Below are 107,060 nucleotides of genomic sequence, written 5' to 3' on the forward strand. Positions count from 1 at the left end.
CATGAAGGGCGGGGGAGTCGGGAGGGGGCTCTGGCCGTCCGTGCGGAGGGGACCGGGGACTTGGGGGGATGGGGGGTTGCTCGATGGGAGTGCGGCTCATGGTGGTCGACGACCACCGATTGCTCGCGGAGGCGTTGGCCTCGGCGCTGAAGCTGAGGGGCCATCGGGTGCTGGCGGCGGCGGCGCCGGCCGCGGGGGCGGCGGAGCTGGTGATCACGCGGGCGCCTGAGGTGTGTCTGCTCGGGACGGCGTCGCCTGCGGAGCCGGGGATATTCGATCCGGTGGTGAAGATCAAGCGGGAGCGGCCGCAGGTGGCTGTGCTGGTGTTGGGGCCGGTGCCGAGTCCGCGCGGGATAGCGGCGGCGTTCGCGGCGGGGGCGTCCGGGTATGTGCGCCATGACGAGCGTATAGAGGGTGTCGAGCGGGCGATCATGAAGGCTCGGGCGGGGGAGGCGGCGGTGGCGCCTTCTCTTCTACAGGGCGCGTTCAGCGAGTTGCTGAACCCGGTGGCCCAGCCTGACGACGAGGGGCAGAGGTTGCTCCAGATGCTCACCCCTCGGGAGGTCGAGGTGCTGGTGCGCGTCGCGGACGGCGAGGACACTCGCCTGATCGCGGCGGGCATGGGCATCGCACCGTCGACAGCGCGTACGCATGTGCAGCGGGTGCTGATGAAACTGGGCGTCGGCTCCAGACTCGAGGCGGCGGCGCTGGCGGCTCGTACGGGATTGCTGGATCGGGCGGGGCCGGTGACGGGGGAGGGCGCGGCGGAGGCGTGAACGTGCCTGCGGCGGGGCGTTTTCAGCCCGTCCGGCGTTTGAGGGCGAGGCCGTTCAGGCCGAAGCGGGGGTCCAGGGGGCGGCAGCCCCCTGGTGGGGGTTGGACGGGCGGAGCCTCTGGGGTGGACGGGTAGGGGCGGCGGGGGCGTTACGGTGCCGGGTCGTCCGTCGGGGCGGGCGGTGCCGTGGGCCGCAGCTTCAGCCAGGCCAGGAAGAACAGGCCGAGGAGCAGCATGCCCAGTCCGGTCCAGAGGTGCCCCAGGGGCCGCGAGGAACTGCACGTCCGCGTGTGGACATGCACGGAGTGCGGAGCACGCCACGACCGGGACGAGAACGCCGAGGCCAACCTACGCGCCGCTGGACGGAAACGTGCCGCTGAAATGCGGCGGCTTGTCGTCCACCTCGACCACGAACGAGGCGAAATACCGGCCGGCCGGGTCCTTGATGACCGTCACGGACGACGGCTGCACAGGCAGCTCGCGCGACCAGCGCACCTCGATGTCGCCGATCTTCGGCAGCCGCAGCTTCCCGCCCTTGGTGATGGACCAGCGGGCGTTCGCAGTGAACCGGACCGCCTGCCGGGCGGTCCTCTTCTTCACCTTCGGCGGGCCCATCTTCGGACCCTTGCGGGCGCCGCTCTTCGAGGCGAAGAAGTTGCTGTACGCGGCCTCCAGGTCACGTAGCGACTGCTGCAACACCACGACGGATACCTCACCGAGCCAGGCCCGCTCCGTCGACTTCTTGGCCTCGGTGATGACCCGCTTCGACAACTCGGCCGCCGTCGGGCGCGGCAGGTTCTTCGCGTAGGCCTCGCACCTGACGCGTAGGGCGTCGTTCCACACAGTGCGGGCACACCCGAACGCCCTCGCCAGACTGCCCCGTTGAGAAGCGCTCGGGTACACGCGAACGTTGTACCGGAGCTTCATACCGATCACCGTACGACGGTCGTTCTATGGTCGAACATGGATCCATCGGAACTGATCGACATTGCACGTTTATCTCGCATGCGCGATCGGTTGGTCGAGCCAGTCCGTGGGGGCCGTAGCTCCGCTGCCGGAGATGTGGGTGTCGTGGGGGTTTCCATCCGGCAATCGAACTCTTCTGGTCACGGGATTGTGTGATTGTGATGTTGACTCTCGTGATGGGTTGTGTTTCGCTATGTTCGGTTCTGTTTGATGTTTGGGTAGCCCGAATGGGGAGTCCGGCGTGAAGAAGACCTCGACCCGACTGGCCGACGGTCGTGAGCTGATCTACTACGACCTGCGCGACGACACCGTGCGGGACGCCGCCGACCGCCGTCCGCTGGACCGGACCGTCACGACGTCCGAGGTCCGACGGGACGAGTTGCTCGGCGACTCCGTCGCCATCGCCTCGCACCGGCAGGGCCGGACCTACCATCCGCCGGCCGACGAGTGCCCGCTGTGCCCCTCCGACGGTGAGCGGCTGAGCGAGATCCCGGACTCGTCGTACGACGTCGTCGTCTTCCAGAACCGTTTCCCCTCGCTCGCCGGTGACTCCGGGCGCTGCGAGGTCGTCTGCTTCACCTCCGACCACAACGCGTCCTTCGCCGACCTGACCGAGGAGCAGGCGCGGCTGGTGCTCGACGCGTGGACCGACCGGACCTCCGAGCTGTCATCTCTGCCCTCCGTGGAGCAGGTGTTCTGCTTCGAGAACCGCGGCGCCGAGATCGGGGTGACCCTGGGGCATCCGCACGGGCAGATCTACGCCTACCCGTTCACCACCCCCCGCACCGCCCTGATGCTGCGCTCCCTCGCCGCGCACAAGGACGCCACCGGCGGCGAGAACCTCTTCGACGCCGTCCTGGCGCGTGAACTCGCCGACGAGCGGGTCGTCCTGGAGAGCGAACACTGGCTGGCCTTCGTGCCGTACGCCGCGCACTGGCCGTACGAGGTCCACCTGTACCCGAAGCGCCGGGTGCCCGACCTGCTCGCGCTCGACGAGGAAGCGCGCTCAGAATTCCCCAAGGTTTATCTGGAACTCTTGAGGCGCTTCGACCGGATCTTCGATGGGCCGGGTGGAGGGAAAGAAGGGGAGGGTGAGCCTCCGACGCCGTACATCGCCGCCTGGCACCAGGCGCCGTTCGGGCAGCTGGAGGACTTCGAGGGTGTCGTGCGGGACGACTTCGCGCTTCACCTTGAGCTTTTCACCATTCGCCGCACTTCCGGCAAGCTGAAGTTTCTCGCGGGCTCCGAGTCCGGCATGAATGTGTTCATCAATGACGTGCCGCCGGAGCGCGCGGCCGAGCGACTGCGAGAGGTAGCGAGTTCATGAGCGGGAAGTACCTGGTCACCGGTGGCGCCGGCTATGTGGGCAGCGTGGTCGCCCAGCATCTGCTGGAGGCGGGTGGCGAGGTCGTCGTCCTCGACAATCTCTCCACCGGCTTCCGCGAGGGCGTGCCGGCCGCGGCTTCCTTCATCGAGGGCGACATCCGCGACGCCGCCAAGTGGCTCGACTCCTCCTTCGACGCCGTACTGCACTTCGCCGCGTTCTCGCAGGTCGGCGAGTCGGTCGTGAAGCCCGAGAAGTACTGGGACAACAACGTCGGCGGCACCATGGCGCTGCTCGGCGCGATGCGCGAGGCGGGCGTGCGCAAGCTTGTGTTCTCGTCGACGGCGGCCACGTACGGCGAGCCGAAGGAGGTGCCGATCGTCGAGTCGGCGCCCACGCAGCCCACCAACCCCTACGGCGCCTCCAAGCTCGCCGTCGACCACATGATCACCGGCGAGGCGGCGGCCCACGGACTCGGCGCCGTCTCCCTGAGGTACTTCAACGTCGCGGGCGCCTACGGCGACTGCGGGGAGCGCCACGACCCCGAGTCGCACCTGATCCCGCTGGTCCTCCAGGTCGCCCAGGGCAGGCGCGACGCGATCTCCGTCTACGGCGACGACTACCCGACGCCCGACGGCACCTGCGTGCGCGACTACATCCACGTCGCCGACCTCGCCGAGGCCCACCTGCTCGCCCTGAAGGCCGCCCGGCCCGGCGAGCACCTCATCTGCAACCTCGGCAACGGCAACGGCTTCTCCGTCCGCCAGGTCGTCGAGACCGTCCGCCAGGTCACCGGACACCCGATCCCCGAGGTCGTGGCCCCGCGCCGCGGCGGCGACCCGGCCGTCCTGGTCGCCTCCGCCGACACCGCACGCGAGCGGCTCGGCTGGAACCCGTCCCGCGCGGACCTCGCGGGGATCGTCGCCGACGCGTGGGAGTTCGCGCAGCGGCGCGCACGTTAAGTTCTACGGCCGGTACGGACGGCCGTACGTTCCACGGCCGCTGCGGCCGGTTCAGCAGGGAAGGTCAGGGTCAGGGGATGAGCGTCGACACGGCAGCCGCGGTCGCCGAGCGGTTCAAGGAGCTGTACGGGGCCGAGCCGGAGGGGGTGTGGGCCGCGCCGGGCCGGGTCAACCTGATCGGCGAGCACACCGACTACAACGACGGCTTCGTCATGCCGTTCGCACTGCCGCACACCGCGGTCGCGGCGGTCTCACGACGCGAGGACGGCGTGCTGCGCCTGCACTCGGCGGACGTCGAGGGCGGGGTGGTGGAACTGCGCGTCGACGCCCTTGAGCCCGAGTCGGACCGGAACTGGACGGCGTACCCGTCGGGTGTGGTCTGGGCCCTGCGTGCGGCCGGCCACGCGGTGACCGGCGCCGACATCCACCTGGCCTCGACGGTCCCGGCGGGCGCGGGCCTGTCGTCGTCGGCGGCCCTGGAGGTCGTGGTCGCGCTCGCGCTCAACGACCTGTACGACCTCGGTCAAAAGGGCTGGCAGCTGGCCCGTCTGTGCCAGCGCGCGGAGAACGTGTACGTCGGTGCCCCGGTCGGGATCATGGACCAGACGGCGTCCGCGTGCTGCGAGGCAGGCCACGCCCTGTTCCTCGACACCCGGGACCTCTCCCAGAAGCAGATCCCCTTCGACCTGGCCGCCCTGGGGCTGCGCCTGCTGGTCGTCGACACCCAGGTCAAGCACTCCCACAGCGAGGGCGAGTACGGCAAGCGCCGCGCGGGCTGCGAGAAGGGCGCGGCGCTGCTCGGCGTGGACGCGCTCCGGGACATCGCCTACGACGACCTGGACGCGGCGCTCGACCGGCTCGCCGACGACGAGGAGGTGCGCCGCCTGGTGCGCCACGTCGTCACCGAGGACCAGCGCGTCGAGCGGGTCGTCGACCTGCTGGAGTCGGGCGAGACCCGGGCGATCGGCCCGGTCCTGACGGCGGGCCACGCCTCGCTGCGGGACGACTTCCGTATCTCCTGCCCTGAGCTGGACCTCGTCGTGGACACCGCCCTGGCCGGCGGCGCACTGGGCGCCCGCATGACCGGCGGCGGCTTCGGCGGCTCCGCGATCGTGCTGGCGGAGGCCACCGACGTCGAGACCCTCACCAAGGCGGTCGAAGAGGCCTTCGCGGCAGCGGGCTACACGGCACCGAGGGTCTTCGAGGCGGTACCGGCGGCGGGGGCGCGACGGGTCGGCTGAGCTGGGGCGTGCGGGTCGGGGCCGTTCCCCAGGGGGGCGGCCCCGTCTTCGCGTTCTGGGGCTCAGCCGTTGCGGACCAGCCTCTTGGTCAGCGTGTACTCCGTGATCCCCGGCGGATAGTCAGGGATCACACAGACCACGTCGTACCCCTGCTTCTTGTAGAACCCCGGCGCCTGGAAGTCCCACGTCTCCAGGCGTACGGCCGTGCAGCCCCGTTCGTCGCGGGCCGTGCGCTCGGCGTGTGCGAGCAGCTGCGAACCGAGGCGGGCGCCGCGGTGGCGTTCGTCGACCCAGAGGTACGTGACATGGAGCCAGGTGGTCCAGGTGTGACCGACGAGCCCGCCCGCCACGGCGCCGGCGTCGTCCAACGCCCAGACCTGGAGCGGATGTTCGCGTTCACCTGGGGTTCCGCGCAGGGCGCGCAGGACCGGGGAGGCCGCGGTGTTGGTGTCCCGCAACCGCCGGCGGAGCAGATCCTGCCGTGATTTGTCGACTTCTGTCTCCAGACGAAACATGCGGCTCACCATAAACGCGTCGGCCAACCAGTTCTGCAAATTACCTTCCGCTCCTGCCCCCCGGCCGTACTCTGATGAACGGCACCGGTGGGGGCCGGTGCTGATCAGGGGGCGAGACAGGTCGGGTTCGACGCCCGAAGTGGGGGTAGCAGTTTCTGCACGGCGGCGGCCGTGCGGCCATCCGCGCTTCTGGCGTCGTGCCCGCGACGGTGTTCGTCTCCCGGTGTCGTCCTCATGACGATGGGGTATCCCCTGCTCTTCGGAGCTTGGGGAAGGGGGTTTCGTGGTTCGCATCCGAGTCCTGGTCGTCGACGACCATCGCATCTTCGCCGAGTCGCTCGCCGCCGCCCTGGCGGCCGAGCCCGACGTCGACGTCTCCGCGGCCGGCAGCGGTCCGGCGGCGCTGCGCAGCCTGGAGCGCGCGGCCGCCGAGGGGCGCCGGTTCGACGTGCTCCTCGTCGACGCCGACCTGGGCGGCAACGTCCAGGGCATCCGTCCCGCCGTGCCGGTCCAGGAGGTGAGCGAGGACGGGCTTGTCGACGGCATCTCGCTCGTCGCCGGGGTACGTACCGCGCAGCCCGCGGTACGGATCGTCGTCCTCGCCGAGAAGGACGATCCGCGCCGGGCCGCGCTCGCTCTCCAGGCCGGGGCCTCCGGTTGGGTGGCAAAGGACTGCTCCCTCTCCCGGCTCCTCACTGTCATCCGCGGGGTGCTGCGCGACGAGACCCATCTGCCGCCCGCCCTGCTCACGGGCGTCCTGCGCGAGCTGACGGCCGCACGCAAACACCGCACCGAGAGCGAACGCCTCGTGGAGTCCCTGACCCCACGCGAACGCGAAGTCCTGCGCTGCATGGTCGCGGGCCTGGGCCGCAAGGCCGTCGCCGAACGCCTCTACCTCTCCCCGCACACCGTCCGCACCCACATGCAGAACGTCCTGGGCAAACTGGGCGTCCACTCAACCCTCGCCGCGGTCGCGCTCGCGCGCCGGGCGGGGGTGGGGCCGGTGGATCTGACCGGGGATGTTGTGGAGCGGGGCGGTCAACTGGCGTAGCTGGGCGGACCGGCCCTGGTTTCTGAGCTGGGCGAATAGGTCGCGCCGGGTGCTGGGGTACGGGGGAGGCGTTCCAGCCAGGCGTTCCAGCCACTGGGATGCGCCGCGTTCCGGAGGGGCGGTGGCCGCGTCGGTGGGGGGGCGAAGGCTTGGGTGGTGTGGTCGCCGGCCACCCTCGTCGTCCGCGAGGCGTGTTCGCCATGCCGGCCCCGGAGGGCCGCTCGGGCTGTCCACGGATGTCGTCGAACGTAGCGGCTCGGACAACCCGGCAGCCCCGCCCGGCCACCGCGCTGGGCTCGGGAGAGCTCGGGCGAGGATCGCGCGCACTCCTTGTCCACCAGGCAAGCCAGTGCCCCGTCCGTCCGGGCTCGTCGGCGGCACCAGCACGCCCCGCATGTGGCGCCGGACCTCTCGCCCTAGCCGGGAATGTTGTCGAACGGTGCCGTCAGCTGCCGCAGCAGGCCGGCCAGTTCGCCTCGCTGGGCTCGGGAGAGCTCGGCGAGGATCGCGCGTTCCTGGTCCACCAGGCAAGCCTGTGTCCCGTCCGTCCGGGCTCGTCGGCGGCGCCTGCGCGCCCGCATGTGGCGCCGGGCCTCTCGCCCTAGCCGGGAATGTTGTCGAACGGTGCCGTCAGCTGCCGCAGCAGGCCGGCCAGTTCGCCTCGCTGGGCTCGGGAGAGCTCCGCGAGGATCGCGCGTTCCTGGTCCAGGAGCCCGGCCAGGGCCTGGTCGGCGCGGTCGCGGCCCTCGGGGGTGAGGCGGACCAGTACTCCGCGTCGGTCGCTGGGGTCGGGGAGGCGTTCCACCAGGCCCTTCTTGGCCAGGCGGTCGATGCGGTTCGTCATCGTGCCCGAGGTGACCAGGGTCTGGGTCAGGAGCTGGCCCGGGGAGAGCTGGTAGGGCGTCCCGGCCCGCCGGAGCGCGGTCAGTACGTCGAACTCCCAGGGCTCCAGGCCGTGCTCGGAGAAGGCGAGCCGCCGTGCGCGGTCCAGATGCCGGGCCAGTCTGCTGACCCGGCTGAGTACCTCGAGCGGTTCCACGTCGAGGTCAGGGCGCTCCCGGCGCCACGCTGCGACCAGCCGATCGACCTCGTCCTCCATGACGATCAGTGTAGTGGTTGTGTCGACGTGAAGTCTCTTGACGTCAAGATATCCAGGAGGGCAGGCTGGAGAACGAGCGACCGTCAGGAGGCCCCCCATGCCAGCCGCCCCCACCTGGGACCCCGCCCAGTACCTGCGTCACGCCGGCCACCGAGCCCGCCCCTTCACCGACCTCCTCGCCCAGGTCCCCGACCTCCCCGGCGACCGGCCCCGCATCGCCGACCTCGGCTGCGGTCCCGGCAACGTCACCGCCCTGCTCGCCGAACGCTGGCCCGGCGCCCACATCACCGGCTACGACAACTCTGCCGAGATGCTCGACAAGGCCCACGTCGAGCACGAGGGCCCGACCCCGGGTGGCGGCCGTCTCGACTTCGCCCACGCCGACGTACGGACCTGGACGCCCGAGGAGCCGTACGACCTGATCGTCAGCAACGCCACGCTGCAATGGGTGCCGGACCATGCGGAGCGTTTCGGCGCCTGGGTGCGGGGCCTGCGGCCGGGCGGCACCTTCGCCTTCCAGGTCCCCGGCAACTTCGACGCCCCCAGCCACCGCCTGATGCGCGACCTCGCCCACCGCCACGGCCTCACCGACACCCTGCGCCACGACGACGCCGTCCTCGCCCCACGGGACTACCTGGCCGCGCTGGCCGACCTGGGCTGCGCGGCGGACGTGTGGGAGACGACGTACGTCCACCTCCTGACCGGTGACGACCCGGTGCTGGACTGGGTGAAGGGGACGGGCCTGCGACCGGTCCTCACCGCCCTCGCCGACGACCCCGAGGCGCGGGACGCCTTCCTCGGCGACTATCGCGACGCCCTGCGCGCGGCCTATCCGGCCGGGGCGCACGGCACACCCTTCCCGTTCCGGCGGATCTTCGCCGTGGCCCGCAGGGAGGCGTGATGATCACCGCCGTCGACCACGTCCAGCTCGCGGCCCCGCCCGGATCGGAGGAGCGGCTACGGACGTACTACGTCGATGTCCTCGGGATGACGGAGATCCCCAAGCCGCCCGTGCTCGCCGCGCGCGGGGGCTGCTGGTTCCAGACGGGACCCGTGCAGCTGCATCTCGGCATCGAGGAGGACTTCCGGCCCGCCAGGAAGGCCCACCCCGGGCTGCGGGTCACCGCGATCGAGACGTACGCCGCCCGACTGGCGGCCCGGGGAGCCGCCGTCACCTGGGACGAGCACCTGCCGGGGCACAAGCGGTTCTTCTCCTACGACCCTGTCGGGAACCGGCTGGAGTTCCTGGAACCGGCCGGTTGACCAACGCGCTCACGCGCCGCGCTCGCGCTCACGTGCCGTGCTCGGCCGGCGGCGGGACCTCACCGGCCCAGCACCGGCACGCGCCTGACCTCCTCGTGCGGCATGCCCTCACCGAGGGCGCGGCCTCGGCCTTGCGTCGCCGCTGGTCGGCGACTGCCAACGCGTCTTCGAGATCTTCGATCACGCGCCGGACGAGGTCCTCCGGCTCGGGCCCGGCCTCGCTGACCGGGACCTTCGGCATGTTCAAAGGGCCCCACCCCTTGGTCGCCGTTTGAGTGGGCCGGCGCAGGGTCACCCGATCGATGACCCCGACGTCCAGCCTCGGGAGGAGTGAGTACCGTGGCGAAGGAAGAAAAGACCCGGGCCAAGAAGGAACAGGTCAGGGGAAAGGCCAAGGAAGCCATGGGCCGTATGGCCGGCAACGAGCGGATGACCGCCGAGGGCAAGGCCGACCAGATGAAGGGCGACGCCCGGCAGGCGAAGGAGAAGGGAAAGGACACCTTCAAGCACTGAGGGCGCCCCTCAAGTAACGGACATGGCGGGCGCCCGGCGCGTCAGCTCTTGCGGTGCCCTATCAACCGCGGCTTCGCCTCCAGCCCGTCCAGCCCGTGCCACGCCAGGTTCACCAGATGCGCCGCCACCTCCGCCTTCTTCGGGCGGCGGACGTCCAGCCACCACTGGCCGGTCAGGGCGACCATCCCGACCAGAGCCTGCGCGTACAGCGGGGCCAGCTTGGGGTCGAAGCCGCGGCTCTTGAACTCGCGGCCCAGGATGTCCTCCACCTGGGTCGCGATGTCGGAGATCAGCGAGGCGAAGGTACCCGTCGACTGGGGGATGGGCGAGTCACGGACCAGGATGCGGAAACCGTCCGTGTACTCCTCGATGTAGTCCAGCAGCGCGAACGCCGCCTGCTCGCACAGCTCACGCGGGTGGCCGGCCGTCAGCGAACTGGTCACCATGTCCAGCAGGCGGCGCATCTCACGGTCCACCACCACCGCGTACAGCCCCTCCTTGCCGCCGAAGTGCTCGTACACCACCGGCTTGGAGACCCCGGCCTTCGCCGCGATCTCCTCCACCGAGGTGCCCTCGAAACCCTTCGCGGCGAACAGGGTGCGGCCGATCTCCAGCAACTGCTGGCGCCGCTCCGCACCGGTCATCCGGGTACGGCGCGTCCGCCGGGGCTTGTCGTTGCTGGGGGTACTGCTGGAGTCGGTCGCCACGGCGTCAATCATGCCGCCTTGGCAGGCTCCTTCCGGCGCCGGGAGCCGCCTTCCTCGGCGTTCCGGCGTGAATCGATACGCGAGCGTGACGGCCAGCGCACGTCGTACGCCCAGCCGAACATCTCGCACCAGCGGATGATCCGCGCGGAGGAGTCGATCTGCCCGCGCTCCACACCGTGCCGCGCGGACGTCGGGTCGGCGTGGTGCAGGTTGTGCCAGGACTCGCCGCACGACAGGACCGCCAGCCACCACACGTTGCCCGAACGGTCACGCGACTTGAACGGACGCTTGCCCACCGCGTGGCAGATCGAGTTGATCGACCACGTCACGTGATGCAGCAGAGCCACCCGCACCAGCGAGCCCCAGAAGAAACCCGTGAACGCGCCCCACCACGACATCGTCACCAGACCGCCGATCAGCGCCGGCAGGGCCAGCGACAGCACCGTCCACCAGATGAACTGACGGGAGATCCCGCGGATCGCCCGGTCCTTGATCAGATCCGGCGCGTACTTGTCCTGCGGCGTCCGCTCCTCGTCGAACATCCAGCCGATGTGCGCCCACCACAGGCCCTTCATCAGTGCCGGCACGGTCTCCCCGTAACGCCACGGCGAGTGCGGGTCACCCTCCGCGTCGGAGAACTTGTGGTGCTTGCGGTGGTCGGCGACCCAGCGGACCAGCGGGCCCTCCACCGCCATCGAGCCCGCGACGGCGAGCGCGATGCGCAGCGGACGCTTCGCCTTGAAGGAACCGTGGGTGAAGTAGCGGTGGTAGCCGATCGTGACGCCATGGCAGGCGAAGAAGTAGAAGAAGACCAGCAGACCGAGGTCCAGCCAGCTCACGCCCCAGCCCCACGCCAGCGGCACCGCGGCGGCAAGTGCCAGGAACGGGACGACGATGAAGAGAAGGAGCGCGAACTGCTCGAGCGACCCCTTCTTCTCGCCGCCGAGCGTGGCTGAGGGGAGTCGGGTGTCGTCGTTCGCCTTCGGGGCGTCTTCGATCACATCGGAGCTCGTGGTCATGGGCGTCCCCTGTGGGGTTTCGAGGGTTGTGGCAGGTGCCGGGTCGCTGGAACTGTTCCCAGGTTCCGTTACATCGGTCCCTACGGTTCCGTAACCTACGGCATCGTAAGTATGGCAGTGCGTCGCCCGGCGGCAAGAGCCCGAGAGACTGCGCGTCCGCATGGACACCTATCCTTGGAGGCGGTCGGACAGCGCGGTCCGCTCTGAATTCTTCCCGGATGTCAGGAGCCGTAAGCGGCCCAGCCGCGCGGCCCCAGGCGCCGGGTTCCCCTCCCGGACGAGCTTCAACACTGCAAGGAGCCGCACCTGTGAGCAGTGCCGACGACCAGACCGTGTCTCAGATGACCAGCAGCGAACTGCGTGCCGACATCCGCCGACTGGGTGACCTCCTCGGCGAGACCCTCGTCCGCCAGGAGGGCCCGGAGCTGCTGGAGCTCGTCGAGAAGGTCCGCCGCCTCACCCGAGAGGACGGCGAAGCCGCCGCCGAGCTGCTGCGCGGCACGGAGCTGGACACCGCGGCCAAGCTGGTCCGCGCCTTCTCCACCTACTTCCACCTGGCCAACGTCACCGAACAGGTCCACCGCGGCCGCGAGCTGCGCGCCCGCCGCGCCGCCGAGGGCGGCCTCCTCGCCCGTACGGCCGACCGGCTGAAGGACGCCGACCCCGAGCACCTGCGCCAGACGATCCAGCACCTCAACGTGCGCCCCGTCTTCACCGCGCACCCCACCGAGGCCGCCCGCCGCTCCGTCCTCAACAAGCTCCGGCGTGTCGCCGCCCTCCTGGAGACCCCGGTCCTCGAAGGCGACCGCCGCCGCCATGACACCCGACTGGCCGAGAACATCGACCTCGTATGGCAGACCGACGAGCTCCGCGTCGTACGCCCCGAGCCCGCCGACGAGGCCCGCAACGCCATCTACTACCTCGACGAACTCCACGCCGGAGCCGTCGGCGACGTCCTGGAGGACCTCACCGCGGAACTGGAGCGCGTCGGCTACAAGCTGCCCGACGCCACCCGCCCCCTCACCTTCGGCACCTGGATCGGCGGCGACCGCGACGGCAACCCCAACGTCACCCCCCAGGTGACCTGGGACGTGCTCATCCTCCAGCACGAACACGGCATCAACGACGCCCTGGAGATGATCGACGAGCTGCGCGGCTTCCTGTCGAACTCCATCCGCTACACCGGCGCCACCCAGGAACTCCTCGACTCCCTCCAGGCCGACCTCGAAGCCCTCCCCGAGATCAGTCCCCGCTACAAGCGCCTCAACGCCGAGGAGCCCTACCGGCTCAAGGCCACCTGCATCCGGCAGAAGCTGGAGAACACCAAGCTCCGCCTCGCCAAGGGCATCCCGCACGAAGCCGGACGCGACTACCTCGGCACCGGCGAGCTGCTCCAGGACCTCACCCTGATCCAGACGTCCCTGCGCGAACACCGAGGCGGGCTGTTCGCCGACGGCCGCATGAACCGGACCATCCGCACCCTGTCCGCGTTCGGCCTCCAGCTCGCCACCATGGACGTCCGCGAACACGCCGACGCCCACCACCACGCCCTCGGCCAGCTCTTCGACCGCCTCGGCGAGGAGTCCTGGCGCTACGCCGACATGCCCCGCGACTACCGCGCCAAGCTGCTGGCCAAGGAGCTCCGCTCGCGCCGGCCCCTCGCCCCCACCCCCGCACCCGTGGACGCGGCCGGCGAGAAGACCCTCGGCGTGTTCCAGACCGTCAAGCGGGCCCTCGCCGTCTTCGGACCCGAGGTCATCGAGTCGTACATCATCTCCATGTGCCAGGGCGCCGACGACGTCTTCGCCGCCGCCGTCCTCGCCCGCGAGGCCGGCCTCATCGACCTGCACGCCGGCTGGGCCAAGATCGGCATCGTCCCGCTCCTGGAGACCACCGACGAGCTCAAGGCCGCCGACACCATCCTGGAGGACATGCTCTCCGACCCGTCGTACCGCAGGCTCGTGGCCCTGCGCGGCGACGTCCAGGAGGTCATGCTCGGCTACTCCGACTCCTCCAAGTTCGGCGGCATCACCACCTCACAGTGGGAGATCCACCGCGCCCAGCGCCGCCTGCGCGACGTCGCCCACCGCTACGGCGTCCGGCTGCGGCTCTTCCACGGCCGCGGCGGCACCGTCGGCCGCGGCGGCGGTCCCTCCCACGACGCGATCCTCGCCCAGCCCTGGGGCACCCTCGAAGGCGAGATCAAGGTCACCGAACAGGGCGAGGTCATCTCCGACAAGTACCTCGTGCCGTCCCTGGCCCGCGAGAACCTCGAGCTGACCGTCGCGGCCACCCTCCAGGCCTCCGCCCTGCACACCGCACCCCGCCAGTCCGTCGAGGCACTCGCCCGCTGGGACGCCGCCATGGACGTCGTCAGCGACGCCGCCCACGCCGCGTACCGCAAGCTCGTCGAGGACCCGGACCTGCCGACGTACTTCCTCGCCTCCACGCCGGTCGACCAGCTTGCCGACCTGCACCTGGGCTCACGGCCCTCCCGTCGCCCCGGCTCGGGCGTCTCGCTCGACGGCCTGCGCGCCATCCCGTGGGTGTTCGGCTGGACCCAGTCCCGGCAGATCGTCCCCGGCTGGTTCGGCGTCGGCTCCGGCCTGAAGGCCCTGCGCGAGGCCGGCCTCGACACCGTGCTCGACGAGATGCACGAAGAGTGGCACTTCTTCCGCAACTTCATCTCCAACGTCGAGATGACGCTCGCCAAGACCGACCTGCGGATTGCCGCCCACTACGTCGACACCCTCGTCCCCGACCACCTCAAGCACGTCTTCGACACCATCCGCGCCGAACACGAACTCACCGTCGCCGAGGTCCTCAAGGTCACCGGCGAGCAGGAACTCCTCGACGCGGCGCCGGTCCTCAAGCAGACCTTCGCCATCCGCGACGCCTACCTGGACCCCATCTCCTACCTCCAGGTCACCCTGCTCAAGCGCCAGCGCGACGCAGCGGCCGCAGGAGAGACAGCCGACCCGCTGCTTGCCCGCGCCCTGCTGCTCACCGTGAACGGCGTGGCCGCCGGCCTGCGCAACACCGGCTGACCGGCCGGAACCGAGGGTGCCCCCGTGCTTCGTACGAGCACGGGGGCACCCTTATGTCGCTGATCAGGCCTTACGGCGACGGAACGCCAGGTAACCGCCCGCGGCGAGCAGCGCGGCCGCGGCCGCCGACAGCAGGCCCACCGGCGCACCGTTGCCCGTCTCCGCGAGGTCGCCCTCGCTGCCGCCGCCCTGAGTGGACGGAGAAGAGGAGACGGCGGGAGCCGCTTCCTCGGAGGTTTCGGAGGCCTCGGCGGACTCGCCCTGCGTCGGCTCCTCGGCGGGGCCGGTCTCCTCGCCGCCGTTGGTCGGATCCGGCGTGCCGGGCGTCGCGCTGGGCGTCCCGCCATCCGTCGCGGGGCAGGTGTGCGACAGGTTGAACAGCTCCAGCTCACCGCCGCGCACCTCGGCCACCGCGGAGGTGAGCTCCGCGCCCGGCTGCGAGGCCACGTAGGCGTGCTTGTCGGACGGCGGACCGAAGTCCGTCACCACCTGCTGCCCACCCGGCTCGAAGGACACCGTCAGCTTCACGAAGTCCGTCGAGTTCCCCGGCAGCACGAAGTGCCAGCCGTCCTGCCCCTCCGGAACGCCGGGGCACTCGCCCCGGCCCTGCTGCGGGGCACCGCCGTCATCGGTGGTCGAGGTACGCGGCAGCTCCTGACGCAGCTGCACCGTGTACGTGTCGCCACCGGAACCGGTGGCGTGGGCGGCGGCCGGAACGCAGAGCACGGCTGCCGCGGCGACGGCGGACAGAGCGCCGACGCGGTTGAGGGTACGCATGAGGCAGTAGTCCATCTTCGAGAAGGAACGGGAAGATGTGGAGGGGGCGGCTCAGCATCCAGCCCGCACTGACCCCTGGTCAATCACGAACAGACAACACACGGATCCTCCACAGAAACGGAGAACGCCGAGAACCTCAGATCGTCACGAACGCCGCCGTCAGCAACGCGACCCCCGACCCCGCCAGCACCCACGCCACCCGCGTCCGTCGCAGCCCACCCGCCACGACCACCGACGCCAGCAACAACGCGCCACCCAGCGGAACCCACGCATAGAGAACACCCGCCGGCCCGGACCGCACCACGTCGTCACTGCCCGGCTTCACCACCACCGTGTACGTCTGCCCCCCGCGCACCGCCACGCTCTTGTCGATGACCACCGCACCGCGCGCCCGCGACCCCGCCGAAATCGGCGTGTACGGCCCACTGCACGTGTCCGCACCACACCGCGTCACCTTGATCGTGCCGCTCTCCCGGCCCTTCGTGAGCATCACATGCTGCGCATTGCCCCACGACGCCCACACACCCGCGATCAGAATCAGCACCGCGACCGTACCCATCGCCGCGAACCGCCCGAACCGCAGCGCCATGAAAGCGCCCTGACTGGAGACAACGGCAGAAGGCATGGCCGCGATCCTTGGCCATGCCCCTACGCCCGGTCAACCTCGGCCCGGCCAACCAGCCGGACAAGTCACGAGTTGTACGTGCTTTGCGCCCGCTCCAACCCCTCGATCACCAGACACTCCACCGCATCCGCCGCCCGGTCCACGAAATAGTCCAACTCCTTGCGCTCCGCCGAGGAGAAGTCCTTGAGCACAAAGTCCGCGACCTGCATACGACCGGGAGGGCGCCCGATGCCGAACCGCACCCGGTGGTAGTCGGCACCCATCGCCTTCGTCATCGACTTCAGGCCGTTGTGCCCGTTGTCACCGCCGCCGAGCTTCAGCCGCAGTGTGCCGTAGTCGATGTCCAACTCGTCATGGATCGCAACGATGTTCGCGAGCGGCACCTTGTAGAACTCGCGCAGGGCGTTCACCGGCCCGCCCGAGAGGTTCATGTACGACATCGGCTTCGCGAGAATCACCCGCCGGTTCAACGGCCCCGGCGGACCGATACGGCCCTCCACCACCTGCGCCTGAGCCCGGCCCGCCCGCTTGAACCTCCCCCCGAGCCGATCGGCCAGCAGATCGGCCACCATGAACCCGATGTTGTGCCGGTTCATGGCGTACTCGGGCCCGGGATTGCCGAGGCCCACGATCAGCCACGGGTCATTGGCGCCGGTAGTCACGTCCACGTCTCCTTGCTGTGCTTTCCCGGGGGCTGCGACATCGGCGGCTCCGCCGCGGGCCCCCGGACCCCCAGCAGAAACGCCGGTCCGCGGGGGTGCCTGGCGCGAACATCGCGAGGCAAGCCTGAGTGACAGGCGTCGGCCGCTGCCCCGCACGGGAACAGCGGCCGACCAACCGATGACAGCGAGGATCAGGCCTCGGCGACTTCCCCGCCCTCGGCGGCCTCACCCTCCGCGGCCTCCTCGGCCTGCGAAGCCAGGACCTGAAGGACCACAGCGTCCTCCTCGACGGCCAGCGTGGTGCCCTTCGGCAGCGTGATGTCCTTGGCCAGGATCGAGGCACCGGCCTCCAGACCCTCCACGGACACCGTGACCGACTCGGGGATGTGCGTGGCCTCGGTCTCGACCGGCAGCGCGTTCAGCACGTGCTCCAGCAGGTTGCCACCCGGAGCCAGCTCGCCCTCGGTGTGCACCGGGATCTCGACCGTGACCTTCTCGCCGCGCTTCACCAGCAGCAGGTCCACGTGCTCCAGGAAGCCCTTCAGCGGGTCACGCTGCACAGCCTTCGGGATCGCCAGCTCGGTCGACTTGCCGTCGATGTCCAGCGCGATCAGAACGTTCGGCGTACGCAGCGCGAGCAGCAGCTCATGACCGGGAAGCGTGAGGTGCAGCGGCTCCGCACCGTGCCCGTACAGCACACCGGGAACCTTGCTGTCACGACGGATACGACGGGCGGCACCCTTACCGAACTCGGTACGGGTCTCAGCGGAGATCTTGACCTCGGACATACGGATCACTCCTCGTAGAACTAGAGACGGACGTGGTCACCCGGCCACGAACGGCCTGCTACGAAGAGCGCGTCGATAACGGACCACCGACACCTGAACCAACAGGTGCGGCCTCCCTCGCCGAGCAACTGAAGCAGTCTACTCGCAGAGGGAGGCCGCACCCAAAAGGATCTTTACGGCGGAGCTCTACTGCTCGTCGAACAAGCTCGTCACCGAACCGTCCTCGAACACCTCACGCACCGCACTCGCGATCGTCGGCGCGATCGACAACACCGTCAGCTTGTCCAGATCCCGGCTCAGCTCACCCGGCGTCGGCAGCGTGTTCGTGAACACGAACTCACTCACCCGCGAGTTCTTCAACCGGTCCGCGGCGGGCCCGGAGAGCACACCGTGCGTCGCGGTGACGATCACGTCCTCCGCACCGTGCGCGAACAGCGCATCAGCGGCCGCACAGATCGTCCCACCCGTGTCGATCATGTCGTCGACCAGCACACACACCCGGCCCTTGACCTCACCCACGACCTCGTGAACCGTCACCTGGTTCGCGACGTCCTTGTCCCGCCGCTTGTGCACGATCGCCAGCGGAGCACCGAGCCGGTCACACCAACGGTCCGCCACCCGCACCCGACCGGCGTCCGGAGACACCACGGTCAACTTCTCCCGGTCGACCTTGCGGCCCACGTAGTCCGCGAGCAACGGCAGCGCGAAGAGATGATCGACCGGCCCGTCGAAGAAACCCTGAATCTGATCCGTGTGCAGATCCACCGTCAGGATCCGGTCCGCACCCGACGTCTTCATCAGATCCGCGATCAGACGCGCCGAAATCGGTTCACGCCCACGGTGCTTCTTGTCCTGCCGCGCGTAACCGTAGAACGGAACGATCACCGTGATGGAGCGCGCCGACGCACGCTTCAGCGCGTCGATCATGATCAACTGCTCCATGATCCACTGATTGATCGGAGCCGTGTGGCTCTGAATCACAAAGCAGTCAGCACCACGCGCCGACTCCTGATAACGGACATAGATCTCACCGTTGGCGAAATCGAAGGCCTTCGTCGGGACGACCCCGACACCCAACTGCTGGGCGACCTCCTCGGCAAGCTCGGGGTGGGCGCGGCCGGAGAAGAACATCAACTTCTTCTCGCCGGTCGTCTTGATCCCGGTCACAGCTGTCTCCTCAGAGGTGTCTCAACAGGGTGTGCACTTATCACGGTACGCCGTGTTTGGCGCACCCGTTTCCGGTCAGTCCTCGCTCTCGACCTGCCGAGAAGCCGCCTCAGCCGCCTTCGCAGCCGCACTGCCCGGACGCTTACGAGCCACCCAACCCTCGATATTCCGCTGCTGACCGCGTGCCACAGCCAACGAACCGGGCGGCACATCCTTCGTGATCACAGAGCCCGCCGCGGTGTACGCGCCGTCCCCGACCGTGACAGGCGCCACAAACATGTTGTCCGAACCGGTACGACAGTGCGAGCCGACCGTCGTGTGGTGTTTGTCCTGTCCGTCATAGTTCACGAAGACACTCGCGGCACCGATGTTCGAGAAATCACCGATCGTCGCATCACCGACATACGAGAGGTGAGGCACCTTCGTCCCCTCACCGATGGACGCGTTCTTGGTCTCGACGTACGTACCGATCTTGCCCTTCGCCCCGAGACGGGTCCCAGGCCGCAGATAGGCGTACGGACCCACCGTCGCCTGCGCCCCCACGACAGCACCGTCGGCCACCGTGTTGTCCACCCGCGCCCCCGCACCCACCCGCGTGTCCTTCAGCCGGCTGTTGGGACCGACCTCCGCACCCTCACCGAGATGCGTCGAGCCCTGCAACTGCGTACCGGGATGGACAACGGCATCCTGCTCGAAGGTCACCGCCACATCGACCCAGGTCGTCGCCGGATCGACCACGGTGACGCCGGCCAGCATGGCGGCCGTCAGCAACCGGTCGTTCAGGATCCGCCGGGCCTCGGCGAGCTGCACACGGTTGTTGATCCCGGCGATCTCGCGGTGATCGGCGGCGACGGAAGCACCGACACGATGCCCGGCCTCACGCAGAATGCCGAGGACGTCGGTCAGGTACTCCTCGCCCTGACTGTTGTCCGTACGCACCTTGCCGAGCGCGTCCGCGAGCAACTGCCCGTCAAAGGCGAACACCCCGGAGTTGATCTCCCGGATCGCCCGCTGCGCCTCGGTCGCGTCCTTGTGCTCGACGATCGCCGTCACCGCACCGGACGCACCGTCCCGCACGATCCGCCCGTACCCCGTCGCGTCCGGGACCTCGGCGGTCAGCACGGTCACGGCGTTGCCGTCGGCGGAGTGCGTCGCGGCGAGACGGGTCAGTGTCTCGCCGGTGAGAAGGGGGGTGTCGCCACAGACGACCACGACGGTCCCGTCCACGGTGCCACCGAGCTCCTCCAGGGCCATCCGTACGGCATGCCCCGTACCGTTCTGCTCCGCCTGCACGGCGGTCCGCACACCGGGGTCGATCTCACCGAGGTGCGCGGAGACCTTCTCCCGCGCGTGCCCCACGACCACGACCAGGTTCTCGGGCTGCAACTCACGGGCGGAGGCCAGCACATGACCCACGAGACTGCGTCCGCAGAGCTCGTGCAGGACCTTGGGTGTGGCCGACTTCATACGGGTGCCCTCACCCGCTGCGAGAACGACGACGGCTGCCGGGCGAATGGCGCTCACGGGATGCCCTTCGGCTGTGGAGGGGGTGGGTGACATCCGCAGGATACCGGGGTGTTTTGTGGGGGACATGAGAGCGGGCCCTGACTTGGCAGTCAGGGCCCGAACTGAGGTCTTGTGTGCTGTGGCTCCCCCGCAAGGATTCGAACCTTGTCCTGCTAGATCCAAAATCTAGTGTGCTGCCAGTTACACCACGGGGGACAGCGACTCAGACCTTACCGGAGACGTGATTGCGAGTGGGACACGATGCCGCTCCACCAGCCCTCGATGCGGTTGTACAAGCCGGCGCTGTGTGCCACGCCGATGACCAGGCAGCCGTGGTAATCGTCGCCGGTGTTCTTGCGGACGGTCTTCGGGTTGTGCTTCTTGAGCGTCGGCTTGGCGAAGATCGAGACGTCGACGTCGGCGATCTCCGCCCAGAACCGGTGTGCGGCTTCGACATCCGCCGACTCGTGGATGAGCAGGCGAAAGTGCAGCCGCTCACGATCCACATCGAGCAGGTCCAGCCAAGCAAGGTAGGTCTGGATCACGCCCGGGTCGCTGTTGACGAAGATGGCGCGCTCTCGGCGGTCGTAGGGCTTGCTTTTGGATCCCTCGGCCCAGTACAGGGCGACCCCTGCCATGAAGAGGTCGCGGTCCGTCAGCTCGTCGATCTCCTGGCGAGCTCCGAGCTTGGTCTTCTTCCGTTCCTCGTTGTCCGCCGCGCGCCGTTTTGCTAGCCCTTCCTGCATGAGGGCCCGCTGTTCCTCCGGCGTGTAGCGAGGCTTGGGCCTCGGTAGATCCCGCACCCACAGCGACACCGAGCTCCTCGAACAGCCCAGCTCCACCTCGATCTGGTCGTACGTCCAGCCCTGGAGTCGTAGCTCCCGTGCCTTCGCCTTGAGGTCGTCTTTCGCGTTCGGTCGCTTCGTCCATTCCGGCGGCGGCTCCCCCTTCACCAGCTGGTTGAGGATGTCGTTGTTGAAGATCTTCAGCTCGTCGCGGATCTGTCGAAGGCTGTAACCCTGCCGCCGCAGCGCCACCGCCCGCTCCCGCAGCCCCTCGAAGTCGGCGTATTTGCCCTGTGGATGCGCCATGGGCATACCGTCCAGCCGGAATGATCGGTTCCGAGGTCGAACGGTGTGCGATTCAGCAGTTCGAGGGATATCGGGCGGTTTCGCTTACGTTCGGTTACGGAGTGTGGTGTAGGCCAGTCCCCAAAAGTCACCGGAAAACGGGGGGCGGGCGCCCGTAGGCTGGAGGCATGACCACGACGGGGGAAGCCCACGCAGAGGCGTCGCCACCGAGGGCGGGGCCGTGGTGGTGGGGCAGGGTGCGTAGTGCCGTGCTGGACGTGAGTCTGGGCGTGGCGTCCGCGGTGGAGTGCGGTTTTGAGGGGGTTCTGTTCGCGCGGGATGCGGGGATTCCGGAGGCCGCGGGGGTGGTGTTCGGGGTTCTGGCGGGGTCGGTGCTGGTGTTGCGGCGTCGGTGGCCCATCGCCGTCGTGCTGGTGTCGATTGCCGTGATGCCGGCCCAGATGGGGATCCTGCTGGGCATCGTCGGCCTGTACACCCTCGCCGCGACCGAGTTGCCGCGGCGGATCATCGCCTCGCTGGCGGGGATGTCGTTCGTCGGGATGCTGATCGTGACGTTCGTGTGGGTGCGGGAGGACGTGGGGCGGGGGAATCTGACCGTCGGGGACTGGGTGATTCCGTTCGCCTCGGTCAGCACCGCCCTGGGGGTGACCGCGCCTCCTTTGCTGCTGGGGCTGTATGTGGGGGCCCGGCGGCGGTTGATGGAGAGTTTGCGGGAGCGGGCGGACAGTCTGGAGCGGGAGCTTCAGTTGTTGGCCGAGCGGGCGGAGGAGCGTGCGGAGTGGGCGCGGAACGAGGAGCGGACGCGTATCGCGCGGGAGATGCATGACGTCGTCGCGCACCGGGTGAGTCTGATGGTGGTGCATTCGGCGGCGTTGCAGGCTGTGGCTCGGAAGGATCCCGACAAGGCGGTGCGGAATGCCGTGTTGGTGGGGGACATGGGGCGGCAGGCGTTGACCGAGTTGCGGGAGATGCTCGGGGTGCTGCGCAGTGGGGGTGCGCGGGGGGCGGATCGGTCGCCGGGGGCTGTGGTGCCGTTGGTGGCTGTGGGGGTTGCTGCGGCCGCGGCGGCTGATCGGGGTCGGGATGGTCAGGACGAGGGGGCCGGCGAGGGGCCTTGTCTGTCGGAGTTGGATGCGTTGATCGGGCAGTCGGCGGCTGCGGGGATGGTCGTGGATCTGTCGGTGGAGGGGGAGTCGCGGTCGTATGCGCCGGCGGTCGAGCGGACGGCGTTCCGGGTGGTGCAGGAGGCGTTGACGAACGTCCACAAGCATGCGGCGGGGGCGAAGACGTACGTGCGGCTTGCGCATCGGGTGTCGGAGATCGCGATGCAGGTGGAGAACGAGCCGCCGCCGGAGTTGTCGTCGGCGTCGTCGGTGCGGTTGCCGTCGGGGGGTAATGGGCTGGTGGGGATGAAGGAGCGGGTCTCGGCGCTGGGTGGGGTGTTTGTGTCGGGGCCGACGGATGCGGGGGGTTTTCGGGTGTCGGCGGTGATTCCGGCGGAGTAGGGGCGGGGCTGCTTCCGCTTCGGCTGCCGTTCCTGCGGCCGACCCTGCTCCTGCTCCTGCGCCCGCTCCTGCTCCTGCGCCCGCTCCTGCTGCCGCTGTCGGAGTCCGTTCAGCCGGCGGTGAGTCGTGCGGGTTCTATGCCGGCGACGAGGGTGGCGAGGGCCTGGTCGATGTCGGGGCCGAGGTACCAGTCGCCGGTGTGGTCGAGGGCGTAGATGCGGCCTTCGGTGTCGATGGCGAGGAGGGCCTGGGTGTCGGTTTCGGCGCCGAGGGGGCAGACCTCGGTGTCGAGGGCGCGGCCGAGGTCGCCGAGGGTGCGGGCCATGTGGAGGCCGTGGAGGGGGTCGAAGTGGAGGTTGGCGGGGGCGACCTGGCGGCCGGGGCCGGTGGGGGTGATGTGGAGGCCGCCGAATTCGGCCCAGGCTTCTACGGCGGCGGGGAAGACGGCGTGGGTGTGGCCGGCGGGTGAGGTGTGTTCGCGGAGGGCGTCGGCCCAGATTTCGGCTTGCTTGATGTCCCAGCGTCCGGGTTGCCAGCCGGCGGCGCGCAGGGCGGCGTCGACGGGGACGGGGAAGCGGGTGGTGGAGGTGCGGTCGGCTTGCATCGGCCCTTCGTTCGTCGTGCGTGTGGTGTGCTCGTGGTGCGGTGGGTCAGGTGCCGTTGGCTGTCGGGTCGACGATGCGGACGCCGAAGTGGGCGCTGAGTGCGGTACAGGCGCGGCAGGGGGTGGCGAAGCTGCCGTGGAGGGGGTCGCCGTCCTCGCGGATGCGGCGGGCGGTGAGTTTGGCCTGTTTGAGGGCTTTGCGGGCTTCGCCGTTGGTCATGGGTTTGCGGGCGGAGCGTTTGCTGCGGGCGGCGTCGGCGGTGGCGATGTGGCGTGAGATGAGGATGGTCTCGGCGCAGCGGCCGGTGAAGCGGTCGCGTTCGGAGCTGGTGAGGGTGTCGAGGAAGTCCTGGACGAGGTGGTGCAGCTGTGGGGGCTGGTCGCCGCGGGCGGCGGTGCCGGTGAGGGTGGCGCCGCGGACGGAGAGGGCGGCGGCGACGGTGGGGAGTATGCCGTCGCGGCGGTGGAGGAGGGCGGGTGTGTGCGGGGTTTCGGTGGCGCTCCAGCCGATGCGGGGGTCGCCGGACCTGGGCGCGTGGGCGCCTGTCTGCGTCGCGTTCATGTTCATCATCCCCTCCCGAGCATCCCCCGGGCATGCTCTCGGACGTCACAGAGTGCCAAATGCCGTGGCCGGTGCGGAAGCTGGGGCGTCGCGACACGCCCGGGTTTGGGCGGGCTGTCACGGCGGGGTGACGGCTGGTCACGGGAGGGGAGGGGCTGTTGACCGGTGCCGGTGACCGGTGTCGTCGTACCGCATAGGCTGTCGGCACCGCTTTCCATGCGGTGACGCGTGGACGCAGACGAGACAGTCGATACGTGGCGTTGTGACCGAGAGTGGTCATGGTGGCGCGTATCAGAACGCCGCAGGGGGCAACCGCCATGACGACAGGTCGGCTCGGGCAGCAAGCCGCGCCGCCGAACGCGGCCTACGCCGGGCAGGTCGTGCATTTCCCGGATCCGGTTCGGGCGACCCGTCACCCGAGAGGGGTACGGGTTGACGAGCGTGGTTACCCCGACTTCTCGCCGTACGCGCGGGCGGCGGCGGAGATCGCTGAGCCGCCGGAGGGTTTCGGTGTCGATGAGTTGCGGCTGACGGACTATGTGTCGGCGAACGCGGCGTTGGCGGCGTCGGGGCACGAGTTGTGGGACACGATCCCGGCGGTGGCGACGCCGCATGGCTGGACGTGGCATCACGTGGTGGGTTCGCGGCGGCTGGAGTTGGTTCCGGTCGAGGTGAAGGCGTTGCTGCGGCATCACGGTGGGATCGCGACGTCGGCGGTGGATCACGACAAGCGGGGGACGCGGCCGTTGCAGGAGACGCGGCCGGCGCATTTCCGGCTGCCGAAGTCGGGTGTGGCGGTGACGGAGGCGCAGGCGCTGGGGGTCGAGGAGGATCTCGGGTATCGGCTGCCGGGTGCGTATCGGTCGTTCTTGAAGGCTGCGGGCGGTTGTGCGCCGGTGGGGACGGCGCTGGACGCGGAGTTGGGGCTGCTGGTCGATCAGCCGCTGTTCACGGTGCGGGACGAGGCGGCCGTCAACGACCTGGTGTATGTCAACAAGTGTCTGCGGGACCATCTGACCAAGGACTACCTGTGTGTCGGGTTTGTGCAGGGCGGGTTGCTGGCCGTGAAGGTGAAGGGCGAGCGGCTGGGTTCGGTGTGGTTCTGCGCGTACGACGACGCGCGGGACGTGGATCCTTCGTGGCCGCCGGCGGAGCGGGTGGAGCGGCTGCTGGTGCCGTGCGGTGAGGACTTCGACGCGTTTCTGTCCCGGCTGGCGGGGTCTCCGCCGGAGTTGGAGACGGTGGCGAATCTGATGGTGGACGGTGGGTTCGCGCGTGCGGTGCCCGTTGCTGCCGCGGCTGTGGGGGAGTGAGCTTCGCGATGGTGACGTTCGCGCAGGCGCAGGAGCGTGCGGAAGAGTGGATCAACGGTGAGGTGCCGTCGTATCAGCATCGTGAGGTGCGGGTGCGGGAGTTCGGGCTCGGGTTCGTGGTGTGGGCCGAGGACCGTGTGGACGGGCCGCGTTCGGACGGCGGCGCGCAGCGGCTGGTGATCGCCCGGGACAGCGGGGAGGCCACGTTGTGGCCGTCGTTGCCGGTGGGTGAGGTGATTCGCCGGTACGAGGAGGAGTACGGCCGGGGGGACGCGGTCGCCGAGCCGGTGCCGGCTGCTCCGGCTCGGGTGGATCTGAATCAGACGTCGTTCTTGTTGACGCCGCCGGAGTGGTTGCAGGAGGCGGCGGACAAGCTGGGGATCCAGGGCCGGGACGCGGGTTCGGGCTCGGGTTCTGGTTCTGGTTCGGGTTCGGGTGCGGAGTCCGACGGTGGTGCGGATGAGGGTGCCGCTGCGGGTGTGCCTGCGGCCGGGGCTTCGTCGGGTCCGCCGCCGGTGCCGAGTGTGCCGGGGGTGCCTGACGGGGCGACTCCCTGGGCCGGTACGGACACCAACCCCGGTCCCGGTGAGGATCGTTCCGTGCCGTTGCCGGAGACGGTGTTCGCGCCGCCGTTGAGCGGTGACGACGCCACGCCGCCGGACGCCAAGACCGCGCTGATGTCGGGCGGCAGCCAGCTTCCGTCGACGGCGATCGAGCCGGCGCTCGACGAGGCGAACACGCCCCCGGCGCCGCCCGCGCCTCCGGGGGCGCCGTCGTACGGCTATCCGCAGGGTGCCGGTGCGCCGCCTGGCCCGCCGCCGGGTGCCACGCCGCCGCCCGCGCCGTCCTACGGCTATCCGCAGGGCGGTCCCGAGACGCCGGCGCGGCCGCTCGCGCCGAACGCCGGGGACATCGCCGACGCCGCGACGAGCAAGGCGGCGCCGCCGCGTCCGCGGGGTGGTGCGGTGCCGCCGCCTCCGCCGGGGGTTCCGGGAGCTCCAGGGGTGCCGGGTGCGGGGAGCACGCCTCCTGCGCCGCCGTCCGCTCCGGGTACGCCGGGTGCTCCGGGGGGCGGGTACGTTCCGACGCAGTTGGTGTCGGCGCTCGGTCCCGAGGGGCCTGAGGGTGCTGCGGGGCCGGGGGTTCCGCCGCCGCCCGGTGCGCCCGGTGCGCCGCAGCCTCCGGGCGCCCCCAATCCGCCCGGTACGCCCGGTGGTACGCCCCCGGGCGGGGTGCACCACGCCGCTACCGTGCTGGCCGACCCGAGCCAGATGGGTGGCGCGCCGCAGCCTCCTGGGCCTCCGGGACCGCCCGGTGCGCCGGGCGCCCCTGGCGTGCCGAATCCGCCCGGCATCCCCAGCCCGCCCGGTGCTCCGGGCGCTCCGGGCATGCCGGGTGCGCCGCAGCCTCCGGGGCCCCCCGGTGTTCCGGGCGCCCAGGGTGCCGGTGCCCCCGGCGCGCCGCAGCCTCCGGGCGCCCCGGGGATGCCCGGTGCTCCGGGTGCTCCTGGTGCCCCGGGTTCCTCGGGCGGGGCTCGGGGTGCCGTTCACCATGCGGAGACCGTGCTGTCGGCGCCCCCGGTGGGCGGCCCCGGTGTGCCTCCGCCGCCGCCCGCTCCCGGCGTGCCGCAGCCGGCCGGGGTTCCGGGGGCGCCTCAGGGCGGCCCCGGTATGCCACCTGCCGGTCCAGGGACTCCCCCTGGCGGTCCCGGTGGCCCCCAGCCCCCCATGCCCCCGGGTGCGATCCCGCCGCCCGGTCAGCCGGGCCGGCCCGCGCCTGGTCAGCCCGGTCAGCCCCCGGCGTACGGCTACCCCCAGCAGCCCCCCGGTCAGCCGACCGTCGGCCCGGGCTACCAGGCCGTTCTCCGCTACCGCGCGCAGGACGGGTCGGAGCAGCAGCTGATCCGGCGTTCGGCGCCGGGTACGCCGCATCCGGAGTGGCAGATCTTCCATGAGCTGCGGGGCATGAACGTGCCGCCGGACCAGGTGCTGGAGCTGCACACGGAGCTGGAGTCGTGCGAGCTGCCGGGTGCGTACTGTGCGCGGATGATCCGGGAGCAGTGGCCGCAGGCGCGGATCACGTCGATCGCGCCGTACGGTACGGATCACGCGAGCCGGCAGCAGGGCATGCAGCAGTTGCTGGCGCACCAGGGCGAGTTGCACCAGGTGGCCGACGGGCCCGCGCGGCCGGCGCCGGTGCGTGCGCCGTTGCCGCAGGTGCAGGCGGTTCCGCCGGTTCCGCCGGAGGGTGTGGCGCAGGAGCTGGCGGGGGCGTTCGGACCGGGGCTGTTCCGGTTCGAGCAGGCCGCCGTGTCGCGGCAGGGCGTGCCGCCGGTCGTGGCGCACAGCCTGATGGTGGGCGGTCTGCCGATGGACATGGGCCCGTTCTTCTGGGCGCAGGCCCAGCCGGGGCGGCCCGTGCCGACGCTGGCGGAGCTGGCGCAGGAGCGCGGGGTGCAGCCGGCTTCGGACGCGGGCTCGTACCTGGTCATGGGCAGCGACTTCGGCAAGGCCCTGTGTGTGCAGTACGGGACGGCGCACATCGTCGCCGTGCCCGTGGAGGCGGGGCCGGGCGGCGCGCCCGTACCGCCGCAGTTCGTGAACACGGGGCTGCCCGAGTTCCAGCGCTGTCTGGCGCTGCTGGGCCGGATGTGGCGGCTTCGCTTCGGTCTGAACCAGGAGCAGGCGGGCCGTTGGACCGTCGACTTCCAGGCGCAGCTGGCCGCGCTCGACCCGGCGGCGCTCGGGTCGCCGGAGAGCTGGTGGTCGGTGCTGCTGGAGCAGATGTGGGACGGGCTGTTGTGACGGCCGTTCGGCTGTTTGTCGTGAGGTGAGGGCAGCCGGGTGACGTCACCCGGCTGCCGCCGACTGTCGCTGACTGCGGCGTGCGGGCGTGAGAGGGGCCGGCTCCCGGTGGTACGACCGGGAGCCGGCCCCTTTCGTATGCGCTCCTGGTCGTTTTGCGCGCCTTTCGTCCTTCCGTGCGCCACTGGTCTTCTTGTGCGCCGCTCGGCGTGCCTGCGTGCCTCCGTGCCCCTGTGCGGTGCCTCCTGCGCGGAGTGTCGCGTTATGAACGCTTCCGCCCGATACATCAAGATGTGCGCTAAATCATCATTTCGCATCCGTTCGGCGGAGAGGGTTCCAGGATGAGCAGCGCACCGGTCCCGCTCTACGACTTTGTGGTCGTACGAGGGCGTGGCTACCGTCCCGAACAGGTCGACGCCTACATCGACGCCCTCTTCCGGGACCGTGACGCCGCCTGGGAGCGGGCCGCCCGGCTCACCGTGCTCGCCCGGGAGATGGACGATGAGGCGCGGCGGCTGCGGGAGGTGGTCGCGCAGCTCGCCCCGCAGACGTACGAGGAGCTCGGGGAGCGGGCGCGGCGGCTGTTCGAGCTGGTGGAGGAGGAGGCCGCGGCCGTGCGGGAGGGGGCGCGGCAGGAGACGCAGCGGCTGATGGAGGAGGCACAGACGTACGCGGACGAGCTGCGGGACGCGGCGCAGTCGCACGCCGACGCCGTGACGGCCGCGTCCGAGGAGTGGGCCCGGCAGCGGTTGCTCGCGGCCCGCGCGGAGGCGGGCGAGACCCGTATCGCCGCCCGGCGTGAGGTGAAGGAGGAGCGCGGGGAGGTGCTCGGCCCGTTGCGTCAGGTACGGCAGCAGACCGCCGGCCTGGTCGCGCGGCAGGCCAAGGAGCACGCCGAGCGGCTGGCGGAGGCCGAGCGGGAGGCCGAGCGGCGGCTGGCCGCGCTGGAGAAGTCGGAGACGGAGCGGACGGCGCGGGCCGAGGCCTCGTTGGCCGAGGCGCAGCAGGAGCTCGCCGACGCGAAGGCCTCGGCCAAGCGCTTGCAGGAGGAGGCTGAGGCGCGGGCGGCGGAGCTCCTCGAGCAGGCCCAGCAGCGCACGGAGCGGATCGCCCGGGAGACGGAGCGGGTGCTGCGCGAACACGGGGAGGTGTGGGACGAGGTGCGGATGCAGATGGACCAGATGCGCAACAGTCTGTCGACCCTTGAGCGGCAGGCGGCGATGGAGTGAACCGGGGCGAGTCCTGCGAGGACCCCGGCCCCGGCCCCGGCCCGGGCCCCGGCCGCGCCGTCGGCGAGCGGGAACCTAGTTCCCCCTGCGCACCGCCCCCGCGAGAATCCACCCCTCCACGGCCTCGTACTGCCGCCGCTGTTCCTCCGACTCCCCCCGCCCCGACAGGACCGTCCCCAGCCATCCGAACGCGAAGCCGGCCGGAATCGACACCAGTCCGGGTGTCGTGAACGGGAACCAGTTGAAGTCGGCGTCGGGGAACGCCGAGACAGGTGACCCGGAGACCAGATTGGTCCCCGGCATCAGCACCAGCACCACCACCGAGCCGCCGATCAGCGTCCACAGCAGGCCCGCCCGGGTGTACCGGCGCCAGAAGAGGCTGTAGACGAGAGCCGGGGCGATGGCCGAGGCACCCAGCGTGAAGGACAGCGTCACCAGCGGCTGGAGACTGCGGTGCTGGACCATCGTCGCCAGCACGATCGCCGGAACCCCCACCGCCAGCGCCGACAGCCGCGCCAACGTCATCTCGCGGCGGCCCGACAGCTCCCGTACCCGCGCGGCGAACACGTCATGGGCGAGGGAGTTCGCGCAGGCAAGGATCATCCCGGCGACCGAGGCGAGCACCGTCAGGAAGATGGCCGTGGTGACCGTGGTGAAGAGCAGGGTCTCCGCGGTGGAGACCTCGGCGCCGAACGCGGCCCTGGAGCCCAGCAGATAGGCCGTGTTGCCCTGCGGGTCCGCCCCGGCGATGGCCTGCCGGCCGATCAGTGCCGTCGCGCCGAAGCCGACGACCGTGATCACCAGCACGAACAGTGCCACGCTCGACACCGCCCAGGACATTGAGCGCCGCACCTGACGTGCGCCGGTCGCCGTGTACATGCGCATGGTGATGTGCGGCAGCACCGCACCGCCGAGGACGACGGCGAGCTGGGAGCTGATCATGTCGAGGCGCGGGTGCGGGCCGCCCGCGAACTGTAGGCCGGACTCCAGGAACGCCGAGCCGACCCCGCTCTGCTGCGCCGCGGCGTCGAACAGCGCGCCCGGGTTCCAGTCGAACCGTGCCAGCACCAGCAGGGCGACCACGGCGCCCGAGCCGAGCAGCATCACCATCTTCAGGATCTGGATGAGCGCGGTGCCCTTCATTCCGCCGATCGCCGCGTAGCTGATCATCAGGACGCCGAGGCCGATGATGCACCCCGTCTTCAGGCTGTCGCTCGAGAACCCCAGGATGAACGCCAGCAGCTGCCCGGTGCCGGCCAGCTGCACCAGCATCAGCGGCACCAGCGCGGCCAGCGTCACCGCGCACGCCGCGATCCGCACGCCCCTGCCGGGCATCCGGCGCGCGAGCGCGTCGCCCATCGTGAACCGGCCCGCGTTGCGTAGGGGTTCGGCCAGCAGGAACATCAGCAGCATCAGCGACAGCGCCGTGCTCAGCGCCAGCACGATGCCGTCGTAGCCGCACAGCGCGACCACGCCGGTCGTGCCCAGTACGGTCGCGGCGCTGATGTAGTCGCCCGCGATGGCCAGGCCGTTACGCATGGGGGACAGCGAGCTGTAGCCCGTGTAGAACTCGTCGAGGTCGTCCCGGTCCGGGCCGGTCATCACGCACAGCAGCAGGGTGATGGTGGCCACGGCACAGAACGCGACCAGCGACATCGCCTGTGCGTCTCCGCTGAAGTCGGTCATCGCCGCGGCCCCCGGTTCCCCGTCTCCCGCTTGGCGTCCACCTCGGCCAGCTTGCGGATACGGTCCGCGAGCGGGTCGACGTAACGGCGGGCGGTGCGCTCGTACAGGCCTATCGCCAGCCAGGTGACGGGCAGTTGGATCAGCGCGAGCAGCAGTCCGGCGGGCAGTCCGTCGGTGACCGTGCTCGACATGAACCCGGGCGCGAAGGCGGACAGGATCAGGAACAGGGTGAAGTAGCCGAGCGCGGTGAGGGTCGCCACGCGCCGCTGCCAGCGGTAGGCGGTGCGCAGGATCCTCAGGTCGCTGTGGTGTCCGAGGGGAGGGTGGTCGGGGGTTCGGTGTCGTGGGGGTGGTGGCCCCGGCGGGGTGGGGGACTGCCAGGGGTAGGTGTCGTACGACGGAGACGTGTCGTACGACGGTGACGTGCCGTACGACCGTGAGGTGTCGCCCGGGCCGTACTGGTACGGCGGTGACGGGTCGAAGGACGGGGACATCCCGTTGCTCCTTGCGTGGCTCGGGTCCGGTTGCGGCGGACCGCAGGGAGTGTGGGGGGCGGGCGAGCCACGCACGTTACTCGGCGGTACCGGGGATAGGCGAGGGTTTCGCCAAACTGAGTGGTCGGTATGCGCTTTCTCCACCGAACCGTGTCTGACCTGGTGTGTTACCGCCGTTAACTCAGACTTTTGAGCCCTGCGTATGTGTGCGGGGTGCGCTGTCAGTGGCCGAGACGTGCGCGCCGGTACCGGACCCCGGGCCGGCCGGCCACCGGGGTCTTTTCCACGACGGTGAAGGAGTTCCGCTCCAGGACGGTCCGTGACGCCAGGTTGTCCAGTGTGGAGACGGCGACCAGGGACGTCAGTCCGTACGCCGTACCGGCCAGCCGGCACACTTCCGCCACCGCCGCCGTGGCGACGCCCTTGCCCGCCGCACGCTCGCCGACGCGGTATCCGAGTTCCGCCGAACCGTCCTCGACGTCGATCAGGTTGACCCGTCCGAGAAGCCGTCCCTCGTCGTTCACGACCAGGTGGAAGTGGCAGATCCCGGCGTCCTGTTCGGCCAGACGAGCCTCGTGCAGGGCATCGAAGCCGGCGAAGTAGGCGTCCCCGCGATCCGGGACGGCACGGGCGAAGTAGTTCCGGTTCTCGACCTCGAAGGCCAGCACGGCCTTCGCGTGATCGGCCCGCAGCCGCTCCAGCTTCACCATGGGCACAGGATAGGGACGCGGGACACAGAAACTGATCCGCTCGGCAGATCGTCTTGGCAAGCGTGACATCGACGGTGCGGGCAGAGGCGTCCCGGTGGGTGGCTCGGTGGGCGGTCCGCGGGCGCGTGCTCGCCGCGTGCGCCGTGCTGACGGCTGTGTTGCTGGTGTTCCACCGGGCCGTGCCCAACTCCGTGGGACGGGTGGGCAGTCTGCTGGAAGCCTTCCTGCCTTGGCTCGGCGCGGTGGTCGTCGTGCTGCTCGGTCTCGCCCTGCTGCGCCGCTCGGCCCTCGCGCTGGTGGCGCTGCTGCTGCCCGTAGCGGCCTGGACCTACCTCTTCGGCGGGCTGCTGCTGCCCGCGCCGAAGCCCGGCGTGCGCGACCTGGTCGTGGTGCAGCACAACGTCAGTGACGAGAACGCCGACCCGGCGGGCACGGCCCGCGCACTGGTCGGCGGCGCCGAGCCCGACCTCATCGCGTTGGAGGAGCTGGTGCCCCAGGCGCTGCCGGCGTATGAGGAGGCGCTCGCAGGGGAGTTCCCGTACCACGTGGTGCGGGGGACCGTCGGGCTCTGGTCGAAGTATCCGCTGACCGGTGCCCGGCTCGTGGACATCAGGCCCCGTGGGATCGCGGAGAACTGGAGCCGCGGCCTGCGGGCCGTCGTGCACACGCCGTACGGCGACCTCGCGGCGTATGTCGCGCACCTGCCCTCGGTCCGGGTCCGGGCGAGCGGGCTCGCGTCCTCCTGGCGTGACGAGAGCGCCGGTCTGCTGGGTGCGGCCGTCGCCGCCGAGCGGCTGCGGACGGTGATCCTGCTGGGCGACCTCAACGGCACGGTCGACGACCGTGGACTCGCGCCGCTGACCTCACGGATGAACGTGGCGGAGCGGGGCTTCGCGTTCAGCTTCCCGGCCGGCCTGCCGTTGGCCCGGATCGACCAGGTCATGGCCCGCTCGGCGACGGTCGGCCACATCCGTACGCTGCCCGCGACCGGCAGCGACCATCTGCCGGTCGTCGCACGCGTCGCCCTGGGCCAGGGGGTGTTCTGAGAGTCCCGCACAGCACCCACGGCGCCCGGCACGCACTCTCGTCGGCACGCCGAGGGCACGCACCGGCTGCGACACCAGCCACTGCCGCGGCGGGCGCGGGCACCGCACGGGACGTTCAGAACACCCCCTGGGCCCTGTCGTCACATTCCCGCCTGCCGCACATTCCCGCCTGCCGCGCGACGCCATGCACGCTCCCTCACAGAGGGCACCCCCATCGCCGCACCGGGCGCGGGCGCCGCACGCGCGTGAGCCTGGACAGGCAAAGTCCCCTTCGGGCGGCGGGTGTTCGCCTCACCGTGGAAGCGGCGGGATCAGTTCTCCTCCAGTACCGGGAACCGCCTCGGTGCCAGCAGCAACAGGACCAGGAAGGCCAGTGCCGCCGCGGCGGAGGCGCCCAGGTACACGGCGTGCACCGCGTCGGCGATGGCCCGCCTGGTGGCCTGCGGGGCCGTACCGCCGGAGGCCAGGGCGCGCGTCACCGAGTCCAGGTCGCTCGCGCCGCCGAGCCGGGAGGCGAGGACGCCGTTCGCGACCGCGCCGAAGAGCGCCGCGCCCATCGTCTGGCCCGTCTGCCGGCAGAACAGCACCGACGCGGTCGTCGTGCCCCGCTCCGACCAGCCGACCGTCGACTGCACGCCCACGATCAGCGGCAGTTGGAACAGCCCGAGGGCCGCCCCCAGCAGCAGCATCAGCAGGGTCGGCTGCCACGCCTGCCCGGGGTAGGGCAGGAAGGGGAACGCGAGGAGGATCAGTGACGCCGTTCCGATGCCCAGCATCGCCGTGTTGCGGAAACCGATCCTGCGGTAGACGTGCTGACTGCACGCAGCCGACAGCGGCCAGCTCAACGTCCATACCGACAGCACGAATCCGGCCGCCATCGGGGCCAGGCCGAGGACCGACTGGGCGTACGTCGGCAGGAACACCGTCGGCGCCACCATCAGCAACCCCAGTGCGCCCAGGGCCAGGTTCACCGCCGCGATCGTCCGGCGCCGCCACACCCAGCCCGGGATGATCGGCTCGGCCGCCCGGCGCTCCACGACCACCACGACCGCCACCAGCGCCAGCCCCGTACCGAACAGGGCGAGCGACGGCCCCGACAGCCACGGCCAGGCCACCCCGCCCTGCACCAGCGCCGTCAGCAGCACACCCCCGCACGCGAACACCGCCAGCGCACCCGCCCAGTCGACACGCGCGCGCGTGGCCGGCGCCTCCGGGGCCGGGGCGCGCTTCGGCTCGTGCAGATGCCGCACGATCAGCCACAGGGCCACCGCCCCGATGGGCAGGTTGATCAGAAAGATCCACCGCCAGTCCGCGTACGCCGCCAGGACCCCGCCCAACCCGGGTCCCGCCACCGCCGACACGGCCCACACCGTGGACAACCTGGCCTGGATCCGGGGCCGTTCCTCCAGCGGGTACAGATCGGCGGCCAGCGTCTGCACCGTCCCCTGAAGCGCCCCGCCGCCCAGCCCCTGCACGATCCGGAACGCGATCAGCGCCGCCATGTTCCAGGCCAGCGCGCACAGCAGCGAGCCCAGCAGGAACAGCGCCGCGCCCACGACCAGCACCGGCTTGCGGCCGAAGGTGTCGGAGAGCTTGCCGTACACGGGGAGGGTCACCGTCACGGCGAGCAGATAGCCGGAGAACAGCCAGGAGAAGACCGAGAAGCCGCCGAGGTCGCCCACGATCTGCGGGACGGCCGTGGAGACGATGGTGGCGTCGAGGGCCGCCAGCGCCATCGCGAGCATCAGGGCCGCGACCACGGCCGAGCGGCGGTCCGTTCCGGTGCGCCGTGCGGTGTCGCGTATCGCGGGTCTCGTACTGCCCACCGGGTTCCTCTCCTGATGCGTTCCCCTTGCACCTACCTGCGCCGACCAGCTTCCCACTTGACCCTGACGTCGCGGGAGGGTGGAGCCTTGATGGACCGCAGGGTGGAGGCAACCCCGACGCGCGCTCCACCGAAGGGTGGAGAGCCCCTAGGGGTACCTCCGTACTAGGTGTCGGGGAGGGTTGGTACCGCCGGAGGACGAGACGCCCGGGGGGTCGTCCTTAATCTGGCTTTACGCCGCTGGGGGGCGGCAGGCCGAACCGGCGGGGGTGGGGTTTTCCCCCGTACAACACGGGGCTCGGCACCAGCGCGCCGGACCCTGCTCCGGCGCCAGACTCAACGACGTACCCAGTCATCGACGTACCGGCACACGGCTCAGTGCGTCGACTCATAACCGACTTAGGAGACATACCGTGACATCGGCTGTGACCATTCCCAGGCACGGGGGCACTGGAGGGCGTACGGCCGTTGCCGCGCGGGCGCGGCAGGTCGTCAAGGCGTACGGGTCCGGGGAGACCCGGGTCGTCGCCCTCGACCATGTGGACGTGGACATCGCTCGCGGGCAGTTCACCGCGATCATGGGCCCCTCGGGGTCCGGCAAGTCCACCCTGATGCACTGCCTCGCCGGGCTCGACACCGTCACCAGCGGCCAGATCCACCTGGACGAGACCGAGATCACCGGGCTGAAGGACAAGAAGCTCACCCAGCTGCGCCGGGACCGGATCGGCTTCATCTTCCAGGCGTTCAACCTGCTGCCGACGCTCAACGCCCTGGAGAACATCACGCTTCCCATGGACATCGCCGGCCGCAAGCCCGACAAGGCCTGGCTCGGCCGCGTCGTCGACACCGTCGGCCTGTCCGACCGGCTCAGGCACCGGCCCACCCAGCTCTCCGGCGGCCAGCAGCAGCGCGTCGCCGTGGCCCGCGCCCTCGCCGCCCGGCCCGAGATCATCTTCGGTGACGAGCCGACCGGAAACCTCGACTCGCGCGCGGGCGCCGAGGTACTGGGCTTCCTGCGCCGCTCGGTCGACGAACTCGGGCAGACCATCGTGATGGTCACCCACGACCCGGTCGCCGCCTCGTACGCGGACCGGGTGCTGTACCTCGCCGACGGGCGCATCGTCGACGAGATGTACAAGCCCACCGCCGACGCCGTCCTGGACCGCATGAAGGACTTCGACGCGCGGGGGCGTACGTCATGACCGTCCTGAAGACCTCCCTGCGCAACTTCTTCGCGCACAAGGGACGCATGGCCCTGTCGGCCGTGGCCGTCCTGCTGTCGGTGGCCTTCGTGAGCGGCACGCTCGTGTTCACCGACACCATGAACACCACCTTCGACAAGCTCTTCGCCGTCTCCGCCTCCGACGTCACCGTCAGCCCGAAGACGGCCGAGGACGAGGACGACGGCGGCGGCACGGGCCGCCCGGTCTCGCTGCCCGCCTCCACCGTCGAGCAGGTCGCGGCCGTCGACGGCGTCCAGCGTGCGGAGGGCGCGGTCGCCTCGATGAGCGTGACCGTCGTCAACTCCGAGAACGAGAACATGGGTTCCTCCACCGGCGCGCCCACCGTCGCCGGCAACTGGACCAGGAACGACCTGAAGTCCATGGAGATCACCTCCGGGCACGCCCCGCGCGGGCCCACCGAGGTCATGGTCGACGCGGACACCGCCGACAAGCACGACCTGAAGCTCGGCGACGAACTGCGCACCATCGCCGCCACTGGCGACATACGCGCGCGGATCGTCGGCATCGCCTCCTGGAAGGTCACCAACCCCGGCGCGGCCGTCGTCTACTTCGACACCGCCACCGCCCAGCGCACCCTGCTCGGCGCCACCGGCCGCTTCACCCAGGTCGCCGTCACCGCGGCGGACGGCGTGAGCGACACCCAGCTCAAGCAGGACATCGCCAAGTCCCTGAACGGCACGTACAAGATCCAGACGGCCAAGGAGAACGCCGACGAGAACCGCAAGGACGTCGGTGAGTTCATGGACATCATCAAGTACGCCATGCTCGGCTTCGCCGGGATCGCGTTCCTGGTGGGCATCTTCCTGATCATCAACACCTTCTCGATGTTGGTCGCCCAGCGCACCCGCGAGATCGGCCTCATGCGGGCCATCGGCTCCTCCCGCCGACAGGTCAACCGGTCGGTGCTGGTGGAGGCGCTGCTGCTCGGCCTCGTCGGATCCGTCCTCGGTGTGGGCGCCGGTGTCGGCATCGCCGTCGGCCTGATGAAGCTGATGTCGATGGCCGGCATGAACCTCTCCACCGACGACCTGACGGTGAAGGTGACGACCCCGGTCGTCGGCCTGATCCTCGGCGTGGTCGTCACCGTCCTCGCCGCCTACCTACCCGCCCGCCGCGCCGGCAAGGTCTCCCCGATGGCCGCCCTGCGCGACGCCGGAACCCCGGCCGACATCAAGGCCGGCTGGATCCGCGGTCTGATCGGACTCGTCCTCACCGGAGCCGGCACCTTCGCCCTGTTCGCGGCCGCCACGGCCGACAAGGCGAGCGACGGCGCGCTGATGCTGGGCGGCGGCGTGGTGCTGACCCTGATCGGCTTCGTGGTCATCGGCCCGCTGCTCGCGGGCGGCGTGGTCCGGGTGATCAGCGCGGTCCTGCTGCGCGCCTTCGGCCCCGTCGGCCGCATGGCCGAGCGCAACGCCCTGCGCAACCCGCGCCGTACCGGCGCCACGGGCGCCGCCCTGATGATCGGCCTCGCCCTGGTGGCCTGCCTCTCGGTGGTCGGCTCCTCGATGGTCACCTCCGCGACGAGCGAACTCGACAAGTCGGTGGGCGCCGACTTCATCGTCATGGCCCAGCAGCAGGAGATCGTGCCGCAGGTCGAGAAGGCCATGGAGCGGACGCCGGGCCTGGCCCACGTCACCCGCTACAAGGACGTCGACGCCACCCTGACCTCGCCGGACGGCAAGACCGACGACAGCGGCATCACCGCCGCCGACCCGACGTACGCCGAGGACCTGCGCCGCACGACCACGCAGGGCACGCTCTCCGCCGCCTACGGCAAGGACGCCATGTCGGTCGGCTCCGACTACGCCAAGAAGCACGGCGTGCGCGTCGGCGACACCATCGCCGTCGCCTTCAAGGGCGGCGAGACGGCGAAGCTGAAGGTCGCGGCCATCACGGACGACGACACCTCCATCGACCAGGGCGCTCGCTACACGAGTATCGAGACGCTGCGGAAGTACCTCCCCGCCGACCGGATCCCGCAGAACGTGATCATGTTCGCCAAGGCGAAGGACGGTCAGGAGGAGGCGGCGTACGCGGCCCTGAAGAAGTCCCTGGACGGCTACCCGCAGTACCAGGTCCGTGACCAGACCGACTACAAGCAGGAGCTGAAGGACCAGGTCGGCCAGCTCCTGAACATGGTCTACGGCCTGCTCGCCCTGGCGATCATCGTCGCCGTCCTCGGCGTGGTGAACACCCTGGCCCTGTCGGTGGTGGAACGCACCCGCGAGATCGGCCTGATGCGTGCCATCGGCCTCTCCCGCCGCCAGCTGCGCCGCATGATCCGCATGGAGTCGGTGGTGATCGCCCTGTTCGGCGCCCTGCTGGGCCTCGGACTCGGCATGGGCTGGGGTGCGACGGCGCAGAAGCTGCTCGCTCTGGAGGGTCTGAACGTCCTCGACATCCCGTGGCCGACGATCATCGGCGTCTTCATCGGCTCGGCCTTCGTGGGCCTGTTCGCGGCACTGGTGCCGGCCTTCAGGGCGGGCCGGATGAACGTACTGAACGCCATCGCGACCGAATAGCCGACGAGCACCGAGGAGCCACCGAGTAGCCACCGCATACGGGGGTTGCGGGGGACGGGCCCGGTCCGCAGGAGGTTCCGCCTCCCGGACCGGGCCCGCGCCGTGCTCACCTCACCCGGCGGCCTGCCGCTCCAGGAGTACGACGCCGTAGGCGGTGCCCGTGACGATGTAGCGGGCGTCGGGGTGCAGGTCCCGGGCGTAGGCCTCGACATCGCTGTAGCGCTTGCGGGAGTTGTCGAGGGCGATGAAGTCCGGATCGATGCCGCGCGTGTCGCTGATCCAGAAGACCCGGCAGCGGGAGGTGAGCCGGCTGATCGGAGCGATGTTCGCCTCGACGGAGGCGTCGTCGGGAACCTGGGCGAGGAGCCGCTCGACGGCCGTCACGCGCGCGGGCTTGCGATAGATCTCGCTCTCGGTCAGCGCGGCGAGCGGCAGCGAGGTGGTCAGCGCGACCGAGGCGGCCGCGACGGCGGCGGGCAGGTGCTCCACGTACGACCGCAGCCACGCGCGCGTGCTGTGCCGTGCGGTGTCGAGGGCGTCGACGAGCGCGAGGGTCACGATCGGCATGAGGACGGCGCTGTAGTGCCAGTCGGTACCCCAGTACTGCTCGTACGAGGAGGCGAAGCGCCAGCCGACGGTGGGCAGCGCGATCAGCAGCAGCGGCGAGCGGATCGCGAGCAGCCCGGTGGTGGGGATGAGCAGCCAGCCGACCGTACGGAGCTTGGTGTCGAGACCGTCGAAGGGGCCGCCGCCGCCCGACTCGCTCACCTTGTTCCAGTAGTCGTAGGTTCCGGCACTGTTGAAGCTCGGGATGACCAGCAGCAGCGTGACCGCGACGGCCACCACGCCGAACACGGCGACGCCCATCGCGTACCGCGCCGCCCGCGCGGAGTCGTGACGGGCCCGCAGGGCGACGACCACGGCGACGGCCGCGACGGTCATCCCCAGGTCCTCCTTCACGAGGACGAGAGGAATTGCCCACAGCAGAGCCCCACGCCAACGCCGCGCCAGCAGCGCCTCAAGGCTGAACGCGATGAGCGGTACGGCGAAGCAGATCTCGTGGAAGTCGAAGTCGACGGCCTGCTGAAGCCCCCACGACAGCCCGTACGCCACCCCGATCGCAAGCCCCCGCCCCCGCCCGAGCAGCCGGGCCGCGGCACGGGCGACCGGGACGGCGGACAGCGCGAACAGCGCGGCCTGCGCGACGAGAAGGGTGACGGGGGAGGGGAACACCCGGTACAGCGGCGCGAGGAGGACGGTCACCGGGCTGAAGTGATCGCCGAGGATGTTGAACCCGGGGCCCTTCAGGTCGGCGATCGGCGCTTGCAGATGGGCGTATGCCCGGACGACCTGCTCGAATATCCCCAGATCCCACGACCGCTGCCCCAGATGCCGGTACCGGCCGACGGAGACGATCGCATAGCCGACGAAGAGCGCGACGGCCAGCAGCCAGGGCTCACGCCACCCGGGACCGGGCTGAGCGTGTCCCTCCGGTCCCGTGGCGGGCGCCGGTATGTGGGGGCCCGAGGATGTGTTCGGCGTCGCGGAGGTGGCGCGGGTGGGCATGGGGGGACCTTACGTGGTGCGGTGTGCGGGGCCACCTTCCGGTTCCGTTCAGGCACTCTCAGCCGGTCCGGCGTTCGAGGACGAGGCACTGCCGTTTTCGGCGTCGGCCCAGGCATTTTCAGCCTGTCCGGCGTTTGAGGACGAGGCCTTTCGGGTCGACTGCGGGGTCTGGGGCGGCAGCCCCAGCGGGGTGGAAGGGGCGGAGCCCCTTCACGACCACGTCAACGCCCGTCATCACAGAAACGGACGTTATCCACAGCCCCCGGCACCCGACCGCGCAGCGACGTACGCTGGAAGCCCCCGGCCTGCCACCCGCGTCGGGCCCTTCGTGTTGCCCACCCCCGGACGGAAGCGCCCCCTCCATGAGCCTGCACGGTCTGCTCGACGCCGTAGTCAAGGACACCGCCCTCGCGGAAGCGATCACGGCGGCCGCAGACGGCAACCGCATGCACGTCGACCTCGTCGGCCCCCCGGCGGCGCGCCCCTTCGCGATCGCCGCCCTCGCCCGCGAGACCGACCGCCCGGTCCTCGCGGTGACGGCGACGGGCCGCGAGGCCGAGGACCTGGCGGCAGCCCTTCGCTCGCTCCTCCCCTCGGAGGGCGTCGCGGAGTACCCGTCCTGGGAGACCCTCCCGCACGAGCGCCTCAGCCCCCGCAGCGACACCGTCGGCCGCCGCCTCGCCGTCCTGCGCCGCCTGGCACACCCCCGCCCCGACGACCCCGAGACAGGCCCGGTCTCCGTCGTCGTGGCCCCCGTCCGCTCGGTCCTCCAGCCGCAGGTCAAGGGCCTCGGCGACCTGGAACCGGTGGCCCTGAGGACCGGCCAGACCGCCGACCTCAACGAGATCGTCGAGGCCCTCGCAGCGGCCGCCTACGCGCGCGTGGAGCTCGTCGAGAAGCGCGGCGAGTTCGCCGTGCGAGGCGGCATCCTCGACGTCTTCCCGCCCACCGAGGAACACCCCCTGCGCATCGAGTTCTGGGGCGACGACGTAGAGGAGATCCGCTACTTCAAGGTCGCCGACCAGCGCTCCCTCGAAGTCGCCGAGCACGGCCTGTGGGCCCCGCCCTGCCGTGAACTCCTCCTCACCGACGACGTACGCGCACGCGCGCGTGCCCTCGCCGAGGAGCACCCGGAGCTCGGCGAACTGCTCGGCAAGATCGCCGAGGGCATCGCGGTGGAGGGCATGGAGTCCCTCGCCCCCGTCCTCGTCGACGACATGGAGTTGCTCCTCGACGTCCTGCCCAAGGGCGCCATGGCCGTCGTATGCGACCCGGAGCGGGTACGCACGCGTGCCGCCGACCTCGTGGCCACCTCGCAGGAGTTCCTCCAGGCGTCCTGGGCCGCCACGGCCGGCGGCGGCGAGGCGCCCATCGACGTCGGCGCGGCCTCCCTGTGGTCCATCGCGGACGTCCGCGACCGCGCCCGCGAGCTGGAGATGATGTGGTGGTCGGTCTCGCCCTTCGCGGCCGACGAGACGCTCGACGCGGACACCCTCAAGCTCGGCATGCACGCCCCCGAGTCGTACCGCGGTGACACCGCGAAGGCCCTGGCCGACACCAAGGGCTGGCTCGCCGACGGCTGGCGCACGGTCTTCGTGACCGAGGCCCACGGCCCGGCGGCCCGCACCGTCGAGGTGCTCGGCGGCGAGGGCGTGGCGGCCCGCCTGGAGACCGACCTCGGGGAGATCTCCCCCTCGATCGTCCACGTCGCCTGCGGCTCGATCGACTACGGCTTCGTCGACCCCGCGCTCCAGCTGGCCGTCCTGACCGAGACCGACCTGTCCGGGCAGAAGGCGGCCGGCAAGGACGGCGCCCGGATGCCGGCCCGCCGCCGCAAGACCATCGACCCGCTCACCCTGGAGACGGGCGACTACATCGTCCACGAGCAGCACGGCGTCGGCCGCTACATCGAGATGGTGCAGCGCACCGTGCAGGGCGCCACCCGCGAGTACCTCGTCGTCGAGTACGCCCCCGCCAAGCGCGGCCAGCCCGGCGACCGCCTCTACATCCCCACCGACCAGCTGGAGCAGATCACCAAGTACGTCGGCGGCGAGGCGCCCACGCTGCACCGCCTGGGCGGCGCCGACTGGACGAAGACGAAGGCACGCGCGAAGAAGGCCGTCAAGGAGATCGCGGCCGACCTCATCAAGCTGTACAGCGCGCGCATGGCGGCCCCCGGGCACGCCTTCGGCTCGGACACCCCCTGGCAGCGCGAGCTGGAGGACGCCTTCCCGTACGCCGAGACGCCGGACCAGCTGACGACCATCGCCGAGGTCAAGGAGGACATGGAGAAGTCGGTCCCGATGGACCGCCTGATCTGCGGCGACGTCGGCTACGGCAAGACGGAGATCGCGGTGCGGGCCGCGTTCAAGGCGGTGCAGGACGGCAAGCAGGTGGCCGTCCTGGTGCCGACGACCCTCCTCGTCCAGCAGCACTTCGGCACGTTCTCCGAGCGCTACTCGCAGTTCCCGGTCAACACCCGGGCCCTGTCCCGCTTCCAGACCGACACCGAGGCCAAGGCGACCCTGGAGGGCCTGAAGGAAGGCTCGGTGGACATCGTGATCGGCACGCACCGGCTGTTCTCGTCGGAGACCAAGTTCAAGGACCTGGGCCTGGTCATCGTCGACGAGGAGCAGCGCTTCGGCGTCGAGCACAAGGAGCAGCTGAAGAAGCTGCGCGCGAACGTGGACGTACTCACCATGTCCGCGACTCCGATCCCCCGAACCCTGGAGATGGCGGTCACGGGCATCCGCGAGATGTCCACGATCACGACCCCGCCCGAGGAGCGCCACCCGGTCCTGACCTTCGTCGGCCCCTACGAGGAGAAGCAGATCGGCGCCGCGATCCGCCGCGAACTGCTGCGCGAGGGCCAGGTCTTCTACATCCACAACCGGGTCGAGTCCATCGACCGGGCGGCCGCGCGCCTGCGCGAGATCGTCCCCGAGGCACGCATCGCGACAGCCCACGGGCAGATGTCCGAGCAGGCCCTGGAGCAGGTGGTCGTCGACTTCTGGGAGAAGAAGTTCGACGTCCTCGTCTCCACCACGATCGTCGAGTCCGGCATCGACATCTCCAACGCCAACACCCTGATCGTGGAGCGCGGCGACAACTTCGGCCTGTCCCAGCTGCACCAGCTGCGCGGCCGGGTCGGGCGCGGGCGCGAGCGCGGGTACGCGTACTTCCTGTACCCCCCGGAGAAGCCGCTGACGGAGACGGCCCACGAGCGCCTGGCCACCATCGCCCAGCACACCGAGATGGGCGCGGGCATGTACGTCGCCATGAAGGACCTGGAGATCCGCGGCGCCGGCAACCTGCTGGGCGGCGAACAGTCCGGCCACATCGCGGGCGTCGGCTTCGACCTGTACGTCCGTATGGTCGGCGAGGCGGTCGCTGACTACCGGGCCTCCCTGGAGGGCGGCGTGGAGGAGGAGCCGCCGCTCGAGGTCAAGATCGAGCTCCCGGTCGACGCCCACGTCCCGCACGACTACGCGCCGGGCGAGCGGCTCCGCCTCCAGGCCTACCGTGCCATCGCCTCCGCCAACACGGAGGAGGACATCAAGGCCGTACGCGAGGAACTCGTCGACCGCTACGGCAAGTTGCCCGAACCGGTCGAGAACCTCCTGCTGGTGGCGGGCCTGCGGATGCTGGCCCGCGCGTGCGGCGTCGGCGAGATCGTCCTCCAGGGCAACAACATCCGCTTCGCGCCGGTGGAGTTGCGCGAGTCCCAGGAGCTGCGGGTCAAGCGCCTCTACCCGGGCACCGTCATCAAGCCGGCCGCGCACCAGCTGCTGGTGCCGCGCCCGAAGACCGCGAAGGTGGGCGGAAAGCCGCTGGTCGGCCGCGAGTTGCTGGGCTGGGTCGGGGAGTTCCTGGCGTCGATCCTGGGGTCGTGACCCGGCCTAGCCGGCCCGTACCTCGGTGTTCTGGCAGGCGTGCAGCAGCCAGCGTCCGTCGGGCTGCTTGGTCATGACGTAGAGCGGGGCGCCCTCGGTGTCGGTGTCGCCGCCCGGTGAGTGGTAGACCTGCCGGACCTTGACGGCCGCCACGTCGGGCCGCAGGAACCGCGTGTGCGTCACCTCGTAGGTGACCTCGCCGTCCCAGCTCGCGGCGGGCAGCACGGCACGGGTGAACTCGGCGATGGCGTCGAAGCCGATGAGGACCTTGCCGTGGCCGGTCGTCCACAGGGCGTCGGGGTGGAAGAGGGCGAGGAAGCCTTCGGCGTCCTTGGCGCGCTGGGTGCGTTCGACGGTGGCGACGACTTCGGCGATGGCCTTGAGGTCCGCGTCGGAAGTGGCCTCGTCGGTCTGGTCGGCCTTGTTGTCCGCTGTTTCGGTGGTCATGGCGATCACTCTGTGACCTCAAGTGGACTTGAGGTCAAGCGGGCCGGCAGGGCCCGCAGCACGAGGCCGTCCGCAGGGGGTGTCTCCGCGGACGGCGTCGTCGGTACCGTGCCCGACGGGTCTCGTGCTCCTGCGGCCCCTACTGCTGCTCGGGCGGCCGGTCGCGGTCCATGCCGAGTCCGCGCTCCATGCGCTGCTGCGCGTCGTCGACCTGGCTCTCGTACTTGTTGCCCGTCTTCTCGTTGGCCTGCCGCTCCGCGGTGTCGGACATGTCCCTGGCCTTGTCCTGCGCGTGACGGTTCTTGAACCTGTCGAAGATGCCCATCCAAGAGCTCCTTCCGGAGGTGACTCACCACCGACCATACGCCCGGGATATGAGGTATGCGCGCTTGGTCCATTTGTGGTCTGGACCTCTTGAATGCCGCCGTGCGCCGGGTCGCTACCGTGTGCACGACGGTGTCCCCGGGGAAAACCGGGAAAACCGCCTGTGCGAGGCGGAGCGGAACGGGGCGGCAAGGGGAGGGGACGCATGGTGGCGCGTCGAAAGGGCTGGGCGGCGAGCGCCGCGGCGATGCTCGGCATGGTGCTGGTACTGGCGGGCTGCGAGAACGTCGATCTGCCGTCGGCCGGAGCCGAGCCCTCCGGCTCCGGCCCCGCCGCGGGCGCCGGCCGCGCGGTGAGCCCGCTGGACAACCCGGACGGCACGAAACCCGGACTCGCGCCCCTCACCTCGGACGCCGACCGGGCCGAGGCACGAACCCTCATCGAGAAGGTGGCGACCAAGGGCCGCGGCCCGAAGACGGGCTACGAGCGGGACCAGTTCGGCTACGCGTGGATGGACTCGGCCCCAGGTGGCATCCCGTTCGCCCGCAACGGCTGCGACACCCGCAACGACCTCCTCCGCCGCGACGGCGAGGACGTCCGCTTCCGCTCCGGCTCGGACTGCGTCGTGTCCTCGATGACCCTGCACGACCCGTACACGGGCCGGACCATCGACTGGGCCAAGTCCCGCGCCACGACCGTGCAGATCGACCACGTCATGCCGCTGTCGTACGACTGGCAAATGGGCGCCTCCCGCTGGCCGAAGGGCAAACGCCAGGACATCGCCAACGACCCCCTCAACCTCATGCCGGTCGACGGCCCCACCAACAGCTCCAAGGGCGACTCCGGCCCCGCCTCCTGGCTGCCCCCGAACAAGCGGATCCGCTGCTCGTACGCGGTGCGCTTCGCCCAGGTCTCCCTGAAGTACGAACTCCCGGTGACGGTTGCCGACAAGGAGACGATGCTGGGGCAGTGCGGGGGCTGACCCGGCATGCGGCGCGGCGCAGGGCGGTCGGCGGTGCGCGGGAAACCGCTGGTCGGAGCGGGCGCTCCGCCCCTACGGTGGCGGGTATGGAGCTGAAGGTAGCGAGCCTCGCCGAGCGCCCCGAGATGCTCGACCGGGTCATGGAAATGCCGGACACCTGGCCCGAGTTCACGACCCAGGACCCCGTGGGCAACGCCCACTACGGCCGGATCCCCCGCGAACTCCCGGAGTACGCGCTGTTCGCCGAGGACGAGCGGGGCGAGGTCGTCGCCCACGCCTACAGCGTTCCCTTCGCCCTCGCCGCCGAAGGCCGGGGCCGGCTCCCGGCCCGGGGCTGGGACGAGGTGCTGGTGTGGGCCTTCGCCGACCTGCGCCGCGGTACCCCTCCCGACACCGTCAGCGCCATCTCCGTCGTCATCGCCCCGCACGCCCAGGGCACCGGCCTGTCCGCCCGCATGCTCTCCGCGATGCGCGACAACGCCCGGGCCCGCGGCTTCCGCGAGGTCGTCGCCCCCGTCCGCCCCAGCGCCAAGCACCTCGAACCACACACCCCCATGAAGGAGTACGCCCACCGCGTACGCCCCGACGGCCTGCCCCACGACCCGTGGCTGCGCGTCCACGCCCGTGCCGGCGCCACCATCGACTCCATCGCCCCGGCCTCGATGACCGTCGCCGGTTCGCTGGAGCAGTGGCGCGGCTGGACCGGACTGCCCTTCGACACGGCCGGTGACATCGAGGTGCCGGGCGCGCTGGCACCGGTGCGGTGTGAGCCGGAGCGGGATCACGCGGTGTACGTCGAGCCCAACGTGTGGATGCGGCACCCGCTGTGAGCCGGTCCGGCCGCGCCCCGGGATGCCGGGTCTCAGCCGGACTTCTTCCAGTCCTGAGCGGTGGGCCGGCCGCCCCCTGACCGGTACCCGCCCGGAAGCCGAGCCTCCGCCCGACCTGCGCTGTCTTACGAAGTGATCAGCACGACAACGGTTCGGTACAACCGGTGACCGTATGTCGGTGTCGACCTATACGCTCGAAGCGACCATCGCACGACCGCACTTCGGCCATCCGTACTTCAGCCATCGATCGGGAGCAGCCATGCAAGGCCACGGCTACACGCAGCCGGTGAAGCAGCCGCCGCCCACCGGGTGGCTGGTCTTCCTGCGCGTGTTCTTCGTCGTGATCTCCGTGCTGAGCTTCGGCCTGCTGACGTGGACGATGATGCTGCGCCTGGCCATCGTGACCCGCAAGGCGCTCGACTGGGCCCTGTTCGCGGCGTCGATCGTGGTGGAGCTCGGCGGCCTGATCCTCATGGGTTCCGAGCCCGGCGACGAGATCCACACCGCGGGCGGCTGGACGGGCCTCGCTCTCGTCCTGGGTGGCATCGTGGCCGCCATCGCGTACTACCTCTCCGCGGACATACGCCACTTCCACCAGCTCCGCTTCCCCGACTACGGCGCCCAGCGGCCCCCGGTCACGGCCCCGGCGTACGGCTATCCGCAACCCCCGTCGCCGTACACCACCACGACCGCACCGCAGACGCCCCCGCTGCCCCGGACCCCGATACCGAACACCCCGGCGCCCCGCGACGCCGCCCCCCACACCCCGGTACCCCCGCCCCCGCAGCGCCCCGCGCCCGCGCGGATCGACCAGGTGCGCGCCGAGCTCGACGAGCTCAGTGACTACCTGCGCCGGCACGACGGCCGGCAGGACGGCAACCACGGGGGCGGAAGGTGACCGTGGCGACAGGACGTGTCGTCGCCGGCCGCTATGAACTGTCCACGCTCATCGGACAGGGCGGCATGGGACAGGTGTGGACGGCCTACGACCAGCGGCTCGACCGGCGCGTGGCGGTGAAGCTGCTGCGTCCCGACAAGGTGGCCGGGCAGGAGGCGGACGAGCTGCGGCGCCGGTTCGTGCGCGAGTGCCGGGTGACTGCGCAGGTCGACCACCCCGGGCTGGTCACGGTGCACGACGCGGGCAGTGAGGGCGAGGAGCTGTTCCTCGTCATGCAGTACGTCGACGGCGCCGACCTCTCCGACCACCTCGCCGAGCACGACCCGTACCCCTGGCAGTGGGCGGTCGCGGTCGCCGCGCAACTGTGCGCCGTGCTCAGCGCCGTGCACGCCGTGCCGATCGTCCACCGCGACCTCAAGCCGCGCAACGTGATGGTGAAGCAGGACGGCACGGTCACCGTCCTTGACCTCGGCGTCGCCTCCGTCATGGACGCCGACACCACCCGCCTCACCCACACCGGCACCCCCATCGGCTCGCCCGCCTACATGGCCCCCGAGCAGGCGATGGGCGGCGCGGTCGGCCCGTACACCGACCTGTACGCACTCGGCGTACTGCTGCATGAACTCCTCAGCGGCGACGTGCCGTTCTCGGGCTCGACGGCGCTCGGCGTGCTGCACCGGCATCTGTACGAGCCGCCGCTGCCCGTGCGCCGTATCCGCTCCGAGGTCCCCGAGGCACTCGAAGCCCTGGTCCTGCGGCTGCTGACGAAGGACCCGCAGCACCGCCCCGCCTCCGCGCAGGAGGTGTACGAGGACCTGGAGCCGCTCCTGCCCGCGCGCGGGACGCCCACCGGCTCGCCGCTGGACCCCACCCGCCCCTTCCTGCGCCCGCACGCGCCCTGGCCGGACCGCGCCCGCACCCCCGCGCCCCAGCCCGCCCCGGCCACACCCGTGCCGCCCGCCGCCGAGAAGCCGGACGTCGCGCGCGCCGTCGACGAGGTCAAGCGGCTGCTCGGCGAGGGCCGCATCACCCAGGCCGTCGACATCCTCGGCGCGATCCTCCCGGCCGCCGCCGAACAGCACGGCGAGCACTCCCCGGTGGTCCGCACCCTGCGCAAGCAGTACGCGGCCACCCTCATGGACGACGGCCAGTACCGGCGCGCACTGCCCGAACTGCGCCGCCTCGCCGACGAACGCGCCGCCGAGGCAGGCCAGGCCGACCCCCAGTCCCTGCGCTTCCGCTTCGACGCGGCCCAGTGCCTGGAACAGCTCGGCGAACCGGCGGCCGCGCTCGCCGAGTACCGCGCGCTGCTGCCGTACTACGAGAACCAGTACGTCTCCGGCGACCCCCAGCTCGCCCACGACGTCCGCCGCCGTATCGGCCACCTCCTGCTCGCCCTCGGCGACCGTCCCGCCGCCCACGACACCCTGGCCCGCCTGCTGCTCGACGTGGAGCGACTGCACGGCCCGGGCCATCCGCTCGCCGGAGAGGTGCGGCGGACGCTCCAGTGGCTGGGGCAGGTGCGCGGCTAGGAGGTGCCTGCCGGACAGGCACCGGCGGGCCGAGTGGGCCGGGCGGGGGTGCTTCGGTGCCCGAACTCCTGGCGAATCGTTGGTCGAATGGGTTGGCCAGAGCTTGCCCACTGCCTACCATCGATCACCGCAAGACTTTGTGCACCGCCGCACAAGCTTCCTCGGGAGGTCTCCTTGCACCGCCGTCGTACCGCGCTCCTCCTCTCCGCCGCGATCTTCGCGGCGCCTCTGCTCACCGCCTGCGGAAACGATGCGCATCCCGGCGCGGCGGCCGTAGTCGGCGGCCAGCGGATCACCGTCGCGCAGCTGGAGAACAGGGTGAGCGAGGTCCGCGCGGCACAGCGCGCCGCCGTACCGGACGACGCCCAGTACGCGCAGGTCATCGCCAAGTCCGGCACCCTCCCGCGTGATGTCCTGCACACCATGGTTCTCGACCAGGTGCTGCACCGCGCCGCCCAGGACGCGGGCGTGACCGTCACCCGCAAGGAGCTCCAGCGGATGCGCAGTGGCCTGGAAGGGCAGGTCGGCGGTGCCAAGGCGCTGGAGATGGCCTGGCTCCAGCAGTACGGCATCCCGCCGCAGCGCCTCGACGACAACCTCCGCCTCCAGCTCGAGGCGCAGAAGCTCGCCACCGCGCTCGGCACCGACACCGGCAAGCCCGCCTTCTGGAACGCCCTGAGCGAGGCGTCCAAGAAGCTCGACATCGACCTCAACCCGCGCTACGGCACCTGGAACGTCCAGAAGAACGAGCGATCCGACGCGAAGACGCCGTGGGTGCGCGAGGTGACGGCGGCGCAGCAGACGGCGTAGCGGTACGGCACAGCTGTACGGCGTAGCGATACGACGTAGTGGTACGGCGTCGTGCTGGGGCGTGGCCGTCCTGCCTGTGGATAACTCATGGGGCTGTCGGCGACGTGGGTTACGTTCGGATCGTGAACGCAACCAGTCCCGAAGCCGCCCCCGGCCGCATCGTCCTGCTCACCACCAGCCATCGCGTCGCGCCCGGCCTGCTGTCCTGGCCGGCCTGGCAGGCGCTGCACGCGGCCGACCGTGTGCTGTGCGCGGACGGCGCGCATCCGCAGCTGCCGTATTTGCGTGAGGCCGGGATAGCGGTCGACGAGGCCGCTCCGACCGCCGAGCAGCTGATCGACGTGTGCGCGGGCGGCCGCACGGCCGTGGTCGTGGCCACCGGCGAAGGCGAGCCGGCTCTCACCGACGGCCTCGCCCGTCTCGCCGGCTCCGGCCGAGTGCGCATGCCCGAGCTGGAGCTGCTCCCCGCCTCCTACGACCTGCCGGGCGCCCGCCTCCTCGACCTCGTGCAGGTCATGGACCGGATCCGCGTCGAATGCCCGTGGTCCTCCCAGCAGACCCACAAGGGCCTGGCGAAGTACGGCATCGAGGAGGCCTACGAGCTCGTCGAGGCCATCGAGGAGGGTGACCGCGACGAGCTCCGCGAGGAACTGGGCGACGTTCTGTTGCAGGTCGTCTTCCACGCCCGTATCGCGGAGGAGGACGCGGAGGCCCCCTTCTCCATCGACGACGTGGCCGGCGGCATCGTCACCAAGCTCATCCACCGCCACCCGCATGTCTTCGGCGACGAGACGGCGACCACCCCCGAGGAGGTCAAGGAGCACTGGCTGCGCACTAAGGCCGTGGAGAAGCGGCGCGAGTCGGTGACGGAGGGCATCCCCCTCGGCCAGCCGGGCCTGGCCCTCGCGGCAAAGCTGGCGTCCCGGGTCAGAACGGCGGGCCTGGAAGTACCCCTGCCCACCGGCGAGGGCCTCGGCTACGAGCTGCTCGCACTGGCAGTCCGCGCGGAGGCCGCCGGGGTGGACCCGGAGGCGGCCCTACGCGTCGCAGCCCGCGCATACCGGGATGCCGTACGGGCCGCCGAGGGTCTGACACCGCCGGATACGGTCAAGGAGTGACAGACCAGCCCAGCCCCACCGGCGACGCGGCCGCGGGCACCCCGCCTACTGGGAGCGCCTCTACTGCCGACTCGACGGCGGCCCCCCCGCCTACCGGGAGCGCCTCTACTGCCGACTCGACGGCGGCCACCTCGCCTACCGGGGACGCCTCCACCGGCGACGCGGCCGCGGGCAACCCGCTTGCCGGCGACGCGGCCGCGGGCACGCCGGTCACCGAGAACACCCACACCGGCCCCCCACCCACCGCCACCACCCCCGCCGGCGGCACCCCCGCACCCCCCGACCTCTTCACCTGGGAGTTCGCCACCGACCCCTACCCCGCCTACGCCTGGCTGCGCGAGCACGCTCCCGTGCACAAGACCCGGCTCCCCAGCGGGGTGGAGGCCTGGCTGGTCACGCGCTACGCCGATGCCAAGCAGACGCTCGCCGACAACCGGCTCTCCAAGAACCCGGCTCATCACGACGAGCCCGCGCACGCCAAGGGCAAGACCGGTATCCCGGGGGAGCGCAAGGCAGAGCTGATGACGCATCTGCTCAACATCGACCCGCCGGACCACACCAGGCTGCGCAGGCTCGTCTCCAAGGCCTTCACGCCCCGCAGGGTCGCCGAGTTCGCGCCCCGGGTGCAGGAGCTCACCGACCAGCTCATCGGCCGGTTCGCCACCGAGGGAAGCGCCGATCTGATCCACGAGTTCGCCTTCCCGCTCCCCATCTACGCCATCTGCGACCTGCTCGGCGTTCCCCGCGAGGACCAGGACGACTTCCGTGACTGGGCGGGCATGATGATCCGGCATCAGGGTGGCCCCAGGGGCGGGGTCGCCCGGTCCGTGAAGAAGATGCGGGGCTATCTCGCCGAGCTCATCCACCGCAAGCGCGAGGCGCTCCCCGACACCCCCACCCCCGGCGAGGACCTCATCTCCGGTCTCATCCGCGCCTCCGACCACGGTGAGCACCTCACCGAGAACGAGGCCGCGGCCATGGCCTTCATCCTGCTGTTCGCCGGCTTCGAGACAACCGTCAACCTCATCGGCAACGGCACCTACGCCCTGCTCACCCACCCCGAGCAACGCGCCCGCCTGCAAACGGCGTTGGCCGCCAAGGAGACCGGGCTTCTCGAAACCGGCGTGGAGGAGCTCCTCCGCTACGACGGCCCCGTGGAACTCGCCACCTGGCGCTTCGCCACCGAGCCGCTCACCCTCGGCGGACAGCGCATCGCACCCGGCGATCCGGTCCTCGTCGTCCTGGCCGCCGCCGACCGGGACCCGGAGCGGTTCGCCGACCCCGACGTCCTCGACCTCTCCCGCCGCGACAACCAGCACCTCGGCTACGGCCATGGCATCCACTACTGCCTCGGCGCCCCGCTCGCCCGCCTGGAGGGCCAGACCGCCCTCGGCACGCTGCTCACCCGCCTCCCGGATCTCCGACTCGCCGTGGATCCGGGCGAGTTGAGATGGCGGGGCGGACTCATCATGCGCGGACTGCGTACGCTTCCGGTGGAGTTCACCCCAGTTGGGTGAGTCTGTCCCCCTCGGGGAACGTGACACGCGCTCAAGTCTGTGATCTTCACGTGATCTGCGCGGCATTAACTTGTGACAAGTGATCGTCTGCCTATACGTTCACGCATCAACGACGGCGCCCAGGTTTAACGCGCCGCGGCCACCGCTGTCTCGCGAAAGGTCCCCGCATGCTCTCCGGGAACGGTCGTCACCGTCGCCCCCGTCAGGCCCCGGCCATCCTCGTCGCGGCCGGAGTGACCGGGTCCGCCATCGCCATCCCGCTGCTCGGTGCCGCGAGCGCGAGTGCCGCCGACGGCACCGTGTGGGACAAGGTGGCCGAATGCGAGAGCGGCGGTTCCTGGAGCGCCGCCGACGAGAGTGCCGGCCGCTACGGCGGACTGCGACTGACCCAGGGCGACTGGGAGAAGTACGGCGGCCTCGACTATGCCGCCAGCCCCGACCTGGCGAGCCGTTCCCAGCAGATAGCCGTGGCCCAGGACCTCCTCGCGGACCGGGGAACCAGCCCTTGGGGCACCTGTGCGGTGCTCAACGGACTCACCAAGGAGTCCGGGGCGCTCGACCTCGACACCGGAGTGGAGGAGGACTCCCCCTCCGAGGTGTCCGGCTCATCCGGTTTGCTTGATTCGCTCAACTCGCCCAATTCGTCTGATTCATCCGGCTCGTCTGACTCATCGAACTCATCCGAGTCGTCGGGGTCACCGGACCCGTCCGGGTCGTCGAACCAGACCGACGACCCCTCCGGTGCGCCGAGTGGGCCCTCGGGCGATTCGTCCGAATCCTCCCAGGACTCACCCCCTTCGCCCTCTTCGTCGTCCTCATCCCCTTCGCCCTCCAAGTCCGAGGATTCCGCGAAGTCCGAAGCGTCCCCTGACGCGAAGGCCTCACAGTCGCCAGACAGCTCCCCCGTGGAGACGGTCGGCGGCGACAATCGGGACAATGTGGTGCAGGACGTGGGCTCCTGGAGCCTCGTCGACACCGGAGCGATCGACGCCGAAACCGCCGGCTCCGGGCGGCATCGCGGTCCCAGTGCCGACGAGAGCGAGGCCGACGGCGGTGCCGCCGAGACCGCCAAGTCCTCCGGGCGCCACGCCTCGTACAGCGTCCGCCCCGGCGACACTCTCGCCTCCATCGCCGACTCCCTTGACCTCGACGGCGGGTGGCGTGCGCTGTACGCCGCGAACAAGGACGCCATCGGTCCTGACGCGAACCACATCTTCGCCGGTCAGGCCCTGGACGTCCCCGGCGAATAGCGCCCGAACGGGGCGAAAAACAGCGGCAGTTCGCGTCACTATTCGCACCTTAATGTCCGTTTTGGATGCAGTGAGAGATAGATCTCAGAAGCCCTGATCGTCTTTGTAATTCCCGGAATCGCGTGTCTACGGTCATGACCGCTCGCCACCAGTGCGAGCCCCGACAGCCGTCACGCCGAATCCTGCCGGCGGCCGTCCGGGAACAGTCGTCGCGTCAAGCGCCGTAGGCAGGAGCGGGGGACCCAAGGTTTGCGCCGGGTCCGGCAGTTGAGGCCCTTCGGGGCCGCACGGCCGGAGCCGGCTTGGGGTGAAGTCGCGCAGCAGCAGCCGAGAGGCGAGCGTGCGCGGCCGGGCAACTCAACCGGCCCGAACCCGACAGCTCACCTCGCAGGCGTCGGTGAGGGGATCTCTCCATGCTGTTTTCCAGCAAGGGCAAGCACCGTCGTCCGTCCAAGGCCGCTCGCGCCATAGCCGTCGTCGGCGTCACCGGCGCCGCCGCCGTCGCCGCCCCGCTGATGGCGGCCGGCAGCGCCTCCGCCGCCACCGCCTCCGAGTGGGACGCCGTCGCCCAGTGCGAGTCCGGCGGCAACTGGTCGATCAACACCGGCAACGGCTACTACGGCGGCCTTCAGTTCGCCGCCTCCACCTGGGCCGCGTACGGCGGCACGGCGTACGCCTCCACCGCCGACCAGGCCAGCAAGAGCCAGCAGATCGAGATCGCCGAGAAGGTCCTCGCCAGCCAGGGCAAGGGTGCCTGGCCGCACTGCGGCACCGGCCTGTCGAGCGCCGCGTACTCCGGCTCCGCGGAGAGCACCGAGACCACCCCGCGCGCCACCGAGGAGCAGCCGGCCTCCCGCTCCGCCGAGCGCCCGGCCGCCGAGAAGAAGTCGGCCAAGACCGTCACCACCCCGACCGGCAAGAAGGTCAAGAAGGGCGACGGCGAGTACAAGGTCGTCAAGGGCGACACCCTCAGCTCGATCGCCGAGGCGAAGAAGGTCAAGGGCGGCTGGGAGAAGCTGTTCCAGCTGAACAAGGACATCGTCGAGGACGCCGACCTGATCTACCCGGGTCAGCAGCTGCACCTGAAGTAATACGGGCGCTACCGCTGAACCACGGTGCCTTCACATCCGTGGACCTCTTCGTGAAGGCCTCGTGAGGGTCACCCCCGTCCCCACGAACTCCCCGCCTCGGTGCGTCTTCCCCCGTACGCACCGGGGCGGGGTTTCTTGTGCCGGGCTCTCCCCGTCGGCCCTTTTGCGTTGACGTCTTTGTTCCGTTCGGAAACAATTTACTCTCGGTTCTGTCCCACGGGGCGGTCGACCGCTGGCCGAACGCCCGGAGCCGGTTAGGCTCGTCTCGCAGTACCCACCGCGGTCTGCGTACCCGCGTCACATCCCAAGAAGGAGATGCTCGTGCCGTCCATCGACGTCGTCGTAGCCCGGGAAATCCTGGACTCCCGAGGCAATCCCACGGTCGAGGTCGAGGTCGGCCTCGACGACGGCAGCACGGGTCGTGCCGCCGTCCCGTCCGGCGCCTCCACCGGCGCCTTCGAGGCCATCGAGCTCCGCGACGGCGACTCGAACCGCTACCTCGGCAAGGGCGTGGAGAAGGCCGTCCTCGCCGTCATCGAGCAGATCGGCCCGGAGCTCGTCGGCTACGACGCCACCGAGCAGCGCCTGATCGACCAGGCCATGTTCGACCTGGACGCCACCGACAACAAGGGCTCCCTCGGCGCCAACGCCATCCTCGGCGTCTCCCTCGCCGTCGCCCACGCCGCCTCCGAGGCCAGCGACCTGCCGCTGTTCCGCTACCTGGGCGGCCCGAACGCGCACCTGCTGCCGGTGCCGATGATGAACATCCTGAACGGCGGCTCGCACGCCGACTCCAACGTGGACATCCAGGAGTTCATGATCGCCCCGATCGGCGCGGAGTCCTTCTCCGAGGCCCTGCGCTGGGGCGCCGAGGTCTACCACACCCTCAAGAAGGTGCTGAAGACCAAGGGCCTGTCCACCGGCCTGGGCGACGAGGGCGGCTTCGCCCCGAACCTGGAGTCCAACCGCGCCGCCCTCGACCTCATCGTCGAGGCCATCAAGCAGGCCGGTTACGTCCCCGGCGAGCAGATCGCGCTCGCGCTCGACGTCGCCGCGTCCGAGTTCTACAAGGACGGCAGTTACGAGTTCGAGGGCAAGTCCCGCTCGGCCGCCGAGATGACCGAGTACTACGAGGAGCTCGTCTCCGCGTACCCGCTGGTCTCCATCGAGGACCCGCTGTACGAGGACGACTGGGACGGCTGGAAGATCATCACCGAGAAGCTGGGCGACAAGGTCCAGATCGTCGGCGACGACCTCTTCGTCACCAACCCGGAGCGCCTGGCCCGCGGCATCGACGAGGGCGCCGCCAACGCCCTGCTCGTCAAGGTCAACCAGATCGGCTCGCTGACCGAGACCCTGGACGCCGTCGAGATGGCCCAGCGCAACGGCTTCAAGTGCATGATGTCCCACCGCTCCGGCGAGACCGAGGACGTCACCATCGCCGACCTCGCCGTCGCCGTGAACTGCGGCCAGATCAAGACCGGCGCCCCGGCCCGCTCGGACCGCGTCGCCAAGTACAACCAGCTGCTGCGCATCGAGGAGATCCTCGACGACGCCGCGGTGTACGCCGGCCGCAGCGCGTTCCCGCGCTTCAAGGGCTGAGCAGGCTGGTCGGGCTGGTCGGCTGACCCCCACCTGGGGTGAGCCTTAGCCAGTCGTACGTACGTCCCCGTACTCGGTCCCGTACCGTGTGCGGGGACGTACGCGTGTGAAACGGGAGGCGGGACATGGCCGTCAAGGACCGGGACCGGTTCTCCACCGCGACCAGGATCCGGTTGCTCGGCGAGCAGACCGCGGCCCGTGTCTACCGCTCCCAGACCAAGCGGCAGGCCCGGCGCTCCAGGCTCACCGGACGCGCCGCGCTGCTCGCGCTGGTCCTCTGCTCCATGGTCGTGGCGATGGCCTACCCCATAAGGCAGTACGTCTCCCAGCGCGCCGAGATCGCCGACATGCAGCGGCAGAAGGAGGAGGCCGCCCAGCGCGTCGAGCAGCTGCGCGACCTCAAGGCACGCTGGCAGGACGACGCGTACGCCGAGCAGCAGATCCGGCTGCGGCTGCACTATGTGCTGCCCGGGGAGACCGGTTACATCGTGGTCGACCCGGACGCCGCCAAGCAGGCGCGGACCGGCCGGCGCGCGGCCGACCGCCCCTGGTACACGAACATCTGGGCCGGGGTCGACAAGGCGGATGCCGCCGCCGACCACTGAGCCCAGCGAGAAACCGATAGAAAGACAGGCATGCAAACGCCCCCGCCGCCCACCCCCCGCACCGAGCCCACCGACGCGGACGTCGAGGCCTTCAAGCAGCAGCTCGGGCGTCCCCCGCGCGGCCTGCGCGCGATCGCGCACCGGTGCCCCTGCGGGCAGCCGGACGTCGTCGAGACGGCCCCCCGGCTGCCCGACGGCACGCCCTTCCCGACGCTGTACTACCTGACGTGTCCGAAGGCGTCGTCGGCGATCGGCACGCTGGAGGCGAACGGCGTGATGAAGGACATGACGGCACGGCTGGAGAGCGACCCGGAGCTGGCCGCGGCCTACCGGGCAGCGCACGAGGACTACATCCGGCGCCGCGACGAGATCGAGGAGCTGCGGGGCTTCCCGAGCGCGGGCGGCATGCCGGACCGGGTGAAGTGTCTGCACGTCCTGGTCGCGCACTCGCTCGCGGCCGGGCCCGGGGTGAACCCGCTGGGGGACGAGGCGATCGCGATGCTGCCCGAGTGGTGGGCCAAGGGGCCCTGCGTCCTTCCCGCCGAGTGATCTCGCCCCCGCCAGGGGGCTGTGCCCCCTGGACCCCCGTCGGCCTGCGGCTCCGTCCTCAAACGCCGGGCGGGCTGAAATGACCGGACGGGCTGAAATGACCGGACGGGCTGAGATGAAATGTCCCGCACATCGGAAGGGCACCCCATGACCCGCGTCGCCGCCATCGACTGCGGTACGAACTCCATCCGGCTCCTGGTGGCTGACGTCGACCCGGCCACCGGCGAACTCGTCGACCTGGACCGCCGTATGACGATCGTGCGGCTCGGCCAGGGCGTCGACCGTACGGGCCGGCTCGCCCCCGAGGCCCTGGAGCGCACCTTCGCGGCCTGCCGGGACTACGCGGCCGTCATCAAGGAGCACGGCGCCGAGCGGCTCCGCTTCGTCGCCACCTCCGCCTCCCGGGACGCCGAGAACCGGGACGAGTTCGTCCGCGGGGTCATGGACATCCTGGGTGTCGAGCCCGAGGTCGTCACCGGCGACCAGGAGGCCGAGTTCTCCTTCACGGGCGCGACGAAGGAGCTGGTGGGCCGCGAGGACCTGCACCGGCCCTACCTCGTCGTGGACATCGGCGGCGGGTCGACCGAGTTCGTCGTCGGCGAGGAGCACGTCCGCGCGGCGCGTTCCGTGGACGTCGGCTGCGTACGGATGACCGAGCGTCACCTGGTCCGCGACGGCGTCGTCTCCGACCCGCCCGCCGAGGAACAGATCGCGGCGATGCGGGCCGACATCGAGGCCGCGCTCGACCTCGCCGAGGAGACGGTGCCGCTGCGCGAGGCGAGGACGCTGGTGGGGCTCGCCGGTTCGGTGACCACGGTGTCGGCCATCGCGCAGGACCTGCCCGAGTACGACTCGGCCCGCATCCACCACTCCCGGATCACCCACGACCGGGTCCGCGAGATCACCGACTGGCTCCTGCACTCCACCCACGCCCAGCGCGCGACCGTACCCTCCATGCATCCGGGCCGAGTTGACGTCATCGCCGCGGGTGCCCTGGTCCTGCTCGCCATCATGGAACGTATCGGCGCCGAGGAGGTCGTCGTCAGCGAGCACGACATCCTCGACGGCATCGCCTTCAAGGTGGCGGAAGACGCCGCAGAAGGTAAACGCAGCAACTGACCTGCCCTGACACGGAACGGCCCCGGTCCCTCGCGGAGGAACCGGGGCCGTTGTGTCAGCCCGTGCGGGCTTGTCCGTCAGTTGCAGAGGAGGACGAGGACGCCACTGCACCCTCCGTCGTCACCGTGGTGGCCGTGGTGGCCGTAGTGGCCGTGGTGACCGTAGTGGTGGCCGTGGTGGTGGCCGTGGTGGTGGCTGTCCGCGGCCCTTGCGGCGACGTGCGATGCGGACGTCGCTGCCGCGGCGGATGCGGCGCTCGCCGTCCCCAACGCGAGAGCGATGCCCAGAGCAGCGCCGACCGTGACTATTCGCGAGGTGGCCCGCTGGAGGGCCTTCTGTGAGGTGATCATGGCTGCACGTTATGTGCCTGTCTGATCAATTTCGCGCGGAGCGTGGCCGACCGAGTGACGGCCATGCGGGGAATGGTGACCGGGGTCGCGTCGGCGGGGTGGTTCGGGTCTCGTTTGCTACTGCTTGGTAGTCGCCGACTGAGCAGGTCGGTTAGCGTATGAGCGCTCCTGAGGGGGTGTTCGGGCCCCTCGGGGACCCCCTGGAGATGCCCGGTCGAGAAAGTTCGTGAAGTTCTTCACAAGGAATTGGGTCCTGGAGAAGCACGGACAGCCGCCGGTTGACCCTTCCGAGGGGTGAACAGGGCCTTGAACATGTTCAGATGGCCGGTGTAAGGAAGGTCCGGGAGGGCCTCTCCGGGCGGTGCTCCGGGTTGCTCACCGAGGGCTCCGAGAGCCAGAGAGGCAGCTCACGCGGCATTGACAACGGGGCGTAACGCCTCCGGGTTCCCGATCGTGACCATGACCTGTGTCACGCGGGCCGGGGAGTGTAGCACAGGGCCTGCAAGAGCTTGTGAAGGGGCGCACGAGCGACCCCCTTGAGGCGGGTGGATACTCGATGGCATGAGCACCACGGAGCGTCCCAGGATCCTCGTAGTAGGCGGTGGGTACGTAGGCCTGTACGCAGCTCGGCGCATCCTCAAGAAGATGCGCTACGGCGAGGCGACCGTCACGGTCGTCGACCCCCGGTCGTACATGACCTACCAGCCCTTCCTCCCCGAAGCCGCCGCCGGCAGCATCTCCCCGCGCCACGTCGTCGTCCCGCTGCGACGCGTGCTGCCCAAGGCGGAGGTCCTCACCGGCCGGGTCACCACCATCGATCAGGACCGCAAGGTCGCCACGATCGCCCCGCTGGTCGGCGAGGCGTACGAGCTGCCCTTCGACTACCTGGTCATCGCGATGGGCGCGGTCTCCCGCACCTTCCCGATCCCCGGCCTCGCCGAGCAGGGCATCGGCATGAAGGGCATCGAGGAGGCCATCGGCCTGCGCAACCACGTCCTCGAGCAGCTCGACAAGGCCGACTCCACGACCGACGAGGAGATCCGCCGCAAGGCGCTCACCTTCGTCTTCGTCGGCGGTGGCTTCGCGGGCGCGGAGACCATCGGCGAGGTCGAGGACATGGCCCGCGACGCGGCCAAGTACTACACCAGCGTGTCCCGTGAGGACATGCGCTTCATCCTCGTCGACGCCGCCGACAAGATCCTCCCCGAGGTCGGCCCCAAGCTCGGCCAGTACGGCAAGGAGCACCTGGAGGCCCGTGGCGTCGAGGTCTACCTCTCCACCTCGATGGACTCCTGCGTCGACGGCCACGTCGTGCTGAAGAACGGCCTCGAGGTCGACTCCAACACGATCGTCTGGACGGCCGGCGTCAAGCCGAACCCGGCCCTCGCCCGCTTCGGCCTGCCCCTCGGCCCCCGCGGTCACGTCGACTGCGAGCCGAGCCTCCAGGTCAAGGGCACCGACTACATCTGGGCCGCCGGCGACAACGCCCAGGTCCCGGACCTCGTCGGCCGCAAGGCGGGCAACGAGAACGCCTGGTGCCCGCCGAACGCCCAGCACGCGCTGCGTCAGGCCCGCGTCCTCGGCGACAACGTGATCTCCGGTATGCGGGGCTTCCCGCAGAAGGACTACGAGCACGCCAACAAGGGCGCGGTGGCCGGTCTCGGCCTCCACAAGGGCGTCGCGATGATCGTCATGGGCAAGATGAAGGTCAAGCTCAAGGGCCGTCTCGCCTGGTACATGCACCGTGGCTACCACGGCCTGGCGATGCCGACCTGGAACCGCAAGGTCCGCGTCTTCGCCGACTGGACCCTCGGCATGTTCCTCAAGCGCGAGGTCGTCTCCCTCGGCGCGATGGAGCACCCGCGCGAGGAGTTCTACGAGGCCGCGAAGCCGGCCCCGGTCGCTGCCGCGAGCAAGGCCGAGAAGGGCGAGAAGGCCAAGGCCTCCTGACCCTCGGGCCTCTCATCACCACCCCGAAGGGGCCGCCCGCCATCCGTGGTGCGGGCGGCCCCTTCGGCGTGTGTGCGCTCCGAGGGCTTTGGGCGGTCAGAGAGCCCGCTCGGGCTGGTCGGCGGGCAGCTGGACGCTGTCGAGGAGCTGCTTGTAGTCCGCCCGCACGGTGTCCGGCTGTGTGTCGCTGCCGATCGTCGCGATCTGGACCACGTAATCGCCCCCGTCGATGAAGCCGACCCGGCCGAGGGTGCCGTCAGGGGCAGTGATGTCCGCATGGAGCGTGCGATGGCCGTCAGCCGTGGTGCCCGTACTGACGTTGGTGCTCCGGACCTTCTCGTCGGAGGACCGCGCGGGCTCGTTGTAGCCGGACAGGTAGCCCTTGAGGGCGAGGTTGAGATCGTTCTGACCGGCACCGGATGAGTTGACGACCGAGAACTGGGCGATTCCGGAGTCGGTCTCCGCTAGGTACGTATGACCACCAGGCACGTTCTCGGCCGTGGATTTTGCGGGAAGCCGGGCGGTGACGCCGCTGTGGGCATCCTTGGTCTCCACCCATCGTGCGTCCGCCTTGGGGACGCTCGGGGCGTGCGGCGCCGGGGCGGCGAACGCGGTCCCCGGCAGGAGGGCCCCTCCGGTGATCACCATGGTCGAAGCGGTGAGCAGGGCGAAGCGCTGGAAGCGGGAAAGTCGAGTCATAGCTGTTCATATCCGTAGGAAGTAGGGAAAGGGGATGTGTCCATTAGGGCCCGCTGTCCGGGGTCCGTCATGCCACGGAGCTTTCGTGACAGGAAACTCGGGACTTGACACGTATCGTGATGCCGACGGCGTCCTGGACAGCGCGGCCCGGATGCTCTGACAATTTGCCCAAACGTGACGCCGTGGCGGGACAGCGTCCCGGGCGTTCTGGTGTTTACGTGGTGTTGGACATTCCGGGATTCCTCGTCACGGAGGTGTGCGCCATGGCAGAGGCCGCTGTGCGGCTGAAGAGCCTTCTCGAACAACTGCTGGGAGTTCCGCTCCCGGTGCGCATCCACGCCTGGGACGGTTCGCAGTCGGGGCCGCCCGGCGCGCCGACTCTCGTCGTACGCAACCGCCGTGCCGTACGGCGGCTGCTGTTCAAGCCGGGTGAACTGGGCCTGGCCCGGGCCTGGGTGGCCGGGGACCTCGACATCGAGGGCGATCTGTACGCCGCGCTCGACCTGCTCGCGGGGCTCGTGTGGGAGCGGGAGGAGGACGCCCGCAGCCTGGCTCAGGCGCTCCGGGATCCCGAGGCGCGCGCCGCCGTACGCGGACTCGTCAGGCTCGGCGGACTTCCGCTGCCTCCCGCGCCGCCGCCGGAGGAGGTGCGTCGGGCCCGCGGCCATCTGCACACCAAGCGCACCGACAGACGCGCCATCAGCCACCACTACGACGTGGGCAACGACTTCTACGAGATCGTCCTCGGCCCGTCCATGGTGTACTCCTGCGCCTACTGGGCGGCCCCGCCCCCGGCCGGCACCCTCGAAGCCGGCCAGCGCGACAAACTCGACCTCGTCTGCCGCAAGCTCGCCCTCGGGCCCGGTCAGCGGCTGCTCGACGTCGGCTGCGGCTGGGGCTCGATGGCCATCCACGCGGCCCGCGAGTACGGCGTGAGCGTCGTCGGCGTCACCCTCTCCCAGGAGCAGGCGGCCTACGCCCGCAAGCGGGTCGCCGACGAGGGGCTCACCGACAAGGTCGAGATCCGCGTACAGGACTACCGGGAGGTCGAGGACGGTCCGTACGACGCCGTCTCCTCCATCGGCATGGCCGAACACGTGGGCGCGGAGCGGTACCTGGAGTACGCCGATGTGCTGTTCCGGCTGCTGAAGCCCGGCGGGCGGCTGCTGAACCACCAGATCGGGCGCCGGCCGCAGCGCGACGAATCCTCGTACCAGGTCGACGAGTTCATCGACTCCTACGTCTTCCCCGACGGCGAGCTCCAGCCCATCGGCGTCACCGTCACCCAGCTGGAGCGGGCCGGGTTCGAGGTGCGCGACGTCGAGTCGATCCGGGAGCACTACGCCCTGACCCTGCGACGCTGGGTCGACCGCCTGGAGGCCGACTGGGCGCGGGCGGTCAAGCTCACCGGCCCGGGGCGCGCCCGCGTCTGGCGCCTTTACATGGCCGCCTGCGCACTCGCCTTCGAGCGCAACCGCATCGGCGTCAACCAGGTGCTGGCGATCAGGACCCCCGACTCCGGTGAGTCGGGGATGCCGTTGCGGTCCCGTACCTGGAGCTGACACCACAAGGGCCCCGCTCCCTCCCGGGAACGGGGCCCACGCGCGCGTACGGCTATTCCGCCTTGATCGCGTTCAGCATGTTCAGGCGTGCGGCGTTGCGGGCCGGCCACAGTGCGGCCAGGACACCCACCAGGCCGGCCAGCACCAGGAAGATCCCGATCCGGTCCCAGGGCAGAACCAGCGTGTAGCCCGGGATCTCCGCCTTGATGGTCTCGCCGATTGCCCAGCCGAGGAACGAGCCTAGGCCGATGCCGACGACCGCGCCGAACACCGAGATGACCACGGCCTCCAGCCGGACCATCCGCTTCACCCGGCGCCGGTCGAGACCGATCGCCCGCAGCATGCCGATCTCCTGCTGCCGTTCGAAGACCGACATCGCGAGGGTGTTGACGACACCCAGCACCGCGATGATCAGGGCCATCGCGAGCAGGCCGTACATGATGTTCAGCATGGTGTTGATGGCGCCGCCGAACTCGTTGCGGATGTCCTGCCGGTCCATGACCGTGATCGTGGGGTTGTCGCCCAGCGCGTCGACGAGGACCTGCTCGTTCGCCGAGGTCTGGCCGCCGTCCGTCTTCACGAAGATCTGCTGGATGTACGGCTGCGTCTCGTGCGGCTTCACGACCTTCGTGTCGACAAGGACGGGGGAGAGGAACTCGCTGTCCTTGAAGACGGCGCCGACGGTCAGTGTGCCCTTCTTCTCGTCGCCGAAGGTGACGGGGAGGCTGTCGCCCGGCTTCCAGCCCCTGCTCTTGGCCGTCTTCTCGGCGACCGCGATCTGCCCCTTGGCGAGCGAGTCGACGCTGCCGCTGACGACGTCGACGTTCAGGACCTGCTCGATGTCGCCCGGGGTGACGGCGGAAGCGGACACGAAGTCGTCGCCGCCGAGCTCGAAGTAGACGCTCTGCTGCGGCGAGACCGCGGAGACGCCCTTGGCCTTCTCCAGCGCCGTCAGCGCCGACTGGTCGAGGTCGCCGCCGTTCGCCATCGAGACCATGTAGTCGGCCTTGATGTTGTCCGTGGTCATCTTGTCGATGGCCGTGCCGACGGTGATGCCGAGCACCGACAGACCGGTCACCAGGGTCAGTCCGATCGCCAGCGCCGAGGCGGTGGCTCCGGTGCGGCGCGGGTTGCGGACCGCGTTCTGGCCGGCCAGCTTGCCGGCCACCCCGAAGGGGCCGACGAGCAGCGGGCGGACGAGCGCGATCACGGGCCGGGACAGCAGCGGGATCAGGATGATCACGCCGATCAGCGCGAAGAACGCGCCCGCCGCGATGTACATCCGGCCGCTCTTGCCGCCGGACGAGGCACCCAGCACGATCGCGGCCGAGCCGAGGGCGGTGATGGCGGCGCCGATGGAGTTGCGCACCACCAGCGACTTGGTGCTCGCCACCGCGTGGACGCTGCTCATGGCCGCGACCGGCGGGATCTTCGCGGCCCGGCGGCCGGGCAGCCAGGCGGCGAACGTGGTGATCAGCACACCGACGCCGATCGCGGCGATCACCGGTGTGGCGGAGACGATCAGCGGGCCGCCCGGAATCTTCATGCCGAACGCGGCCATTCCGGACCGCAGACCGACCGCGAGCCCGACGCCGAGGACGAAGCCGATCACCGAGGCGACCAGGCCCACCACCGCGGCCTCGGCGAGCACCGAGCGGGTGATCTGCTTGCGGGAGGCGCCGACGGCCCGCATCAGCGCGATCTCCTTCGTGCGCTGGGCGACCAGCATCGTGAAGGTGTTGGAGATCAGGAAGACCCCGACGAAGAGCGCGATGCCCGCGAAGCCGAGCAGGATCTGCTTGAGCGAGCTCATCCCCTGTTCGATCTGCTCGGCCTGCTCGTCCGCGAGCGCCTGGCCGGTCTTCGCCTCGGCGGCGTCCGGCAGCAGCGGCTTGACCGCGTCCAGGATCTTCGCGTCGTCCGCGCCGGGGGCGGCGGTGACGGTGGCGCTCGCGAAGTAGCCCGGCTTGAGGTACTGCTTCTGGGCGACCGCGGTGTCGAAGAGGACGAGGCTGCCGCCGGCGTTCACGGCACCGTCCTCGGTGGTGAACACGCCGCTGAGGGTGTACTCCTTCACCGGCCCGTTCGTGGCGACTCGGACCCGGTCGCCGACCTGGTACTCGCCCTTGGCCGCGGACTCCTTGTCCAGGGCGATCTGATCGTCCTTCACCGGGCCCGAGCCGTCGGTGAACGTGTAGGCGGGGTCCTTGCCGTCCTTGCCGGGGGCGAAGTTGGCGCCCTTGTTGGACCAGCCGACGCCGATCAGCTTCCCGTCGGGGTCGGCGACCCCGGCGAAGCCGTCGACACGGCCGTACGCGGCGTCGACGCCGTCCACCGCGGAGATCTTGTCGAGGGTCTTGCGGGAGAGACCGGGCTCTTCCTTGGGGTTGTCCGGGTCGGCGTGCGAGGTGACGGCGACGGCGACGTCGTCGTAGCTCTTCGCCGACTGGTTGCGGAAGGCGTTGGACAGGGTGTCGGCGAAGACCAGGGTGCCGGAGACGAACGCGACGCCGAGCATCACGGCGAGCACGGTCATCAACAGCCGGGCCTTGTGCGCGAGTACGTTGCGCAGGGCGGTGCGGAACATCAGCTGGTGCGGCCCTTCGCGTCGAACTGCTTCATGAAGTCGAGGACGTTGTCCGCGGTGGGCTTGTACATCTCGTCGACGATGCGGCCGTCCGCGAGGAACACCACCCGGTCCGCGTACGCCGCGGCGACCGGGTCGTGGGTCACCATCACCACCGTCTGCCCCATCTCCCGTACGGAGTTGCGCAGGAAGCCCAGCACCTCGGCGCCGGAGCGCGAGTCGAGGTTTCCGGTCGGCTCGTCACCGAAGATGATCTCGGGCTTGGAGGCGAGCGCGCGGGCCACGGCGACGCGCTGCTGCTGGCCGCCGGAGAGCTGGGCGGGGCGGTGGCTGAGGCGATCGGCCAGGCCCACCATCCGGATGACCGAATCCACCCACTGCTTGTCGGGCTTACGGCCCGCGATGTCCATCGGGAGGGTGATGTTCTCCAGCGCGGTCAGCGTCGGCAGCAGGTTGAACGCCTGGAAGATGAAGCCGATCTTGTCCCGGCGCAACTTGGTGAGCTGCTTGTCCTTCAGGGAGCCGAGCTCGGTGTCGCCGATGCGCACCGAACCGGAGGAGAAGGTGTCCAGCCCGGCCACGCAGTGCATCAGCGTGGACTTGCCGGAGCCGGAGGGGCCCATGATCGCGGTGAACTCGGCCTGCCGGAACTCGACGGTGACCCGGTCCAGGGCGACCACCTGGGTCTCGCCCTGTCCGTAGATCTTCGACAGATCCGTGGCACGCGCGGCCACGGTGGTGGCCCGGCCGGCGATGGATGCGGTGGTCACGAGAAGGCGCTCCTGAGGGACGACGGTGTGTGCGAAGGGACGTCATCCATCGTCCTGGCCGAAGAGCGCCGTGTAGTCAGTCGCTGTTCTGGTTCCGAAGGCAGACTGCGGATGGACGGAGCACCGCTGCGTCATACCTGAGGATGACGGGGACCCTGACGGGTGTTCGCGTCCGGAACAGGTGGAGCGTCCTTGTTCGGACGGTGAAATTCCGTCATTCCGCATGCGCCGCCAATGGCCGCGCGTAAGGCTATTGGCAAGTGCGGATGGCGCGTTCCGTGGGCTGATGCACCCTCAGACATCAATAAAATAAGACAACATCGGTCCGCCCGTCCGCTGTTCGGGGGATGCATCCCGATAGGCTCGGAACCTCGATGCGGAGCCCATGGCCTGCCCAGATGGTGGAATGCAGACACGGCGAGCTTAAACCTCGCTGCCCCTTCGCGGGCGTGCCGGTTCAAGTCCGGCTCTGGGCACTTCCGACGTTCATCCTCCCTTCAAGAGTTCACGCACGACCGTTGACAGCGGGCGTGCGCGATCGGAGACTCACGTCAGGAAGTGGTGAATAAAATTTCACCAGACGAACAGGAAGGGAAGCGACCGATGCGTACGACCGTCGGCATCATCGGAGCGGGCCCCGCCGGCCTCCTCCTCGCCCGTCTGCTCCACAACGCCGGCATCGACTCGGTCGTCCTGGAGAGCCGCGACCGCGCCTACGTCGAGCACCGCCAGCGCGCCGGAATCCTGGAGCAGGGCACGGTGGACGTGCTGCGCACGGCCGGCGCGAGCGAGCGGATGGACCGCGAGGGCCTGCGGCACGACGGCATCGAGCTCCGCTTCGACAGGAAGCGCCACCGCGTCGACTTCCCCGCCCTCGCCGACGGCCGGTCCGTGATGGTCTACGCCCAGACCGAGGTCTGCAAGGACCTCATCGCCCTCCAGCTCGAGGACGGCGGCCCGCTGCTGTTCGAGGCGGAGGCACTGGCCGTCGAGGACGCGGACACCGCCGGCCCGCGCGTGCGCTTCCGGCACGAGGGCGTCGAGGACGTCCTGGAGTGCGAGTACGTCGTCGGCTGCGACGGCTTCTGGGGCGTGGCCCGCAAGGCGATCCCCGCCGAACTCACCCGGGTCTTCGAGCGGACGTACCCCTTCGGCTGGCTCGGCATCCTCGCCGACGTCGCCCCCTCGCACGACGAGTTGGTCTACGCCCGCCACGACCGCGGCTTCGCCCTCCTCTCCATGCGCTCCCCGTCCGTCTCCCGCCTCTACCTCCAGGTGCCCGAGGGCACGGACGCCGAGGCGTGGAGCGACGACGAGATCTGGGCGGAGCTGGAACGCCGCTTCGAGACCGCCGACGACTGGCGCCTGGAGCGCGGCCCCATCACCCAGAAGTCGGTCACGCCCATGCGGTCCTACGTCCACGAACCCATGCGCCACGGCCGCCTCTTCCTGGCCGGTGACGCGGCACACATCGTGCCGCCGACGGGCGCCAAGGGGCTGAATCTGGCCGTCGGGGACGTCGTCACCTTCGCGCGGGCACTGACGCACGAAAGGGAGACCGGCTCGGCGGAACTCCTCGACGCCTACTCCGCGACCTGTCTGCGCCGGGTCTGGCAGGCCGAGCGGTTCTCCTACGACATGACGACACTGCTGCACCGCGCCCCCGACGCCACGCCCTTCGAGGACCGCCTCCAGCTGGCGCGCCTGGAGCGGCTCGCGTCGTCGAGGGCGGCCGAGACGGACCTCGCCGAGGGGTACACCGGGTTCCCGTTCGGGTGACGACCGTAGGCGTGGCGTAAGGGTGTGATCTCCGACCGGTTCCGGCCACGTTCCAGGTTGGTCATGAATGAGCCCCTCCGTGGCTGGGAATCACCCGGCCGCGTAGCGTGTTGCGCAGCACGACAAGGGAAAGATCCTCCCCAAGCACTAGGGTCAATCCTTTGCCTACCTATTACTCTTGAGCCAAGGTCGCGTACGTCGACCATGGAGGAGTGAAATGAGGAGCAGCAACCCGGTCTTCTCGCGACGGGGGTTCAGCCGCGACAACGGCTACGCGGGCTTCAACACCGCGCCGCAGGCCGGGGGCGCCGCTGTCGGCACGCAGGGCAACCCGTACGCCCAGCCGCAGGCCGGCAACCCGTATGCGCAGAACCCTTACGCCCAGCAGGACCTTCAGTACGGCGCACCGCCGCAGGCCCCGGCCACCACCGGCCGGATGACGATGGACGACGTCATCCTGCGCACCGCCACCACGCTCGGCACCCTGATCGTCACGGCCGCGCTCGCGTGGTTCCTGCTGCCGGTCGACGCCGAGAACATCAACCGGTCCTACGGCATCGCCATCGGCGCCGGTCTGGTCGGCATGGTGCTGGCGCTCGTGCAGTCCTTCAAGCGCAAGGCCTCGCCCGCGCTGATCCTGTCCTACGCCGCGCTCGAGGGTGTCTTCCTCGGCGTCGTCTCCAGCGTGGTCGACGAGCACATCGCCAGCGGCGCGGCCATGCAGGCGGTGCTCGGCACGATGGCCGTCTTCGCCTCGGTGCTGGTGGCGTACAAGGCGGGCTGGATCCGCGTCAACCGCCGCTTCGTCGGCTTCGTGATGGCGGCCGCGCTCGGCTTCATCCTGCTGATGGCGGTCAACCTGCTGTTCGCCGTCTTCGGCGGCGGTGACGGCCTCGGCTTCCGCAGCGGCCCGCTCGGCATCGTCTTCGGCGTCGTCGGCATCCTGCTCGGCGCCTGCTTCCTCGCCCTGGACTTCAAGCAGGTCGAGGACGGTCTCGCCTACGGCGCGCCGCGCGAGGAGGCCTGGCTCGCGGCCTTCGGCCTCACCATGACGCTGGTGTGGATCTACATGGAGTTCCTGAGGCTCATCTCGATCCTCAACAGCAGCGACTAGTCTCCGACGGTTGTGCAGCGAAGGGCCCCGGGTTCGTCCCGGGGCCCTTCGTCGTCTGTGCGCGAGTCCACGTCTAGAGGAACTTGCGCGCCGCCCTCCTCAGGTCGTACTCGTGGACGATCGCCTTCGCGTGGCCGTACGCGAGGTCGTATTCGTGGCGCAGCCAGCTGACCTTCTCCTCGAAGCGGACGAGGGCCGGGCCTTCTTCTACGGTGCGCAGCCAGTCGGAGACTTCACGACCGGTGCAGTGGGGGATGCGGGCGAGCATGTTGCGGTGGGTCTCCTCGGAGAGGACGTGGGACATCGGCGCCTCCGGACGCAAAGGGGATGTAAGCCGGTCCTTCAGGTCACCGTGCCTGAGCGTTCGCCCGTTGGCAACAGTCGCGTACGCTCACGGCGTGGTGGATACGACGCGTCTGACCCAAGCCGTAGATCACTTCGCCGACCGGTTGCGGGCGGCACCGCAGTCTCGCTTGCAGCGGGGCGCTGCCGCGGAGGCGCTGGCGCTGGCCAGGAGGTTGGCTGCGTGGGCCCAGGCTGTGGAGGCGCCCGGGGTTGATCCTCGCGTGATGCCTGATGCGGGGATGTTTGCCGCGGCTGATCAGATCACCGTTGCCGTGCATGACTTGGCGGTGGTTCTTGAGAGTGACGACCAGGTCTCCGAAGCGGTGCGGTTGGTTGAGGAGGCGCAGAAGAGGGCGGGAGTCTGAGGTGTGTTGGCGACTGACCGTTGTGTGTGGCTGGTCGCGCAGTTCCCCGCGCCCCTGAGGGCGTCTCAGTCCTCGGCTCCTGGAACCGACGAACTACAGGCTCGCTATGACCCGGTCGGCCAGGATGTAGACGTTCTCCTCGCCGCACGCGAAGGTCAGGGTGTACGCGCCCGAGATTCCCGAACCGCCCAGCAGTACCGGGGTCTCGCCCGCGCGCAGGGCCGTCGCCAGGCGTTCCGCCGTTTCGCGGTGGCCCGGGGTCATGCACAGGGTGGTGCCGTCGGCGAAGACGTAGACGTCGAGGGTGCCGAGCGGGCCGGGGCGGACGTCGGTCAGTTCGGTGGCGGAGGCGGCCAGGTCCTCCAGGGTGGCCACCGTGCGCTCGTGGTCGTTCACCGCCGGTGACGAGGCCGGGACGAAGTCCGGGTGGGAGGGGTGGCGGCGGCGGGCCGCGGCCAGTTCCGGGGAGTCCCCGGCGAACTCGTCGGCGTCCGCGGTCGGCTCGGTCACCGGCTCCAGATGCTCGAGGCCCGCGAAATCGGCCTGGCGGGGCAGGAACAGCTCGCTGTCGGACAGGCCCAGCAGGGTGGGCGCGTCGGAGCCGTCACGGGACTCCTGGGCGGCCCAGAAGGCGCGGGCCTCGGCCAGCTCCCGCTCGCGTTCCTCGGCGAGGGCCTCGGCGACCGCGGCGCGTATCTCATCGGCCTCTGCGGAGGGCCGGGCCTGCGGGACCAGGCCCCGGGCCGCGGCGGCGTTGTTCTGTGCCAGCTCGGTGTGCAGGGCCGCGACCTGTCGGCGCAGCACCATGAGGGTGCGCAGGACGGCGACGCCCACGGCGCCGGTGGCGGCCGTGGTGAGCAGCAAGGCGATCGGCATGGCGCTCACTGACGTACTCCCGGTTCAAAGTCGACCCCCGACTTCCTACATCAGCTTGAAGGGCGGACTATCCAGCTGTCAGTGCGTAACGTCACGAAACGGACAGGATTTTGGGCCTGGAGTTTGGTGGTGCAACGGCTCTGAGCTGCGTAAATCCCTCCGCAGAGGGAGATAGGTCACATCCTGGGGGAGATTGGATCACAAAACGGCCCAGAACCAAGGGGGTTCCCGGGTTCCGGGCCGAATGCTCACGCTGGGTCGTGAGTTGACTACTCAGGGGCCTGTGTCGAGCGGCTTCAGCTGAGGCGCTCGATGACCATCGCCATGCCCTGGCCGCCGCCGACGCACATCGTCTCCAGACCGAACTGCTTGTCGTGGTGCTGGAGGGAGTTGATGAGCGTGGTGGTGATGCGGGCGCCCGTCATGCCGAAGGGGTGGCCGACGGCGATGGCGCCGCCGTTGACGTTCAGCTTGTCGATGTCGATGCCCAGCTCACGGTAGGAGGGGATCACCTGGGCGGCGAACGCCTCGTTGATCTCGACCAGGTCGATGTCGTCGATCGTCAGGCCGGCGCGGCGCAGGGCCTGCTGGGAGGCCTCCACCGGGCCGAGGCCCATGATCTCGGGGGAGAGGCCGGAGACGCCGGTCGAGACGATGCGGGCGAGCGGGGTGAGGCCGAGCTCGCGGGCCTTCGTGTCCGACATGATGACGAGGGCCGCCGCACCGTCGTTCAGGGGGCAGCAGTTGCCGGCGGTGACCAGGCCGTCCGGGCGGAAGACCGGCTTGAGGCCCTGGACGCCCTCCAGGGTGACGCCCGGGCGGGGGCCGTCGTCCTTGGCGACGACCGTGCCGTCGGGGGTCGTGACCGGGGTGATCTCGCGCTCCCAGAAGCCGTTCTTGATGGCTTCCTCGGCGAGGTTCTGCGAACGGACGCCGAACTCGTCCATGTCCTGGCGGGTGATGCCCTTGAGACGGGCGAGGTTCTCGGCCGTCTGGCCCATCGCGATGTAGGCGTCCGGCACGAGGCCGTCCTCGCGCGGGTCGTGCCAGGTCGTGCCCTCCTGCTGGGCGACGGCGGCGGTGCGGGCCTCGGCCTCGGCGAAGAACGGGTTGTGGGTGTCCGGGATGCTGTCGGAGTTGCCCTTGGCGTAGCTGGAGACCAGCTCCACGCCGGCCGAGATGAAGACGTCGCCCTCGCCGGCCTTGATGGCGTGCAGGGCCATGCGGCTCGTCTGGAGGGAGGAGGAGCAGTACCGGGTGATGGTGCAGCCCGGGAGGTGGTCCATCCCCATCTGCACGGCGACGATGCGGCCGAGGTTGTTGCCCTGCTCGCCGCCGGGGAGGCCGCAGCCGAGCATCAGGTCGTCGATGTCGCGCGGGTCCAGCTCGGGGACCTTGGCGAGGGCCGCCTGGATGATCGTGGCGGTGAGGTCGTCGGGGCGCAGGTCTTTCAGGGAGCCCTTGAAGGCGCGGCCGATGGGGGAGCGGGCGGTCGAGACGATCACGGCTTCGGGCATCACGGCTCCAGTCAAAAGGTGCGGCGCGCGGCGCCGCGTTGAGGGCATACCGGTGGGTCGGGCAGGGCTGTGAGGGAAGTTACCCGTACGTACGGGCGAGGTCACGGGCGCGGCGGTGTGACCCTGGCCGCAATTTTCTAAGCGCTTGCTTTCCTCGCCCCCGCCGCCCCTACCCGTCCCATCCTTCTGGGGCTCCGCCCCAGACCCCGCTCCTCAAACGCCGGAGGGGCTGAATTCCAGCCCGTCCGGCGTTTGAGGACGAGGCCCGGAGGGCCGGCAGCGGGGGTCTGGGGGCGCAGCCCCCAGGGATGGGACGGGTAGGGGCGGCGGGGGCGAGACACCTCCCGTGGTTCAGGGGGACGGAGTCGCCGGCGTGCGGTCCGGTTCCGGGACGCGGCGGCGGCGCCGGCGCTTCAGCAGGGCCCAGGGGCCCTTCGGGCCGGTCGGCATCGCCGCCGTGACCTCCGTGCCCGCCTCCGACGCGGCCTCGGCCGCGGCACGGGCCACCGGCAGGAAGCCCTCGCGGCGGGTGACGTCGGGGCGCTCCTCCTCGGCCGGCCAGAGACCGAGTGCCGCGCAGACCGTCGGGAGGACGGCCATCGCGGCCGTGGCATACCCCTCCGCGGAGGGGTGGTAGTTGTCGGGGCCGAAGAGCTCGCGGGGGTTCGCCGCGAACTCCGGACCCAGCAGGTCACCCAGCGACACCGTGCGGCCGCCCTGTTCGACGGCGCCGATGGTCTGGGCGGCCGCCAGCTGGCGGGAGGCACGTCGGGCGAGCCAGCGGAGCGGTTGCTGGACCGGCTCGATCGTGCCCAGGTCGGGGCAGGTGCCGACCACCACCTCCGCGCCGGCGGTGCGCAGGCGGCGTACCGCCGAGGACAGATGGCGGACCGAGCGCGTGGGCGGCATGCGGTTCGTGACGTCGTTCGCGCCGATCATGATCACGCAGACGTCGGGCGCCGTCGCGGGATCCGCGAGGACCAGGGCCACCTGACGGTCCAGGTCGTCCGAGCGGGCGCCCGGCAGGGCCACGTTGCGGAACTCCACCTGGCGTTCCGCAACCGCCGCCAGGCCCGAGGCGAGCAGTGCCCCCGGCGTCTGCCCCGCCCGGTGCACGCCCTGGCCCGCCGCCGTCGAGTCACCCAGCAGCGTCAGGCGCAGCGGCGGCTCGCCGGGGTTCGCGTACAGACGGCCGTACCGGCCGTCCGCGTTCGGTACGTGGTTGCTGCTGCCGTTTCCCACATGGCGCCGGGCCAGCCGCACCTCGGCGAGGAGCAGACCGACGGCCGCCGCCCCGGCCAGACCGATGCCACCGCCGCCGTACGCGGCGCCCGCCGCGATCCGTCGGGCCACCCTCGCCCTCGACATGCTCGTCATGCGTCGCCGCCACCTCCTCGTAGCCGTACATCCACTGCTTGCCCCGCACGGACCGTGGCCCAATCCCAACGAGGAGTGAACGACCGTCATGGGCCCCGTGCAGGCCATAGGCTGGCGGAACCACTAAGACCACTTCTTTTGCAGCATCCGGAGACAACGGTGCATTTCCACTACTCGATGATCAGCCTCGTCGGCAACACCCCGCTGGTGAGGCTCAACAACGTGACCAAGGGCATCCGGGCGACCGTCCTGGCCAAGGTGGAGTACTTCAACCCGGGCGGCTCCGTGAAGGACCGCATCGCCCTGCGCATGATCGAGGCCGCGGAGGAGAGCGGCGCGCTCAAGCCCGGTGGCACGATCGTGGAGCCGACCAGCGGTAACACCGGTGTCGGGCTTGCCATCGTGGCCCAGCAGAAGGGGTACAAGTGCATCTTCGTGTGCCCCGACAAGGTCAGCACCGACAAGATCAACGTGCTGCGGGCCTACGGCGCCGAGGTCGTCGTCTGCCCGACCGCCGTCGACCCCGAGCACCCGGACTCCTACTACAACGTCTCCGACCGGCTCGTGCGCGAGACGCCCGGCGCGTGGAAGCCGGACCAGTACTCCAACCCGAACAACCCGCTCTCCCACTACCACTCCACCGGCCCGGAGCTGTGGGAGCAGACGGAGGGGAAGATCACCCACTTTGTCGCGGGTGTCGGGACGGGCGGGACCATTTCCGGTACCGGGCGCTATCTGAAGGACGTCAGCGACGGCAAGGTGCAGGTCGTCGGCGCCGACCCCGAGGGCTCCGTGTACTCCGGCGGGTCCGGGCGGCCGTATCTCGTCGAGGGTGTCGGTGAGGACTTCTGGCCGACCGCCTACGACCGGACCGTCGCCGACGAGATCGTCGCCGTGTCCGACAAGGACTCCTTCCAGATGACCCGCCGCCTGGCCAAGGAGGAGGGCCTGTTGGTGGGTGGCTCCTGCGGCATGGCCGTCGTGGCCGCTCTGGAGGTCGCCGAGCGGCTCGGGCCGGACGACGTCGTCGTCGTACTGCTCCCGGACAGCGGGCGTGGCTACCTCAGCAAGATCTTCAACGACGAGTGGATGGCCGACTACGGCTTCCTGGAGGACGAGGGCCCGAACGCGCGCGTCGGCGACGTCCTCAACGACAAGGAGCACGGCGCCATCCCGTCCCTCGTCCACATGCACCCCGACGAGACGGTCGGTCAGGCCATCGAGGTGCTGCGCGAGTACGGCGTCTCGCAGATGCCGATCGTGAAGCCGGGCGCCGGTCACCCGGACGTCATGGCGGCGGAGGTCGTCGGGTCGGTCGTCGAACGCGAGCTGCTCGACGCGCTGTTCACCAAGCGGGCCTCGCTCGACGACCCGCTGGAGAAGCACATGTCGGCCCCGCTGCCGCAGGTCGGCTCCGGTGAGCCGGTCGGTGACCTGATGTCCGTGCTGGGCACGGCGGACGCGGCGATCGTCCTCGTCGAGGGCAAGCCGACCGGTGTGGTCAGCCGGCAGGACCTGCTGGCCTTCCTCGCCAAGGGCGGGAAGTAGCGGCAAAGCTGTGGTGAACGGGGCGTGTCCGCGGCGAACTTGCGGTGACCGGGGCCGCTCGCGCCGTCGCGGAACTGGTACGAGCGCGACACGTTCACGCAGCACCCGCTTAACACGGGTCCGGCACATTAGGGGATGTCGGCAGGGCGGGAGCGGCTCCCCGCCCGAGCCGGCGCCGAAACGTCCAAGGACCTCCGGAGCGGCTCCCGGACCTCCATGGACGCCCGGACGTGAGACCCGGTCCTGACCCGGTCAACGTCCCTCGCGGGGACCGCCGTCGTCCCGCCCCCCGGTAACGGGGGTGCGGCGGTCCCCGCGCAAGTCTTCTGGCCGACGGCTGGTCGAGGTCGTGGCCGGCATCTCCACTGCGGCCTCCGCCGCAGCCTCAACTCCCCGGCGACACCGGCCTCCCGGCCCCCGTCAGTGCCGCACCCGGCACCCCCGTCAGTCCTGCCACTTGTCCTCGTCATTGGACGTCTTGCGGCGCCATCCCCGGAACAGGCCCGGGTTGGTGCGCGCCGCCTGGACCACGTTGATGCCGACGATGCCGATCCAGCTGACGAGCAGGCCGCGCAGGCCGGCGACGCCGCCGCCGATGGCGGACAGGGGGATGGCCACGACGAGGGAGACGATGCCGAAGCCGAAGCGCTCGCCGAAGGAGTCCGTCGACTTCGGCGACCGCGTGCCCCGGGCCGCCACCATCTGCTGCTCGGCCAGCTGCCGCCGCAGCCGGCGTTCGACCGCCCCGTCGATGCGCTGGTCGACCTTCTCCATGAACGAGTCGACCAGCGCGGACTCGTAGTCGTCGCCCAGTTCCCTGCGGGCTTGCAGGGTGGCGTTGAGTTCCTTCTTGAGCTCGGTGTCCCGCGCGTCCATTCCGGTCATGCGATCCACCGTAGGGAGCCTGGGCGAGCGCCGCACTGGGGCTAGCCCCCCTGTTCGGCGGGGGTGCACGGCAGGGCGCCGCTACTTCACCAGCCCGTGGTCCTTCGCGTATGCGTTCGCCACGTCCTCGGGGTCCTTCTTGTCCTTGTCGACCTGCCGGTTCAGCTCGGTGAGCTGGGCGGTGGTCAGGGTGTTGCCGAGACGGGCGAGGGCCCTGCGGACCGTGGAGTCGGCCTTGCGGTCGGCGATGAGGGGGACGACGTGCTGGCCGGGGATGAGGTTCTTGGGGTCGGTCAGGACCACCCAGTCGTTGGCCTGGATGTCGGTGTCGGTGGTGAAGAGGTTCGCCACGTCCACGTCGCCCTTCTTCAGAGCGCCCTTGACCAGCGGACCGGAGGAGTCCAGTGACTTGAACTCCTTGAACTCGACCCCGTAGACGTCCTTCAGGCCCACGGCACCGACCTCGCGTTTCTTCACTTCGGGCGCCGCCCCGATCACGAGCTTGCCGTTCTGCTTCTTCAGGTCGGCCAGGGAGGTCAGGCCGTACTTCTCGGCCGTCTCCCGGGTGACGACGAAGGCGTCCGAGTCCTCGGCCATGCCGTACGGCAGCACCTGGAGGCCGCTGGGCAGGGCGACGGTGAGGGCGTTCTGCATCTCGCCCTCCTCCGTCGCCGTCGACTTGGTGTCGAGGTAGTGCAGGAGAGCGCCCTGGTACTCGGGGAGCAGGTCGATGTCGCCGCCCTTGAGCGCGGGGATGAGGATCTCGCGGGTGCCGAGGTTGGGGCGGACGCTCACTTTCACGCCGGCCGCGTCGAGCACGGCGGCGTACAGGTACCCGAGCACCTGGTTCTCGGTGAAGTTGGCGGTGCCGATGGTGATGCCGCCCTTGCTGGAGCCGCCGCCGGAGCCGGAGGCCCCCTCGCCTTCGAGGGAGGTGATGCCGCTGGAGCAGGCGGCGAGGGCGGGGACGGAGGCGGCTGCGAAGAGGCCGCCGAGGAGCGTGCGTCGGTTCATCGAAAGTCCCTAGGCAGTGCGGTGGCGGAAGAGAAAGCGCTGGAGGCCGGAGAGGGCAAGGTCCAGGACCACGGCGACGACGGCGACCAGGACCGCGCCGCCCAGCACCTGCACGAGGTCGCGCTGGGCGAGGCCGTCGAAGACGTAGCGGCCGAGGCCGCCGAAGGAGACGTAGGCGGCGATCGTGGCCGTGGCCACGACCTGGATCAGTGCCAGGCGCAGGCCGGTCATGATCAGGGGGAGGGCGAGGGGGAGTTCCACCTGGAGGAGGACCTGGTGGCCGCGCATCCCCTGCCCGCGTGCCGCGTCCTTCACGTCCGGGTCGACGGCCGTCATCCCGGCGTAGGTGTTGGTGACGATCGCCGGGACCGCGAGGGCGACCAGGGCGACGTAGACCGGGAGCATGGACAGTCCGCCGGCCAGGAAGACCAGTACGACCAGGCCGACGGTCGGCAGGGCACGGCCGAAGGACGCGAGGTTGATCGCGAGGAAGGCGCCCTTGCCGGTGTGGCCGATCAGCAGGCCGAGGGGGAGGCCGATCGCGGCCGCGATGAGCGTGGCGAGGAGGGAGTACTGGAGGTGTTCGGCCAGGCGGTGCGCGATGCCGTCCGGGCCGGTCCACTGCTCGCTGCCGACCAGCCATGCGCCGAGGTTCTTGAAGAGTTCGTACATGTCAGGCTCGCCGCCTCCGCCAGGGGGTCAGGACGTACTGGAGGGCGACCAGCAGGGCGTCCGCGACCACGGCCAGGAGCAGCGTCAGGACCACTCCCGCGATCACCGGGGTCGGGAAGTTGCGCTGGAAGCCGTCGGTGAAGAGCTGGCCGAGGCCGCCGTCGCCGATGTAGGTCGCGACCGAGACCAGGGAGATGGACATGACGGTCGCGATCCGGACGCCCGCCATGATCACGGGGAGCGCGAGCGGGAACTCGACGGTGAGGAGCGTGCGCAGGGGGCGCGTGCCCATCGCCTTCGCGGCCTCCTTCACCTTCTCCGGGACCGAGTCCAGGCCCTCGACGGTGTTCCGGAGAAGGACCACCAGCGTGTAGACCGTCAGGCCGATCACCGTGGTGGTGCGGGTGAGGCCGGACACCGGGAGCAGCAGGACGAAGATCGCGATCGACGGGATCGTGAACAGGACGTTCGACAGGCCGAGCAGGAAGCCGCGCAGGGGGCGGATCCGGTGGGCGATCACCGCGAGGGGGAGGGAGATCAGGACGCCGAGGAAGACGGCGGTGAGCGCGGCCTGGAGGTGGGAGAGCGTCAGGGCGGTGAGGTCGTCGGTGTGGTCGCCTATCCACGACCAGTCGATGGTCATGCGGCCACCTCGGGTGCCGCGTGGGAGCGGGCCTGCGTGTGCGCCTGGCCCGCGTGCTCGTGGATGTCGTCGCGGGAGGAGACGCCGGTGAGGACGCCGTCGGCGTCGACGCGGGCGATCAGGCCGGTGGGGGAGGCGATGGACTCGTCGAGCGCCGCCAGGAGCGAGTCGCCGTCCTTCAGTGGTCGTACGGGGATCTCGGTTTCCTTCGACGCCCAGTGCAGGGGCTTGTTCGCCGCGTCCAGCACCAGGCTCCAGTGGCCGCCCTCCGGCGCCGGGCCCTGCGGCACGTCCGTGAGGGTCCGCAGGCTCAGCAGCTTCAGGCCGCGCTCGGCGCCGAGGAAGCCGGCCACGAAGTCGTCGGCGGGGCGGGCGAGCAGTTCGACGGGCGGGGCGCACTGGACGAGGTGGCCGCCGGTGCGGAAGATCGCGATCTGGTCGCCGAGCCGTACGGCCTCGTCCACGTCGTGCGTGACGAAGACGATGGTCTTGCTCAACTCCGTTTGCAGGCGCAGGAGTTCGTCCTGGAGCTGGGTGCGGACGACGGGGTCGACCGCGCCGAACGGCTCGTCCATCAGCAGGACGGGCGGGTCGGCGGCGAGCGCGCGGGCGACGCCTACGCGCTGCTGCTGGCCGCCGGAGAGCTGGTGCGGGTAGCGCTTGCCGGCGTCGGCCGTGAGACCGACGGTCTCCAGGAGCTCCGCCGCCCGGGTGCGGGCCTTGCGGCGGCTCCAGCCGAGCAGCAGCGGCACGGTGGCGATGTTGTCGAGGACCGTGCGGTGCGGGAACAGGCCTGCCTGCTGGATGACGTAGCCGATGGAGCGGCGCAGTTCGGCGGCGTCCTGGCGGGTGACGTCCGTGCCGCCGACCCGGATGGTGCCGGAGGTCGGCTCGATCATCCGGTTGATCATCCGCAGGGTGGTCGTCTTGCCGCAACCGGAGGATCCGACCAGGACGGTCACGCCGCCCTCCGGCATGTCCAGGGAGAGATCGTGGACTGCTGTCGTGCCGTTGGGGAAGCGCTTGTGGACCGCGTCGAACTGGATCATGAGATGTCCCTTGCCCGGCTGTATAACGTCATGCAGAGTTCTTGGTAGCTGAATAGGTTGTCAACGGGTTGGTGTAAATCCGAAGTAACGGATGACTGGAGAGCGAGATCTGATGTCAGGGTTGAGGGGAGTTTGGGCTTGATGTCGTCTCGGATCGTGGACATGCCGGGTGCCGTGTCGACCGGGCATACCGGTCTGGTCGTCCTCGACGGGATCGGGCTCGGCGTCGAGGACGTCGTCCGCCTCGCCGACGGGGCCGCGCGGCCGGTGCCCGCGACCGACGCGATGAAGTGCGCCGAGGAGTCCTGGGACGCGGCCCGTCTCATCGCCGCCACCGGCCGGGTCTACGGCCGCTCCACCGGCGTGGGCGCGAACCGGAACGAGGACGTGCCCACCGACACCGCCGCCGAACACGGCCTGCGCCTGCTGCGCAGCCACGCCGGCGCCATCGGCGAGGAACTGCCCGCCCGGCAGGTGCGGGCCATGCTCGCCGTACGCGCCAACCAGCTGCTGGCCGGGGGTGCCGGCCTGCGGCCCACCGTCATCACCGCCCTGTGCGAGGCGCTGGAGAGCGGCGCCCATCCGGTCGTGAACGAGTTCGGCTCGGTCGGCACCGGAGACCTCGCGGCGCTGGCCCAGACCGGCCTCGCGCTGGCCGGCGAGCATCCCTGGCGCGGCTCCGGGGCGCCCGAGTCGCAGCCGCTCGACAACAACGACGCCCTCGCGTTCATCAGCAGCAACGCCCTCACCCTCGGACAGTCCGCCCTCGCCCTGCACGAACTGCGCGGCCTCGTCGCCGCCACCCAGGTCGTCGCCGCCCTGTCACTGCTCGCCGTCGACGGCTCCCACGAGGCGTACGCCGCCCCCGTGCACACCGCCCGGCCGCACCGGGGCAGCACCGAGGTCGCCCGTCGGATGCGGGAGTTGATCGGCGCAGAGGACCGGCCGACCCCGCCGCTGGGCCGGATCCAGGACCCGTACGGCTTCCGTTGTCTGCCCCAGATCCACGGCCCGGCGCACGACGCGGCCGACGCCCTGGAGGAGGTGCTCGCGGTCGAGATCAACGCCGCCGCCGAGAACCCCCTCATCTCCCCCGAGGACATGGCCGCCTACCACCACGGCGGCTTCTACCAGGCCCAACTCGCCCTCGCCCTGGACCACTTCAGGCTGGCCCTGACCCAGGTGGCCCGGCTCTCCACGTCCCGGCTGTCCACCCTGAACGAGCCCGCCTACACCCGCCTCAAGCCCTTCCTCGCCGACCCCGAGCCCGCCTCGTCCGGCGTGATGATCCTGGAGTACGCCGCCGCTGCCGCCCTCGGCGACCTGCGCGCCTTCTCCGCCCCCGCCTCGCTCGGGCACGCTGTACTCTCCCGGGGCGTGGAGGAGCAGGCCAGCTTCGCCTCGCTCGCCGCACGGCAGACACTGCGCGTGTGCGGCGCGTACCGTCTCGTCGTCGGCTGTGAACTCGTCGCCGCCGTACGGGCGTTGCGCCTGCGCGACCTTGGACCCGACCCGGAGCTTCCGGTGGGCCGGGCGCTTGCGCTGGCCGAGTCGGTGCTCGACGACGACCTGGCCGACCGGCCGCTCACCGATGATGTGACGGCGGCGGCAGCACTGCTGGACCGGTTCACGGACATCTGGAGGGGGAGCGCGGGATGAGCGCGGACAGGAACACGAGTGGGGTGGCGCATGCGGCGGACAGCCCCGCCGCGCGGCTCCAGGCGCTCTTCGAGGGGCACCGGCTCACCCCGACCCAGCGGCGCATCGCGCACAGCATGGTGCGGCGGGCCGCCGACGTGCCGTTCCTGTCCAGCGTGGAGCTGGCCGAACTCGCCGGGGTCAGCCAGCCCTCCGTGACCCGCTTCGCCGTCGCCCTCGGCTTCGACGGCTACCCGGCGCTGCGCAAGCACCTGCGCGAGGTCGCGCCCGTGGAACAGGCGGTCGACGCCGGCTCGTACAACGAGTACCAGCAGGCCGTCGAGGCCGAGATCGAGAACCTCAGGCATCTGGCGGAGGTGCTGGCCGATCCGCGGCCGGTGCAGAGGGCCGGGCGCGTGCTCTCGGCCTCGCGCCCGCTGCCCGTGCTCGGCCTGCGCGCGGCCGCCTCCCAGGCGTACGGCTTCTCGTACTTCGCCGCCAAGGTCCACCCGGACGTACGGCTGCTGCACGAGGGCGGCACGATGATCCACGACCGGATCGACGCCGCCGTACGGGCCGGCGCGAGCGCCCTGCTCTGCTTCGCGCTGCCCCGGCATCCGCGCGAGGTCGTGGACACCCTCGCCTACGCCAAGGAGGCCGGGCTGACGGTGGTGACCGTGGCCGACTCCGCCTTCGCGCCGGTCGCCAAGGTCTCCGACCTGCTGCTGCCCGCGGCCGTCGGGACGGGCCTCGCCTTCGACACGGCCTGTGCGCCGATGCTGCTGGGCCGGGTCCTGCTGGAGGCGATGTGCGACGACCTGCCGGACGCGCAGGCGCGGCTGGAGGAGTTCGATGCGCGGGCGGCCACGCGGGGGTTGTTCGTCGAGTGAGTCCTTGAGTGCCGGGCAGGTCCTTAAGACTCGTCTCACGTTTCTTCACTAACCTGCCCGCCCGAGAGCACTGTGCCGTGACGATGAGGAGGCGGAACGTGGCACGCGCAGGAGGGCATGGCCTGGCTCGGGTGGCCGTCGTCGTACGGGCCGGGTCGGCGCCGCTTTGGTGGCTCGGGGTACTCGCGGCGGGCATCGGCGTACTGGCGCCGGGGGCCACGGGCCGCAGGATCGGCGTCATGGCCGGCGCCGTGCTGTTCATCGTCGCGGCGGCCGTCGTCGCCTGCGCCCGCCGTAAGCGCTACACCGCCCTGATCCGCTCGGCCGCCCGCGCCGGCAAGCACGACGTGCTCCAGGACCGTGCGGTCGCCGGCCGCAACTGGCGCCGGGGTCACCGCTGGTGGCTGCTGCTCGCCTTCCTCGCCGCGCTGGGCAGCGCGTTCGCCGTGCCCGCGGCGGGCGGCATGCTGCTGGCCGGGTGCGGGGCGGGGCTGCGGCTCAAGGCGGCGTGGCTCGGACGGCGGGAGCAGGCCGAGAACGCCCTGCTGTGGGTGCGGGTCGACTGGCTCGACCGACGGGGCGGCCGGCCCGCGGGCAAGGCGGTCAGGGCCTGGCGCAGTACGGGCATCGCCGCGGGCGACGCGGCCCCGGGCGGGAGCCGCCGCCGCACCGCGGCGCTGGTGTAGCCGGCCCTTCCGGCCGGAGTGCCTCAGACCTCCAGTTCCTCCTCGATCTTCTTCAGCTGGTGCCGGGCCATCGCCAGGTTGGCCCGCTTGGCGTCGAGGACCAGGTACAGGAAGAGGCCGTTGCCGCCGCGCCCGGTGATCAGCCGGATCAGGTGGTACTGGTCGGTCAGCGTGATCAGGATGTCCTCGATGCCGCCCTTGAGGCCGAGGTGCTCCATCGTGCGCATCTTGGCGCGGACGACGTCGGTGTTGCCGGCGGCGGCGACATTGAGGTCGAAGGTCTTGCTGCCGCCCAGCGTGCCCAGGGCCATCCCGCTGGTGTAGTCGACGAGCGCGGCCCCGGTCGCGCCCTCGATCGAGGCGAGGCATTCCTTCAGGGTGGTCTCGGTGTTGGCCATGACGTGTGGTCCTCTCAACTCTCGGTGGTGGTGCGCGCGTCGGCGGTGGTGGTGCGTGCGGAACGCGCGGTCTTCGTGCGGGTGGGCATGGGTTTGGCGGGCTCCCTTGCGGGGCTCTTGGCAGGACTCCGGCGCACCGGGGTCGCCTTCGCGTCGACGAGCTCTCCGACGCGGGCCCCGGCGCGGCGGCCCTCGAGATGCAGCCGGCCGACGTTGACGCCGTCCGTGGCCAGCAGCGTCAGCACGGCGGTACGGCCTGCCGCGTACGTCGCCACATAGCCGTCCGCCCCGCGGACGAGCAGTTCGCGGAAGTCGCCCCGGCCGGTCGCGTCCGCCACCCGCACCGCGACGCCGAGCGCGGCGGCGGTCAGGGCGGCGAGACCGTCCGGTTCGACGCCGGGGGTGTCGTGGGCGAGGACGAGGCCGTCCACGCCGGCCGCGAGCGCCCCGGTCAGCTGGGGCACGCGGGCTCTGAGCCGACGGAACTCTTCGAGTATCGGGGCCTCGGCCGCCATCAGGTCTCTCCTCTCGGCACGGGACCGCTGCGGCGGGCGAGGCGCCCCGGCCGGCTCGCGGTCCTTGACGGGCCCGCGCGCCTCGAAGGGCCTGCGGTCGTCGAACGGTTTGCGGTCAAAGGGCCTCCAGCGCATCCCTGACCCTCTTCAGCAGCGCGACATAGGGGTCGGCGGCGGCGTCGTCGGGCGGGGGGTCCGGGGCGGGCGGCGGCTGTGGGGCGACCAGCCCCGCCGCGGCCAGCCGCCTTATGTGCACCAGCGTGTGGAACGCCGGTCTGCCCAGCTCCCGCGCGATGTCCACGGCCCTGCGCACGCCGTCCACCTGCCGCAGTACGGCGGCCTGCCGGGTCGGCACCGTGGGGGCCGCGACCGGGTCGGCGCGGAGCAGGGGTGCGCCGTCCGTCGCCGGGTCGGGCCAGATGCGGCGCAGCAGGGCACGGCGCCGCAGCATCTCGCGCTCCAGCGCGGCGACCGGCACGGGATGCACCGAGGCGAGCCAGTGCGCGCTGCCGTAGCGGAAGCGGCCCGGCGTACTGCTCGGTGCCAGGGCGAAGTACGCGGCGTCGTACAGCGCGCTGACCTGCGCCAGCTCCAGCACGCCCGGCGTGACCCCGTACCGCACGAGCCGCCCCTCGTCCTCGCTGTCCTCGGCGTCGCGCCAGGCCTCGGCGGCGAGGGTGCCGTGGGCCGTGAGGAGCTCGGCGAGGCCGGGGGCGAGCGGGCTCTCGGCGTGCACCACCCGGCCCCCGGCGAGATGGAGCGTGCCGTGCTCGCGGTCCAGGACACCGGTGGCCCGCTCCTCGGCGAGCCGGGTCAGCATCGGCGAGACACCGACGCCGACCCGCTGGTGTGCCGTCGCCCGGTCCCGGACCGGAAGCCGCGGTGGCGGGGTGGTTCCGACCACGGTCATCCCAGCACCAGCCGTTCGGCCATCTCGCCGAGCCGGATACGGGCCAGCGCGAGATTGCCGTCCGCGCGGGCCAGCCACAGGTACAGGAACACGCTGCTGTCGAAGGACGTCGGCACGAACCGGAGCACGTGGTAGCTGTCCCGGTTGCTGAGGATCAGGTCCTCGACGGGCGGATCCGGGGCGTCGGTGCCGTTCCCCGGGCCGAACGCCTGCTGCTCGGCTGCCAGCCGCGCCAGCTCCGCCGCCTCGGCCGCCGCCGTCTCGTGGTCGCCGCCCGGAGGATCGCCCACCGTGCCCAGGGCCAGCCCGCTCGTCCAGTCGACCAGCGCGGCGCCCCGCGCACCGGGCAACCGCATCGTCTCCAGCAAGCACTCGTCGATTCCGGGCACCGTCGCTCCCCTCCCGCCTCGGGGTCCGGCTGAGTGACGGCCAAACTACGCAACGTGTGTGCGGCGAGTGAGCGTTCGGGCATTTTCCAGTGGAACATGCGCCGAGTGACTAGGGTGGGTCAACTGACCCTGTTTTCGCGTGACTTGATCGCGTATGGACTATGGCTCCGGCTCGGCCTGCGTCAACGGCGCTTCGGCGTGGTCAGGGTGGTGAGCGAGGCCGCGTGCGCCCCTCCGGATTCGGCCACGATCTCGTCGAGCGACTGCGCCTCGCGGACCGTAGCGAAGGCGATGCCCCCGGCCCCGTCCGGCATGAAGCCGTAGATGCCGGGCCGGGCCAGGGAGTTGTACGCGTAGTGGTGCGCGAAGTAGTACGCCCCCGTGTCCAGTGCCGCGGCGTAGTCCCCCTGCTCCAGCAGCGGCAGCGCGGCCCCCTCGGCCAGCAGATCGCCCGAGAAACAGGCCGGCCCCGCCACGTCCTGCACCACGGCCGGCCCCTCCTTCGGCCGCCCCTTGCCGTCGTACGCGCCGATCCGCAGCGGCCAGCTCCCCGGCGCGTACACCGTCCGCGTGGCGACCTGCACACCCGCGTGCGTCACCGCCACCGGACGCCCGCCCGCGCTCTTGGCGTACTCGACCCGCGCCACGACCGTCCCGTGCTTCGCGAGCAGCGAGCGCCCGAACTCCGTGACCAGCCCGTAGCGCCCGTCGAACAGACCCGGCACCGCCTCGCCCAGCAGCCGCGCGTACTGCGCGTACGTCGGGCTGGTGGCGTCCGACGCGAAGTTCACCGGCAGCCCGCCGCCGATGTCGAGCGTGTCGATCTGCCGCCGCCCGATCCGGCGGTTGATCTCCTCGGCGAGCGCGTACGCAGCCGCGACCCCCTGTGCCATCAGGGACAGCGGGATGCCCTGCGAGCCGGTGTGCGCATGCAGCCGGGTCAGCCAGGGGCGGTCCTGATATGCCCGTACGACCCACTCCCGCGCCCCCTCGTCGCGCAGCGCCACCCCGAACTTCGACGTCGCCGTGGCCGTGGACGTCGCCTCGATGGAACCACCGCCGACCTGTGGATTCACCCGGATTCCGAGCGGCGAGCGGCTCGTGGCCAGGGGGGTACCTCCCACGCCTTTCGGGCTGTGGGGGAGCATCAGAGCGTCGATACGGTCCAGCTCCTGCGGGTTGTCCGCGTTGACGGCGATACCCAGCGCCAGCGCCTCCCGCAGCTCGGCCGGTGTCTTGGCGGGCGAGTCCAGCACCGTCATCTCGGGGCGCAGCCCCGCCGCCCGCGCCAACGCCAGCTCACCCGGGCTCGCCACCTCCGCGCCGATGCCCTCCTCGCGCAGCAACCGCAGCACCGGCACCAGCGGGGTCGCCTTCACCGCGAAGGCGTGCAGCACGGGCGTGCCCGGCGCCACCACCGCGTCGAACGCCGCCCGCAGCGCCGCCGCCGACTCCCGGATGCCGGTGACGTCCAGCAGGCCGACGATGGGGGAGCCGGGGGCCAGCAGCCCCTGCTCCACCGCCGCCCGCACGGCCTCGTCCCGCCGGGCCACCCGGTCGGCGTCCTGCGCAGGTGTCCCGAGACCGTTGCCCACTGCCCTGCCCGGCGCGTCGCCCAGTCCGCTGTCCACGTCATCCCCCGTCGTGTCGTCGTACGAGCCCATGTATCCAGCCAAACATCCGTGAGGCGCGAGCGCTGGCCCCCGCATGTATTGACTAGCTCTATTCAGCGGTTCAGGATGTGAATATCCACCTCAACAGTTCGCAGTCACAGTCCGCTGGGAGGCAGACCATGTCAGGACCCCGCCCCGTACGAGCGCCGCGCGGTACGGAACTGAGTGCCCTGGGATGGCAGCAGGAAGCCGCCCTGCGGATGCTCCAGAACAACCTCGACCCCGAGGTCGCCGAGCACCCCGACAAGCTCGTCGTCTACGGCGGCACCGGCAAGGCGGCCCGCGACTGGCGCTCCTTCGACGCCATGGTCCGCACGCTGAGGACCCTCAAGCAGGACGAGACCATGCTGGTCCAGTCCGGCCGCCCCGTCGGCGTCATGCAGACCCACGAGTGGGCCCCGCGCGTCCTCATCGCCAACTCCAACCTCGTCGGCGACTGGGCCAACTGGGAGGAGTTCCGCCGCCTGGAGGCCCTCGGCCTCACCATGTACGGCCAGATGACCGCCGGCTCCTGGATCTACATCGGCACCCAGGGCATCCTCCAGGGCACGTACGAGACCTTCGCCGCCGTCGCCGCGAAGAAGTTCGACGGCACACTGGCGGGGACGATCACGCTGACCGCCGGGCTCGGCGGCATGGGCGGCGCCCAGCCGCTCGCCGTCACCATGAACGACGGCGTCGCGATCTGTATCGACTGCGACCCCCGCGCCATCGAACGCCGCATCGAGCACCGCTACCTGGACGTGAAGGCCGATTCCCTGGACCACGCCCTCCAGCTGGCCGTCGAGGCCCGTGACGCCCGCCGCCCCCTCTCCATCGGCGTCCTCGGCAACGCCGCCGAGCTGGTCCCGCAGCTCCTCGCCATGGGCGCCCCCATCGACATCGTCACCGACCAGACCTCGGCCCACGACCCGCTGGCGTACCTGCCGCTGGGCATCGCCTTCGAGGACATGGCCGATGCCGCCGCCAAGGACCCGGCGGGCTTCACCACCAGGGCCCGCGAGGCGATGGCCCAGCACGTCGAGGCCATGGTCGGCTTCATGGACGCCGGCGCCGAGGTCTTCGATTACGGCAACTCGATCCGCGGAGAGGCCCAACTCGCCGGGTACGAGCGGGCGTTCGCCTTCCCCGGCTTCGTGCCCGCCTACATCCGCCCCCTGTTCTGCGAAGGCAAGGGCCCCTTCCGCTGGGCGGCCCTGTCCGGCGACCCCGCCGACATCGCCAGGACCGACAAGGCGATCCTCGACCTCTTCCCGGAGAACGAGTCCCTGGCCCGCTGGATCAAGATGGCCGGCGAGCGGGTGCACTTCCAAGGCCTGCCCGCGCGCATCTGCTGGCTCGGCTACGGCGAGCGGGACAAGGCGGGCGAGCGGTTCAACGACATGGTGGCGAGCGGTGAGCTGGCCGCGCCGCTGGCGATCGGGCGCGACCACCTCGACTGCGGTTCCGTCGCCTCGCCCTACCGCGAGACCGAGGCCATGCTCGACGGGTCCGACGCGATTGCCGACTGGCCGCTGCTGAACGCCATGGTGAACGTGGCTTCGGGTGCCTCCTGGGTGTCCCTTCACCACGGCGGTGGTGTAGGCATGGGCCGGTCCATTCACGCCGGTCAGGTGACGGTGGCCGACGGTACGAAGCTGGGTGGGGAGAAGATCCGGCGGGTCCTCACCAACGACCCCGGTATGGGCGTCATCCGGCACGTGGACGCGGGGTACGACATCGCGGAGTCGGTCGCCGATGAGCGGGGCGTGCGGGTTCCTATGCGCGAGGGTGACGACGCGTGACGCAGCACGACAGTGGGCGTGGCAGCTCGTTCCTGGAAATGTGGCGCGAGCTGCTCCCCATCGGGCGCCACGCCGACTCCCACGGCTACCGTCGTTTCGCCTGGACGGGGGCCGATCTCGACTGCCGGGCCTGGTTCAAGGAGCAGGCCGAAGCCCGCGGGCTCGCCTACGAGGTCGACCGGAACGGGAACCAGTGGGCCTGGCTCGGAGACCCCGCCGCCGGGGACGCCGTCGTCACCGGGTCGCATCTCGACTCCGTGCCGGACGGGGGTGCCTTCGACGGGCCTCTCGGAGTGGTGTCGTCCTTCGCCGCGCTCGATGAACTGCGGGGCCGGGGCGCGGACTTCACCAAGCCGCTCGCCATCGTCAACTTCGGTGACGAAGAGGGCGCCCGGTTCGGGCTCGCCTGTGTCGGGTCCCGGCTCGCCGCCGGGCAGCTCACCGTCGAGAACGCCCACAAGCTGACCGACGGGGACGGGGTCAGCCTGCCCCGGGCCATGGAGGCCGCGGGGTACGACCCGGACACCATCGGCGCCGATCCGCAGCGGCTCGACCGTATCGGTGCCTTCGTCGAGCTGCATGTCGAGCAGGGGCGGGCCCTGGACCTGTCCGGCGACCGGGTCGGCATCGCCAGCGCCATCTGGCCGCACGGCCGGTGGCGGTTCGACTTCCGGGGTGAGGCCAACCATGCGGGGACCACACGGCTCGTGGACCGGCGCGACCCCATGCTCGCCTATGCCGAGACCGTGCTCGCCGCCCGGCGGGAGGCGCAACTCGCCGGTGCCGTCGCCACCTTCGGCAAGATCTCCGTCGAGCCGAACGGCGTCAACGCCATCCCCTCCCTGGTGCGCGGCTGGCTCGACTCCCGTGCCGAGTACCAGGCGAGCCTCGACGCCGTCGTCGGCGGCATCGAGAAGGCCGCCCGGGATTACGCGGCGGCCCACGGCATCGACCTCGACATCATCCGTGAGTCCTTCACGCCCGTCGTCGAGTTCGACCACGCCCTGCGCGACGAACTGGGCCGCATCCTCGGCAAGGACACCGGCATCACCGTCCCCGTCCTGGGTACCGGCGCCGGACACGACGCCGGAATCCTCTCCGGGAGCATCCCGACGGCCATGCTGTTCGTACGCAACCCCACGGGCGTCTCGCACTCCCCGGCCGAGTTCGCCACCGAGGACGACTGCGTGGCCGGAGTCATCGCCCTCGCCGACGTACTGGAAGGACTGGCCTGCACTTGACTGCTCTCCTTCCCTGACGGGAGGAGATTCCTGGCTCAGGCTGCTTCCTGGAGCAGCGCTCCAGGAGGTCTTACGCCCTCGACACCAGCCGGGTTCAGACCAGCCCGGACGAGCATCACGCGGGCGGAGTTTTTTATCCCTCGGGGATATGGCTCCGCACGTGGTGCAGGTGTATGTACGTTCTGAAAGAGGAAGTGCGTGCTTGGTTCTCGCTCCGCACGATGCGCAGTCCATGGTGGTGTGCGCGGGATGCACGAGGCGGACGACCCGCCCGTGCTTGCGGCCCATCTCTACGAGGGCTCGTTTTGTGGCGCTGATCGCGGCGTCAGCGGCCTTGCGCGCCATGGCGGTCTTGGCCAGGAACCTTGGCCGGAAGTCTTCCACGGCGATGGCGTCGTGGTCGCGCACAACCTTCTTGGCCCACTTACGGGCCGTGTCCTGCCGCTGTCGGGCGACCTTCTGGCATGTCTTCGCGCGCAGCCTCTTCGCCTCACGAAAGCCCTTCGAGGCCGTTTTGCCCTTGGCAGGTTTGCGGCGGGCCATCATCCGGTCGTACCGGGTCAGCTTTTCTCCGGCCTTCTTGCCGTGTTCGGCGTGTGGGAGGTCGTGGCTGTCGCTGGTGGTGGTCGCAGTTTCCTTGACACCCCAGTCCACACCAATCACCGCGCAGGTTTTGGGGAGTTGCTGGACTTCGGCGGGAACAACGAACGAGGCGTACCAATGGCCTACGCTATCGCGGTAAACGCGCATACTGGACGGCGCAGCGGGCAGCTGTCGCGACCACACCAGGGTCAGGACGATGCCGCCCGTGAGGTGCAGGCGGTCGTCCTTGAGCCGGAAGCCGCGCCGTGTGTAATTGAGCGTCGGGTTGGCCTCGTTCTTTTTCTTGTATCTCGGCATACCGGCCCGCTGGCGCTGCGGCAGACAGTCCTTGATGTCCTTCAGTGCCTTGGTGCGGGACTTGCCGAAGTCGCGAATGAGCTGCTGCTGCGGGACCGAGCTGCCCTGGGCCAGCCACGGCGTGGTGGTGCGGGCTTCGGTCAGCATCTTGTCCAACCTGGCAGGCCCGCACTCTTCCCCGTCGCGATGGGCCTTCTTCGAGCGGGCAACGCATTCGTTCCAGATCCACCGACAGCGGTCCCACTCGCCGAGCAGTGCCGAGTGGGCGGTCGACGACAGGCGAAGCCGATAGGTGTACCGAGCATGCCCGGTGCCCTCGGCCGCCTTTGGTGTCGTAATGACACCAAGCTGCCACTAAGATTCGAAGCATGGATCACGAAGTACGAATCACACTCAGGCTCCCCGGTGACCTTCACTCCTGGCTGGCCGCTCAGGCCAAGTCGGCCCGCAGGTCCCTCAACTCCGAGATTGTGTACCGCCTGGAGGACGAGCGCTCCGCTGCGGAGGCAGACGACGCGTCGCCCTCGTGATGTGCCTTTCGCTGCCCTGCTCCGCAGGAGTCTGATTCTTCCCCGACCTGAAGGCCGGACACTCGGAGGCTTCCGATGACGCCCACCCAGCAGCCCCGTACGTACTGGCTGGAACACGCCTGGCTCGGCGACCGAGTCGAGCCAGGCGTCGTCTTGGTAACGGAGGGTGAACGCATCTCCGCCGTCCGCGGAGATGCCCCGGCCCCGCCCCCCGGCGCCGAGATCCTCCGCGGACTGACGCTCCCCGGCCTGGCGAACGCCCACTCGCACGCCTTCCACCGCGCCCTGCGCGGCACCGTCCAGGTCGGCTCCGGCACCTTCTGGACCTGGCGCGAGGTCATGTACTCGTTCGCCGACAAGCTGACCCCGGAGACCTACCACGCCCTCGCCCGCGCCGTGTACGCCGAGATGGCGCTCGCGGGGATCACTGCGGTGGGCGAGTTCCACTACGTCCACCACGCCCCGGGCGGCACCCCGTACGCCGACCCGAACGCGATGGGCGAGGCGCTCATCGCGGCCGCCGCCGACGCCGGCATCCGCATCACCCTCCTCGACACCGCCTATCTCTCCTCCGGCTTCGGGCAGGCTCCCAACAGCCATCAGCTCCGCTTCTCCGACGGGACGGCCGAGGCCTGGGCCGAACGCTGTTCAGTTCTCAAGGACCGGGATCACGCACGGATCGGGGCGGCGATCCACTCCGTACGGGCCGTGCCCGCCGACCAGTTGGCGACCGTGGCGCGGTGGGCCGAGGAGCGGCGGGCCCCGCTCCATGTGCACCTGTCCGAGCAGACCGCCGAGAACGACGCCTGCCGGGAAGCCCACGGGTGCTCACCCACCCGGCTGCTCGCCGAGCACGGAGTCCTCGGGCCCCGCACCACCGGCGTCCACAACACCCACCTCACCGACGAGGACATCGCTCTCCTCGGCGGCAGCGGCACCGGCACCTGTATGTGCCCGACGACCGAACGGGACCTCGCGGACGGCATCGGACCCGCCGCCGCCCTCCAGAAGGCCGGCTCCCCGCTCTCCCTCGGCTCCGACAGCCACGCCGTGATCGACCTGCTCGAAGAGGCGCGCGCGATGGAGCTGAACGAACGTCTGCGCACCCGTACACGGGGTCACTGGACGGCGGCGGCCCTGCTGCGGGCGGCCTCGGCCGGCGGCCACGCGGCCCTCGGCTGGGACGGCGCGGGCGCCCTGGAGGCCGGCGCGCTCGCCGACTTCACCACCATCGCGCTCGACTCGGTCAGGACGGCAGGGCCGCTTCCGCGGCTCGGGGCCGAGACGGCCGTATTCGCTGCGTCGGCAGCAGACGTGTCGCATACGGTCGTGGGAGGTCGGCACGTCGTACGGGACGGGGTCCACACCCTCGTACCGGATGTGCCGCGAGCCCTCGCGGACGCCGTCGAAGCCCTGCGCGGATGACCGCGGGCCGCCGACCCGCGCGGCCCGCCCCCGTACCCGCACCCGCTCCCGAACCCGACCCCACCGCCGACCAGGCCACCGAGGACGCCATGAGCAACGCGACGACCGTCAGCCCCGCCCACTCCGCGAGCACCGCAAGCACGCTCATCACGAACATCGCCAGCCTGGTCACCAACAACCCCTCCCTCGGTGACGGGTCCCCCCTCGGACTGATCCAGGACGCGGCCGTCGTCATCGAGGGCGACCGCGTCGTGTGGACCGGTGATCAAAGCAAAGCACCCGCCACTGACAATCGGGTCGACGCGGGCGGCCGGGCGGTGATCCCCGGCTTCGTCGACTCCCACTCGCATCTCGTCTTCGCGGGGGACCGGACGCAGGAGTTCAACGCCCGTATGTCGGGGCGCCAGTACAGCGCCGGCGGTATCCGCACGACCGTCGCCGCGACCCGCGCCGCGAGCGACGGGGAACTGGAGGCCAACCTCACCCGTTACCTCCACGAGGCCCTCCGCCAGGGCACCACCACCTTCGAGACCAAGTCCGGCTACGGCCTCACCGTCGAGGACGAGGCCCGCGCCCTGCGCATCGCCGCCGCCCACACCGACGAGGTCACCTACCTCGGCGCCCACATCGTCCCCCCGGACCACGCCGACGACCCGGCGTCGTACGTCGCCCTCGTCACCGGCGAGATGCTCGACGCCTGTGCCCCGTACGCCCGTTGGATCGACGTCTTCTGCGAGAAGGGCGCCTTCGACGGCGACCAGGCCCGTGCGATCCTCACCGCGGGCAAGGCCAGGGGCCTGCACCCCCGCATCCACGCCAACCAGCTCTCCTACGGCCCCGGCGTCCAGCTCGCCGTCGAACTCGACGCCGCCTCCGCCGACCACTGCACCCACCTGACGGACGACGACGTGGACGCGCTCGCGCACAGCGACACCGTCGCCACGCTGCTCCCCGGCGCCGAGTTCTCCACCCGCGCCCAGTGGCCGAACGCCCGCCGTCTCCTGGACGCGGGCGCCACCGTCGCCCTCTCCACCGACTGCAACCCGGGCTCGTCCTTCACGTCCTCCGTGCCCTTCTGCATCGCGCTCGCGGTACGGGACATGGGGATGACCCCGGACGAGGCGCTGTGGTCGGCCACGGCGGGCGGCGCGGCGGCCCTGCGCCGCGACGACATCGGCCGCCTCACCCCGGGGGCCCGCGCCGACCTGCTCCTCCTCGACGCACCGAGCCATGTGCACCTGGCCTACCGGCCTGGCGTGCCGCTGGTCAGCGAGGTGTGGCGACGGGGTGTGCGCGAGGCCTGACCATGAGGGGGCGCCAGGGCCACCGGGTCACGCCGCCCCCGCCTTCCAGCGCTGCCCCGCACCCCCGCTCGCCGGCTCCAGCGACAGCCCGTCCCCGGCACCCCCCTCCGGCGTCACCGCCCTGTCGATGGCGATGCCCGGCCGGATCAGGCCGTCGCCGTCCACCACGAACCGAAGGTTCCACCCGTTGGCCCCGTAGACGGAGTCGCACGTCCAGATCCCGACGCCCCGGTCCGTCGCACCCCGGCTGTCCAGGCAGAAGCCGGGGTCCGCGGCCGACTGGAGCACACCGCGCGCCGCGTCGACCCGCCAGCGCTGGGTGGGGGACGAACCGCAGGGCACCGTGACCACGTCGGTGCCGTTGAAGAAGGCACCGCCCACGTCCAGGCACAGCCCCGAGGAGACGTTCACGACCTGGGCGTACGCCCCGCTCGGAGGGCGCGTCGGGGAGGGGGTCGGCTTCGGGCGGGTCGTCTTCGTCGGGGACGGCGACTTGGAGCTCCGCGAGGGTGACGGTGATGGCGAGGGAGACGGTGATGAGGACGACGGGGCTGCCGACACCGTGGCCGTCACCGTCACCGCGACAGGCGGCACACTCACCGGAGTGCTCACCGAAGCCACCGGATCCTGCGCCGCCGCCCCGCCCTGCGCCACCAGGAACGCCACCAGCGGCAGCAACGCCACCCCGAGCGCGGCCGACACCAGCACGACCCGGCGCCGGTCCGCCGGCCACCCTCGCTCCGGCCACCCTCGCTCCGGCCAACTCCGCTCAGCCGTACGGCCGGCGCCGCCCCGCACTCCCGCACCCCGCGCCGCATACGCCGTCCCGCCCCACGGCAGCAGCCCCTCCGCGAGCGCCGTGCGCGGGGTGTCCCGCAATGCCGACAGCTCCTCGTACGCCGTCGTACAGTGCGGGCAGCGGGCCATGTGGGCGTGCAGATCGGTGCTGTCGCGAGGGCTGTCCGGCCGTACGGATTCCTCGATGAGGCGGCCGAAGTCGGGGCAGTCGGGGTCGTCGGAGGCGGCGAGGCGGGCACGCAGACAGGACCGGGCCAGCTGCTGGAGCGCCGGGTCCGTGCCGTAGGTGACGTCCTCGCGGGTGAGGCCGAGGAGAGCGGCCGTACGTTCCACCGACTCCCCCTCCACGACGCCGTACCAGATCAGGCCCTGGGTGCGGGACGGCAGGGACTGGAACGCCGTGAGCATGGTCGGGACCGGCCCGGCGGGGCCGGCGGTGTTCAGGACGAGCAGCAGTCCCGCGTCGAGGCCCGCCGCCCGCTCGTCCTTGGCCCAGGTGCCGGCCAGGCGGGCGGTCAGCAGCAGGAGTTGGTGCCGCCAGGGGAGGCCGGGCTCGATACCGCGTGCCGTCTGACGGGCCGCCAGGGTGAATGCCTGGGCCGCCAACTGCCGGGCCGTGGAGTCGTTCGGGCTGCACAGGCGGGCGTAGGCGAGGACCGGCGCGTGATGGCGGGCTCGCAGCTCCTGGAGCGCCGGGTACGCGGTGACCGTGTCGGCGCGCAGCAGTTCGGTGAGCCGCGCGTCGGAGGCGCCCGTGTGTATCCCGCGGTCGGGGTCCCTGCCGTCGTCGGCCCGAGCCATCCGCCTGCCTCCTCGCAGCCGTGCGACCCGCCCGGAGTCCTGGGCTACCGGCGGGTATGACGGCTCATAGTGGAGGAAGGGAAGCCATGGGGAAAGGGTTTCTGTGGGTAACCGTAAAGCACCTGTGCCCGGTGTCCTGCCGACAGGTTCGGCGGGGCACCGGGCACAGCGCAGGTCAGCGCGCGTAAGGCGCCGATCCTCGGGTGGTCACTCCTCGACCGTCAGCCCCTTGCGGAGCCGGATCAACGTCCGCGACAGCAGCCGGGACACATGCATCTGCGAGATGCCGAGTTCCTCGCCGATCTCCGACTGGGTCAGGCCCGCGACGAATCTCAGGGAGAGGATCTTCCGGTCCCGGGGCGGGAGTTCGGCGATGAGCGGCTTCAGGGACTCGACGTACTCGATGCCTTCGATCCCGTGGTCCTCGTAGCCGATCCGGTCGGCCAGCGCGCCCTCGGCGTCGTCCTCCTCGGGCTGGGCGTCCAGCGACGAGGCGGTGTACGCGTTCGACGCCGCCATGCCCTCGACGACCTCGTCCTTGGTCAGCCCGAGACGCTCCGCGAGTTCGGCCACCGTGGGGGCGCGGTCCAGCTTCTGGGCCAGCTCGTCACCGGCCTTGGCCAGGTCGAGCCGGAGTTCCTGGAGCCGGCGCGGCACCCGTACCGACCACGACGTGTCGCGGAAGAAGCGCTTGATCTCGCCGATGATGGTCGGCATCGCGAAAGTGGGGAACTCGACGCCGCGGCTGAGCTCGAAGCGGTCGATCGCCTTGATCAGGCCGATGGTGCCGACCTGGATGATGTCCTCCATGGGCTCGCTGCGCGAGCGGAAGCGGGAGGCGGCGAACTTGACCAGCGCGAGGTTGAGTTCGACGAGCGTGTTGCGGACGTACGCGTATTCGTGGGTCCCTTCCTCCAGCGACTCCAGCCGCTCGAAGAGGGTCTTGGAAAGGGCCCGCGCGTCCACCGGCCCCACCTCGTCGTACGGGGGGATGTCCGGAAGCCCGGCGAGCGCGTCGTCCTGACCGAACTCCTGACCGAAGTCGGGTTCGGGACGTACGTCGCTGTTCAGCTCGATGGGATCCAGATGTTCCGGTGGGGGTGCCGACGTCGCGCTCTGGGTATGCGATGCGTCGAGCCGGGGTGACATGATGTCCTCCATCGTTCTCGGCATATGGCTGCCGAAGCCTGTGCGTGCACTGCGGTGTGCGGCGCCTCCAAAGCCGGCCGAGTCGGTTACGTGTCCCTACTAGCCCTACCCGTTTTCGTGAGCCCACCGCAAGTGCGCTCTGGTCCGAAATGTCCGATTCTGGGTGGATGTTCGGGTGTTGGAGGGCGTAGGGAAGGCGTAGTGTTCGAGCGTCAGTCAGCAGCCACGACGTCGGGAGTGAGACACGGCATGGACCGCGGGACGGTCGGCAGCGCACAGTCTGGCCGACTTCTGGTCGAGGTGCGGGAAGAGGGCTCCAGTGCCGTCGTGACCCCGGCGGGTGAGTTGGACCACCACACCGCCGATTTGTTGCGTGAGCCACTCGAGGACTGCCTCGAGAAGGGCTTCAGTCGGCTGGTCGTCGACTGCTCACGGCTCGAGTTCTGTGACTCCACGGGGCTGAACGTGCTGCTCGGGGCGCGGCTGAAGGCGGAGGCCGCCGGCGGCGGGGTGCATCTCGCGGGAATGCTGCCTGTGGTCGCGCGCGTGTTCGAGATTACAGGGGCTGAGGCGGTCTTCACCGTCCATGACTCGCTCGACGACGCTCTGGCCGCCGAAACGGGCACGGCCGACGAGGCCGACGGCGCGGGTTGACCCCGCGCGTCCGGCCCTGCATCAGATGTCACATCATTCGTGCCGAATACGGGGGTGTTCCCTCGGCTCGGTCGGGCAGGAGACATCCTGAAACCTGTCGGCTGTGATGTCCGCCACCGGGGGTGGCGGGCGTGTGACCTACGTATCAGGCAAGGACTTGTTGTACTGGCGTACTGACTCTGCGTACGACTTCTGAATCGTGTGAACGTTGAACTGGTGAATCGGTGAGGTGAAGCGCTGATGAGCACCACCCGGCCTTTCTCGCCGGGCGACCGCGGCCCTGAGCCCAGCGGCGCTTCCGGGGCGTCCGAGGGGGACCTGCCCGCCACGGAGGGCTCCGACGAGGGCGTACCGGCGGCGGAGGCGTCCGACGGGGGCGCCGTGCCGTCCTTGCGACCCGAGCCGTCCGCGGCGCCCGAGGAGTCCGCCCGGGCGGCTGCGGGGCGTCAGGTCCGCCGGCTGGACTTCGCTGACCAGAGCGGGGTCGTGCCGCTGGCCCGCGACTTCGCCCGCCAGGCGCTGTACGCGTGGGGCTGGCTGCCCGCCGCCACCGCCGACCAGCGGGCCGCGGCCGAGGACGTGCTGCTCGTCGTCTCCGAGCTGGTCACCAACGCCTGTCTGCACGCCGAGGGCCCGGACCAGCTGTGGATCGCCTGCGACAACAAGGTGATCCGCGTCGAGGTCTCCGACCGGGGCACGGGCCAGCCGGCACCCCGCACCCCGCACCGCGCGGGCCGCCCCGGCGGTCACGGCATGTTCATCGTGCAGCGGCTCTGTCTGGACTGGGGCGTCATGCGGGCCCCGGGGGTGGCGGGCAAGACCGTGTGGGCGGAGCTGGGGGCACCGGCCTAATCGTTTCCGCCGAAGTGCTCCGCTCGGCCTGACCCCGGGTTACCGAAGGTCACCCTCTCCACTCTCTCCACCCTCTCCGCTCGGACTCCTCCACCCGAACCCCGTCACGCGCACGCCGGATCGTCACAACTCCGGCGTGCGCCGTGTCTTCCTTCCTCGAGGCCCCGGGCGTACCTTGACGGCCGATCTGATGTGCCGTCAGAAATGAGGGGACCGTGTCGAAGCAGAAGCGAACCGCCGCGCTCGCGACCGCCGCGGCCCTGGCCGGCTCGGCGGTGTTGATGGCCGCCCCCGCTGCCCGGGCCGAGGTCGTCGACGTCAACTACGCCTGCAAGACGCCGATCGGTGACAAGAGCGCCGTCTCGCCCATCGACATCAAGGGCGTCAAGAGCGGCAGCGGCTACAAGATCACCATGTCGTGGCAGAAGGGCGTCTCGTCCAGCCCCGTCGAGCTGGGCAAGGGCGCGATGAGCCCGAGCGCCACCATCAAGCTGGGCGGCGCCGACAGGGGCACGATGAACGTGACCGGCCCCGCCAACCAGGAGGCCATTCCCGCCAACACCCCCATCAAGATCAACGACTTGACGGGCACGTACACCCCGAAGAAGACCGGCAAGGTCACCCTCACGGCGGGTGTGCTCACCATCAAGGCGCTCGGCACGACGACCACGTGCACGCCCACCAACAGCCCCGGGCCGTCGCTGAGCCTCGACGTGACCGCGGCGGGTGGCGGGGGAGCCGGCAGTGGAACCCAGGGCGGTGGTGGGTCCGGCGCCGAACTCCCGCAGACCGGTCCCGTGGACTCGGCGATCGCGCTCGGCACGCTCGGCGGCACGGTGTTCCTCGCGGGGGCGGCGGGGGCGTTGTGGTTGACGCGGCGGAAGCGGGTCTGAGGGGGCGGGTTGTCGTTTGTGCGCGGCGCCGTTGTGGCTGGTCGCGCCCACGCGGCGGAGCCGCACATCGATACAGCCCCGCGCCCCTGAAGCGGGGCGTTGCCCCGCCGTTGGTTCGTTGGAGCCGCCCATGTCCATCCGTGTTCTGTGTCTGTCTCTGCTCTTGTTGCTCGGCGTCGCCCCGGCCGCGAGCGCCGCTGACGGGTGGTCGCTCGTGCCCGTCGGTGGTGGGCGGCCGTCCTTTTACGGTGAGGGCGCGCCAGGGACGGTTCTTGAGGACTCGGTGTCCGTGATCAACCGGAGCGGTGGCCCGGTCACCGTCCGGTTGCGCGGCGCGGGCGTCACGTTCGCGGACGGCACCCTGCGCGTGCCCGGCCGTACTCGTGCCGACGTCCCCTTCACGGTGACCGTGCCGGCCGCCGACCGCATGGTCGAGATCGTCGCCCGCGACGCGGACGGCCGTGAGCGGAGCGTCGGGATCCGGCTCCGCGTCGCCCTCCCGGAGCTGTCCGCGCTGACCGTCGAGCACGTGGCGGTACGCGGCGACGGCATCGCATACGAGCTGGTCAACCGAGGTACGACGACCCTCGTGCCGAAGCTGGCCGTGCGCGCCGACGGTGTCTTCGACCGCCCCCTCGACCGCACCCCGCGCACTCTCCCCGTCGACCTGCCCCCGGGCAGCCGGACGAAGCTCACCGAGCCGTGGCCCGACCGGCCCGCGCTCGACGCGGTGGACGTGCGGCTGACGGTGACGGCGGCGGGTGGGGCGAGCGACACGGCCCGGGTGTCGGCGCGGTTCGTGCCGTGGGATGCGGTGGCGGCGGTCGGCGGGGCGCTGGTGGCGGTGGGTGCCCTCTTCGTCGTACGGCATCGAAGGCGTCGTAAGCCCCACGGCGGTGAGGTGGCCGGTGCCGAACGGACGTTGGCGGAGGCGGAGTTGACGGGAGCTGGGACGTGAAGGGCTGGGTACGGATTCCGGCGCTGGTGGCGGTGCTGGCGATGCTGATGTCCCCGATGGCGTCGGCGGCCGACGGCCCGCCCACCGTCAAGCTGTCCAAGTCCCAGGCCGGAACCGGCGGTTCGGTCATCGTGACCGGCAGCGGCTGGCGGGCGCGTGCTCTGCTGATGATCCTGATCTGCGGCCAGTCCGTGCCGTCGTCCGGTGTGACCGGCGGCACCAATTCCTGCGCCAACGCCGACGGCAGGGCCGTGACCACGGACGCCGAGGGGCGCTTCGGCAAGAAGCTGCCGGTGGCCGAGCCGCCGGTGCCGTGCCCGTGCGTGGTGCACGTGGCGACGGTGACCGGGGCGAAGGCCGAGGCCGACGCGATCTTCCAGGTGGCCGGGCACGCGGTCGAGCCGCTGCCCGCCGAGCCGGCCGGCGGGCGTCTGTCGGTCCTCACGGACACCCGGCTGGACGGCACCAGTGGCCTGCTCACCTGGTTCGGCGCCCCGCCGGCGCGGACGCTGGCGTTCACGGTCGGCAACGTCGGCACCTCACCCGTGAAGAACCCGGTCTTCCAGGTCGGCACCTCGCACGGCGTGTTCGCGCCGCAATGGGAGGAACAGCAGTGGCGCGGCACGATCCAGCCGGGCAGGAAGGCACGGATCGAACTGCCGGTGGAGCTCGCCGCCGGGGCGCACGGCGACTACACGGTCTCGCTGAAGTACGGCGGCAAGGTGATGGCCGAGCAGCCCTGGGGCGTGGGCCGGCCCTGGGGTGTGACGCTGTTCTGGATCCTGGTCTGCCTGGTCGTACCGGCGGCGGTGTTCCGCGTCGGAATGGCGGTGGTGGACCGGGTGCGCCCACGGCAGACCATCCGGCGCCGCGGACTCCGTCTTCCTGAACTGGCCCTGCGCGTCCCGGGGTTGAAGCCCCGCGCGGAGGCGAGGCACGCCCTCTCCTCCCCTCCCTCGACCCTGCCGTGGTTCACCCCGGACAACGACCCGGGTACGGCCGGCCGGCTCTCCGCACCGTACGACGACAGTTCGACGAGTCCTACGACCCCCACCAGGAAGGGGCCCCCGTGAGCAAGTCAAGGAGAGTCACACCGGTACGTCCCGGGAGAGCGGCCGCGGCGGGCGCCGCCCTGATGCTCGGCGGTGCGGGGGTGCTGCTCGGCGTGGCCGCAGCGCCCGCGCAGGCGGCCGAGGTGGCGTACGCGACCGAGTGCATCCCGCCCGCGATCTCCGGGCTGCCGCCGGTCCAGGGCACCACGAAGGTGGAGATCACCGCGCCCGCCGAGGCGAAGGTCGGCGACGAGGTGGAGATTGTCTGGAAGTTCGTCCAGGCGGCGTCCAAGAACCCGAACATCCTCGACCTGGAGGCGAACACGGTCCAGCCGACGGGAACCCTGAAGGCGGCCGGCGCGCAGACGGCGGACATCGCCATGCAGGGGCCCCGGGAGAACCCGCCGATCCCGAAGAACACCGACATGAAGCTGTCCGACATGAAGGGCAGGCTGAAGCTGACGGCACCGGGCGAGCTGTCGCTGACCCCGGCCGCGTACAACATCAACGTCAACAAGCCGATCTCCACCGACACCAAGTGCGCGCCGAAGGAGACGGTGAAGCCGGCGGCCACGATCAAGGTCACGGACGGGGGCGGGAGTCCGGGCGGTACGACGGGAGGGCTGCCGACCGTGATCCCGACCTTGCCGACGGGGGTGCCCACCGATCTGCCGACGGGGTCGTCGAGCCCTTCGAGCCCCACGCCGAGTGAGACCGAGACGGGCGGGGACGACGGCGGCACGAGCACCGGGGGCGGGGACGGCGGGCAGACCGACTTCACGGGCAAGGAGGTCCAGGTCCCCTACGAGTGCAAGACGCCGATCGGCGACAAGGAGGCGACCTCGCCGGTCCAGATCAACGCCAAGAAGAACGGCGGGAGCTTCGACCTGACGGTCCAGTTCAAGAAGTCGGTGATGGACAGCCCCGCCGACATCCCCAAGGACTCCGTCAAGCCGTCGATGGAGGTCGCGCTGGGCGGCGCCGACAAGGGCACGGTCCATGTCGAGGGTCCCACCAACGCCGAGGCCATCAAGGCGGGCGACCCGATCGAGATCCCCGATCTCACGGGCACCTACAAGCCGGGCGCGAGCGGCGAGTCGACCCTGTCGCCGGGCGTCCTGACGATCGAGGCCCTGGGCACGACGACCACCTGCACCCCGTCGAAGTCGCACGTGTCCCTGACCTTGGACACGAGTGAGCAGGCGAGCGGGGCCTCGGGCGGCGGACCGGCAGGGGGATCGGCAGGAGGTTCCGCCGGCGGCTCGGCGACGGACGGCGGCCTGGCAGCGACGGGAGCGGAGGACCAGGGCTCCCTGAAGGCACTGGGCCTGGTGGCGGGAACGGCACTGCTGCTGGGCGGCGCGGTGTTCACGTTCATGCCTGGAAAGAGGGCCAGGTAACCCCCACAAGGGCGCGAGGAACCGCGCACAGCCCGGAAACCGACGGGGCCGCTGAAACCCACGTGGATTCCAGCGGCCCCCTACGGCTCAGGCAGCGCGCCTAGCGCACGTCACCCATAAGCGCCCGGATCTTCCGCCCGGCCACCATGAACACCAACCCGGCGGCGACAGCGATGACGGCCCACATCGTGTAGTACACCGCGTCACCCAGCGGAGCGTTCAGCTTGGTGGTCCAGCCGTTGAGGGCGTTGCCCGTCGCCGTGGCCAGGAACCACAGGCCCATGATCTGGCCCACGAACTGCTTCGGCGCCAGCTTCGTCGACAGGGACAGGCCCACCGGCGACAGGCACATCTCGCCGAGGGTCTGCACCAGGTAGACGCTCAGCAGCCAGAAGACGGTGACCTTGCCCGTGTCACTGTTCGCGGCGGCGGCGCCGGCCAGGCCCATGATGCCGAACGAGCCACCGATGAGCAGCATCGCCAGGGCGAACTTCATGGGCGTGCTGGGCTCACGGTCGCGCCGGGCCAGCTTCACCCACAGCGCGGCGAAGACCGGGGCGAGCACGATGACCATGGCCGGGTTCACCGACTGGTACCAGGACGCCGGGAACTCCCAGCCGCCGATCATGCGGTCGGTCTTGGTGTCCGCGAAGATCGTCAGCAGCGAACCGGACTGGTCGTAGATCATCCAGAACAGCACGGCGGTGGCGAAGAACCAGGCGAAGGCCTGGATCTTCGGCTTGTCCGCCTTGGACAGGGCCGGGTTCCGGTACATCGTCACGAAGTAGACGATCGGGACCACGATGCCGAGGACCGCGAGCACGTTGACGACGTGCTCTATGTCGTACGTGCCCAGCACGATGTCCAGGACCAGTGCGGCGAGGGCGATGCCACCCCACAGCGCGACCTTGCGCAGCGCGGCGCGCTTCTCCTCCGGGGAGGCCGGGGTGCCCGGCTCCCTGCCGATGTCGCCGAGGTGGCGGCCGCCGAGGACGTACTGGATGACCGCGAGGGTCATACCGACACCGGCGACACCGAAGCCGAGGTGCCAGTTGACGTTCTCGCCGAGGTAGCCGACGACCAGCGGGGCGGCCATGCCGCCGATGTTGATCGCCATGTAGAAGAGCGTGAAGCCGGCGTCGCGGCGGGCGCTGGGCTGGCCCTCGTAGAGGCCGCCGACCATCGCGGAGATGTTCGGCTTCAGCAGACCGGTGCCGATCGCGATCAGGCCGAGGCCGCAGAAGAAGGCGATGTCCGCGGGGATCGCCAGCGTGAAGTGGCCGGCGGCGATGACGATGCCGCCGACGAGGACGGCCTTACGGGCGCCCCAAAGGCGGTCCGCGACCCAGCCGCCGGGCATGGCGGCCATGTACACGACCGCGTTGTAGACACCGTAGATCGACGCGGCCAGGGCTTCCCGGCCGGCGAGCGGGCCGTCGAGGACGCCCGCGATCAGGTAGAGGACGAGGATGCCGCGCATCCCGTACCAGGAAAAGCGCTCCCACATCTCCGTCATGAAGAGCGTGGCCATACCGCGGGGGTGGCCGAAGAAGGTCTTCTCGGTACCGGGGGTGCCCGGGGAGGCCGAGTCCTTCGTCAGGCTGGACGCCATGGTCGATCCTTGCTGGTCGGGACGCGCATCGACGTAGACACGGTCACGCGCCCGGTGGGGGGAGCGGCCGGTTCCGGCGGTTGGCCGCCCGGCCGCGTCTCATTCCTCGGATCCTTGATCCGCACACTGGTCCGCACACAAAAGAGACCCTCGGCGTCAAGTGCGCCGAAGGTCCCCGCAGTGCTACGGGCGTAGAGTCACCATACGTCAGGACACGGGCGGAAATGGAAGGACTTGAGACTGGGATCACAGGTGTCGAGGGAACCGCGACCACCCTTTCCAAGGTCCTTTCCAGGATCGCATTTAGTAGGCATAGGTCTGTACCACAGCGCGCGAAGGTAAGAGATCTGCCAACGGGCGGTAAGAATCAAGCCGCCGATCACGCCCCGGCCCTTGTCACGGGCGGACTACCATCAGCTCATGACCCGTGTACTGCTCGCCGAGGACGACGCGTCCATTTCGGAGCCGCTGGCCCGCGCACTGCGCCGGGAAGGGTACGAGGTCGAGGTGCGGGAGGACGGCCCCACCGCACTCGACGCTGGAATGCAGGGCGGTATCGATCTGGTCGTGCTGGACCTCGGTCTGCCCGGCATGGACGGCCTCGAGGTGGCCCGCCGGCTGCGCGCCGACGGTCACGCCGTGCCGATCCTCATCCTGACCGCGCGTGCCGACGAGGTGGACACCGTCGTCGGTCTGGACGCGGGCGCCGACGACTACGTGACCAAGCCGTTCCGGCTCGCCGAGCTGCTCGCCCGGGTCCGGGCCCTGCTGCGGCGCGGTGCCGCCGAGCCCCAGCAGCCGCCCGCCACCCACGGCGTCCGGATCGACGTCGAGTCGCACCGGGCGTGGATGGGCGACGAGGAACTCCAGCTCACCGCCAAGGAGTTCGACCTGCTGCGGGTGCTGGTGCGCGACGCGGGGCGGGTCGTCACCCGGGACCAGCTGATGCGCGAGGTCTGGGACACGACCTGGTGGTCGTCGACCAAGACGCTCGACATGCACATCTCCTGGCTGCGTAAGAAGTTGGGCGACGACGCGGCCAACCCTCGCTATATCGCGACGGTGCGGGGCGTCGGCTTCCGCTTCGAGAAGAGCTGACGGGCCGTCGGGCATCGGCCCGTCAGCGCCACGTGAGCCGTACAGACAGATAAGCAGGCAGATCAGGACATGCGCCGCCGACTGATCCAGTCCACCCTCGCCGTCGTTCTCGTCGTGATCGCCGTCTTCGGCGTGTCCCTCGTCATCGTCGAGACCCGGACGATCACCAGCACCGCCCAGGAGCGGGTGGACACCGAGGCGGTGCGGCTGGCCAGCATCGTGGACACCCGCCTGCTCGGGGACCAGACCGTGAACGCCTCGGCGCTGCGCGACCAGATCCAGGGGGATCGTTACGCCGAGATCCGCATCCCGGGCAAGCCCGTGATCGAGGTCGGCACCAAGCCCACCGGGGACGTCATCAGCGCCCAGGAGACGGGCGAGGAGGGCGAGACGGTCACCGTGCAGGAGCCGCGCTCGTCGGTGACGCGCGAGGTCGGCCGTACGTTGCTGATCATCGGCGCGGTGGCGCTGCTGGCGGTGATCGCGGCGGTGCTGCTGGCGGTGCGCCAGGCCAACCGGCTGGCCTCCCCGCTGACCGACCTCGCGGAGACGGCGGAACGCCTCGGCTCGGGCGACCCCCGCCCCCGCCACAAGCGCTACGGCGTCCACGAGCTGGACCGCGTGGCCGACGTCCTCGACTCCTCAGCCGAGCGCATCGCCCGTATGCTCACGGCCGAACGACGCCTGGCCGCCGACGCCTCCCACCAGCTGCGCACCCCGCTCACGGCACTCTCCATGCGCCTGGAGGAGATCACCCTCACCGACGACCCCGACACGGTGAAGGAAGAGGCGACGATCGCCCTGACCCAGGTCGAGCGCCTCACGGACGTGGTCGAACGACTCCTCACCAACTCCCGCGACCCCCGCAACGGCTCCGCCGTCACCTTCGACCTCGACGAGGTCATCCAGCAGCAGCTGGCCGAGTGGCGCCCCGCCTACCGCAGCGCCGGCCGCGCGATCGTCAGCTCGGGCAAACGCCACCTGGAAGCCGTCGGTACCCCGGGCGCGGTCGCCCAGGTCCTCGCGGCCCTGATCGAGAACTCCCTCATGCACGGCGGTGGCACGGTGGCCCTGCGCACCCGCGTCACCGGCAACCAGGCCGTCATCGAGGTCACGGACGAGGGCCCCGGCATCCCCGCCGACCTGGGTGCCCGCATCTTCGAGCGCGCCATCAGCGGCCGCAACTCCACCGGCATCGGGCTCGCCGTGGCCCGCGACCTCGCGGAGGCAGACGGCGGCCGCCTGGAAATGCTCCAGACGAAACCCCCCGTCCTGGCCCTGTTCCTCTCCCGCACACCCCCACCGAAGCCGCACCAGGAGTCGGGGCCGACGGTGAGGTAGCGAGGTAGCAGGGGGGAGTGCCAGGCGGGGCGACACGGCCATTTCCCTCGCCCCCGCCGCCCCTACCCGTCCCATCCCTGGGGGCTGCGCCGCCCCCAGACCCCCGCTGTCGGCCCTCCGGGCCTCGTCCTCGAACGCCGGACGGGCTGGAAGGTTTAGGCCCGGTGTAGTCCCCTGCGGGTGGGTGGGGGTTCGGGGCGGTGGTGGCCTTGTCCTCGAACGCTGGACGGGCTGGAAGGTTTAGGCCCGGTGTAGTCCCCTGCGGGTGGGTGGGGGTTCGGGGCGGTGG

At 70.5% G+C, this 107,060-nt stretch carries 94 protein-coding genes, 2 tRNA genes, 3 pseudogenes and 1 riboswitch; of the genes and pseudogenes, 54 read left to right on the plus strand and 45 right to left on the minus strand.

Annotated features, from left to right (window positions below; genetic code table 11):
* The first annotated feature begins 83 nt into the window (after positions 1-83).
* Both KUM44_RS00070 and KUM44_RS47460 read left to right on the plus strand, forming a co-directional pair.
* On the plus strand, positions 84-776 hold the full coding sequence (locus tag KUM44_RS00070) for a response regulator transcription factor (RefSeq protein ID WP_217205200.1): 693 nt from the start codon (positions 84-86) through the stop codon (positions 774-776).
* A 233-nt stretch (positions 777-1,009) separates the two neighbouring features.
* A pseudogene (locus KUM44_RS47460) lies at positions 1,010-1,084 on the plus strand (hypothetical protein); the annotation flags it as partial.
* Positions 1,085-1,162: 78 nt separating this feature from the next.
* Here the strand turns inward: KUM44_RS47460 and KUM44_RS00080 are convergent.
* Positions 1,163-1,702 (minus strand): annotated as a pseudogene (locus tag KUM44_RS00080) (RNA-guided endonuclease InsQ/TnpB family protein); the annotation flags it as partial.
* A gap of 280 nt (positions 1,703-1,982) precedes the next feature.
* Here KUM44_RS00080 and galT point away from each other — a divergent pair.
* From galT to galK, 3 genes are all read left to right on the plus strand, one after another.
* Positions 1,983-3,068, plus strand: a complete 1,086-nt coding sequence (galT, locus tag KUM44_RS00085; protein WP_217205202.1) for a galactose-1-phosphate uridylyltransferase — start codon at positions 1,983-1,985, stop codon at positions 3,066-3,068.
* The gene (galE, locus tag KUM44_RS00090) at positions 3,065-4,027 is read left to right on the plus strand and encodes a UDP-glucose 4-epimerase GalE (RefSeq protein WP_217205204.1); all 963 of its coding nucleotides are present in this window, start codon (positions 3,065-3,067) and stop codon (positions 4,025-4,027) included. Before galT ends, galE begins: the two co-directional genes overlap by 4 nt.
* A 77-nt stretch (positions 4,028-4,104) precedes the next feature.
* Positions 4,105-5,268: a galactokinase gene (gene galK / locus KUM44_RS00095; protein ID WP_217205206.1), complete on the plus strand. Its 1,164-nt coding sequence runs from the start codon at positions 4,105-4,107 to the stop codon at positions 5,266-5,268.
* Between the two features lie 62 nt (positions 5,269-5,330).
* Here the strand turns inward: galK and KUM44_RS00100 are convergent, their stop codons facing one another.
* Entirely contained in the window at positions 5,331-5,795 is a 465-nt protein-coding gene (locus tag KUM44_RS00100; protein ID WP_217205362.1) for an N-acetyltransferase, read from the minus strand.
* Between the two features lie 271 nt (positions 5,796-6,066).
* On the opposite strand from KUM44_RS00100, the gene KUM44_RS00105 reads away from it, so the two are divergent.
* Positions 6,067-6,834, plus strand: a complete 768-nt coding sequence (locus KUM44_RS00105) for a response regulator transcription factor (RefSeq protein WP_062722201.1) — start codon at positions 6,067-6,069, stop codon at positions 6,832-6,834.
* Between the two features lie 601 nt (positions 6,835-7,435).
* Here the strand turns inward: KUM44_RS00105 and tamR are convergent.
* A complete protein-coding gene (gene tamR, locus KUM44_RS00115) occupies positions 7,436-7,933 on the minus strand; it encodes a MarR family transcriptional regulator TamR (protein WP_217205207.1) in 498 nt (165 codons plus the stop codon).
* A gap of 97 nt (positions 7,934-8,030) precedes the next feature.
* On the opposite strand from tamR, the gene KUM44_RS00120 reads away from it, so the two are divergent.
* Together KUM44_RS00120 and KUM44_RS00125 are read left to right on the plus strand one after the other, a co-directional pair.
* Positions 8,031-8,834 (plus strand): trans-aconitate 2-methyltransferase, encoded by an 804-nt coding sequence (locus KUM44_RS00120; protein ID WP_217205209.1) that lies wholly within the window; start codon positions 8,031-8,033, stop codon positions 8,832-8,834.
* Positions 8,834-9,196 (plus strand): VOC family protein, encoded by a 363-nt coding sequence (locus tag KUM44_RS00125; RefSeq protein WP_217205211.1) that lies wholly within the window; start codon positions 8,834-8,836, stop codon positions 9,194-9,196. The genes KUM44_RS00120 and KUM44_RS00125 overlap by 1 nt, the downstream gene beginning before the upstream one ends.
* 28 nt (positions 9,197-9,224) lie before the next feature.
* Here the strand turns inward: KUM44_RS00125 and KUM44_RS00130 are convergent, their stop codons facing one another.
* Positions 9,225-9,437 (minus strand): hypothetical protein, encoded by a 213-nt coding sequence (locus KUM44_RS00130; RefSeq protein WP_254388831.1) that lies wholly within the window; start codon positions 9,435-9,437, stop codon positions 9,225-9,227.
* A 98-nt stretch (positions 9,438-9,535) separates the two neighbouring features.
* Between KUM44_RS00130 and KUM44_RS00135 the strand changes: the two genes are divergently transcribed.
* Positions 9,536-9,709: a CsbD family protein gene (locus KUM44_RS00135; protein ID WP_217205218.1), complete on the plus strand. Its 174-nt coding sequence runs from the start codon at positions 9,536-9,538 to the stop codon at positions 9,707-9,709.
* A 41-nt stretch (positions 9,710-9,750) separates the two neighbouring features.
* Here the strand turns inward: KUM44_RS00135 and KUM44_RS00140 are convergent, their stop codons facing one another.
* Together KUM44_RS00140 and KUM44_RS00145 are read right to left on the minus strand one after the other, a co-directional pair.
* Positions 9,751-10,428 carry a TetR/AcrR family transcriptional regulator gene (locus tag KUM44_RS00140; protein WP_217205220.1) on the minus strand — a complete coding sequence of 226 codons (678 nt, stop codon included), beginning with the start codon at positions 10,426-10,428 and terminating at the stop codon, positions 9,751-9,753.
* The gene (locus tag KUM44_RS00145; RefSeq protein ID WP_217205222.1) at positions 10,425-11,435 is read right to left on the minus strand and encodes an acyl-CoA desaturase; all 1,011 of its coding nucleotides are present in this window, start codon (positions 11,433-11,435) and stop codon (positions 10,425-10,427) included. The genes KUM44_RS00140 and KUM44_RS00145 overlap by 4 nt, the downstream gene beginning before the upstream one ends.
* A gap of 308 nt (positions 11,436-11,743) precedes the next feature.
* On the opposite strand from KUM44_RS00145, the gene ppc reads away from it, so the two are divergent.
* A complete protein-coding gene (gene ppc, locus KUM44_RS00150) occupies positions 11,744-14,482 on the plus strand; it encodes a phosphoenolpyruvate carboxylase (protein ID WP_217205223.1) in 2,739 nt (912 codons plus the stop codon).
* A 63-nt stretch (positions 14,483-14,545) separates the two neighbouring features.
* Here ppc and KUM44_RS00155 read toward each other — a convergent pair whose 3' ends face one another.
* The 8 genes from KUM44_RS00155 to KUM44_RS00190 all read right to left on the minus strand — a co-directional run bounded on the left by KUM44_RS00155 (position 14,546) and on the right by KUM44_RS00190 (position 21,098).
* The gene (locus KUM44_RS00155; protein ID WP_254388832.1) at positions 14,546-15,259 is read right to left on the minus strand and encodes an LPXTG cell wall anchor domain-containing protein; all 714 of its coding nucleotides are present in this window, start codon (positions 15,257-15,259) and stop codon (positions 14,546-14,548) included.
* 136 nt (positions 15,260-15,395) lie between these two features.
* Positions 15,396-15,884 carry a hypothetical protein gene (locus KUM44_RS00160; protein WP_217205228.1) on the minus strand — a complete coding sequence of 163 codons (489 nt, stop codon included), beginning with the start codon at positions 15,882-15,884 and terminating at the stop codon, positions 15,396-15,398.
* Positions 15,885-15,949: 65 nt separating this feature from the next.
* Positions 15,950-16,552: an aminoacyl-tRNA hydrolase gene (gene pth, locus KUM44_RS00165; RefSeq protein ID WP_217205230.1), complete on the minus strand. Its 603-nt coding sequence runs from the start codon at positions 16,550-16,552 to the stop codon at positions 15,950-15,952.
* Between the two features lie 185 nt (positions 16,553-16,737).
* Complete coding sequence (locus KUM44_RS00170) at positions 16,738-17,334, minus strand: 50S ribosomal protein L25/general stress protein Ctc (RefSeq protein WP_217205232.1); 597 nt, start codon at positions 17,332-17,334, stop codon at positions 16,738-16,740.
* 186 nt (positions 17,335-17,520) lie between these two features.
* Positions 17,521-18,501 (minus strand): ribose-phosphate diphosphokinase, encoded by a 981-nt coding sequence (locus KUM44_RS00175; RefSeq protein WP_217205233.1) that lies wholly within the window; start codon positions 18,499-18,501, stop codon positions 17,521-17,523.
* Between the two features lie 75 nt (positions 18,502-18,576).
* Positions 18,577-20,025, minus strand: coding sequence for a bifunctional UDP-N-acetylglucosamine diphosphorylase/glucosamine-1-phosphate N-acetyltransferase GlmU (glmU, locus tag KUM44_RS00180; protein ID WP_217205235.1), 1,449 nt, complete (start codon positions 20,023-20,025; stop codon positions 18,577-18,579).
* A 122-nt stretch (positions 20,026-20,147) separates the two neighbouring features.
* Positions 20,148-20,223: transfer RNA gene (locus KUM44_RS00185), tRNA-Gln, on the minus strand.
* A 14-nt stretch (positions 20,224-20,237) separates the two neighbouring features.
* A complete protein-coding gene (locus KUM44_RS00190) occupies positions 20,238-21,098 on the minus strand; it encodes a hypothetical protein (protein WP_217205237.1) in 861 nt (286 codons plus the stop codon).
* Between the two features lie 167 nt (positions 21,099-21,265).
* Here KUM44_RS00190 and KUM44_RS00195 point away from each other — a divergent pair, with 167 nt between their 5' ends.
* A complete protein-coding gene (locus tag KUM44_RS00195) occupies positions 21,266-22,603 on the plus strand; it encodes a sensor histidine kinase (protein ID WP_217205239.1) in 1,338 nt (445 codons plus the stop codon).
* Positions 22,604-22,712: 109 nt separating this feature from the next.
* Here KUM44_RS00195 and KUM44_RS00200 read toward each other — a convergent pair whose 3' ends face one another.
* Together KUM44_RS00200 and KUM44_RS00205 are read right to left on the minus strand one after the other, a co-directional pair.
* Entirely contained in the window at positions 22,713-23,207 is a 495-nt protein-coding gene (locus tag KUM44_RS00200; RefSeq protein WP_217205240.1) for an SUKH-3 domain-containing protein, read from the minus strand.
* Between the two features lie 46 nt (positions 23,208-23,253).
* On the minus strand, positions 23,254-23,778 hold the full coding sequence (locus KUM44_RS00205) for a YwqJ-related putative deaminase (RefSeq protein ID WP_217205241.1): 525 nt from the start codon (positions 23,776-23,778) through the stop codon (positions 23,254-23,256).
* Positions 23,779-24,086: 308 nt separating this feature from the next.
* Between KUM44_RS00205 and KUM44_RS00210 the strand changes: the two genes are divergently transcribed.
* From KUM44_RS00210 to KUM44_RS00220, 3 genes are all read left to right on the plus strand, one after another.
* Positions 24,087-25,082: an SMI1/KNR4 family protein gene (locus tag KUM44_RS00210; RefSeq protein ID WP_217205246.1), complete on the plus strand. Its 996-nt coding sequence runs from the start codon at positions 24,087-24,089 to the stop codon at positions 25,080-25,082.
* An 8-nt stretch (positions 25,083-25,090) separates the two neighbouring features.
* Complete coding sequence (locus KUM44_RS00215; RefSeq protein ID WP_217205248.1) at positions 25,091-27,886, plus strand: SUKH-4 family immunity protein; 2,796 nt, start codon at positions 25,091-25,093, stop codon at positions 27,884-27,886.
* A gap of 341 nt (positions 27,887-28,227) precedes the next feature.
* Entirely contained in the window at positions 28,228-29,115 is an 888-nt protein-coding gene (locus KUM44_RS00220) for a cellulose-binding protein (RefSeq protein ID WP_217205249.1), read from the plus strand.
* Positions 29,116-29,190: 75 nt separating this feature from the next.
* Here the strand turns inward: KUM44_RS00220 and KUM44_RS00225 are convergent, their stop codons facing one another.
* The 3 genes from KUM44_RS00225 to KUM44_RS00235 form a co-directional block, all read right to left on the minus strand.
* On the minus strand, positions 29,191-30,801 hold the full coding sequence (locus KUM44_RS00225; protein ID WP_217205250.1) for a cation acetate symporter: 1,611 nt from the start codon (positions 30,799-30,801) through the stop codon (positions 29,191-29,193).
* Positions 30,798-31,295 carry a DUF485 domain-containing protein gene (locus KUM44_RS00230; RefSeq protein WP_217205251.1) on the minus strand — a complete coding sequence of 166 codons (498 nt, stop codon included), beginning with the start codon at positions 31,293-31,295 and terminating at the stop codon, positions 30,798-30,800. The genes KUM44_RS00225 and KUM44_RS00230 overlap by 4 nt, the downstream gene beginning before the upstream one ends.
* 221 nt (positions 31,296-31,516) lie before the next feature.
* Positions 31,517-32,005, minus strand: coding sequence for a GNAT family N-acetyltransferase (locus tag KUM44_RS00235; protein WP_217205254.1), 489 nt, complete (start codon positions 32,003-32,005; stop codon positions 31,517-31,519).
* Positions 32,006-32,103: 98 nt separating this feature from the next.
* Here KUM44_RS00235 and KUM44_RS00240 point away from each other — a divergent pair, with 98 nt between their 5' ends.
* Positions 32,104-33,051, plus strand: a complete 948-nt coding sequence (locus tag KUM44_RS00240) for an endonuclease/exonuclease/phosphatase family protein (RefSeq protein ID WP_374201995.1) — start codon at positions 32,104-32,106, stop codon at positions 33,049-33,051.
* 311 nt (positions 33,052-33,362) lie between these two features.
* On the opposite strand, the gene KUM44_RS00245 is transcribed toward KUM44_RS00240, so the two are convergent.
* Positions 33,363-34,877: an MFS transporter gene (locus tag KUM44_RS00245; RefSeq protein ID WP_217205256.1), complete on the minus strand. Its 1,515-nt coding sequence runs from the start codon at positions 34,875-34,877 to the stop codon at positions 33,363-33,365.
* A gap of 412 nt (positions 34,878-35,289) precedes the next feature.
* On the opposite strand from KUM44_RS00245, the gene KUM44_RS00250 reads away from it, so the two are divergent.
* A complete protein-coding gene (locus tag KUM44_RS00250; protein ID WP_217205258.1) occupies positions 35,290-36,078 on the plus strand; it encodes an ABC transporter ATP-binding protein in 789 nt (262 codons plus the stop codon).
* Complete coding sequence (locus tag KUM44_RS00255; protein ID WP_217205260.1) at positions 36,075-38,645, plus strand: ABC transporter permease; 2,571 nt, start codon at positions 36,075-36,077, stop codon at positions 38,643-38,645. The genes KUM44_RS00250 and KUM44_RS00255 overlap by 4 nt, the downstream gene beginning before the upstream one ends.
* Before the next feature lie 111 nt (positions 38,646-38,756).
* On the opposite strand, the gene KUM44_RS00260 is transcribed toward KUM44_RS00255, so the two are convergent.
* Positions 38,757-40,211 carry a DUF2079 domain-containing protein gene (locus KUM44_RS00260; RefSeq protein WP_217205262.1) on the minus strand — a complete coding sequence of 485 codons (1,455 nt, stop codon included), beginning with the start codon at positions 40,209-40,211 and terminating at the stop codon, positions 38,757-38,759.
* A 362-nt stretch (positions 40,212-40,573) separates the two neighbouring features.
* Between KUM44_RS00260 and mfd the strand changes: the two genes are divergently transcribed.
* On the plus strand, positions 40,574-44,104 hold the full coding sequence (gene mfd / locus KUM44_RS00265) for a transcription-repair coupling factor (RefSeq protein ID WP_217205264.1): 3,531 nt from the start codon (positions 40,574-40,576) through the stop codon (positions 44,102-44,104).
* Positions 44,105-44,110: 6 nt separating this feature from the next.
* Here the strand turns inward: mfd and KUM44_RS00270 are convergent, their stop codons facing one another.
* Together KUM44_RS00270 and KUM44_RS00275 are read right to left on the minus strand one after the other, a co-directional pair.
* On the minus strand, positions 44,111-44,551 hold the full coding sequence (locus tag KUM44_RS00270; RefSeq protein WP_217205270.1) for an SgcJ/EcaC family oxidoreductase: 441 nt from the start codon (positions 44,549-44,551) through the stop codon (positions 44,111-44,113).
* Between the two features lie 139 nt (positions 44,552-44,690).
* The gene (locus KUM44_RS00275) at positions 44,691-44,876 is read right to left on the minus strand and encodes an Rv0909 family putative TA system antitoxin (RefSeq protein WP_217205274.1); all 186 of its coding nucleotides are present in this window, start codon (positions 44,874-44,876) and stop codon (positions 44,691-44,693) included.
* A gap of 204 nt (positions 44,877-45,080) precedes the next feature.
* On the opposite strand from KUM44_RS00275, the gene KUM44_RS00280 reads away from it, so the two are divergent.
* The 13 genes from KUM44_RS00280 to KUM44_RS00340 all read left to right on the plus strand — a co-directional run bounded on the left by KUM44_RS00280 (position 45,081) and on the right by KUM44_RS00340 (position 58,778).
* Entirely contained in the window at positions 45,081-45,857 is a 777-nt protein-coding gene (locus tag KUM44_RS00280) for an HNH endonuclease family protein (RefSeq protein ID WP_254388834.1), read from the plus strand.
* 86 nt (positions 45,858-45,943) lie between these two features.
* Positions 45,944-46,687 carry a GNAT family N-acetyltransferase gene (locus tag KUM44_RS00285; protein WP_217205278.1) on the plus strand — a complete coding sequence of 248 codons (744 nt, stop codon included), beginning with the start codon at positions 45,944-45,946 and terminating at the stop codon, positions 46,685-46,687.
* A 178-nt stretch (positions 46,688-46,865) separates the two neighbouring features.
* Positions 46,866-47,585, plus strand: a complete 720-nt coding sequence (locus KUM44_RS00290) for a hypothetical protein (protein ID WP_308402436.1) — start codon at positions 46,866-46,868, stop codon at positions 47,583-47,585.
* Between the two features lie 38 nt (positions 47,586-47,623).
* Positions 47,624-49,117: a serine/threonine-protein kinase gene (locus tag KUM44_RS00295; RefSeq protein WP_302185938.1), complete on the plus strand. Its 1,494-nt coding sequence runs from the start codon at positions 47,624-47,626 to the stop codon at positions 49,115-49,117.
* Positions 49,118-49,291: 174 nt separating this feature from the next.
* Positions 49,292-49,927, plus strand: a complete 636-nt coding sequence (locus tag KUM44_RS00300; RefSeq protein ID WP_217205282.1) for a SurA N-terminal domain-containing protein — start codon at positions 49,292-49,294, stop codon at positions 49,925-49,927.
* A gap of 122 nt (positions 49,928-50,049) precedes the next feature.
* Positions 50,050-51,045: a nucleoside triphosphate pyrophosphohydrolase gene (locus tag KUM44_RS00305; RefSeq protein WP_217205284.1), complete on the plus strand. Its 996-nt coding sequence runs from the start codon at positions 50,050-50,052 to the stop codon at positions 51,043-51,045.
* Positions 51,042-52,562, plus strand: coding sequence for a cytochrome P450 (locus KUM44_RS00310; protein ID WP_308402437.1), 1,521 nt, complete (start codon positions 51,042-51,044; stop codon positions 52,560-52,562). Before KUM44_RS00305 ends, KUM44_RS00310 begins: the two co-directional genes overlap by 4 nt.
* A gap of 167 nt (positions 52,563-52,729) precedes the next feature.
* A complete protein-coding gene (locus tag KUM44_RS00315; RefSeq protein WP_217205286.1) occupies positions 52,730-53,812 on the plus strand; it encodes a transglycosylase family protein in 1,083 nt (360 codons plus the stop codon).
* 209 nt (positions 53,813-54,021) lie between these two features.
* Positions 54,022-54,221, plus strand: a riboswitch (cyclic di-AMP (ydaO/yuaA leader).
* 4 nt (positions 54,222-54,225) lie between these two features.
* Positions 54,226-54,903 (plus strand): transglycosylase family protein, encoded by a 678-nt coding sequence (locus KUM44_RS00320; protein ID WP_217205287.1) that lies wholly within the window; start codon positions 54,226-54,228, stop codon positions 54,901-54,903.
* A gap of 315 nt (positions 54,904-55,218) precedes the next feature.
* Positions 55,219-56,505 carry a phosphopyruvate hydratase gene (gene eno / locus KUM44_RS00325; protein WP_217205289.1) on the plus strand — a complete coding sequence of 429 codons (1,287 nt, stop codon included), beginning with the start codon at positions 55,219-55,221 and terminating at the stop codon, positions 56,503-56,505.
* Between the two features lie 125 nt (positions 56,506-56,630).
* On the plus strand, positions 56,631-57,110 hold the full coding sequence (locus KUM44_RS00330) for a septum formation initiator family protein (RefSeq protein WP_217205291.1): 480 nt from the start codon (positions 56,631-56,633) through the stop codon (positions 57,108-57,110).
* 30 nt (positions 57,111-57,140) lie between these two features.
* On the plus strand, positions 57,141-57,659 hold the full coding sequence (locus KUM44_RS00335; RefSeq protein WP_217205293.1) for a DUF501 domain-containing protein: 519 nt from the start codon (positions 57,141-57,143) through the stop codon (positions 57,657-57,659).
* Positions 57,660-57,806: 147 nt separating this feature from the next.
* On the plus strand, positions 57,807-58,778 hold the full coding sequence (locus KUM44_RS00340; RefSeq protein WP_217205295.1) for a Ppx/GppA phosphatase family protein: 972 nt from the start codon (positions 57,807-57,809) through the stop codon (positions 58,776-58,778).
* 77 nt (positions 58,779-58,855) lie between these two features.
* Here KUM44_RS00340 and KUM44_RS00345 read toward each other — a convergent pair whose 3' ends face one another.
* Positions 58,856-59,128, minus strand: a complete 273-nt coding sequence (locus KUM44_RS00345; protein WP_217205296.1) for a hypothetical protein — start codon at positions 59,126-59,128, stop codon at positions 58,856-58,858.
* A gap of 561 nt (positions 59,129-59,689) precedes the next feature.
* On the opposite strand from KUM44_RS00345, the gene KUM44_RS00350 reads away from it, so the two are divergent.
* Complete coding sequence (locus tag KUM44_RS00350; protein WP_217205297.1) at positions 59,690-61,078, plus strand: NAD(P)/FAD-dependent oxidoreductase; 1,389 nt, start codon at positions 59,690-59,692, stop codon at positions 61,076-61,078.
* 96 nt (positions 61,079-61,174) lie between these two features.
* On the opposite strand, the gene KUM44_RS00355 is transcribed toward KUM44_RS00350, so the two are convergent.
* Positions 61,175-61,777 carry a hypothetical protein gene (locus KUM44_RS00355; protein ID WP_217205300.1) on the minus strand — a complete coding sequence of 201 codons (603 nt, stop codon included), beginning with the start codon at positions 61,775-61,777 and terminating at the stop codon, positions 61,175-61,177.
* 263 nt (positions 61,778-62,040) lie between these two features.
* Between KUM44_RS00355 and KUM44_RS00360 the strand changes: the two genes are divergently transcribed.
* Positions 62,041-63,339: a cyclopropane-fatty-acyl-phospholipid synthase family protein gene (locus KUM44_RS00360; protein ID WP_217205302.1), complete on the plus strand. Its 1,299-nt coding sequence runs from the start codon at positions 62,041-62,043 to the stop codon at positions 63,337-63,339.
* A 52-nt stretch (positions 63,340-63,391) separates the two neighbouring features.
* Here KUM44_RS00360 and KUM44_RS00365 read toward each other — a convergent pair whose 3' ends face one another.
* Together KUM44_RS00365 and KUM44_RS00370 are read right to left on the minus strand one after the other, a co-directional pair.
* On the minus strand, positions 63,392-65,926 hold the full coding sequence (locus KUM44_RS00365) for an ABC transporter permease (RefSeq protein WP_217205304.1): 2,535 nt from the start codon (positions 65,924-65,926) through the stop codon (positions 63,392-63,394).
* Positions 65,926-66,696 (minus strand): ABC transporter ATP-binding protein, encoded by a 771-nt coding sequence (locus KUM44_RS00370; protein ID WP_217205305.1) that lies wholly within the window; start codon positions 66,694-66,696, stop codon positions 65,926-65,928. The genes KUM44_RS00365 and KUM44_RS00370 overlap by 1 nt, the downstream gene beginning before the upstream one ends.
* 392 nt (positions 66,697-67,088) lie before the next feature.
* Between KUM44_RS00370 and KUM44_RS00375 the strand changes: the two genes are divergently transcribed.
* From KUM44_RS00375 to KUM44_RS00385, 3 genes are all read left to right on the plus strand, one after another.
* Positions 67,089-67,172, plus strand: a tRNA-Leu gene (locus KUM44_RS00375).
* Positions 67,173-67,299: 127 nt separating this feature from the next.
* Positions 67,300-68,475: a 4-hydroxybenzoate 3-monooxygenase gene (locus KUM44_RS00380; RefSeq protein ID WP_217205306.1), complete on the plus strand. Its 1,176-nt coding sequence runs from the start codon at positions 67,300-67,302 to the stop codon at positions 68,473-68,475.
* A gap of 217 nt (positions 68,476-68,692) precedes the next feature.
* Positions 68,693-69,589, plus strand: coding sequence for a Bax inhibitor-1/YccA family protein (locus tag KUM44_RS00385; RefSeq protein WP_217205307.1), 897 nt, complete (start codon positions 68,693-68,695; stop codon positions 69,587-69,589).
* Between the two features lie 73 nt (positions 69,590-69,662).
* Here KUM44_RS00385 and KUM44_RS00390 read toward each other — a convergent pair whose 3' ends face one another.
* On the minus strand, positions 69,663-69,893 hold the full coding sequence (locus tag KUM44_RS00390; RefSeq protein WP_030049879.1) for a DUF4287 domain-containing protein: 231 nt from the start codon (positions 69,891-69,893) through the stop codon (positions 69,663-69,665).
* Positions 69,894-69,987: 94 nt separating this feature from the next.
* On the opposite strand from KUM44_RS00390, the gene KUM44_RS00395 reads away from it, so the two are divergent.
* Positions 69,988-70,299, plus strand: coding sequence for a hypothetical protein (locus KUM44_RS00395; RefSeq protein WP_217205309.1), 312 nt, complete (start codon positions 69,988-69,990; stop codon positions 70,297-70,299).
* Positions 70,300-70,392: 93 nt separating this feature from the next.
* On the opposite strand, the gene KUM44_RS00400 is transcribed toward KUM44_RS00395, so the two are convergent.
* The 3 genes from KUM44_RS00400 to KUM44_RS00410 all read right to left on the minus strand — a co-directional run bounded on the left by KUM44_RS00400 (position 70,393) and on the right by KUM44_RS00410 (position 74,069).
* Positions 70,393-71,175: a hypothetical protein gene (locus KUM44_RS00400; protein WP_217205368.1), complete on the minus strand. Its 783-nt coding sequence runs from the start codon at positions 71,173-71,175 to the stop codon at positions 70,393-70,395.
* 296 nt (positions 71,176-71,471) lie between these two features.
* Positions 71,472-72,692 carry an acetyl-CoA C-acetyltransferase gene (locus KUM44_RS00405; protein ID WP_217205311.1) on the minus strand — a complete coding sequence of 407 codons (1,221 nt, stop codon included), beginning with the start codon at positions 72,690-72,692 and terminating at the stop codon, positions 71,472-71,474.
* A 351-nt stretch (positions 72,693-73,043) separates the two neighbouring features.
* Complete coding sequence (locus KUM44_RS00410) at positions 73,044-74,069, minus strand: SGNH/GDSL hydrolase family protein (protein WP_217205314.1); 1,026 nt, start codon at positions 74,067-74,069, stop codon at positions 73,044-73,046.
* 159 nt (positions 74,070-74,228) lie between these two features.
* Here KUM44_RS00410 and KUM44_RS00415 point away from each other — a divergent pair, with 159 nt between their 5' ends.
* Positions 74,229-75,617, plus strand: a complete 1,389-nt coding sequence (locus tag KUM44_RS00415) for a cystathionine beta-synthase (RefSeq protein ID WP_217205315.1) — start codon at positions 74,229-74,231, stop codon at positions 75,615-75,617.
* A 444-nt stretch (positions 75,618-76,061) separates the two neighbouring features.
* On the opposite strand, the gene KUM44_RS00420 is transcribed toward KUM44_RS00415, so the two are convergent.
* The 5 genes from KUM44_RS00420 to KUM44_RS00440 form a co-directional block, all read right to left on the minus strand.
* Positions 76,062-76,502, minus strand: a complete 441-nt coding sequence (locus KUM44_RS00420; protein ID WP_217205317.1) for a hypothetical protein — start codon at positions 76,500-76,502, stop codon at positions 76,062-76,064.
* Positions 76,503-76,583: 81 nt separating this feature from the next.
* On the minus strand, positions 76,584-77,516 hold the full coding sequence (locus tag KUM44_RS00425; protein ID WP_217205319.1) for an ABC transporter substrate-binding protein: 933 nt from the start codon (positions 77,514-77,516) through the stop codon (positions 76,584-76,586).
* A 9-nt stretch (positions 77,517-77,525) separates the two neighbouring features.
* On the minus strand, positions 77,526-78,188 hold the full coding sequence (locus KUM44_RS00430) for an ABC transporter permease (protein ID WP_062722147.1): 663 nt from the start codon (positions 78,186-78,188) through the stop codon (positions 77,526-77,528).
* A gap of 1 nt (position 78,189) precedes the next feature.
* Positions 78,190-78,831, minus strand: a complete 642-nt coding sequence (locus KUM44_RS00435) for an ABC transporter permease (RefSeq protein ID WP_217205320.1) — start codon at positions 78,829-78,831, stop codon at positions 78,190-78,192.
* Positions 78,828-79,880 carry an ABC transporter ATP-binding protein gene (locus tag KUM44_RS00440; RefSeq protein WP_217205322.1) on the minus strand — a complete coding sequence of 351 codons (1,053 nt, stop codon included), beginning with the start codon at positions 79,878-79,880 and terminating at the stop codon, positions 78,828-78,830. The genes KUM44_RS00435 and KUM44_RS00440 overlap by 4 nt, the downstream gene beginning before the upstream one ends.
* Positions 79,881-80,021: 141 nt before the next feature.
* On the opposite strand from KUM44_RS00440, the gene KUM44_RS00445 reads away from it, so the two are divergent.
* From KUM44_RS00445 to KUM44_RS00455, 3 genes are all read left to right on the plus strand, one after another.
* Positions 80,022-81,539, plus strand: coding sequence for an aromatic amino acid ammonia-lyase (locus tag KUM44_RS00445; protein ID WP_217205324.1), 1,518 nt, complete (start codon positions 80,022-80,024; stop codon positions 81,537-81,539).
* The gene (locus tag KUM44_RS00450) at positions 81,536-82,408 is read left to right on the plus strand and encodes a MurR/RpiR family transcriptional regulator (RefSeq protein ID WP_217205325.1); all 873 of its coding nucleotides are present in this window, start codon (positions 81,536-81,538) and stop codon (positions 82,406-82,408) included. Before KUM44_RS00445 ends, KUM44_RS00450 begins: the two co-directional genes overlap by 4 nt.
* Before the next feature lie 83 nt (positions 82,409-82,491).
* Positions 82,492-83,094, plus strand: coding sequence for a hypothetical protein (locus KUM44_RS00455; RefSeq protein ID WP_217205370.1), 603 nt, complete (start codon positions 82,492-82,494; stop codon positions 83,092-83,094).
* A 23-nt stretch (positions 83,095-83,117) separates the two neighbouring features.
* Here KUM44_RS00455 and KUM44_RS00460 read toward each other — a convergent pair whose 3' ends face one another.
* The 5 genes from KUM44_RS00460 to KUM44_RS00480 form a co-directional block, all read right to left on the minus strand.
* Entirely contained in the window at positions 83,118-83,492 is a 375-nt protein-coding gene (locus KUM44_RS00460) for a hypothetical protein (RefSeq protein WP_217205327.1), read from the minus strand.
* Between the two features lie 14 nt (positions 83,493-83,506).
* Positions 83,507-84,007 (minus strand): roadblock/LC7 domain-containing protein, encoded by a 501-nt coding sequence (locus tag KUM44_RS00465; protein WP_217205332.1) that lies wholly within the window; start codon positions 84,005-84,007, stop codon positions 83,507-83,509.
* A gap of 115 nt (positions 84,008-84,122) precedes the next feature.
* Positions 84,123-84,917, minus strand: a complete 795-nt coding sequence (locus KUM44_RS00470) for a transcriptional regulator (RefSeq protein WP_217205333.1) — start codon at positions 84,915-84,917, stop codon at positions 84,123-84,125.
* A complete protein-coding gene (locus tag KUM44_RS00475; protein ID WP_217205335.1) occupies positions 84,914-85,306 on the minus strand; it encodes a hypothetical protein in 393 nt (130 codons plus the stop codon). Before KUM44_RS00475 ends, KUM44_RS00470 begins: the two co-directional genes overlap by 4 nt.
* A 182-nt stretch (positions 85,307-85,488) precedes the next feature.
* Positions 85,489-86,970: a diaminopimelate decarboxylase gene (locus tag KUM44_RS00480; RefSeq protein ID WP_254388835.1), complete on the minus strand. Its 1,482-nt coding sequence runs from the start codon at positions 86,968-86,970 to the stop codon at positions 85,489-85,491.
* A 128-nt stretch (positions 86,971-87,098) separates the two neighbouring features.
* On the opposite strand from KUM44_RS00480, the gene hutU reads away from it, so the two are divergent.
* Positions 87,099-88,763, plus strand: coding sequence for a urocanate hydratase (hutU, locus tag KUM44_RS00485; protein ID WP_217205337.1), 1,665 nt, complete (start codon positions 87,099-87,101; stop codon positions 88,761-88,763).
* A gap of 38 nt (positions 88,764-88,801) precedes the next feature.
* Positions 88,802-90,004, plus strand: a complete 1,203-nt coding sequence (locus KUM44_RS00490; RefSeq protein WP_217205375.1) for an allantoate amidohydrolase — start codon at positions 88,802-88,804, stop codon at positions 90,002-90,004.
* Between the two features lie 35 nt (positions 90,005-90,039).
* Here the strand turns inward: KUM44_RS00490 and KUM44_RS00495 are convergent.
* Positions 90,040-91,243, minus strand: a pseudogene (locus tag KUM44_RS00495) (RNA-guided endonuclease InsQ/TnpB family protein).
* Positions 91,244-91,272: 29 nt separating this feature from the next.
* Here KUM44_RS00495 and KUM44_RS00500 point away from each other — a divergent pair.
* From KUM44_RS00500 to hutI, 3 genes are all read left to right on the plus strand, one after another.
* Positions 91,273-91,434 carry an Arc family DNA-binding protein gene (locus KUM44_RS00500; RefSeq protein ID WP_217205339.1) on the plus strand — a complete coding sequence of 54 codons (162 nt, stop codon included), beginning with the start codon at positions 91,273-91,275 and terminating at the stop codon, positions 91,432-91,434.
* A gap of 75 nt (positions 91,435-91,509) precedes the next feature.
* On the plus strand, positions 91,510-92,859 hold the full coding sequence (locus tag KUM44_RS00505) for a formimidoylglutamate deiminase (RefSeq protein ID WP_217205341.1): 1,350 nt from the start codon (positions 91,510-91,512) through the stop codon (positions 92,857-92,859).
* Complete coding sequence (hutI, locus tag KUM44_RS00510) at positions 92,856-94,163, plus strand: imidazolonepropionase (protein ID WP_217205343.1); 1,308 nt, start codon at positions 92,856-92,858, stop codon at positions 94,161-94,163. Before KUM44_RS00505 ends, hutI begins: the two co-directional genes overlap by 4 nt.
* Before the next feature lie 27 nt (positions 94,164-94,190).
* Here hutI and KUM44_RS00515 read toward each other — a convergent pair whose 3' ends face one another.
* Positions 94,191-95,762: an RICIN domain-containing protein gene (locus tag KUM44_RS00515; RefSeq protein WP_217205345.1), complete on the minus strand. Its 1,572-nt coding sequence runs from the start codon at positions 95,760-95,762 to the stop codon at positions 94,191-94,193.
* A 207-nt stretch (positions 95,763-95,969) separates the two neighbouring features.
* Positions 95,970-96,923: an RNA polymerase sigma factor SigF gene (locus tag KUM44_RS00520; RefSeq protein WP_217205347.1), complete on the minus strand. Its 954-nt coding sequence runs from the start codon at positions 96,921-96,923 to the stop codon at positions 95,970-95,972.
* A gap of 237 nt (positions 96,924-97,160) precedes the next feature.
* Between KUM44_RS00520 and KUM44_RS00525 the strand changes: the two genes are divergently transcribed.
* The 6 genes from KUM44_RS00525 to KUM44_RS00550 all read left to right on the plus strand — a co-directional run bounded on the left by KUM44_RS00525 (position 97,161) and on the right by KUM44_RS00550 (position 102,720).
* Positions 97,161-97,565 carry an STAS domain-containing protein gene (locus KUM44_RS00525; protein WP_217205349.1) on the plus strand — a complete coding sequence of 135 codons (405 nt, stop codon included), beginning with the start codon at positions 97,161-97,163 and terminating at the stop codon, positions 97,563-97,565.
* 240 nt (positions 97,566-97,805) lie between these two features.
* Positions 97,806-98,417 carry an ATP-binding protein gene (locus KUM44_RS00530; RefSeq protein WP_217205350.1) on the plus strand — a complete coding sequence of 204 codons (612 nt, stop codon included), beginning with the start codon at positions 97,806-97,808 and terminating at the stop codon, positions 98,415-98,417.
* A 215-nt stretch (positions 98,418-98,632) separates the two neighbouring features.
* Complete coding sequence (locus KUM44_RS00535) at positions 98,633-99,310, plus strand: LPXTG cell wall anchor domain-containing protein (RefSeq protein WP_217205351.1); 678 nt, start codon at positions 98,633-98,635, stop codon at positions 99,308-99,310.
* Between the two features lie 130 nt (positions 99,311-99,440).
* Entirely contained in the window at positions 99,441-100,268 is an 828-nt protein-coding gene (locus KUM44_RS00540; RefSeq protein WP_217205352.1) for a hypothetical protein, read from the plus strand.
* On the plus strand, positions 100,265-101,341 hold the full coding sequence (locus KUM44_RS00545; RefSeq protein ID WP_308402439.1) for a hypothetical protein: 1,077 nt from the start codon (positions 100,265-100,267) through the stop codon (positions 101,339-101,341). Before KUM44_RS00540 ends, KUM44_RS00545 begins: the two co-directional genes overlap by 4 nt.
* 62 nt (positions 101,342-101,403) lie before the next feature.
* A complete protein-coding gene (locus tag KUM44_RS00550) occupies positions 101,404-102,720 on the plus strand; it encodes a hypothetical protein (RefSeq protein ID WP_217205377.1) in 1,317 nt (438 codons plus the stop codon).
* A 100-nt stretch (positions 102,721-102,820) separates the two neighbouring features.
* Here the strand turns inward: KUM44_RS00550 and KUM44_RS00555 are convergent, their stop codons facing one another.
* Complete coding sequence (locus KUM44_RS00555; RefSeq protein ID WP_217205353.1) at positions 102,821-104,332, minus strand: peptide MFS transporter; 1,512 nt, start codon at positions 104,330-104,332, stop codon at positions 102,821-102,823.
* A gap of 420 nt (positions 104,333-104,752) precedes the next feature.
* Here KUM44_RS00555 and KUM44_RS00560 point away from each other — a divergent pair, with 420 nt between their 5' ends.
* Positions 104,753-105,430 carry a response regulator transcription factor gene (locus KUM44_RS00560; protein WP_217205354.1) on the plus strand — a complete coding sequence of 226 codons (678 nt, stop codon included), beginning with the start codon at positions 104,753-104,755 and terminating at the stop codon, positions 105,428-105,430.
* A 69-nt stretch (positions 105,431-105,499) separates the two neighbouring features.
* On the plus strand, positions 105,500-106,771 hold the full coding sequence (locus KUM44_RS00565; RefSeq protein ID WP_217205355.1) for an ATP-binding protein: 1,272 nt from the start codon (positions 105,500-105,502) through the stop codon (positions 106,769-106,771).
* The last annotated feature ends 289 nt before the right edge of the window (positions 106,772-107,060 follow it).

The organism is Streptomyces sp. AC550_RSS872, assembly GCF_019049285.1.
In the GTDB taxonomy this organism is placed as follows: domain Bacteria; phylum Actinomycetota; class Actinomycetes; order Streptomycetales; family Streptomycetaceae; genus Streptomyces.

What these genes read in the sequence shown, in the direction of transcription:
- KUM44_RS00450 (WP_217205325.1), top strand. Translation starts at nt 81,536, where the DNA reads ATGAGCGCGGACAGGAACACGAGTGGGGTGGCGCATGCGGCGGACAGC.
- KUM44_RS00515 (WP_217205345.1), bottom strand. Translation starts at nt 95,762, where the DNA reads ATGGCTCGGGCCGACGACGGCAGGGACCCCGACCGCGGGATACACACG.
- KUM44_RS00390 (WP_030049879.1), bottom strand. Translation starts at nt 69,893, where the DNA reads ATGTCCCACGTCCTCTCCGAGGAGACCCACCGCAACATGCTCGCCCGC.
- KUM44_RS00145 (WP_217205222.1), bottom strand. Translation starts at nt 11,435, where the DNA reads ATGACCACGAGCTCCGATGTGATCGAAGACGCCCCGAAGGCGAACGAC.
- KUM44_RS00345 (WP_217205296.1), bottom strand. Translation starts at nt 59,128, where the DNA reads ATGATCACCTCACAGAAGGCCCTCCAGCGGGCCACCTCGCGAATAGTC.
- KUM44_RS00215 (WP_217205248.1), top strand. Translation starts at nt 25,091, where the DNA reads ATGGTGACGTTCGCGCAGGCGCAGGAGCGTGCGGAAGAGTGGATCAAC.
- KUM44_RS00155 (WP_254388832.1), bottom strand. Translation starts at nt 15,259, where the DNA reads ATGCGTACCCTCAACCGCGTCGGCGCTCTGTCCGCCGTCGCCGCGGCA.
- KUM44_RS00500 (WP_217205339.1), top strand. Translation starts at nt 91,273, where the DNA reads ATGGATCACGAAGTACGAATCACACTCAGGCTCCCCGGTGACCTTCAC.
- KUM44_RS00330 (WP_217205291.1), top strand. Translation starts at nt 56,631, where the DNA reads ATGGCCGTCAAGGACCGGGACCGGTTCTCCACCGCGACCAGGATCCGG.
- mfd (WP_217205264.1), top strand. Translation starts at nt 40,574, where the DNA reads ATGAGCCTGCACGGTCTGCTCGACGCCGTAGTCAAGGACACCGCCCTC.
- KUM44_RS00405 (WP_217205311.1), bottom strand. Translation starts at nt 72,692, where the DNA reads ATGCCCGAAGCCGTGATCGTCTCGACCGCCCGCTCCCCCATCGGCCGC.
- KUM44_RS00270 (WP_217205270.1), bottom strand. Translation starts at nt 44,551, where the DNA reads ATGACCACCGAAACAGCGGACAACAAGGCCGACCAGACCGACGAGGCC.
- KUM44_RS00460 (WP_217205327.1), bottom strand. Translation starts at nt 83,492, where the DNA reads ATGGCCAACACCGAGACCACCCTGAAGGAATGCCTCGCCTCGATCGAG.
- KUM44_RS00455 (WP_217205370.1), top strand. Translation starts at nt 82,492, where the DNA reads ATGAGGAGGCGGAACGTGGCACGCGCAGGAGGGCATGGCCTGGCTCGG.
- KUM44_RS00400 (WP_217205368.1), bottom strand. Translation starts at nt 71,175, where the DNA reads ATGCCGATCGCCTTGCTGCTCACCACGGCCGCCACCGGCGCCGTGGGC.
- KUM44_RS00520 (WP_217205347.1), bottom strand. Translation starts at nt 96,923, where the DNA reads ATGGAGGACATCATGTCACCCCGGCTCGACGCATCGCATACCCAGAGC.
- hutU (WP_217205337.1), top strand. Translation starts at nt 87,099, where the DNA reads ATGTCAGGACCCCGCCCCGTACGAGCGCCGCGCGGTACGGAACTGAGT.
- KUM44_RS00285 (WP_217205278.1), top strand. Translation starts at nt 45,944, where the DNA reads ATGGAGCTGAAGGTAGCGAGCCTCGCCGAGCGCCCCGAGATGCTCGAC.
- KUM44_RS00260 (WP_217205262.1), bottom strand. Translation starts at nt 40,211, where the DNA reads ATGCCCACCCGCGCCACCTCCGCGACGCCGAACACATCCTCGGGCCCC.
- KUM44_RS00365 (WP_217205304.1), bottom strand. Translation starts at nt 65,926, where the DNA reads ATGTTCCGCACCGCCCTGCGCAACGTACTCGCGCACAAGGCCCGGCTG.
- KUM44_RS00410 (WP_217205314.1), bottom strand. Translation starts at nt 74,069, where the DNA reads ATGACGAGCATGTCGAGGGCGAGGGTGGCCCGACGGATCGCGGCGGGC.
- KUM44_RS00540 (WP_217205352.1), top strand. Translation starts at nt 99,441, where the DNA reads ATGTCCATCCGTGTTCTGTGTCTGTCTCTGCTCTTGTTGCTCGGCGTC.
- KUM44_RS00360 (WP_217205302.1), top strand. Translation starts at nt 62,041, where the DNA reads ATGGCAGAGGCCGCTGTGCGGCTGAAGAGCCTTCTCGAACAACTGCTG.
- KUM44_RS00355 (WP_217205300.1), bottom strand. Translation starts at nt 61,777, where the DNA reads ATGACTCGACTTTCCCGCTTCCAGCGCTTCGCCCTGCTCACCGCTTCG.
- KUM44_RS00385 (WP_217205307.1), top strand. Translation starts at nt 68,693, where the DNA reads ATGAGGAGCAGCAACCCGGTCTTCTCGCGACGGGGGTTCAGCCGCGAC.
- KUM44_RS00465 (WP_217205332.1), bottom strand. Translation starts at nt 84,007, where the DNA reads ATGGCGGCCGAGGCCCCGATACTCGAAGAGTTCCGTCGGCTCAGAGCC.
- galE (WP_217205204.1), top strand. Translation starts at nt 3,065, where the DNA reads ATGAGCGGGAAGTACCTGGTCACCGGTGGCGCCGGCTATGTGGGCAGC.
- KUM44_RS00445 (WP_217205324.1), top strand. Translation starts at nt 80,022, where the DNA reads ATGTCGTCTCGGATCGTGGACATGCCGGGTGCCGTGTCGACCGGGCAT.
- KUM44_RS00380 (WP_217205306.1), top strand. Translation starts at nt 67,300, where the DNA reads ATGCGTACGACCGTCGGCATCATCGGAGCGGGCCCCGCCGGCCTCCTC.
- KUM44_RS00435 (WP_217205320.1), bottom strand. Translation starts at nt 78,831, where the DNA reads ATGACCATCGACTGGTCGTGGATAGGCGACCACACCGACGACCTCACC.
- KUM44_RS00335 (WP_217205293.1), top strand. Translation starts at nt 57,141, where the DNA reads ATGCAAACGCCCCCGCCGCCCACCCCCCGCACCGAGCCCACCGACGCG.
- KUM44_RS00205 (WP_217205241.1), bottom strand. Translation starts at nt 23,778, where the DNA reads ATGATGAACATGAACGCGACGCAGACAGGCGCCCACGCGCCCAGGTCC.
- KUM44_RS00480 (WP_254388835.1), bottom strand. Translation starts at nt 86,970, where the DNA reads ATGGGCTCGTACGACGACACGACGGGGGATGACGTGGACAGCGGACTG.
- KUM44_RS00070 (WP_217205200.1), top strand. Translation starts at nt 84, where the DNA reads ATGGGAGTGCGGCTCATGGTGGTCGACGACCACCGATTGCTCGCGGAG.
- KUM44_RS00350 (WP_217205297.1), top strand. Translation starts at nt 59,690, where the DNA reads ATGAGCACCACGGAGCGTCCCAGGATCCTCGTAGTAGGCGGTGGGTAC.
- KUM44_RS00440 (WP_217205322.1), bottom strand. Translation starts at nt 79,880, where the DNA reads ATGATCCAGTTCGACGCGGTCCACAAGCGCTTCCCCAACGGCACGACA.
- KUM44_RS00275 (WP_217205274.1), bottom strand. Translation starts at nt 44,876, where the DNA reads ATGGGCATCTTCGACAGGTTCAAGAACCGTCACGCGCAGGACAAGGCC.
- KUM44_RS00425 (WP_217205319.1), bottom strand. Translation starts at nt 77,516, where the DNA reads ATGAACCGACGCACGCTCCTCGGCGGCCTCTTCGCAGCCGCCTCCGTC.
- KUM44_RS00170 (WP_217205232.1), bottom strand. Translation starts at nt 17,334, where the DNA reads ATGTCCGAGGTCAAGATCTCCGCTGAGACCCGTACCGAGTTCGGTAAG.
- KUM44_RS00125 (WP_217205211.1), top strand. Translation starts at nt 8,834, where the DNA reads ATGATCACCGCCGTCGACCACGTCCAGCTCGCGGCCCCGCCCGGATCG.
- KUM44_RS00550 (WP_217205377.1), top strand. Translation starts at nt 101,404, where the DNA reads ATGCTCGGCGGTGCGGGGGTGCTGCTCGGCGTGGCCGCAGCGCCCGCG.
- tamR (WP_217205207.1), bottom strand. Translation starts at nt 7,933, where the DNA reads ATGGAGGACGAGGTCGATCGGCTGGTCGCAGCGTGGCGCCGGGAGCGC.
- galK (WP_217205206.1), top strand. Translation starts at nt 4,105, where the DNA reads ATGAGCGTCGACACGGCAGCCGCGGTCGCCGAGCGGTTCAAGGAGCTG.
- KUM44_RS00235 (WP_217205254.1), bottom strand. Translation starts at nt 32,005, where the DNA reads ATGGTGAAGCTGGAGCGGCTGCGGGCCGATCACGCGAAGGCCGTGCTG.
- KUM44_RS00430 (WP_062722147.1), bottom strand. Translation starts at nt 78,188, where the DNA reads ATGTACGAACTCTTCAAGAACCTCGGCGCATGGCTGGTCGGCAGCGAG.
- KUM44_RS00100 (WP_217205362.1), bottom strand. Translation starts at nt 5,795, where the DNA reads ATGGTGAGCCGCATGTTTCGTCTGGAGACAGAAGTCGACAAATCACGG.
- KUM44_RS00280 (WP_254388834.1), top strand. Translation starts at nt 45,081, where the DNA reads ATGGTGGCGCGTCGAAAGGGCTGGGCGGCGAGCGCCGCGGCGATGCTC.
- KUM44_RS00130 (WP_254388831.1), bottom strand. Translation starts at nt 9,437, where the DNA reads ATGCCGAAGGTCCCGGTCAGCGAGGCCGGGCCCGAGCCGGAGGACCTC.
- eno (WP_217205289.1), top strand. Translation starts at nt 55,219, where the DNA reads ATGCTCGTGCCGTCCATCGACGTCGTCGTAGCCCGGGAAATCCTGGAC.
- KUM44_RS00140 (WP_217205220.1), bottom strand. Translation starts at nt 10,428, where the DNA reads ATGATTGACGCCGTGGCGACCGACTCCAGCAGTACCCCCAGCAACGAC.
- KUM44_RS00255 (WP_217205260.1), top strand. Translation starts at nt 36,075, where the DNA reads ATGACCGTCCTGAAGACCTCCCTGCGCAACTTCTTCGCGCACAAGGGA.
- KUM44_RS00230 (WP_217205251.1), bottom strand. Translation starts at nt 31,295, where the DNA reads ATGTCCCCGTCCTTCGACCCGTCACCGCCGTACCAGTACGGCCCGGGC.
- KUM44_RS00200 (WP_217205240.1), bottom strand. Translation starts at nt 23,207, where the DNA reads ATGCAAGCCGACCGCACCTCCACCACCCGCTTCCCCGTCCCCGTCGAC.
- KUM44_RS00195 (WP_217205239.1), top strand. Translation starts at nt 21,266, where the DNA reads ATGACCACGACGGGGGAAGCCCACGCAGAGGCGTCGCCACCGAGGGCG.
- KUM44_RS00525 (WP_217205349.1), top strand. Translation starts at nt 97,161, where the DNA reads ATGGACCGCGGGACGGTCGGCAGCGCACAGTCTGGCCGACTTCTGGTC.
- KUM44_RS00555 (WP_217205353.1), bottom strand. Translation starts at nt 104,332, where the DNA reads ATGGCGTCCAGCCTGACGAAGGACTCGGCCTCCCCGGGCACCCCCGGT.
- KUM44_RS00470 (WP_217205333.1), bottom strand. Translation starts at nt 84,917, where the DNA reads ATGACCGTGGTCGGAACCACCCCGCCACCGCGGCTTCCGGTCCGGGAC.
- KUM44_RS00565 (WP_217205355.1), top strand. Translation starts at nt 105,500, where the DNA reads ATGCGCCGCCGACTGATCCAGTCCACCCTCGCCGTCGTTCTCGTCGTG.
- KUM44_RS00225 (WP_217205250.1), bottom strand. Translation starts at nt 30,801, where the DNA reads ATGACCGACTTCAGCGGAGACGCACAGGCGATGTCGCTGGTCGCGTTC.
- KUM44_RS00560 (WP_217205354.1), top strand. Translation starts at nt 104,753, where the DNA reads ATGACCCGTGTACTGCTCGCCGAGGACGACGCGTCCATTTCGGAGCCG.
- KUM44_RS00220 (WP_217205249.1), top strand. Translation starts at nt 28,228, where the DNA reads ATGAGCAGCGCACCGGTCCCGCTCTACGACTTTGTGGTCGTACGAGGG.
- KUM44_RS00530 (WP_217205350.1), top strand. Translation starts at nt 97,806, where the DNA reads ATGAGCACCACCCGGCCTTTCTCGCCGGGCGACCGCGGCCCTGAGCCC.
- KUM44_RS00320 (WP_217205287.1), top strand. Translation starts at nt 54,226, where the DNA reads ATGCTGTTTTCCAGCAAGGGCAAGCACCGTCGTCCGTCCAAGGCCGCT.
- KUM44_RS00210 (WP_217205246.1), top strand. Translation starts at nt 24,087, where the DNA reads ATGACGACAGGTCGGCTCGGGCAGCAAGCCGCGCCGCCGAACGCGGCC.
- hutI (WP_217205343.1), top strand. Translation starts at nt 92,856, where the DNA reads ATGACCGCGGGCCGCCGACCCGCGCGGCCCGCCCCCGTACCCGCACCC.
- KUM44_RS00420 (WP_217205317.1), bottom strand. Translation starts at nt 76,502, where the DNA reads ATGACCGGAATGGACGCGCGGGACACCGAGCTCAAGAAGGAACTCAAC.
- KUM44_RS00315 (WP_217205286.1), top strand. Translation starts at nt 52,730, where the DNA reads ATGCTCTCCGGGAACGGTCGTCACCGTCGCCCCCGTCAGGCCCCGGCC.
- KUM44_RS00120 (WP_217205209.1), top strand. Translation starts at nt 8,031, where the DNA reads ATGCCAGCCGCCCCCACCTGGGACCCCGCCCAGTACCTGCGTCACGCC.
- KUM44_RS00160 (WP_217205228.1), bottom strand. Translation starts at nt 15,884, where the DNA reads ATGCCTTCTGCCGTTGTCTCCAGTCAGGGCGCTTTCATGGCGCTGCGG.
- KUM44_RS00190 (WP_217205237.1), bottom strand. Translation starts at nt 21,098, where the DNA reads ATGGCGCATCCACAGGGCAAATACGCCGACTTCGAGGGGCTGCGGGAG.
- KUM44_RS00505 (WP_217205341.1), top strand. Translation starts at nt 91,510, where the DNA reads ATGACGCCCACCCAGCAGCCCCGTACGTACTGGCTGGAACACGCCTGG.
- KUM44_RS00490 (WP_217205375.1), top strand. Translation starts at nt 88,802, where the DNA reads ATGTGGCGCGAGCTGCTCCCCATCGGGCGCCACGCCGACTCCCACGGC.
- KUM44_RS00340 (WP_217205295.1), top strand. Translation starts at nt 57,807, where the DNA reads ATGACCCGCGTCGCCGCCATCGACTGCGGTACGAACTCCATCCGGCTC.